This is a genomic window from Paenibacillus rubinfantis (assembly GCF_001486505.1).
GTDB lineage: Bacteria > Bacillota > Bacilli > Paenibacillales > Paenibacillaceae > Fontibacillus > Fontibacillus rubinfantis.
Genome location: NZ_LN909065.1, coordinates 172569 through 287911 on the forward strand (window position 1 = coordinate 172569; position 115343 = coordinate 287911).

Annotated in this window: 107 protein-coding genes, 1 tRNA gene, 1 pseudogene and 1 other annotated feature (2 of these 110 cut by a window edge); of the genes and pseudogenes, 32 read left to right on the forward strand and 77 right to left on the reverse strand. The window is 52.3% G+C overall.

Going from position 1 to position 115343, the window contains the following annotated elements; all coding sequences use genetic code 11:
* The 12 genes from BN3277_RS12170 to BN3277_RS12225 form a co-directional block, all read right to left on the reverse strand.
* Nucleotides 1–104, reverse strand: the beginning of a protein-coding gene (locus tag BN3277_RS12170; RefSeq protein ID WP_059043033.1) for a CehA/McbA family metallohydrolase. 925 nt of this gene lie to the left of the window's left edge; only the first 104 of its 1029 coding nucleotides appear in the window; it begins with the start codon at nt 102–104; its stop codon lies beyond the left edge, outside the window.
* Nucleotides 101–571 (reverse strand): hypothetical protein, encoded by a 471-nt coding sequence (locus tag BN3277_RS12175; RefSeq protein WP_059043036.1) that lies wholly within the window; start codon nt 569–571, stop codon nt 101–103. Before BN3277_RS12175 ends, BN3277_RS12170 begins: the two co-directional genes overlap by 4 nt.
* Nucleotides 572–817: 246 nt before the next feature.
* Complete coding sequence (gene ltrA, locus BN3277_RS12180) at nt 818–2236, reverse strand: group II intron reverse transcriptase/maturase (RefSeq protein WP_059043038.1); 1419 nt, start codon at nt 2234–2236, stop codon at nt 818–820.
* Nucleotides 2237–2724: 488 nt separating this feature from the next.
* Entirely contained in the window at nt 2725–3645 is a 921-nt protein-coding gene (locus BN3277_RS12185) for a TraB/GumN family protein (RefSeq protein ID WP_059043040.1), read from the reverse strand.
* Nucleotides 3646–3805: 160 nt separating this feature from the next.
* A complete protein-coding gene (locus BN3277_RS12190; protein WP_232436411.1) occupies nt 3806–6472 on the reverse strand; it encodes a discoidin domain-containing protein in 2667 nt (888 codons plus the stop codon).
* A gap of 111 nt (nt 6473–6583) precedes the next feature.
* Nucleotides 6584–8260 carry an extracellular solute-binding protein gene (locus tag BN3277_RS12195; RefSeq protein WP_232436412.1) on the reverse strand — a complete coding sequence of 559 codons (1677 nt, stop codon included), beginning with the start codon at nt 8258–8260 and terminating at the stop codon, nt 6584–6586.
* Complete coding sequence (locus tag BN3277_RS12200; RefSeq protein ID WP_059043042.1) at nt 8257–10635, reverse strand: helix-turn-helix domain-containing protein; 2379 nt, start codon at nt 10633–10635, stop codon at nt 8257–8259. The genes BN3277_RS12195 and BN3277_RS12200 overlap by 4 nt, the downstream gene beginning before the upstream one ends.
* 247 nt (nt 10636–10882) lie before the next feature.
* Nucleotides 10883–12013: a glycoside hydrolase family 88 protein gene (locus BN3277_RS12205; RefSeq protein WP_059043044.1), complete on the reverse strand. Its 1131-nt coding sequence runs from the start codon at nt 12011–12013 to the stop codon at nt 10883–10885.
* A gap of 55 nt (nt 12014–12068) precedes the next feature.
* Nucleotides 12069–12953: a carbohydrate ABC transporter permease gene (locus tag BN3277_RS12210; protein ID WP_059043045.1), complete on the reverse strand. Its 885-nt coding sequence runs from the start codon at nt 12951–12953 to the stop codon at nt 12069–12071.
* A gap of 11 nt (nt 12954–12964) precedes the next feature.
* Complete coding sequence (locus tag BN3277_RS12215) at nt 12965–13888, reverse strand: ABC transporter permease (RefSeq protein WP_059043047.1); 924 nt, start codon at nt 13886–13888, stop codon at nt 12965–12967.
* 61 nt (nt 13889–13949) lie between these two features.
* A complete protein-coding gene (locus BN3277_RS12220) occupies nt 13950–15611 on the reverse strand; it encodes an extracellular solute-binding protein (RefSeq protein WP_232436413.1) in 1662 nt (553 codons plus the stop codon).
* A gap of 212 nt (nt 15612–15823) precedes the next feature.
* Nucleotides 15824–16207: a RidA family protein gene (locus BN3277_RS12225; protein ID WP_059043048.1), complete on the reverse strand. Its 384-nt coding sequence runs from the start codon at nt 16205–16207 to the stop codon at nt 15824–15826.
* Nucleotides 16208–16312: 105 nt separating this feature from the next.
* Between BN3277_RS12225 and BN3277_RS12230 the strand changes: the two genes are divergently transcribed.
* From BN3277_RS12230 to BN3277_RS12245, 4 genes are all read left to right on the forward strand, one after another.
* Nucleotides 16313–16708, forward strand: a complete 396-nt coding sequence (locus tag BN3277_RS12230) for a winged helix-turn-helix transcriptional regulator (RefSeq protein ID WP_059043050.1) — start codon at nt 16313–16315, stop codon at nt 16706–16708.
* On the forward strand, nt 16674–17591 hold the full coding sequence (locus BN3277_RS12235) for a helix-turn-helix transcriptional regulator (RefSeq protein WP_059043051.1): 918 nt from the start codon (nt 16674–16676) through the stop codon (nt 17589–17591). Before BN3277_RS12230 ends, BN3277_RS12235 begins: the two co-directional genes overlap by 35 nt.
* A gap of 63 nt (nt 17592–17654) precedes the next feature.
* A complete protein-coding gene (locus tag BN3277_RS12240) occupies nt 17655–18179 on the forward strand; it encodes a DinB family protein (RefSeq protein ID WP_059043053.1) in 525 nt (174 codons plus the stop codon).
* 5 nt (nt 18180–18184) lie between these two features.
* Nucleotides 18185–18754: a YdeI/OmpD-associated family protein gene (locus BN3277_RS12245; protein ID WP_059043055.1), complete on the forward strand. Its 570-nt coding sequence runs from the start codon at nt 18185–18187 to the stop codon at nt 18752–18754.
* A gap of 18 nt (nt 18755–18772) precedes the next feature.
* Here BN3277_RS12245 and BN3277_RS12250 read toward each other — a convergent pair whose 3' ends face one another.
* On the reverse strand, nt 18773–19189 hold the full coding sequence (locus tag BN3277_RS12250) for a hypothetical protein (RefSeq protein ID WP_059043056.1): 417 nt from the start codon (nt 19187–19189) through the stop codon (nt 18773–18775).
* Between the two features lie 29 nt (nt 19190–19218).
* The gene (locus BN3277_RS12255; protein ID WP_059043058.1) at nt 19219–20073 is read right to left on the reverse strand and encodes a helix-turn-helix domain-containing protein; all 855 of its coding nucleotides are present in this window, start codon (nt 20071–20073) and stop codon (nt 19219–19221) included.
* A 107-nt stretch (nt 20074–20180) separates the two neighbouring features.
* On the opposite strand from BN3277_RS12255, the gene BN3277_RS12260 reads away from it, so the two are divergent.
* A complete protein-coding gene (locus BN3277_RS12260; RefSeq protein ID WP_059043060.1) occupies nt 20181–21335 on the forward strand; it encodes an epoxide hydrolase family protein in 1155 nt (384 codons plus the stop codon).
* 50 nt (nt 21336–21385) lie between these two features.
* Here the strand turns inward: BN3277_RS12260 and BN3277_RS12265 are convergent, their stop codons facing one another.
* The 13 genes from BN3277_RS12265 to BN3277_RS12320 all read right to left on the reverse strand — a co-directional run bounded on the left by BN3277_RS12265 (nt 21386) and on the right by BN3277_RS12320 (nt 31269).
* The gene (locus BN3277_RS12265; RefSeq protein ID WP_059043061.1) at nt 21386–22423 is read right to left on the reverse strand and encodes a Gfo/Idh/MocA family protein; all 1038 of its coding nucleotides are present in this window, start codon (nt 22421–22423) and stop codon (nt 21386–21388) included.
* Nucleotides 22424–22436: 13 nt separating this feature from the next.
* Complete coding sequence (locus BN3277_RS12270) at nt 22437–23405, reverse strand: sugar phosphate isomerase/epimerase family protein (protein WP_059043063.1); 969 nt, start codon at nt 23403–23405, stop codon at nt 22437–22439.
* A 13-nt stretch (nt 23406–23418) separates the two neighbouring features.
* Nucleotides 23419–24129 carry a ThuA domain-containing protein gene (locus tag BN3277_RS12275; protein WP_059043065.1) on the reverse strand — a complete coding sequence of 237 codons (711 nt, stop codon included), beginning with the start codon at nt 24127–24129 and terminating at the stop codon, nt 23419–23421.
* 18 nt (nt 24130–24147) lie between these two features.
* Entirely contained in the window at nt 24148–25221 is a 1074-nt protein-coding gene (locus BN3277_RS12280; protein ID WP_059043067.1) for a Gfo/Idh/MocA family protein, read from the reverse strand.
* 160 nt (nt 25222–25381) lie between these two features.
* Entirely contained in the window at nt 25382–26248 is an 867-nt protein-coding gene (locus BN3277_RS12285; protein WP_059043069.1) for an AraC family transcriptional regulator, read from the reverse strand.
* A 195-nt stretch (nt 26249–26443) separates the two neighbouring features.
* Nucleotides 26444–26806, reverse strand: a complete 363-nt coding sequence (locus tag BN3277_RS12290; protein ID WP_059043071.1) for a hypothetical protein — start codon at nt 26804–26806, stop codon at nt 26444–26446.
* A 29-nt stretch (nt 26807–26835) separates the two neighbouring features.
* Nucleotides 26836–27216 carry a VOC family protein gene (locus BN3277_RS12295; protein WP_059043072.1) on the reverse strand — a complete coding sequence of 127 codons (381 nt, stop codon included), beginning with the start codon at nt 27214–27216 and terminating at the stop codon, nt 26836–26838.
* A 138-nt stretch (nt 27217–27354) separates the two neighbouring features.
* Nucleotides 27355–28164, reverse strand: a complete 810-nt coding sequence (locus BN3277_RS12300; RefSeq protein ID WP_232436414.1) for a sugar phosphate isomerase/epimerase family protein — start codon at nt 28162–28164, stop codon at nt 27355–27357.
* Between the two features lie 94 nt (nt 28165–28258).
* The gene (locus BN3277_RS12305; RefSeq protein WP_059043077.1) at nt 28259–28909 is read right to left on the reverse strand and encodes an FMN-dependent NADH-azoreductase; all 651 of its coding nucleotides are present in this window, start codon (nt 28907–28909) and stop codon (nt 28259–28261) included.
* Between the two features lie 14 nt (nt 28910–28923).
* Nucleotides 28924–29631, reverse strand: coding sequence for an SDR family oxidoreductase (locus BN3277_RS12310; protein ID WP_059043079.1), 708 nt, complete (start codon nt 29629–29631; stop codon nt 28924–28926).
* Between the two features lie 271 nt (nt 29632–29902).
* Complete coding sequence (locus tag BN3277_RS12315) at nt 29903–30487, reverse strand: TetR/AcrR family transcriptional regulator (protein ID WP_059043081.1); 585 nt, start codon at nt 30485–30487, stop codon at nt 29903–29905.
* Between the two features lie 254 nt (nt 30488–30741).
* On the reverse strand, nt 30742–30837 hold the full coding sequence (comI, locus tag BN3277_RS26040; protein WP_222860916.1) for a competence inhibitor ComI: 96 nt from the start codon (nt 30835–30837) through the stop codon (nt 30742–30744).
* Nucleotides 30838–30978: 141 nt separating this feature from the next.
* Entirely contained in the window at nt 30979–31269 is a 291-nt protein-coding gene (locus BN3277_RS12320; protein WP_059043082.1) for a DUF6809 family protein, read from the reverse strand.
* A gap of 188 nt (nt 31270–31457) precedes the next feature.
* On the opposite strand from BN3277_RS12320, the gene BN3277_RS12325 reads away from it, so the two are divergent.
* On the forward strand, nt 31458–31964 hold the full coding sequence (locus BN3277_RS12325) for a GNAT family N-acetyltransferase (protein WP_059043085.1): 507 nt from the start codon (nt 31458–31460) through the stop codon (nt 31962–31964).
* A gap of 25 nt (nt 31965–31989) precedes the next feature.
* On the opposite strand, the gene BN3277_RS12330 is transcribed toward BN3277_RS12325, so the two are convergent.
* The gene (locus BN3277_RS12330) at nt 31990–33555 is read right to left on the reverse strand and encodes a carbohydrate-binding protein (protein ID WP_059043087.1); all 1566 of its coding nucleotides are present in this window, start codon (nt 33553–33555) and stop codon (nt 31990–31992) included.
* Nucleotides 33556–34076: 521 nt separating this feature from the next.
* Here BN3277_RS12330 and BN3277_RS12335 point away from each other — a divergent pair.
* Complete coding sequence (locus tag BN3277_RS12335) at nt 34077–36236, forward strand: alpha-amylase family glycosyl hydrolase (protein ID WP_059043089.1); 2160 nt, start codon at nt 34077–34079, stop codon at nt 36234–36236.
* A 208-nt stretch (nt 36237–36444) separates the two neighbouring features.
* Here the strand turns inward: BN3277_RS12335 and BN3277_RS12340 are convergent, their stop codons facing one another.
* Nucleotides 36445–37014 carry a TetR/AcrR family transcriptional regulator gene (locus BN3277_RS12340; protein ID WP_059043090.1) on the reverse strand — a complete coding sequence of 190 codons (570 nt, stop codon included), beginning with the start codon at nt 37012–37014 and terminating at the stop codon, nt 36445–36447.
* A gap of 178 nt (nt 37015–37192) precedes the next feature.
* On the opposite strand from BN3277_RS12340, the gene BN3277_RS12345 reads away from it, so the two are divergent.
* Nucleotides 37193–38125 (forward strand): ketopantoate reductase family protein, encoded by a 933-nt coding sequence (locus BN3277_RS12345; RefSeq protein ID WP_059043092.1) that lies wholly within the window; start codon nt 37193–37195, stop codon nt 38123–38125.
* Between the two features lie 18 nt (nt 38126–38143).
* On the opposite strand, the gene sstT is transcribed toward BN3277_RS12345, so the two are convergent.
* Together sstT and BN3277_RS12355 are read right to left on the reverse strand one after the other, a co-directional pair.
* Nucleotides 38144–39385 (reverse strand): serine/threonine transporter SstT, encoded by a 1242-nt coding sequence (sstT, locus tag BN3277_RS12350; protein WP_059043094.1) that lies wholly within the window; start codon nt 39383–39385, stop codon nt 38144–38146.
* Nucleotides 39386–39488: 103 nt separating this feature from the next.
* A complete protein-coding gene (locus tag BN3277_RS12355; RefSeq protein ID WP_059043097.1) occupies nt 39489–40628 on the reverse strand; it encodes an NAD(P)/FAD-dependent oxidoreductase in 1140 nt (379 codons plus the stop codon).
* A gap of 99 nt (nt 40629–40727) precedes the next feature.
* Between BN3277_RS12355 and BN3277_RS12360 the strand changes: the two genes are divergently transcribed.
* Nucleotides 40728–41039 carry a YbjQ family protein gene (locus tag BN3277_RS12360; protein ID WP_059043098.1) on the forward strand — a complete coding sequence of 104 codons (312 nt, stop codon included), beginning with the start codon at nt 40728–40730 and terminating at the stop codon, nt 41037–41039.
* Between the two features lie 78 nt (nt 41040–41117).
* On the opposite strand, the gene BN3277_RS12365 is transcribed toward BN3277_RS12360, so the two are convergent.
* The 3 genes from BN3277_RS12365 to BN3277_RS12380 form a co-directional block, all read right to left on the reverse strand.
* On the reverse strand, nt 41118–41576 hold the full coding sequence (locus tag BN3277_RS12365) for a GNAT family N-acetyltransferase (protein WP_059043100.1): 459 nt from the start codon (nt 41574–41576) through the stop codon (nt 41118–41120).
* Nucleotides 41577–41608: 32 nt separating this feature from the next.
* Complete coding sequence (asd, locus tag BN3277_RS12370; RefSeq protein WP_082691441.1) at nt 41609–42694, reverse strand: aspartate-semialdehyde dehydrogenase; 1086 nt, start codon at nt 42692–42694, stop codon at nt 41609–41611.
* A gap of 80 nt (nt 42695–42774) precedes the next feature.
* Nucleotides 42775–43040 (reverse strand) — a binding site (T-box leader).
* A 75-nt stretch (nt 43041–43115) separates the two neighbouring features.
* Nucleotides 43116–43994 carry a helix-turn-helix transcriptional regulator gene (locus BN3277_RS12380; protein ID WP_059043105.1) on the reverse strand — a complete coding sequence of 293 codons (879 nt, stop codon included), beginning with the start codon at nt 43992–43994 and terminating at the stop codon, nt 43116–43118.
* A gap of 133 nt (nt 43995–44127) precedes the next feature.
* Here BN3277_RS12380 and BN3277_RS12385 point away from each other — a divergent pair, with 133 nt between their 5' ends.
* Complete coding sequence (locus BN3277_RS12385) at nt 44128–46086, forward strand: beta-galactosidase trimerization domain-containing protein (RefSeq protein WP_059043107.1); 1959 nt, start codon at nt 44128–44130, stop codon at nt 46084–46086.
* Between the two features lie 85 nt (nt 46087–46171).
* Nucleotides 46172–46897 carry a DUF6199 family natural product biosynthesis protein gene (locus tag BN3277_RS12390; protein ID WP_059043109.1) on the forward strand — a complete coding sequence of 242 codons (726 nt, stop codon included), beginning with the start codon at nt 46172–46174 and terminating at the stop codon, nt 46895–46897.
* A 51-nt stretch (nt 46898–46948) separates the two neighbouring features.
* Here the strand turns inward: BN3277_RS12390 and BN3277_RS12395 are convergent, their stop codons facing one another.
* The 4 genes from BN3277_RS12395 to BN3277_RS12410 form a co-directional block, all read right to left on the reverse strand.
* Nucleotides 46949–47491, reverse strand: a complete 543-nt coding sequence (locus tag BN3277_RS12395; protein WP_059043111.1) for a polymer-forming cytoskeletal protein — start codon at nt 47489–47491, stop codon at nt 46949–46951.
* 217 nt (nt 47492–47708) lie between these two features.
* A complete protein-coding gene (locus BN3277_RS12400) occupies nt 47709–48485 on the reverse strand; it encodes an SDR family NAD(P)-dependent oxidoreductase (protein WP_059043113.1) in 777 nt (258 codons plus the stop codon).
* Nucleotides 48486–48552: 67 nt separating this feature from the next.
* Nucleotides 48553–49128 carry a TetR/AcrR family transcriptional regulator gene (locus tag BN3277_RS12405; RefSeq protein WP_059043115.1) on the reverse strand — a complete coding sequence of 192 codons (576 nt, stop codon included), beginning with the start codon at nt 49126–49128 and terminating at the stop codon, nt 48553–48555.
* Between the two features lie 157 nt (nt 49129–49285).
* Entirely contained in the window at nt 49286–54265 is a 4980-nt protein-coding gene (locus tag BN3277_RS12410; protein ID WP_059043118.1) for a discoidin domain-containing protein, read from the reverse strand.
* Nucleotides 54266–54639: 374 nt separating this feature from the next.
* Here BN3277_RS12410 and BN3277_RS12415 point away from each other — a divergent pair, with 374 nt between their 5' ends.
* Entirely contained in the window at nt 54640–55521 is an 882-nt protein-coding gene (locus BN3277_RS12415; protein WP_059043119.1) for an ATP-binding cassette domain-containing protein, read from the forward strand.
* Nucleotides 55518–56306: an ABC transporter permease gene (locus BN3277_RS12420; RefSeq protein WP_059043121.1), complete on the forward strand. Its 789-nt coding sequence runs from the start codon at nt 55518–55520 to the stop codon at nt 56304–56306. Before BN3277_RS12415 ends, BN3277_RS12420 begins: the two co-directional genes overlap by 4 nt.
* 86 nt (nt 56307–56392) lie before the next feature.
* On the opposite strand, the gene ltrA (BN3277_RS12425) is transcribed toward BN3277_RS12420, so the two are convergent.
* The 4 genes from ltrA (BN3277_RS12425) to BN3277_RS12440 form a co-directional block, all read right to left on the reverse strand.
* Nucleotides 56393–57811, reverse strand: a complete 1419-nt coding sequence (gene ltrA / locus BN3277_RS12425; RefSeq protein WP_059041683.1) for a group II intron reverse transcriptase/maturase — start codon at nt 57809–57811, stop codon at nt 56393–56395.
* Between the two features lie 476 nt (nt 57812–58287).
* Complete coding sequence (locus BN3277_RS12430; protein WP_059043124.1) at nt 58288–59076, reverse strand: TetR/AcrR family transcriptional regulator; 789 nt, start codon at nt 59074–59076, stop codon at nt 58288–58290.
* Nucleotides 59077–59173: 97 nt separating this feature from the next.
* Nucleotides 59174–59863: a VOC family protein gene (locus BN3277_RS12435; RefSeq protein ID WP_059043126.1), complete on the reverse strand. Its 690-nt coding sequence runs from the start codon at nt 59861–59863 to the stop codon at nt 59174–59176.
* Between the two features lie 55 nt (nt 59864–59918).
* Entirely contained in the window at nt 59919–60236 is a 318-nt protein-coding gene (locus BN3277_RS12440) for a thioredoxin family protein (RefSeq protein ID WP_059043128.1), read from the reverse strand.
* Between the two features lie 169 nt (nt 60237–60405).
* Between BN3277_RS12440 and BN3277_RS12445 the strand changes: the two genes are divergently transcribed.
* Nucleotides 60406–60732: a YnfA family protein gene (locus tag BN3277_RS12445; RefSeq protein WP_059043130.1), complete on the forward strand. Its 327-nt coding sequence runs from the start codon at nt 60406–60408 to the stop codon at nt 60730–60732.
* A 16-nt stretch (nt 60733–60748) separates the two neighbouring features.
* Entirely contained in the window at nt 60749–61672 is a 924-nt protein-coding gene (locus BN3277_RS12450; RefSeq protein WP_059043131.1) for a serine hydrolase domain-containing protein, read from the forward strand.
* Between the two features lie 54 nt (nt 61673–61726).
* On the opposite strand, the pseudogene BN3277_RS25090 reads toward BN3277_RS12450, so the two are convergent.
* Nucleotides 61727–61840, reverse strand: a pseudogene (locus BN3277_RS25090) (SDR family oxidoreductase); the annotation flags it as partial.
* Between the two features lie 31 nt (nt 61841–61871).
* On the opposite strand from BN3277_RS25090, the gene BN3277_RS12460 reads away from it, so the two are divergent.
* Together BN3277_RS12460 and BN3277_RS12465 are read left to right on the forward strand one after the other, a co-directional pair.
* Complete coding sequence (locus tag BN3277_RS12460; protein WP_059043136.1) at nt 61872–62189, forward strand: LysR substrate-binding domain-containing protein; 318 nt, start codon at nt 61872–61874, stop codon at nt 62187–62189.
* A gap of 32 nt (nt 62190–62221) precedes the next feature.
* A complete protein-coding gene (locus tag BN3277_RS12465; RefSeq protein WP_059043142.1) occupies nt 62222–63205 on the forward strand; it encodes a zinc-binding dehydrogenase in 984 nt (327 codons plus the stop codon).
* A 93-nt stretch (nt 63206–63298) separates the two neighbouring features.
* Here the strand turns inward: BN3277_RS12465 and BN3277_RS12470 are convergent, their stop codons facing one another.
* Nucleotides 63299–63946 (reverse strand): YfbR-like 5'-deoxynucleotidase, encoded by a 648-nt coding sequence (locus BN3277_RS12470; protein ID WP_059043144.1) that lies wholly within the window; start codon nt 63944–63946, stop codon nt 63299–63301.
* 93 nt (nt 63947–64039) lie between these two features.
* Nucleotides 64040–64540, reverse strand: a complete 501-nt coding sequence (gene ybaK / locus BN3277_RS12475) for a Cys-tRNA(Pro) deacylase (protein ID WP_059043146.1) — start codon at nt 64538–64540, stop codon at nt 64040–64042.
* 255 nt (nt 64541–64795) lie between these two features.
* Here ybaK and BN3277_RS12480 point away from each other — a divergent pair, with 255 nt between their 5' ends.
* A complete protein-coding gene (locus tag BN3277_RS12480; protein ID WP_059043149.1) occupies nt 64796–65236 on the forward strand; it encodes an Lrp/AsnC family transcriptional regulator in 441 nt (146 codons plus the stop codon).
* Complete coding sequence (locus BN3277_RS12485; RefSeq protein ID WP_059043151.1) at nt 65233–65874, forward strand: LysE family transporter; 642 nt, start codon at nt 65233–65235, stop codon at nt 65872–65874. The genes BN3277_RS12480 and BN3277_RS12485 overlap by 4 nt, the downstream gene beginning before the upstream one ends.
* 73 nt (nt 65875–65947) lie before the next feature.
* Here the strand turns inward: BN3277_RS12485 and BN3277_RS12490 are convergent, their stop codons facing one another.
* Nucleotides 65948–67210 (reverse strand): MFS transporter, encoded by a 1263-nt coding sequence (locus BN3277_RS12490; protein WP_059043153.1) that lies wholly within the window; start codon nt 67208–67210, stop codon nt 65948–65950.
* 151 nt (nt 67211–67361) lie between these two features.
* On the opposite strand from BN3277_RS12490, the gene BN3277_RS12495 reads away from it, so the two are divergent.
* The 3 genes from BN3277_RS12495 to BN3277_RS12500 all read left to right on the forward strand — a co-directional run bounded on the left by BN3277_RS12495 (nt 67362) and on the right by BN3277_RS12500 (nt 69979).
* The gene (locus BN3277_RS12495; protein ID WP_232436415.1) at nt 67362–68144 is read left to right on the forward strand and encodes a DNA alkylation repair protein; all 783 of its coding nucleotides are present in this window, start codon (nt 67362–67364) and stop codon (nt 68142–68144) included.
* 13 nt (nt 68145–68157) lie between these two features.
* Complete coding sequence (locus tag BN3277_RS26045; RefSeq protein WP_232436416.1) at nt 68158–68499, forward strand: hypothetical protein; 342 nt, start codon at nt 68158–68160, stop codon at nt 68497–68499.
* A 1048-nt stretch (nt 68500–69547) separates the two neighbouring features.
* Entirely contained in the window at nt 69548–69979 is a 432-nt protein-coding gene (locus BN3277_RS12500) for a VOC family protein (RefSeq protein ID WP_059043155.1), read from the forward strand.
* Between the two features lie 22 nt (nt 69980–70001).
* On the opposite strand, the gene BN3277_RS12505 is transcribed toward BN3277_RS12500, so the two are convergent.
* From BN3277_RS12505 to BN3277_RS12540, 8 genes are all read right to left on the reverse strand, one after another.
* The gene (locus BN3277_RS12505; protein WP_059043158.1) at nt 70002–70724 is read right to left on the reverse strand and encodes an N-acetylmuramoyl-L-alanine amidase family protein; all 723 of its coding nucleotides are present in this window, start codon (nt 70722–70724) and stop codon (nt 70002–70004) included.
* A gap of 32 nt (nt 70725–70756) precedes the next feature.
* Complete coding sequence (locus tag BN3277_RS12510) at nt 70757–71902, reverse strand: efflux RND transporter periplasmic adaptor subunit (protein WP_059043160.1); 1146 nt, start codon at nt 71900–71902, stop codon at nt 70757–70759.
* Nucleotides 71903–71920: 18 nt separating this feature from the next.
* Nucleotides 71921–72805, reverse strand: a complete 885-nt coding sequence (locus BN3277_RS12515; protein WP_059043161.1) for a carbohydrate ABC transporter permease — start codon at nt 72803–72805, stop codon at nt 71921–71923.
* Nucleotides 72806–72820: 15 nt separating this feature from the next.
* Nucleotides 72821–73702 carry a carbohydrate ABC transporter permease gene (locus BN3277_RS12520; protein WP_059043163.1) on the reverse strand — a complete coding sequence of 294 codons (882 nt, stop codon included), beginning with the start codon at nt 73700–73702 and terminating at the stop codon, nt 72821–72823.
* Nucleotides 73695–75071 (reverse strand): ABC transporter substrate-binding protein, encoded by a 1377-nt coding sequence (locus BN3277_RS12525; protein WP_157688716.1) that lies wholly within the window; start codon nt 75069–75071, stop codon nt 73695–73697. Before BN3277_RS12525 ends, BN3277_RS12520 begins: the two co-directional genes overlap by 8 nt.
* A gap of 177 nt (nt 75072–75248) precedes the next feature.
* Nucleotides 75249–76403, reverse strand: coding sequence for a hypothetical protein (locus BN3277_RS12530; RefSeq protein WP_059043166.1), 1155 nt, complete (start codon nt 76401–76403; stop codon nt 75249–75251).
* Nucleotides 76400–77869, reverse strand: coding sequence for a sensor histidine kinase (locus BN3277_RS12535; RefSeq protein WP_059043168.1), 1470 nt, complete (start codon nt 77867–77869; stop codon nt 76400–76402). The genes BN3277_RS12530 and BN3277_RS12535 overlap by 4 nt, the downstream gene beginning before the upstream one ends.
* Nucleotides 77870–77872: 3 nt before the next feature.
* Nucleotides 77873–78571: a response regulator transcription factor gene (locus tag BN3277_RS12540; RefSeq protein WP_059043170.1), complete on the reverse strand. Its 699-nt coding sequence runs from the start codon at nt 78569–78571 to the stop codon at nt 77873–77875.
* Between the two features lie 217 nt (nt 78572–78788).
* Between BN3277_RS12540 and BN3277_RS12545 the strand changes: the two genes are divergently transcribed.
* On the forward strand, nt 78789–79445 hold the full coding sequence (locus tag BN3277_RS12545; protein ID WP_059043172.1) for a L,D-transpeptidase family protein: 657 nt from the start codon (nt 78789–78791) through the stop codon (nt 79443–79445).
* A gap of 60 nt (nt 79446–79505) precedes the next feature.
* Here the strand turns inward: BN3277_RS12545 and BN3277_RS12550 are convergent, their stop codons facing one another.
* The 5 genes from BN3277_RS12550 to BN3277_RS12565 all read right to left on the reverse strand — a co-directional run bounded on the left by BN3277_RS12550 (nt 79506) and on the right by BN3277_RS12565 (nt 84718).
* The gene (locus BN3277_RS12550; RefSeq protein WP_059043173.1) at nt 79506–80552 is read right to left on the reverse strand and encodes an HD-GYP domain-containing protein; all 1047 of its coding nucleotides are present in this window, start codon (nt 80550–80552) and stop codon (nt 79506–79508) included.
* A gap of 155 nt (nt 80553–80707) precedes the next feature.
* On the reverse strand, nt 80708–80854 hold the full coding sequence (locus BN3277_RS25780) for a hypothetical protein (RefSeq protein ID WP_187380072.1): 147 nt from the start codon (nt 80852–80854) through the stop codon (nt 80708–80710).
* 18 nt (nt 80855–80872) lie between these two features.
* Nucleotides 80873–82042 carry a Ger(x)C family spore germination protein gene (locus BN3277_RS12555; RefSeq protein ID WP_082691444.1) on the reverse strand — a complete coding sequence of 390 codons (1170 nt, stop codon included), beginning with the start codon at nt 82040–82042 and terminating at the stop codon, nt 80873–80875.
* Nucleotides 82035–83141: a GerAB/ArcD/ProY family transporter gene (locus BN3277_RS12560; RefSeq protein WP_059043177.1), complete on the reverse strand. Its 1107-nt coding sequence runs from the start codon at nt 83139–83141 to the stop codon at nt 82035–82037. The genes BN3277_RS12555 and BN3277_RS12560 overlap by 8 nt, the downstream gene beginning before the upstream one ends.
* On the reverse strand, nt 83138–84718 hold the full coding sequence (locus BN3277_RS12565; protein WP_082691445.1) for a spore germination protein: 1581 nt from the start codon (nt 84716–84718) through the stop codon (nt 83138–83140). Before BN3277_RS12565 ends, BN3277_RS12560 begins: the two co-directional genes overlap by 4 nt.
* Before the next feature lie 182 nt (nt 84719–84900).
* Between BN3277_RS12565 and BN3277_RS12570 the strand changes: the two genes are divergently transcribed.
* Genes BN3277_RS12570 through BN3277_RS12585 form a run of 4 tightly spaced genes read left to right on the forward strand, consistent with a single transcriptional unit; the run spans nt 84901 to nt 89067 of the window.
* Entirely contained in the window at nt 84901–86496 is a 1596-nt protein-coding gene (locus BN3277_RS12570) for a spore germination protein (protein WP_059043179.1), read from the forward strand.
* A complete protein-coding gene (locus BN3277_RS12575; RefSeq protein WP_059043181.1) occupies nt 86493–87686 on the forward strand; it encodes a Ger(x)C family spore germination protein in 1194 nt (397 codons plus the stop codon). The genes BN3277_RS12570 and BN3277_RS12575 overlap by 4 nt, the downstream gene beginning before the upstream one ends.
* Before the next feature lie 12 nt (nt 87687–87698).
* The gene (locus tag BN3277_RS12580; RefSeq protein WP_059043183.1) at nt 87699–87914 is read left to right on the forward strand and encodes a hypothetical protein; all 216 of its coding nucleotides are present in this window, start codon (nt 87699–87701) and stop codon (nt 87912–87914) included.
* Nucleotides 87915–87939: 25 nt separating this feature from the next.
* Nucleotides 87940–89067, forward strand: a complete 1128-nt coding sequence (locus BN3277_RS12585; protein WP_059043185.1) for a GerAB/ArcD/ProY family transporter — start codon at nt 87940–87942, stop codon at nt 89065–89067.
* A 3-nt stretch (nt 89068–89070) separates the two neighbouring features.
* On the opposite strand, the gene BN3277_RS12590 is transcribed toward BN3277_RS12585, so the two are convergent.
* Complete coding sequence (locus BN3277_RS12590) at nt 89071–89847, reverse strand: ABC transporter ATP-binding protein (RefSeq protein WP_059043186.1); 777 nt, start codon at nt 89845–89847, stop codon at nt 89071–89073.
* 175 nt (nt 89848–90022) lie between these two features.
* Between BN3277_RS12590 and BN3277_RS12595 the strand changes: the two genes are divergently transcribed.
* On the forward strand, nt 90023–90841 hold the full coding sequence (locus BN3277_RS12595) for a GNAT family N-acetyltransferase (RefSeq protein ID WP_059043189.1): 819 nt from the start codon (nt 90023–90025) through the stop codon (nt 90839–90841).
* Between the two features lie 60 nt (nt 90842–90901).
* Here BN3277_RS12595 and BN3277_RS12600 read toward each other — a convergent pair whose 3' ends face one another.
* Entirely contained in the window at nt 90902–92626 is a 1725-nt protein-coding gene (locus BN3277_RS12600; protein WP_059043191.1) for an ABC transporter ATP-binding protein, read from the reverse strand.
* 212 nt (nt 92627–92838) lie between these two features.
* On the opposite strand from BN3277_RS12600, the gene BN3277_RS12605 reads away from it, so the two are divergent.
* Both BN3277_RS12605 and BN3277_RS12610 read left to right on the forward strand, forming a co-directional pair.
* Complete coding sequence (locus tag BN3277_RS12605) at nt 92839–93702, forward strand: class I SAM-dependent methyltransferase (protein ID WP_059043192.1); 864 nt, start codon at nt 92839–92841, stop codon at nt 93700–93702.
* 3 nt (nt 93703–93705) lie between these two features.
* Nucleotides 93706–94476: an RluA family pseudouridine synthase gene (locus BN3277_RS12610; protein WP_059043194.1), complete on the forward strand. Its 771-nt coding sequence runs from the start codon at nt 93706–93708 to the stop codon at nt 94474–94476.
* Nucleotides 94477–94547: 71 nt separating this feature from the next.
* Here the strand turns inward: BN3277_RS12610 and BN3277_RS12615 are convergent, their stop codons facing one another.
* Nucleotides 94548–94958 carry a MarR family winged helix-turn-helix transcriptional regulator gene (locus BN3277_RS12615; RefSeq protein ID WP_059043196.1) on the reverse strand — a complete coding sequence of 137 codons (411 nt, stop codon included), beginning with the start codon at nt 94956–94958 and terminating at the stop codon, nt 94548–94550.
* 120 nt (nt 94959–95078) lie between these two features.
* The gene (locus tag BN3277_RS12620) at nt 95079–96146 is read right to left on the reverse strand and encodes a branched-chain amino acid aminotransferase (RefSeq protein ID WP_059043198.1); all 1068 of its coding nucleotides are present in this window, start codon (nt 96144–96146) and stop codon (nt 95079–95081) included.
* A 154-nt stretch (nt 96147–96300) separates the two neighbouring features.
* On the opposite strand from BN3277_RS12620, the gene BN3277_RS12625 reads away from it, so the two are divergent.
* Nucleotides 96301–97176: a LysR family transcriptional regulator gene (locus tag BN3277_RS12625; protein WP_059043200.1), complete on the forward strand. Its 876-nt coding sequence runs from the start codon at nt 96301–96303 to the stop codon at nt 97174–97176.
* A gap of 198 nt (nt 97177–97374) precedes the next feature.
* Here the strand turns inward: BN3277_RS12625 and gyrA are convergent, their stop codons facing one another.
* The 5 genes from gyrA to BN3277_RS12650 form a co-directional block, all read right to left on the reverse strand.
* The gene (gene gyrA, locus BN3277_RS12630) at nt 97375–99822 is read right to left on the reverse strand and encodes a DNA gyrase subunit A (RefSeq protein ID WP_059043202.1); all 2448 of its coding nucleotides are present in this window, start codon (nt 99820–99822) and stop codon (nt 97375–97377) included.
* A 13-nt stretch (nt 99823–99835) separates the two neighbouring features.
* On the reverse strand, nt 99836–101821 hold the full coding sequence (gene parE / locus BN3277_RS12635) for a DNA topoisomerase IV subunit B (RefSeq protein WP_059043204.1): 1986 nt from the start codon (nt 101819–101821) through the stop codon (nt 99836–99838).
* 70 nt (nt 101822–101891) lie between these two features.
* A complete protein-coding gene (locus BN3277_RS12640; RefSeq protein ID WP_059044755.1) occupies nt 101892–102881 on the reverse strand; it encodes an ABC transporter permease in 990 nt (329 codons plus the stop codon).
* The gene (locus tag BN3277_RS12645; RefSeq protein ID WP_187380073.1) at nt 102874–103860 is read right to left on the reverse strand and encodes an ABC transporter ATP-binding protein; all 987 of its coding nucleotides are present in this window, start codon (nt 103858–103860) and stop codon (nt 102874–102876) included. The genes BN3277_RS12640 and BN3277_RS12645 overlap by 8 nt, the downstream gene beginning before the upstream one ends.
* A gap of 40 nt (nt 103861–103900) precedes the next feature.
* A complete protein-coding gene (locus tag BN3277_RS12650) occupies nt 103901–104704 on the reverse strand; it encodes a GDSL-type esterase/lipase family protein (RefSeq protein ID WP_059043206.1) in 804 nt (267 codons plus the stop codon).
* Between the two features lie 180 nt (nt 104705–104884).
* Here BN3277_RS12650 and BN3277_RS12655 point away from each other — a divergent pair.
* Nucleotides 104885–104957, forward strand: a tRNA-Lys gene (locus BN3277_RS12655).
* A gap of 146 nt (nt 104958–105103) precedes the next feature.
* Here the strand turns inward: BN3277_RS12655 and BN3277_RS12660 are convergent.
* From BN3277_RS12660 to BN3277_RS12700, 9 genes are all read right to left on the reverse strand, one after another.
* Nucleotides 105104–105610, reverse strand: coding sequence for a DUF4178 domain-containing protein (locus tag BN3277_RS12660; protein WP_059043208.1), 507 nt, complete (start codon nt 105608–105610; stop codon nt 105104–105106).
* Between the two features lie 33 nt (nt 105611–105643).
* Complete coding sequence (locus tag BN3277_RS12665) at nt 105644–106315, reverse strand: PspA/IM30 family protein (RefSeq protein ID WP_059043210.1); 672 nt, start codon at nt 106313–106315, stop codon at nt 105644–105646.
* Between the two features lie 693 nt (nt 106316–107008).
* Nucleotides 107009–107551 (reverse strand): CAP domain-containing protein, encoded by a 543-nt coding sequence (locus tag BN3277_RS12670; RefSeq protein ID WP_059043212.1) that lies wholly within the window; start codon nt 107549–107551, stop codon nt 107009–107011.
* A gap of 136 nt (nt 107552–107687) precedes the next feature.
* Nucleotides 107688–108698 (reverse strand): galactose/methyl galactoside ABC transporter permease MglC, encoded by a 1011-nt coding sequence (gene mglC, locus BN3277_RS12675; protein WP_059043213.1) that lies wholly within the window; start codon nt 108696–108698, stop codon nt 107688–107690.
* 23 nt (nt 108699–108721) lie between these two features.
* The gene (locus BN3277_RS12680) at nt 108722–110227 is read right to left on the reverse strand and encodes a sugar ABC transporter ATP-binding protein (RefSeq protein ID WP_059043215.1); all 1506 of its coding nucleotides are present in this window, start codon (nt 110225–110227) and stop codon (nt 108722–108724) included.
* Between the two features lie 167 nt (nt 110228–110394).
* The gene (locus tag BN3277_RS12685; RefSeq protein ID WP_059043217.1) at nt 110395–111432 is read right to left on the reverse strand and encodes a galactose ABC transporter substrate-binding protein; all 1038 of its coding nucleotides are present in this window, start codon (nt 111430–111432) and stop codon (nt 110395–110397) included.
* A 261-nt stretch (nt 111433–111693) separates the two neighbouring features.
* Nucleotides 111694–112683 carry a substrate-binding domain-containing protein gene (locus BN3277_RS12690; protein WP_059043218.1) on the reverse strand — a complete coding sequence of 330 codons (990 nt, stop codon included), beginning with the start codon at nt 112681–112683 and terminating at the stop codon, nt 111694–111696.
* Nucleotides 112680–114470 (reverse strand): sensor histidine kinase, encoded by a 1791-nt coding sequence (locus BN3277_RS12695; protein ID WP_059043220.1) that lies wholly within the window; start codon nt 114468–114470, stop codon nt 112680–112682. The genes BN3277_RS12690 and BN3277_RS12695 overlap by 4 nt, the downstream gene beginning before the upstream one ends.
* Nucleotides 114467–115343: the 3' portion of a response regulator gene (locus tag BN3277_RS12700; protein WP_059043222.1), read on the reverse strand. Its footprint extends 791 nt past the window's final position; the window shows 877 of its 1668 coding nt (coding positions 792–1668); the start codon falls outside the window, past its right edge; its stop codon occupies nt 114467–114469. Before BN3277_RS12700 ends, BN3277_RS12695 begins: the two co-directional genes overlap by 4 nt.

Below are 115343 nucleotides of genomic sequence, written 5' to 3' on the forward strand. Positions count from 1 at the left end.
GCATCAAAACCGAGTTTGACCGCTCCCGCGGCCAACTCTTCCAGCGTTTGGGAGCCGTCGCTGTGCAGCGTATGGGTATGCAGCTCGCAAGCCAGCCATTTCATTGCACCTCCCGCTCCTTTTCCGTCCAAATTTGCAGCTTGTAATCACAAGAGTCCGTCACGATGCAGTGGACGCTCAAGGTGGCCTGCCAAGCTCCGGCAGGGAGGGGTCCCGCCATCAATCCGGGGGAAGCTTGCTCAGCCGAAAGGGTCAGCTCCTGCACCGAGTCATGGCGGTGACACGCTCCCCGATAGCCATTCGGATCGTCCAGCGAGAGCGTGATCAGGTTTTTCAGCGGCAAATAACGGTCCGCTTGGCTCATCGCCGGTTCCCTTTGCTCCGGCAACAGATAAGCATCAAAGCTTTGCTGAAGCAGCTCCAGCGATCGTTTGCGGTCCTCCAGCTCCTTCGGGGTATATTCAAACTTCAGTCGCAGCCGGCGGCAGTCCTCATCCAAGTGAAACGGAATTCGGAGATGCGTCTTGGAATATTCCGGCAACACACGTCCCATCACATCAAGTATCAGCACTACGGCTCATCGCCTTTCTTGTTTATCTTGTGGAGTGACAGTTAGAGGACGAGTTCCCGCGTGGGAACGGTCCCACATGTCTCTCATGGTACAGCTCGAACATCAAGGGGGTATCATCCGTGTGTTAATCTTCTGTAAAGCAACGACAACGCTCTGGATGTCCCTGAAATCGGGTAGGAGGCTACCCATTAATTGAGTAGCCGACCTCCCACACCACCGTACGTACCGTTCGGTATACGGCGGTTCCTAAGTTTTCGCAGTTACTTGTCGATAATAATCCGAGAAGAAGAGAAATCCTAAGCCCTTGAGGGTGTTATTTCCGAGGGACTTCGAGAGGACGGGGCTATTGGAGATTCTCCAGTAGCCCTTTCTCGTGTTTGCGTATTCCCATGCTTTTTGTCCTTGGATTCCGAGCGATTGCAGTTTCTCGAATTTCGTCCTCACTCGTTTCCACTGCTTCCAGAAGATCATGCGAATCCGCCTTCTCATCCATTCATCCGTGGATTGGAGCATACTTTTCATATCCGCTATTTTGTAGTAGTTGATCCACCCCATGATGTAGCGTCTAAGCTTTTCGGCTCGTTCTTCATTTCCCATCCCGTTGCTTCTGGACGTGAGCTCCTTTACTTTGGCTTTCATCTTGGCAGCGGATTTCGGATGAATGCGGACTCGTGTCTCTCCTTTCCTTTTGTAGAAGGAGAACCCAAGAAATTTAACCTTCCACGCCTCGTCCACCACTGTCTTTTCCCGGTTCACTTTGAGAAATAACTTCTTTTCAATGAAGGGAAGAATGTTCTCCAGTGTCCGTTCCGCGCTCCTTTTGCTTTTGCTGAAGATCAGGAGATCGTCCGCATAGCGCACGAAGCGGTGCCCGCGGCTTTCCAGTTCCTTGTCCAGTTCGTTCAGCATAATGTTGCTGAGAATTGGACTCAGATTGCCCCCTTGCGGTACGCCGATTTCCGTATCCTCGAAGCGGTGCTTCACGACAACGCCGGCTTTCAGGTACTTGTGGATGAGCGAGATGACCCGCCCGTCTTTAATGGTTCGGGATAAGACTTCCACCAATTTGCTTTGGTTAACGGTGTCAAAGAATTTCTCCAAGTCCATATCGACCACGTATTTGTACCCTTCTTCGATGTTTGATTGGCTTCTCTGAATAGCGTTATGTGCGCTTCTCTTGGGTCGGAATCCGAAACTGTTCTCCGAAAACTGTTTTTCGTAGATCGGGGTAAGCACTTGAGCGATCGCCTGTTGGATAACTCGGTCAACAACCGTAGGAATTCCCAGGTTTCTCTTCTTTCCGTTCTCTTTCGGGATTTCTACCCTTCGAACAGGATTCGGACGGTAGGTTCCGTCCAGAATGGATTCCTTGATGGTTTCTCCGTTCTCTCGGAGATATTGTAGAAGTTCATCTACTCCCATCCCGTCGATTCCGTGAGATCCTTTGTTAGTTTTGACCCGCTTGAACGCTTCGTTCATGTTGTCTCTGCTAACGATTTTCTCAAGCAACTCGTCCTTCGACTCGGTTGCGTCGGTGCTGTCGGTTTCAGGTATCCGCTCAGGACTGTGCGCTCCCGCATATTCTCCATGTTCCGCATGTACGTTTTGCGTCGAGCCTTCTCTTCGAAGTTGGCTGCACTTGACTCCTGTTTCGGTACCCTTCATTAACCCACACCTCCTTAGGTTCAGCCCTTCCCTCAAGTTGTCGACTAACCGAGGTACTATGGCGTCTGCTGACTTCTCATGATAAATCTTGTTTCAACCATGATTTGAAATTCATCTCCTCACGTCCATGAGACCTCCCACGGTAAGACGCGTAACTTTCATCCCGTATACCCGCCGCATTTACATCCGCGTGTCCGTGCAGTTTATTGGATTTCGTCTTGTTTAGCAGACTCATCCCACTTTGGATGCCTGATGCGATTCGTGTTCCTCAGGCCGGGACTTTGCCTCCAGCTTCCTTCAGATTCCACCTCACGATGGACACCCTTGCTCTTGGCTAATGGTTGGCAACTGCCAGCCCCCATAGCGGACTTTCACCGCCTAGCTACGCGCCATGCGTGGCGCACTAACAAGAAGGACGCGAAGTGGTTCGCGTCCTTCTTGATCCATCCTTATTCAATTTCGACAAGCGGTATGCGCGACGAAAGTTTTTAACGATCTTGCAGCATTTTTTTGAAGGCCGGGTACTGATGAATCGCGATCCCGCCAAAGCCTTTATGCTTCGCATAGTAGGCGGTGATTTCCTCGATCTGGTTGTTCATGTAGGTCGTACCCTTGTTATAGTACGTAATCTCGTTTGGAATCGTCGAGCCGTTGGGCGGACTGGTCTCCGCCCCGATGTATATCTTCTTGCCCAATTTAGCCGCATAATCCGCTTCCGCCAGAGACGCGCGTATTTGTCGATCGGCCGTATCACGATAGGCCATTAAGGATACGGTATCGACGATATCCAATACGAAATAACTCAGCGGCTTGCGTTGTCCCCCCGTTTCCACGATGACCGGATTTTCTCCCGATGCCAACCACCAAGGGATCGCCGCGTTAAACTCCAGGGGATCGCCGCTGGCCTTGATTTCACCCGCGATTCTTCTTAACACCTGGATGTACTGATAATTAACCGAACCCCGCTTGGTTTTGTATACCGGCAAAGTGTGCGGTTCGATATCGTATTGAATGCCGTCAAAGGCGCTGTCCGGGTGGGAGGCATTAAACGACAGAACCTGCCGAAGCTCCGCTACCGCCTCGCGGTGTTGAGCTTCCAAGGCCCATTCCGCCCTTCCGACCAAGGCAAAGACGCGGATTCCCTCCGCATGCGCTCGGGTGATCAGTTCCTCGTAAGTTGCCGGTTGATCCGGCAGCGTCTTGCTTGTTCCAATAAACAACAGGTTGATGTCCTGCTCCTTCAAAAACCTCAATAACGCCGTGATCTTGTTCGAATTCGCAGCCGCTTCATAAAAGTCCCATGCCCAGATCGCTTTGGCTTGCCTCTGCTGTGCTTGGGCCGGGGTGGGTCCGCCGCTGACCAGCGTCATACAGACGACCAGAAACAGCAGGATTGCCTTGTTCTTCACTCGGTCCTCTACACTCCATTCCTTCTCTGATTTCCCCTGCGATGTGCCAAGGGGAGCACCCTCCTCATCACAGGGATATTCGATCCAGAATGAGATTACCACAAAAAGGTAAATTTCCAAATGATCTGTTTGAACTAATCTCAAGGGAGTTCAGGCCTGATTATTGGGCATGCACCCAAATTTCAATCAAGCTGTTCCAGGTATTGATTTCGTTCCCTTGACCGACATACCGGAGAAATTTGGCCGGAGTTGGGGTAAACTCAAACGTCTCCAGCGCAGACTGCTTCTTACTGGCCATACCGGTGAGCACGGGTTCAAAATTTACGCCGTCCACGGAAACTTCCAAATCAAAATAGTTCGAACGAGTCTGGCCGTTATAAAACAGCAGGCTCACCCGATCAACGATCGTTTCCTCTTCCAGCTCCACTTGCAAAAACTGCCCTTTCCCATCGGCCGACCAACGGGTGTCCGAATCACGGTCCAGCGTGTTGAGAGGGATATTGCCGTCGTCCGCGCTGGCCGTTACCTTCACGATCGCCGTCAAAGGACCTTCTGGCTCGGCCATCGGCTCCACTACTTCAAAGGTCTGGCGCGCCTCAACGACCACGCCTTGTAGCTGGCAGCTGGCAATGATGTCGACTATGCCGGGCCGTTCTGCATAAAACGTATTCCCATCAATATATCCCGCCTGCTCGTCGCTAAGTCGGTAGGTTACGGGGATATTTAATTCGGAGGTATTTACGACTTCCCCGTTATCCAGCGTCAAAAAAGCTTGCAGACGCCCGCTTTTACCTGCGCTGATGGCATAACCGGCGGATCGCCAGCCGGGTACACTTTTGTCCGGAGCAATCGTAATATTCTCCGGAAGCACGGGCGTATTCGCCACGCTAAACTGCACGTGCACCGTTTGCGTCTGTCCACGCCGGCTGATTGTAATGACGCCGGTTCCGTTTGTCCCTTTCGGTTGGACGATCTTGACGCGCGCCTCCTTCGACACCGCCTTCGCCGAAAGGATTGGAGTCTCGGTTGTACCAAAGGGCAGCACGTAATCATATTGCGTCCGCATAAATTGCACGCCCGGCACGGCGTCACCGTTCACAAGCAACGATTGCAACCCTAATCCGGCAGGATCCAATCGCTTCTTGGCTTGATCCTTATACAAGCTTTGCGGGAATAAGCGCTCCCCTTGCCCCACGCCTTCGACCCAATCAAACGGCGAGGTATCGGCATCCGGAATCGAACCCACGATGTCAACCTTCACCCCGTTCACTTTGCCTTGCGTCCCAATGATATACCCGTTGCCAAATTGCTCCGATTCGATGATCACTCCAGGTTTGCTCGCATGTGCGGCGACGCCTTTCGTATTCCAGAATACACTTTCGGTCGTCACCACTCCGTGGCGGTTTGTCGCGGACGATCCGTAATCCCGCGTGATCGCGGATATCGCATCCCCGTTCACCGTGAAATTGTCTATCAAGTTGGCCATGCTCAAATACATGTGGAAATCGGTGAGGTAAAAAGAATTCTCGGAATAAGCATCCAATAGCACATTCCCATTGGCCGAGAAATTGGCATAAGTGAAGCTATGTCTCGCCCCGACGGCACGGCTGCCCGTAATCAGATTATCGTTCCCGATGAATTGGTACAGATATCCGTTCCCATTCGCTCCCCGATATTGCGGATACTGCATGGTGACCTTCTCAACGGTGACATTTTTCGTCCGATCCAAAATAACCCCCTTGGATAAAATATGGTACTCGGTGTTCCCCGGCGGCTTATACGTGCCCACGTTGCGGATCCAGCTGTTCGCCGCGGCGATGACGTTGATCGCTTTGGCATTATCGGCTTCGTATCCCGCGGTCCCTTCGACCTTGAAATCATCTTCCCCCAGCCCTGGCTTGGAGTTCTGGACGTTGGCGATCGAGAAGTCCTCCAGCCCAACTTCCATAATGGGCGCTTCGGTCTTGGTAATGGTAATATCGTCGCGAAGCTTTAACGGATAACGGGTGGGGATATCCAGGGTCAAGGTTTTGGCCTCTGGATCAACAGCAATGATCTGCCGATAGAACAGCGGCTCCACTTTACCTAAGCGGGAAGCCCATTTATTCTCCATCCCATGCTCCTTCAGGAAACCTTCCGTCGTCTCAAACGTGATGACAACGAAATCATTCATTTGAAACCCCTCTGTGCTCTCCACGGGCAGCAACACCGTGGGTTCGGAGACCGTTTTGCGCAGCTTCGTCGTAGTGGTCGTCCGTTTCCAATCGCCGCCCCCCACTCGGATGATGTCCTTTTGCTTCATATTTTCCTGCGCATTGAAGAGGTGCGTTTGATGTTGGCCGTCTCCCTTCAGCACCACCCCGCTGGAGTGGAGATTTAAGGCAAAATCCTTCCCTTCCTGCGGGGTTACACGGTACGTTCCTTTGGGAAGGTAGACAACACCTCCTCCGCGGGCCGCTGCATCATCTATCGCTTGTTGAATGGCAAGCGTGGCGTCCTTGCGTCCGGTAGAATCCGCGCGGTAAGGGGCTTTCGTTACATTCATGCCCCGATGCTTATCCACCGCTGGAATCGGCACCTCGCCTCTGCGGTAGCCCGCATAGGAGAAATCATGCAGAAACTGACCCTCTGCCGTCCGATAACCTGGATACCACTCCTTCGGATAAAGCACGCTTCTCCCATCTCGGTTCAAGGACTGGCCTTGATTTGTCGCTGGCTTCGTCTCGTCGGCTGACGCCGGGAGCACTCCCCCTCCCTGAGGCATCGCGATTCCGGCAACAACGGCCACCGCTAGCAGCATCGTCGTCCATCTTTTGCGTTTCTTCACATCATCGTCCTCCTTTGATTATGGATTCACCCCCGATTGTAGGAGGAGGGACGGACATTTTCGATGCTCAAAAACGCCACTCAGGTTGCCATTTTATCCAAATAACGCCATTCATTTGGCAGACAACGCTTGGTTATACCGGTCCAGGGACTGCTGCTGGATTTGAATCGCCCGGTCAATGCCCATGGCATGAATTTGTTCCACGTAACCCTCAAACGCATCCAGCGGTTCGATTCCGTAGATCAATTTCAGCGACATCTCATCCACGATGCGGTTTACGTCTTGCATAATAACGGAGAATTCGGTACTCTCCTCCTCGGTTTTTGGCAAGGTCGGCAAATTGTGAAGCGAAGCGTCCGTATCGGACCAGAGCCGGATGGCCTCCTGCTGCTCCTCCAGTGTGTAATACTGCTCCATATAACGCACATCCTGCACGAACGGCCCAAAATAGCTGGCCCGGGTATACATGGCGAGCGCTTGTGACGGAGCCCACTGATTCGGATTGTTTAAAATAAGGTCAGTATACGCGGGATACCCGTCCTTCATTTCGTAGCTGACGCCTTCGATCCCGAAGTTAAACAGCAGATGACCTTCCGGGCTGTACCCGTAATCCAGCATACGAGCCGCTTCCTCCACCTGTCGGTTGCTTGTGGAAATCGCAACACCGCCGCTGGTTCCAACAGCCGGGGCGAATTGGCCAAATTTAGGGCGATCGCCTGTCTTCATCACCGGATAAGGCGCCGGGGCTAGTTCGACCGCAGGATCGTTTGCTTTCATGATCGGCAGCCATGTCCCGATCCCTGCGCCCGCATTCCAGATGCTTGCGCCGCTTCGCCCTAGAATCATGCTGGTATCTTGGGTTTCCGAATCCACAGCCGCCAGATTGGGATCGATCAACCCCTCTTTGTACCAGTCGCGGAATAACGCCAGAAACGCCTTATACTCCGGCTCGATCGCCCCAAATTTGACCCTGCCTTGTTCTTGGTAAAAATCCTTCTTAATCCCAAAGGCGCCAATGAATCCTCCGCCTTCAATGCCAAACAGCGGATTCGGAACGCCCAGGAACGTCAGCGGCGCTTTGGCTCCTTTACGCTCCTTAAATGCCTTCAGCACCTCATGCCATTCCTCGATCGTCACCGGCACATTAAGCCCCAGCTCATCCAGCCAATCCTTGCGGATAATAGGTCCTTGATAAGTGCGGAGACGCTGATCGCCCTGAATAAACGGAAAAGCGTAATAACTCCCGTTCGCCGTACGCACTTGCAAATCGATCTCGGGGTGCTCGCTGAGGTACTTTTTGAGATGCGGAGCGTATTGGTCGATGATCTCGTTTAGCCGCAGGATATAACCGTCGTTGATCGCCTTCTCGGGCCCGCCGGGATAATGGATCCATTCGTATTCGATCAGATCCGGCAGCTCGCCGGAGGCGAGCAGCACACTTAGCGCTTCCTTCCCTTGATTGCCGGGAGGCTGGATGAAATCCAGCTTAACACCGGTTCGTCGTTGCCATTCCTGAAAGAACGGGACCTCGCCAAAACTAGACTTAATGCTGGCCGCATTCCCGTTTAACTCCGCCCAATAAGTAAGCGGCGACAGATTGGTTAGCGCACTGCCTCCATAGTTACCTACATTCTTAGAAACTCCCGCCGAAGCCGCCGAGTCCATACGGAAACGTCCTTCGGCCAGATCGCACGCCCCCAGCAGAACGGTCAGCATTGCCAGCATCAGCAGTACGGGGAGCCCTTGATGGGCGAGATGTGCCCCGCTTCCCTTCCGTTTTCGCATCATACCGTAGCCTCCTTCCCGCTCATCCCGCTGATCTCCTTATACCTCCCGGGCGTGATGCCTTCGTATTTCTTAAAGACCCGAATAAATGTTGCCGCATCGTTATATCCCACGACCTTGGAAAGTTCGCTGATCGAATCCGGTTTTGTCCCCATGAGCTCCTTGGCTTTATCGATCCGGCAGCGATGGATGCTGTCCAGCAAACCTTCCCCCGTCTGATTCTTGTAGAGCTTGGAAAGATAACTACCTTTCATGCCAAAATGATCGCCAATCGCATTCACATTTAAATTGACGTCGCCGTAATGTGCAGCTATATACGCCGTCACCTGCTCCGTCAAGCTGCGAAGCGAATCTTCGCGCTCTCTTGAAAGATGGCTTACACGTTTATCGGCAGCAAAGACACAAACCTCTTGCAGCAGGTTCTGCAAAGCATCCTGCATGTCCTGCACGGTATCACAGGCTAAACACTCATCTATCCACAATGGATACCCTGCCAAGCGGCAATCGTCCTCATGTCCGCCCAGCTCGTGAATCACCTTTATCATCGTGCTCACCAAATTAAACATGAGGCATTTCGCGACGTTCAACGACATGACCGGCAGTTCCAAATTGCGCCTCATGATCTCATTCATATAACTGCTGGCCTGCTCGGCATCGCCAGCTTTGATGAAGTTAATCAACTGCTGTTCGGCTTGCAGCGGATAGTCGTAACCGTACGGGCCATTCATCGACTCATGACGGATATCGCCATAGGCGATAATTCCTTTTTTGCCAAGCACCATCTTGTATTCCATCGCGTCCACCGCCTCCTGATAGGCTTGGTTGATGCCAAGCCAGGAGGTATGCCGGCCGCTGATTGAGATGGTTAGCTCCATCTCATAGCGCTCCAAGAACCGCTGCGCTTCCGCCGCGATCTCATTTAGCTCCCGACTCCATTCGGAAGATGGGGAACCGGCCTTTAAATTGACCAGGCAGACTATCATCTCATCCGCCTCAGCGACGTACCCGGCGTGCCCTCGACTTGCAACGAGTTCCTCCACCACATTCGCGATGATCAGTTGAATCAGCTTGCTCCTTTCGTTAAGCCCTACGCCCGGAAGCTTGTCGTAAAGGCTCTCCTCGTTTTCGATCACCAATAAAATCACTGAAAAATCCTGAGAATACAGCGGCATTTGAAAAGAACGAAACGACTCTTCATACGGTACAAGGGGATCGGTTTTGCCCTTCAACAGCCGATAAATCAAATTCGAGCGCAGCACCTGCTGATGCTTCTGCAACTGCTGGGCGATCTCGTTCTTCTCGGTCCGCGTTCGTTGGATCATGCTCTGAATAAATCGGAGCTCATTGGGCTCGCCGGGCAAGGCTTGCGTATTCTTATCTTTCAGCGATTCCACCAACTGCTGGATCGGAGAATAATTCCGCCGCATGAAGAACCACGTTAACACCCCCGCGCCAATGAGGCTAACCAGGATGCTGATATACGTAAAATTGCGAACGTAGACGGCTTTTTCCCAAACCCATCCGCTGGGAATGATCAAAGCATATTTAAGGTCGGACACCGTGGATTCCATATAAAACAGCTCGGACTCCCCTGCTTGCGCCCGATCCAACCTGACGCGGTTGCCTTCCATAAACGGGAGCAGCTCGCCAGCATTATCCCGATTGGTCATCAGGATTTCGTTATTCTGATTCAGAATCAGCAGCAACCCGTCACTGAAGCCGGAAATCCCTTCGATGGCCTGCTGGAACCGACGGGTATCGGTCATCACCACGACGGCTCCAGGCACTTGGCCGTTCAAATCCGAGGGGAGCTGCGTAACATAAGCGATGGAGGTATCCGTGGGCCCCGCGTTCAGATGAGGAAGCACCACAAATTGATTTGTATCCGCTTCCAAAACAAGGTGCCGCCAAGCTTCCATACTCAAAGCGCCGGTTTGGTGAATGGTGTGAAAGGCGGTTGGCAAATCCCGGATATTGCCCGCCCGAAGAATCGCATCCCCTTTTTTCCATGCCACATAAAATTCATCGATCGTTGCATACGACGTCTTAAACAGTCGAAACTCCTTGACAAGCTGGTAAGCGGTATAAGGAGCTTCCGCCTCGGATTGGCTGGAATACATCAATGTCTGCAGATTCGGACTCCAGGTCATCTCCATGTTCAGCCGTTTCATCAGGTCGATTTGCGTGTCGATCGTATAGCGCACTTGCTTCAGCAACGAATCGTTCGCCCGATGGATTTCGCTCTTTAGCGCTGTATTGGCTTGCGCATAAATAACGAGGCTGATCAGAATCGGCACAAACAACACTGCACTGTACGAAACGAGCCAGGTTACGATCACGCTTTCCCGCTTCCGCCACAAAGATTGAATGTTCAGCATCCGTTCATCCCCCGTATCCTTCCGGTTTGTAGGTTTTTACAGTCAGCAGTTTCAGTTTGCAGGTTTGTCGGCGCATCGGATCAAGACCTAATTATAACGTGAACCCCTAGCGGAAGCCTATAGATAAAAAGTTCAATTCGATTGACAATAACGGCAGGCGGGCGCTGCTTCTCCCTACCCAACGCAAATAGCCCGAATGGACCTTGCGGTCCTTCGGGCTGATCCTTCCTAGAAGTGTAGTTCGTTCCTAAAAAATACGCCGTTCCCAACCTTTGAGCTTGGCAAAAGCCTCCACCAAAAAGTAATCGCCGTAAATGAGCGAAACGTTAACGTTTTGGTTCGCCGGTTTGTGGCCGGTTCCCTGAACCAAGATGGCTTCATGCCGCGGATCGTCCCAAGTGGCATAATGGGTCGCCAAGGAACGAAGGATTCGTTCAGCGGCCGCGCGGTAAGGTCGGCTGGCGGCGTCTTCCAGCAATTCGGCGAGCTCCAGCAAGCCGGATGCCGCGATGGCCCCGGCCGAACTGTCGCGGGGGACACCAGTATCCCCCGCCTCCTGCGAGGCGCGGAAATCCCACGGCGGCACGCCGTCCTCCGGCAAGCTGGCGATAAAGAAATTCGCCACGCATTGCGCTGCGCTAAGGTAGGCGGGATCTCCAGTATGGCGGTAAGTGTTCGCTAGGCCGTAAAGCGCCCAGGCGTTCCCCCGGCTCCAAGCCGAGTCAGGACCGGCCCCCTGCCCTCCCAACGCCTTCACACGTTCGCCCGTTTCCGGATCAAAGGTGACGATATGATGGGAAGAACCGTCGGCGCGCACGAATTGCTTCACGACCATATCCGCATGAGCTTTGGCGATATGGGCATACCGCGGATCGCCGCTCTCCTCGGAGGCCCAGAAGAGCAGCGATACGTTCATCATCGTATCGATGATCGACCATCCGGCCTGATCCTTGCCGTTCCAGGCCCGAAGGTAGCTGCCCCGCGGGTTGAAACGCCCGGCCAAGAAATTAGCCGCGAACAAGCCCCGCCGCAAGGCGTTCTTGTCCCCCGTCACTTTATACTTGAAGACCGCTGTTGGTAAGTAATGAAATCCAACATCATGGTCAAAGGCGTTCTCCTGCTGAAACAACGCGAACAACCGCTCATCCCAGGACCAGGCGGCATCCTTATACGGTTCTTCGCCCGTCATCTCGTACATCAGCCATAGGATTCCCGGCCAGAAGCCGGAGGTCCACCAATCCAGCTTCGTATCGTCGTAAATTCCGTCCGCCCCCGCAACATGGGGACTCTTGTTGCCCAAGGACTCCCGCATACGGGATACTTTGGCTTCCAACCGCGGCCAGAACTCCTGGCTGAGCGTTTCGCTAGTCGTTGTCATGCTTCTCCTCCTCTACCGTGTATCATCGAGCTTCCTTCCAAACATCTTTATTCTATTACCCTTTCAACGAGCCCACCATAACGCCCTTTACGAAATATCGCTGTAAAAACGGATACACACACATAATCGGAAAAGTCGCTACGATAATCGTCGCGTATTTAATCGTCTCCCCAATCTGAAACCGGTCACCGGCGGAGGCGCCGATCGACATGCTGTCGGTCGAGTTGGAGATTAGGATTTCACGAAGTACGAGCTGCAGCGGAAACAATTCCCGGCTTTTGATGAACACGGAGGCGTAGAACCAACCGTTCCATTTGTCCACCGCATAATACAAGATCATCACGGCAATCACGGGCATGGAGAGCGGAATGATGATGCGGAACAGAATCGTGAAGTGGTTCGCCCCGTCGATTTTGGCCGATTCCTCCAGACTGTCCGGGATGCCCATAAACGAGGTCCGCATTATGATCAGATTAAACGTGCTGATCGCAAACGGTATAATCGTGGACCATAACGAGTCCAGCAGACCAACGCCTTTGACGACCAGATACATCGGGATCAATCCGCCGCCGAAAAACATCGTAAATACGATGAGGAACATAAAGACTTTGTTCCACATCACATTTTTGCGGGACAACACATAAGCACCTAGCGCTGTCATAAAGATGTTGACGGTCACCCCAAAAACAACGATAAACAACGTGTTGCGAAATCCGATCCCGATCCCCGGATTGGCGAGGACGCTCTCATACGCCGCCAAACTGAAGCCAACCGGCTTCCAGAGCAGGCCCTTATAAGCCAGAAGTTGCGCCGCGTCGCTTAACGACGCGAACAATACATACAGCAGCGGATACAAAGTTGCCGCCACCAGCAGGATCAAAAGGGTATAGTTAATCACATTAAATATGCGGTCCAACCAACCGCTGCTTTCCGTCTTCATCCCTTTTCACCTCACCATAAGCTGTTTTCGTTCACTTTGCGGCTGATGTAGTTCGCGGAGATGAGCAGCGCGAGATTGATCAACGAATTAAATAACCCGACGGCCGAGCTATAGCTCCAGCCGAACTCCAGCAAGCCCTTGCGGTACACGAACGTCGAAATGACGTCCGCGGTCTCGTAGGTGACCGGAGTGTACAGCAAAATAATCTTCTCAAAACCAACGTTCAGTAAATTCCCGATTCGTAAGATGAACATGATGGTGATCACCGGCAGCAGCCCCGGCAGCGTGATATAGAACATCTGCTTCAACCGGCTGGCTCCGTCCATCCGTGCGGCCTCATATTGCTCAAGGTCGATGCTCATCAGCGCGGCGATATAGATGATCGACTCCCAGCCGATCCGCTGCCAAATTTCCGATAACACATAGATTGGCCGGAACAGCTCGGGTTTTTGCAGCATGGCCTGCCCATCGTACCCAAACTGCATGAACAGCCGGTTAATTAAGCCGTCCGCGTTCGTAAAATCCGTAATGATGCCGCAGATGACCACAAGCGAGATAAAATACGGCATATACGTAATCGTCTGGACAACCCGTTTAAAATGGCGGCGGCGCACCTCATTAATCAGCAGCGCCAAAATAATCGGTGCCGGAAACTCAAAAATCAGCGTGTACAAGCTGATCATGATCGTATTTTTGAGCACTCGAAGGAAATAATAGCTGCCGAAAAAGTCCTCGAAATGCTTGAGTCCAACCCAATCACTCCCGAGAATCCCCTTAATCGGGGAAAAATCCTTAAAAGCGATCACCGCGCCATACATCGGGCCGTAGTGAAAAATCACATAGTAGGCGACGACGGGGATCATCATGAGATACAGATATTTGTTCATCCGGAAGTCCCGGATGAACCGGCGTTTGAAGGTGGTTGGTTTGCTCATGCGTCTTCTGAATTCACCTCATTTCTAATCGGGAGGACTTGCTCGCCCTCCCGCATGGCAATTACCGGCTGTTATAACGCTCCAGCGCCGCGGTCTGGATCTCGATCGCCCGGTCCAGGCGAAGCGACTTCATTTTCTCCACATAGCTCTCGAACTGGTCCACGGATTCATCGCCTAAAATAATTTTGATCGTCATCTCATCCACCAGCGTGTTCATGTCGTTCATGATCGCCGCATATTCCGAGCTTTCCTCGGGCGTTGGCGTAATCGGCGGCAACTGGTATTTCGCTGCATCGGTATTCTTCCAGATTTCGATGGCATCCCGCTGGGTTTGCAGGGCGAAGAACTGCTCCGCATACCGCTTATCTTGCACAAACGGGCCATTGTAGCTGCCGCGGGCGTATAACGAGATCGCTTGCGCCGGTGCCAGTTTATCCGGATTTTTCATCAGAAGGTCGGTGTATTTCGGATAGCCGTCCACCATCTCGTAGCTGACGCCTTCCTCCCCGAAGTTGAAGAACATATGCCCTTCCTCGCTGTACCCGTAATCGAGCATCTGGACCGCCAGTTCCGGATTCTTCGCCGCCGTCGTAATCGCAACCGTACCTTCGGACGAGTACGCTTGGTTACGTTGGCCGAATTTAGGCTTATCCCCTTTATTCAGCACCGGATAAGGGGTCGCCACCAGCACCGCTTTCGGATCGTTTGCCTCGATCAAAGGCTGCCATTTCCCCATCCCGCCGCCAGCATTGCCGATCGTGGCACCTGTAGCTCCGGAAGCGAGATTGCTGTCCAGCGCTTTACCGTCCACCGTCGCGATATTTTTATCGAGCAGCCCTTCCTTATACCAGGATTGGAACAATCTTAAATACTCCTTAAACCCAGGTTCCGCGGGACCAAACTTGATCTTGCCGTCCTCTTGGTAAAAGCCCTGGATCACCCCAAACGCACCAAGGAACGCCCCGTTGTAGGATTCATTAAAGAAGCGCGGCTTGCTGACCATCGAGAGCGGAGCGGTTGCCCCCTTCTTCTCTTTGAACGCCTTTAACGTTGCGGTCCACTCGTCGATCGTTTCCGGCACCGGCAGTCCCAGGTCATCCAGCCAATCCTTGCGGATCATCGGTCCCTGGAAGACCCGCAGATATTCGTCACCCCGAATGAACGGAAACACATAGTAGCTGCCGCTGTCGGTTTTCACCATTTTATCGATATCGGGATTATCCTGCAGATATTTCTTAAGGTTCGGCGCGTGCTTGTCGATCAGGTCGTTCAGGCGCAAAATATACCCGTCGCTGATCGCTTTCTCCGGTCCGCCGGGAAAACTCATGAAATTGTATTCGATCATATCCGGCAAATCGCCCGACGCGAGCATCACGTTTAGCGCTTCACGGCCTTGGCCGGCGGGCGGGGCCAGAAATTCAAGCGGTACCCCGGTATTCTCCTGCCATTTCTTGAAAAAAGGGACGTCTTGGTGCGTGTTTTTGACGCCAACCAAATTCCCGGTCAGCTCCCCCCAATACGTTAGCGTCGTATCGGTTTGGATCGGATACGTCGCCACTGCCGAGGTCGGCGCGTTCCCGTTCCCTCCTGAGTTGGCTCCGCCTTCGTTTGCGTTGGCGCTCCCCGAATTTCCTCCATTGGAACATGCCAACAGCGTAGTTCCCAACATGCCGATGGCCAAAGCGGTGGAAATCCATCGGGCCATACGTCTTGTGTTCTTCATGAACCTTCCCCCTCCATAAGTGTTGAAATGGGTGGTGATTAACCCAATCCCAGCATACGGGCAGCGGGAGGAGTGAGCCTATGGTCAAAACCTCCAATGGCATGTTGATTTCGCTTCGCATGGATTGATGATTTGTGCAATTGGGTTGATGATCTATATAAAAAGCCCACCGAACGCTTGCGTTCAGTGAGCTTTAGGCTTGCTTGTCCCGCTTAATCCAGATGGGCAACGGCGCTGATTTCGATCAGCTGTTCGGGCGATGCCAGATAAGTAACCCCAAGCAGTGTTCCCGCCGGCCGGTGTTCCCCCACAAACTCCTTAAACAATTCAAGGACTGCTTCAAAATGTTCCTGCGGTCGAGTCAAATAAATCTCCATATAAGCGAGGTTCTCCCTCTTCGCGCCAAAGCTCTCCAGTACACGATCCAGATTGGCAAGCGTCTGCCGGGTTTGGGCCTCGATATCCCCTACGCCTACGAATACGCCTTGCGCATCGTGAGAGAACTGTCCGGAAATGTAGAGGGTGTCATTCACCGCGTACCCCTGAGAAATGCCATGATCCCACAGATCATGATTGTACGTTTGAATTTGAGCCATTGTTTTCTCTCCTTTACATCAAAGTAAGGATAGTATAAACTGGGCACAAAATATGCAGTAGTACGCACTATTTTGATAGGTACTACCTGAAAGGATAGTGTCGCAATGGGATTAGCGGATTATCAGGGGGAAGGCCGGGTTCAAGAAACGCCTTTTGGATATACGCTTTCGGTGATCGGCGGGAAATGGAAAATGCTGATTTTGTACCTCCTCGCTGAGGATCAGCCGGTTCGTTTTAATGAAATGAAAAGACGACTGGGGCCCGTTACTTATAAAATGCTCAGCTCCCAGCTGAAAGAACTGGAGGCGGATGGCCTCGTAGATCGGAAGGAATACCCTCAGATTCCTCCCAAAGTGGAATACCGGCTAACGCCTAAAGCAGAGACCCTCATCCCCGTCATGGAGCAGTTATGCGATTGGGGGCTCCAAAACCAACCTCAAGTCGGACAGCACAAAGGAGAATCCTATGAAATTGGAGCGACTGATCTCCATCATCTATAAGCTTCTGAATCATGATGTATTGTCGGCGGCGATGTTAGCGAATGAGTTTCAGGTGTCGCCGCGAACGATCTATCGGGATATCGATGTGCTCTGCGCGGCCGGCTTCCCGGTCGTTGCTTACCAAGGAACCAAAGGCGGATACGGCCTGATGGACGGGTACAAAATGGACAAAAGCCTGTTAGGCTCCTACGACGTCGCCTCCCTCATTACCGTGTTGAACAGTCTATCCACCGTGTTTGAAGATGAGCGTGCACAAGGAACGATCGAACGGTTACAAACGATTGAACCGGAGATTCGAACGCCAAGCCTGGCTGTGGATTTGGAAACCCGCCGAACGGAAATAGGCGTGCTCCCTCTTCTCCGCACGTCCATCACACAGCGGAGGGTCGTGCGTTTCGATTACATCAATGCTCAAAATGAACGCCGAGCCCGCGAGCTTGAACCGCTGCGGCTTCATTTCAAATTTGGCAATTGGTACGTCTACGGGTATTGTCGGCCGCGGCAGGATTATCGGGAGTTCCGGTTATCCCGGATGCTGAATGTGCTCCTGACCCAGGATCCCTTTGAACCCCATCCCGAAGCCGCGGAGAAGCTCGAAGCGAATAAGCCGTCGTGGGACGGACAAGTGGATGACGTCGTACTCCGGGTGAGTCCAGAGGCGCTCGCGGAAGTGATGGATCAATTTCACCAGGCGGAGAAGCAATTTCATGAGGATGGGAGTATGACCGTGCGGATTCCCGTCTACCAGCCGCTGAGCGCACGCTGGCTTTGGTCGATCCTGCTCAGCTTTGGCGGCGGCGCCGAAGTCCTCGAGCCGATCGAGCTTCGCGGCATCCTCAAAGAACAGCTCCAAAAGGCGCTAAAACTTTATGAAGAAGTATGACAGTCTGTTGTCATACTTCTTTATTTATAATTTAGACATCAACCACCAAAGGAGAAGATCCAAATGACAAAAGAAAATATTCCGTTCGACATGTACAACTATCACGCTTGGGCAAACCAAACGATTCTGGGAAGAATTCGCGAGCTCCCGTCTTCGGTGCTCCATCAAGAAGTAAACAGCTCGTACCCCACCCTTGCCCATGCGTTAAGCCATATTTATGCCGTTGATCAAATGTGGTATCTGGTGCTGACCGGGATGGAAATGCCGGAAGCCTTTCAAGCCACTCTTACGTTAAACGAACGGGTTTTGGAATCCGTGGATGCTTACGAGAGCGTCTATAGCGAGTTGGCTCAAAAGTTCAACGCTTGGTTCCAAAGCCAACCCGATCTGGAGCAGTCCGTACTGTTAAATAATCCGTTCGCCGGTCCCCGCCAAACCCGTTTCTCCGAAATGATCCTTCACGTGGTGAACCATGGGACGTATCACCGAGGAAACGTAACCACGATGCTGCGCCAGCTCGGGCACGCCTCTACGATGAATGACTATGCGCTGTATTGGTATCAGCAACCTGCGGCTTCCCTGGGATAAAAAGGATGGAGATCGATCATCTGCTTCCTGTAAGAACCCGAGTGGAACTGAGGGAATGGCTTCAGGAGCACAGCCGGACTGCGAAGTCTTGTTGGGTTGTCGTACGCATGAAGCCTAGCCTGGATACGCTCTTCTATTTAGATGTGGTCGAAGAAGCGTTATGCTTTGGCTGGATTGACGGCATTAAGAAGAAAGTCAGTGATACGGAGACCGCCCAAAGGCTGTCTCCGCGTCAATCCAAAAGCTCGTGGACGGAGTTAAACAAAGAACGCGTTCGTCGTCTGGAGAGGTTGGGGCTAATGACTGAGGAGGGACGGAGGGTTCTTCCCGATATGGCTCCCGAGGCTTTTCAAATCGATAAACAGATCGAACAACGACTACGAGAAGATCCGCAAGTGTACAAGAATTTCACGAACTTCCCGGCGCTCTATCAAAGAGTTCGCATCGATACGATCCAAAGCGTCATTCACCAACCGGAGCTCTTTCAAAGCAGGCTGGATAAATTCATCACACACACCAAGGATAATCAAATGTACGGCCAATGGCATGATGGCGGACGATTGCTGGAGGAGTAGATGCCGTAAGTGCTAATTTTACTCTGCGGTAACCAAAATCATCTCTTGAGCTTGGGATGTCTCATCACTGCCTAAGGCTTGGACAACGATACGGTCATGCATGCTCCGTTTGCCGAAGTCCCACGTGAATGACCATCCGTCGCTTCCGTCGAGATCATAACCGATAAGCTCCCGTTCCCCCCATGTTTCCGTTCCTGTGGGTACGGCCCAAAACAAAACCGTTTCGGTATTTAGGGCTTTCACCTGAAGGGTCATCGTCGTCGTACCGTTTCGAACGATCCACCAGCCTTCGTTTTGCGGCAAATCCGCGGTGACTTCAAGAATCTGAGCTCGTTGATCCTGGGCTTGGGGTTCTTGAGGTTCCGCGGAATAACTGCATGCCGATAACAACAAGGACACGAATAAACAAATGCCAACTCGATGTAATTTCCTCATCCTAACCTCCTGTTTAGCGACTTGAACGATTATTGAGCATTTGAAAACTTGCGGGATTGATTCCGATACGTTGTCGGGGACAGCCCCTTCTTAGATGTAAACTGTTTGATGAAATAAGTATCATATTCAAACCCCGTCGCACGCGCAATATCGTTCAGGTTCATATCGGTATGGGTTAAGAGTTCACATGCGACTTTGAATCGATAGGAAAGCAAGTAACCCATCGCGGTTGTGCCACATCTAGCCTGAAACAGCTTATTTAAGCTGACGCGGTTCAAATGCGCGGTCCTCGTCAAGTCCTCCAAGATGATCTTGCGGGGATAATTGGCATGGATGTACTCTAGCACCTGATCCACCGGTGAGGGCTCCCGATTTTGGTTTAACTCCTCCAGCAAACCTAGAATTTGAATGAGATATTTCTTGATCCGGCACGCCCAGCGCTCATCACTTTGCGCCATCACTTCCGTCCCCAACACAAAAAACCATTCAAAAATATGCGGATAAGCCTGACTCGTCATTCGGGGGAGGATCGGATACGGATCCACGCGTTGAAAAAACGATTGCCCGGTTTGGATGCTGGGTGCAGAAGGAAAAACCTCCTCCGTTTCAGATAACCGAACGCTCTTCAGAAATTCCGGGTGAAAATGGAATGCTTGCGCAGCGATCCCCTGCATCTCGGTGACCTTCATATCATCGTCTCCAGCCAAACAGAGGACCGCAGGAGCTTCGATTGAAATTGGGTGTCCGTTGAGCGTACCTTGCAGGCGCCCCGAGGTGATTAGTACCAGGGAACGGCGTTCTGGATAAGGAAGTCGGCTTACATCCTCCATCGGGACAAACTCAATATGGACGATGCGATTCTTGTAACGATCTATTTGCGGCATAGCCATCACCTATCAAATCGTATAGTTAGATGCTTCATTTATGCCAGTGTATCACATCTTTCCGGGGGATATAATGATCGATGTAGCATGACAAGGAGGGAAACGTTATGGCACTTAAACCCTATCGCATCCACGTTCCCGAAGAGGTCCTGGATGACCTGAAGCATCGACTTCATCACGTCCGCTGGCCCGATCAACCCGAAAATACCGGTTGGGAACGGGGAACCGAGATGACGTATTTGCAATCGCTCGTGACCTATTGGCGAGATCACTATGACTGGCGAGCTCAAGAAGCTAGGTTAAACCGCTTCTCGCAATACCGCTGCAACGTCAACGGAATCGACATTCACTTCGTCCATGAGCGCGGGAAAGGCCCCCATCCCCTGCCTCTGATCCTCACCCATGGATGGCCGGACAGCTTCCTGCGTTATGAGAAAATCATCCCGCTCCTGATCGATCCGGCTAGTTATGGGGGCCGCGCGGAGGACGCTTTTGACGTGATCGTCCCTTCGGTGCCCGGATTCGGGTTCTCCGGCCGCCCAACACATCCCGGCATGAACAACGCCCAAGTCGCGGAACTCTGGGTCAAGCTAATGACCGAGGAGCTAGGTTACGAGAAATTTGCTGCCGCCGGCGGAGATGTGGGCTCCGGAGTGACCAGGTACCTGGCCGCCAATCACCCCGAGTTGTTATATGGCATTCATCTCACCGACATCGGGATCATTCGGGCGCTGATGAACTCAAGCGAAGAATCGGAACTCTCGGCGGAAGAAAGGCGTTACCAGCAAGCCGCTTCAGCTTGGGTGGCTCAAGAAGGGGGTTATATGTCCATTCAATCAACGCGCCCCCAAACGCTAGCCTATGGTCTATCCGATTCGCCCGTCGGGTTGGCTAGCTGGATCCTGGAGAAGCTCCGCACCTGGAGTGATTGCGACGGGGATCTCCGGCAACGATTCACGGAGGACGAACTGCTCACCCATATCATGATTTATTGGGTCACGAACACGGTTGGATCGGCAGCTCACCTCTATTATGAAAATACGCATACGCTGCCACCTCTCGGGTACATCACTGTCCCAACCGCTCTCGCTTTGTTCAAAGCGGACATCTTGCCTCCGCCCAAAGAATGGGTTATGCGCAATTTGAATATATCCCGCTGGACGTCTATCCCCCGCGGCGGTCATTTTACCGCCATGGAGGAGCCGGAGTTGATGGCCGACGATCTTCGGGCGTTCTTCCGATCGTATAGGGTATCACCATAAGCAAAAAGGCTAACCGAATTCGGTTAGCCTTTTGAATAGAATGACTAAGGTCATCCTTTCTGACAAGACTTAAAAATATCGTCAATCAGCTTCATAACCTTGCGAACTTCCTGATTCTTAACGATCGGCTCAGCGCCTTCACGTACAACCTTATAGAAGTTCTGATAGAACGGAACAAAGTCCGCTTTCGGAGCCGGGAAAGTCAATTTCTCGGTCGCTTCTTCCGAAGGAGGTGCCATCGTTTTGGTGAGTCCAACCCCTGCTTGGATCGGAGTTGGAGCTGCCACATCCGTACGGCCGGTCGCTGCGATGATTTCGCCGGACAAATCCCAATCGTTAATCTTCGCGGTCCCTTCAAGGCCCTTCACGTACCAGCGTGGAAGCTTGGTATAGTTGGTGGTCCCCACTTCAACCAGCGCCTTCACGCCATTTTCAAAGGTAATGAAGCTCATGAACCCGTCGTCCACTTCATCACCCAGGATATAACTCAAATCCGAATGCACGCTTTGGACCGGACTATCGACCAGCCACAGCAGCTGATCCAGCAAATGGACGCCCCAATCCAGCAGCATACCGCCCCCGTGCTTCTCCAAGTGACGCCAATCGCCTGGAATGCCGTTGGCCCCTTGAACGCGGGATTCGATTTGGAAAATATCCCCGATCATCTTGTTCTGATACAGCTGACGAATGATCAGGAAATCCGGGTCCCACCGGCGATTTTGATGCACCATAAAGACCTTACCCGTCTCTTCAGCCACCGCCAAAATTTCATCCAGCTCTTGGGTGTTCATGGCTACGGGCTTTTCGCAAACGACATGCTTCCCCGCCCGCAAGGCTCGAATTGCAATCTCTTTATGCGAATCATTTGGGGTTGCAATCAGAACGGCTTCGATGTTTTCATCCGTCAATACCTCATCCAAGCTCGTGTAGATATGCAGGCCTTTGCCCTTGGAGATTTGCTGTCTTTCTCCGGAAATGTCGTAGGTCCCCGCCACATGGAAGCGAGTGCTTTCCGCAGGGATCAGGTTGTGGGCATGGTACGAGCCCATACCGCCATAGCCGATTACGGCGAAATTAATGATTGACATCTTGCTTGCTCCTTTACGCCCACCACATGGCTGAGGGTTGTTCGTGGATCATAATCGATTTCAAGTTGGTAATGGCACGGGTTAAGCCTTCGTCCACAGACATAATTGGATCTTCATGCTCAATGCTTAACACATAGTCGTATCCATATACGCGCAAGGCGGAAATAATATCCGACCATACCTTCAAGTCGTGGCCGCAGCCTACCGAACGGAAAGTCCAAGCCCGCGTCTTCACATTGCCGTAAGGCTGCATATCCGTCAAGCCATACATATTGATGTTGTCTTGATCGAGATACGTGTCTTTCGCATGGAAATGGTGAATCGCGCCGGCTTCCCCAAGAATCTTGACGGCCGCCACCGGATCAATCCCTTGCCACCACAAATGGCTGGGATCCAGGTTACAACCGATCGCTTTGCCGGTTGCTTCCCGCAATTTCAGCATGGTATATGGCGTATGCGCCAGGAAGCCGCCATGCAGTTCAATCCCGATCTTCACACCTGCCGCTTCGGCTTCGGTGTTGATCTCCTTCCAGTACGGGATCAATTTCTTCTCCCATTGGTACGTGTAGCTGTCATCATATTCCGTTGGCCAAGGCAATACCGGCCAGTTGACCTGCGTATCCCCCGCATTCCCGCCCGATACGCCGGAGAAGCCATTAACAACCGGAACGTTCATCAAGCTTGCCAGCTTGATCGTTTTGCGGAGTAATGCGTCGGCTTCGGCAGCCACTTCCTGGACCGGGGAAATCGGATTGTTATGGCAACTAAGCGCGGAGATTTCCAATCCTTTATCCGCCAATTTGGCTAGATATTCGGATCTAGCTTCGCTGCTGGCCAGCAATTTGTCGATATCCAGATGCGCATTGCCCGGATAGCCGCCAGTGCCGATCTCTACCGTTTGCAGGCCTTTCTTGGCTACTTCCTCAATCATGTCTTCAAAGCTTAAAGCGTTAAACAATGGCGTAAATACACCCAGTTTCATCGACCTTCACTCCTTATTGTTCACGTGCTTTGTAGTGGCCGTAGACCGGATACCCGTTTTGGGTTGGTGCGCACCAGCGGATCCCGTTCTTAATGACCTTTTGCACTTTCTCGTTATAATAGCTCGCATAGGTCTCATGACCCGGTTGGAAGTAGAAAATCTTCCCGTTTCCACGGCGGAACGTACAGCCGCTGCGGAAGACTTCGCCCCCCGGGAACCAGCTGACAAAGACGAGTTCGTCTGGAGCTGGAATATCAAAATGCTCCCCGTACATCTCTTCCTTGTCCAACTCGATGAAATCACCGATGCCCTCGGCAATCGGGTGGCTTGGGTTCACATTCCAAATGCGGCAATGCTTGCCGTCCTCCCGCCATTTCAGATCGCAAGAGGTGCCCATGAGCTTTTTGAATATTTTAGAAAAATGACCCGAATGCAGCACAACCAGCCCCATGCCTTCCAGCACCCGCTTATGCACGCGGTCTACGATTTCATCCCGAACTTCATCATGGGCTACATGTCCCCACCAGATCAGGACATCCGTATCCTCCAACACTTCTTCTGTCAGACCATGCTCCGGCTCGTCTAACGTTGCCGTCTTGACCTTAAACTGGTCTTCGCCCAAGAACTTCGCCAGTTGGCCGTGAATGCCCTCCGGATACATGTCTTGAACGGCTTTATCGGTCTTCTCATGCCGATATTCGTTCCATACGGTCACTTGAATCATGGATATCGCTCCTTGATCTTAGAGGTATACCGGCTCGCCGGTCTTCGAGGATTTGTAGATCGCTTCTAGGATTTCCGTAACGACCAAAGCTTCTTCCGGTTTTACGACCGGTTCAGTGTCATTCAGGATGGCTTGAATCCAGGAATGAGCCTCAAGCACTTCCGGTCTCTCCCCTGCGCCATCGTAGAAGGCAACGCCCCCGGTTTGCAGTTCGACCTTCTTCTCGTACAGCAAGCTGTGGTCTTCCCCGTTGATGGTCAGGCCATTGTTCATATCGGCGCCCGCTTTGGTTCCGCACAACGTCGTTTTCGCTTCCTTCACATCCAGGCTGTTCAAGGCCCAACTGGATTCCAAGAAGATCGTTGCCCCGTTCTCCATCACTACAAAACCAAACGCAGAGTCTTCTACGGTGAATTTTTCCGGATCCCAAGGTCCCCAGGCATTGGCTGCATTTTTCGTTTGGGACAGGGCATGATACGTTTTCCCCACCACATATTTCGGCTTGTAGTTGTTCATCATCCAGAGCGTCAGGTCCAACGCGTGCGTCCCGATATCGATCAATGGACCGCCGCCTTGAGCTTCCTCATCCAGGAACACGCCCCAAGTAGGTACAGCACGGCGACGAATCGCATGGGCTTTGCCAAAATAAATCTCACCCAATCCGCCTTCTTCGCAGACTTGATGCAGGTATCTGGAATCGGTCCGGAACCGGTTCTGATAACCAATCGTTAATTTCTTGCCGGTCCGCTTGGACGCCTCGATCATGCTTCTGGCTTCCTCGGACGTCTTCGCCATCGGCTTCTCGCACATCACATGAGATCCCGCTTCCATCGCTGCAATCGAAATAAACGCATGCGAGGAGTTTGGCGTGCACACATGAACGACATCCAAATCAGTATTCGCTAACATCGCTTTATAATCATCAAACACCTTCGCGTCCGCAGTTCCAAATTTCGCTTTGGCTTCCTCCGCACGTTCCACGATCAAATCGCAAAAGGCTACCATTTCCACTTCATCTACCTTCGAAAGAGCCGGCATATGCTTGCCGTTTGCAATCCCGCCACATCCAATAATTCCAACTTTCAATTTCATCGTATACCTCCTGAAAGCGTTTCTATTTTTGAATTCATTATAGCCAAATCTGAAGCCGCTTTCTTCCCACATTCCCCGCAAAAAACTCCCGGATATTGCCCTTCGCCCAGAACGAAAAAAAGGGCATCAACGAGGGTTCACTCGTCAATCCCCTTTATTCTTACGCCTTATGCAAATTTTTCCGATACTGCAGCGGCGATTGTCCAACCTCATCCTTAAACACATGATGGAACGTTTTGACGCTGGCAAAGCCGGCTTTTTCGGCGACTTCCACCATCGGGATATTTTCGTTGGCCAAGATGAACTTGGCTTGATTCAGGCGATATTCGGTCAAGAATTGCATAAAGGTTTGTCCGGTATTCGTTTTAAAGAAACGCGTAAAATAGTAAGGGCTGAAGCCCACGAATTTGGCGACATCCTCCAACGCTATCACTTCCTGATAGCGATTTTCCACATATTCGAAGACTTGATTCAGCAAATCCAACGTTTCTTTATGCTGTACGGTAGAGCGCTTGCTCGGCAGATGTTTGGCTTGGCGTCTTGGCAAATGCAGGTAGAACTCACCCATCAATTGATGCAGATACCCTAAGGTTAAATAGTTCATGCCCAAGGGTTTGCTCTGTTCCACTTCATATAGACGAATCAACAGCTCCGTAGCTTTCTGCGCCAGCTCCCGAGGCCAATTCCGGCTTAGCGGCTCTCCGGACTCAAACAGATTTAACAACGAATCTTCGGAAGTCCGCAGAATTCGCTCGTCAAACAGCTTGAGGTTAAACTGGTAGACATAGCGCTCACTTTCGGGAGAAGCTAAGAAATAGTGGGCCTCCCCGCTGGGAAAGAAGAAGATCTCCCCCTCCTCCAGCTGAACGATCTCTTCCTGAACCCCGATGTTCACTTTGCCTTTACGGGAATAAATAATTTCAATCTCTTTATGCCAATGCGGATAGACAATCGTCATCCCGTCATTTAAAAACGTGCGAAACGGAATGGAATCCTCGAATTCCGGGATTTCCAAATACTCGCTCATAACCCTGTTGACTCCCCGTTCGTCGTATTTTGTCGTGTCCAGTTTGATTATAAAGGGACGCACTCCTCCAGACAACTTATTTCCTTGATTACTTTGTTGCGCTACGGTATCAACAGGCAAGAAGAGGTCCCAGATGTGCGGAAGCAAAAAAAGGGCCCATTCTCTCTGAATCCAGAGGAATCGGCCCAATGAAGTTTAAACCTCGTTGTCCTTAAGCTTTATGGGGATAAAGGCTTCCATTTGAGCTTCCCCAGTTGCCTTAATGACTTCCGGAGGCGTAATAATATGGCCCATGGGATAATGATCAGCTCTTTGGTCCAACTCGAAAAATTCGGATTGTGCTATCCAAGTCAGAGCATAGACCCATACGAGGCCTTCCTGTTCTGCATCATAATACAAGAAGTCCCTCGGCATAAAGCGATCACGCGGCCCAGGTTCTAACTTGGAAAAGTAAGCATTGAACTTGCCAAGCCCCCCACTTTCCGAGAAATCCTGGTTCGGATCGACCCCAGAGGATACCGCCTGAAATGGCGGGATCGATATGATCCGGAATTGCATCTGTTCCCCTCCTTCAGTTAGATCGAAGCTCATATCGCGATCCACCAAAAGACGCCATAACGGTCGATCACATTCGAGCAATAAGCGTTCCAATCACACGGACCCGGCGGGTCGAGGACCGTACCGCCTTCTTGTAGAAGATCAAACGCCCGCTGGACCGCCTCCTTGCTCCCCATGTCGTAAACATTAAAGGCCATGGTCTGCCACGTTGTTTTGGAGCTGGTATCGCAATCCTTCGGCGCTTCACTGACAGCCATGAACAGCTGGCCGTTTCGTATCAACTCGCAGTGCATGTACTCATTTCCCGCTTCATTTTTGATCTCAAGCCCTTTTTCTAACTCGAAGGCCCGACAATATCGGTCAACCGCATCCAAACTGCCTCTAACATAGACCTGTGAACTGATTTTCATTAAGAGCTTCTCACCTCCACTTGAGTAAGTGCTCTGGGACTGACGAATCGCTAGTAATCTCTTATGTATGCAGTACAGTCGATTTTGTGGCAAAACCCACCTTCGGCGCTAACCTCAAGGTGGGTTTTTTAGGATCAATTAGGCATACACCTCATCAACCATCACTCGAAGCCGCTGGCAATCGATCGCTGTAGCTTCTAGCGGCGGATAACTCTGAAATTCCTCTTGCTCAACAATTAACCAAGGGATCTCCATTCGTTTGGCGATTTGAACGTATTCTTTCATCGGCAGAATGCCGGAGCCAATTTCCGTACTTTCTCGCGGGGAATCCTGCATATCTTTCAGGTGAAAAAGACCAATCCGATCCTGATGCACTTCTAACCAAGGAAATGCATCCACGCCGGCATCAGCCAGCCAGTAGAGGTCCACTTCCAAGTTGATCTTGTTCGTACGTTGAACCATTTCATGTAGGATGTCACGGCCGGGGATCTCCGTAAACTCATTGGCGTGATTATGGTAGTAAAACTCGAAACCTTCCTCTGCCGCCTTTTGCGCGATCTCCTCCATCTCGGCAATAAAACCCTGCCAGCCTTCAAAGGTTTCAAAGGTAGCATAAGGGATCACAAGCCGAGAATTCCCAATCGTTTTTTCGAAAGCCAACGTTTGCTCGAGATCCTTTTTCAGGGTCTCAAAAGAGAGGTGAGAAGCCGCAACCTGCAGTCCCAGTTCCTCAAGGTAACCTCTCACTTCAGCAGCACTTTTCCCATGGTAACCGGCAAATTCAACGCCATCATAACCGCTCTGTTTCACTTTCTTGAGCGCCTCATAAAAGTTGTCTTTGCATGCCTCCTGAATACTCCATAACTGCAAGGCAATTTGGGGTTTCATTAAACCGCCTCCCTTCTCGAGTTCATTATAGCGAAAACCCCTCCCCCATTCTTCCTGCATTCTTCCATAAAACTCCTGAATAATGCGCTTTCAAAAGGAAATAAAATAAGGCTACAACAAACTATCTTGTTGTAGCCTAACCGGACTAACTTTATTAAAAGGTCTTGGCTGTGGATACCGCTTGCTGGATCGCTTGTTCCATGATGCTTTGCGCTTGATCCGGATACTCACTGGTCCCCTCAGCATATATCGCCTGTACATCTTCGATCCCGATGAAGTTCATGGCCGCCTTGATATAACGATGGCTAAATTCCACATCTTCAAACTTCCCATGGGAAAGTACCGTGCCGGAAGCTTGAATATGCATGACCTTCTTCCCTTGCTGCGTTCCTGTCAGACCGGATAATCCCCGCATTCCATTGTTGGCTCGCGTGAAGGTTTTACCCGGAACCAAAACAGCGTCAAGGTACATTTTCAAGATGGAAGGGAAAGAATAGTTCCATACTGGGTTCACAATGACGATTTTATCCGCCGCCATAAATTGTTCTACCAGTTCGCTCATTCGCACCGCTTTTTGCTTTGATTCCTCGCTAAGTTCATCAAAGGAAGGACCACTTGCCGGTTGTCCCCAACGTCTCAGAAGATCCGCGTCGATTTGCGGAAGATCCAGGCGATACAGATCCAGATGAATCACTTCATCATCCGGGTTGGCTTCCTGATAAGTTTCGATAAAATGTCTCCCCACCCGCAGGCTATGAGAATCATCTTGGAAAGGATGGGCGGTCACATACAACACTGTTGCCATTCACATTCCACTCCTTATTTATCTTGTTGGAATAATTGAGGATACACGGTCTGCACGCCGCCAGCAAGATCCTGTTGCACTTTGCGGCTCCAGTCATCCGCCACAATTTCATAGCTGTCGGCTGCTACCCCGTCGATTGCAATTCGGGCAATATCTGCAGGACTAGCTTTAGGTGCTTTTACATTTGCCGTCATATCCGTGTCCATAAATGCCACATGTAACCCGGCTACTCTGATATTCTTCTCGGCCAGAGCCAAACGAAGTGTATTGGTCAAATTCCATTCGGCAGATTTTGCGGCAGGATATGCCGTTGCGCCCACACTAAACCAGGACAGGATGGAAAGGATATTGAGAATTGAACCGCCGCCGTTTTTTTCAATAATCGGAGCAAAAGTACGAATCATCGACAAAGTGCCAAAGAAGTGAGTTTCCATATCCAATCGAATCTGATCAAAATCGCCATCCAGTAAGGAAGCCCCCGAGTGGGATCCTGCATTGTTCACCAACAAAGTCAAATCAGGAATAGCTTTCGCCGCTTCAGCTACCGATTGGGGATTCGTAATATCCAGTTGGACGGGGATCACTCCCGGTAATTGAATGGTTTTGGGATCTCTCGCACCGGCATAAACTTTCGCCCCTCTAGAAAGAAGTTCATTTGCCAGGTGGTGACCCAACCCCCGGTTCGCACCCGAAACCAACGCAACTTGTTTTGTAATATCCATTGTTAAACAGCTCCTTTTCACATATTTAGGATGTATTGATATTATTTCCCTTTTCTTACTAGAACGATCGTTCTTTATTGATTAAAAAAATATTCCTAATTAAGAAGTTGCTGCTCCCCCCTCTGCGATATCAACTTCATATCTAGAATGATCGTTCTCTAATATGCAACAGGAAGTTCAACCTCCTGGGTTATCATACACGATTTAAGAACGATCAGTCAACTATAAAAAAATGTCGTCCCTCTACTGGCGGTTTTCCTAACCTCTCAGATCACAGGATAATGGACATGGCAACTTTAGCGGTATCCTCCAACACCTTGCGGTCTGTAGCTGTTTTAGCAAGCACATAAAGCCCATGTCTCGTCCCCACAAGGAATCTGGCCGTCTCACGGACATTCAGCTTTGCCTTTAATTTACCTGACTGCTGAGCACGCATCAGAAATTTATTAAAAGCCATCTCCATATCTAACGTATAAGCTTCGATCCGTGAGGAAATCGCCGAATCCACTGCCCCCAGTTCCATTGCGGTATTCGCGATAAAACAGCCTCTACGTCCCGTTTCGTTGCTTAAAGCCACATCGATCAAAGCATCGAAAAAACGATGTAACCGTTCCCGAGGTTCCCCGTCCTCCTCAAGAATACGAAAAGCTCGGTCTTTCGTCACTTCCCGGAAGCGATCCAAACAGGTGAGGAACAATTGACTTTTATCGCCAAACGTATCGTATAGGCTTCCCCTATGAACTCCGGTTCGATCGACCAAATCCTGAATGGACGTTCTCTCATACCCTTTCTCCCAGAACAATTCCATAGCTTGTTGAAGTGCGGTCTCCTGATCAAATTCCCTAGGTCTCGCCATTTTACAGCCTCCTCCTTTCTTCGTTTATCATACTGGTTTAAGAATGATTAGTAAAGAATGAGTGCTAATTTGCCAAGCACCTGTATATTCTTCTACGGACTTTCCTGGTTCACTTCTTTTTCCAATTGTGTTATCATATTTTAAAAGAGGCCGAGTGCGGCTAACACTCGGCTCAACAATTGGCTTGGATGGGATATCCCTTCTGAGTTTATGAGGAAAAACCCACCTTCGGCGCTAACCTTGGGGTGGGTTTTTTACTTTCTCTTGTTGTTCGAATTAATGTATGTTAGAAGTGCGAGGATGAACGATCCAAATAAAAACATGATCGTCAACGCATCTTTAACGTCCATGGCTTCACCTCCTTTTGAAGGGAAACCATGACCACCCAAGGTTCAATTGTCTTTCCTATTATACCATTATATACCATAATAACAAAGAACAAATGTTCCGATCATTTAGGTCTCAAATGCCCGTAGTAGGTATACTAAGTGTTATTTGGAAATTTCTATCCCCCCATCCCCATCAAACACCTCCACCATCATCAACGCCCCCATCCTAAACCCTTGCACAAAAGCTTCACTTGTTACCATTGAACTGGATTCACCGTTCAAATCCAAAATTTGCTCAAGAAGTTCGAAATCCCTTTCCGAAAACTTCTTCTTGGCTTCTTCCATTAGGTCGGAAATATGTCGATTAAGTGGCCGATAAGCAGGAGTTGCCGGAATCATGCGTTCTTCAGGCTTCAGGTTGCCGTAATAAAATTCTTCGATAATCCTCTTCATGGAACTTCACCCTCTAATAGCTATGTAGGAAGCTAGCTGCGAACCTACTACCTCACCTTCCTCAAGACAAGTTTAAACCAAGCTATCCTAGTGAATACGATTTTATGCAGGATTCGCATATCTCTCAGAAGTTTGATCAGCACCTATGTTAAAATAGTTGCATTAACCTACAAACCCGAGGTGAACCCATGATCACAGTCAGACCGTTGGAACCCCAGGAGTTTGATTTCTTCACAGATATGCACTACGAATCGATTCATATCCCGAAGGGGAAGCCACCGAAGCATGAGCTATTAAATGAACCACATCTGAAGAAATATCACGAAGATTGGGGACGAAAAGGAGACCGAGCTATCGTCGCCCTGAAGGACGACCAGCTTGCGGGGGCGGCGTGGTACAGGGTGTTCGACGAGGCGAATCCAGGTTATGGTTACGTCGATAACGAGACACCGGAACTCGGAATCGCCATACACCCGAATTTTCGAGGGATGGGAATCGGACGGCTCTTAATGAAGGAACTCATCCAACAGGCCGCACGTGATGGGTACCATTCGCTGTCTCTAAGTGTTGATCCTCAAAATGCTCCCGCCGTAGAGCTTTATCAGAAGTTAGGATTCATCTACTTCGGGATCTCTGGGACCTCTTGGACGATGAAACATGAACTCATTCCTAAAACGAAACCCACGTCTTCATGATAAGACGTGGGTTTCTCTTGCTCCCTTATTTCAACTTCCACAAAGCCGGTACATTGGCAGGTTCCCATCCTGGAAGGGAAGTATGGGCTTGAATACAGATATAAATGCTGCCATTGTAGGATACTTCATCGTTGATATTATAGGATACCCAGGCTTGCCAAGGTTGAGCATCACCCGGAGTGCCGGATGTCGACGTTGTCCCTTGCACGGTGGACCCTGCGGAGACGTTGCCGGCAGCGTCTTTCGCTGTAACGGTAAAGGTATACGTCGTGTTCGGCAACAAGCCGCTAATGGTTGCCTTGGTACTCGTCGCATTCAAATTGCCAGCACCATAAGAAATGGAATAGCCAACAACGCCCACATTATCAGTGGAAGCTGCCCACTCCAGTGTAATACTGTTTGTCGTAACCTCGGTTACCCGAAGTTGACTTGGAGCAGTTGGTGCCGTTGTGTCCGGTGTTGGATCTGGATCAGGATCCGGCCCTGGGTTCGACCCCAAACCGTCCAAATACGCCCGGTGGGAACGGGAGAATTCAAAATTTGCCGCCTTATCCCAGTTGATCGACCAGGTCATCAAGCCTTTGAAGCCAGGATACCCTTGCGGTTGTCGTAAAGTGTAGCTGCCGCCAAACGATTTACCATGGATCAGGTAATCCAATGCCTTGTGTACGTTGGCTGGCGTCGTATAACCTCCCCCTGCTGCCGCTTGCGTGGCCGGAAGGCCGATGAGCAATTGGTCCTGACGGAGTGCCGGGAATTTATAGTTTGCATTGCCACCAACATCAAATCCTTGCAGCAGCATTTCCGCCATAGCCACTTGGAAGTCTGCCGTACCCTGAACATAAGTTTTGCCGTCAAGGGCCGTCATCGGACCGGAGTTGTAATGCTGTACATGGAGATAGTCCAGTTGATCCCGTAAAGCGTAAATAACCGGTAGATAAGCGCCCCAAGGACCGCCATATGCCACATAACCACCTTGAACGTAAGCCGTCTCCGGCGCCATGGTCAACATGAAGTCCGGACCATAGCTGTTCAGAATATCACGCACCCCGGAAATTAAATTTACGATTCTTGGCGTCGTCGGATTTCGAAAATCCACATCTCCCCCGTTTAAGGATAATGAACTTCCTTCGAGGTCAATGTCGATCCCGTTAAACCCATAAGTATCGATGATGCTCTTCATCGTCTGAACAAAGGTTTGCCGAGCTTGCTCCGTAGACAGGTCCACGGTTCCATTAGCCCCGCCAATAGAAATGAGGACCTTTTTGCCTTTCCCTTGCAGTTCACGGATATCCGCTTTGAAGTCGTTAACGGTCGCATTATAGGGAGCAAACGCCATATTCCCGCTAGACGGTCCCCCAATCGGTTCGGCGAACGCAACCTGAATGACATCAAAATCCGGTGAGACTTCCCGCAGTCGAATATTACTGGACCCGTTATCGAAATTATGCCAATACCCAAAGATCTTACGCTCTCCTGCAGCTCCGGCCGGCTTGCCATCCACATAAGCAAGTGTTGAAAAAAGCGGAACCACGAGAGCCATGGCAAGCAACCAAATCTTCGACTTCGATAAAAATCTAGCTTGGATCATAGATATTCCTCCTCGCAGTATAAATTTCGTTTCTCGCATGAAACGTTACAACGATGGGGCTATCCATTAACCTCCTTTGCTTGGATCGTCAATCTCGTAAATATCATGAAATGTGAGATTGCAACACATATCTTATTTTACATATTCCACCATATTTCCTGCTAGATTTTACACATTTATATATTTTTTGAGATTACAGAGCGAGCTAGGAATTGAGGAATTTAAGAGAAACTACATCTAGGATTTGACAGTTTTGGGATTGTGATATAAAATGAAAGCGCATCCTTAATTTGCCATAACATATGGTATAAGGATGGGTGTCGATCCCACAATTTGAGGGCGCTGCTTTCCTGATCTCTCCCTATCAGGAACAACCCCGTAATCTTCTAGTGAAGATTGCGGGGTTCTTTGTTTTTTGGCAGCGGGAAAGGAGGAACCGAAGGTTCATCAGCGGTTGGCTTAAAGTCAAATGAAGTCCGTGTGCAGAAACAGTCTAAAAAGCTGGAAAGGTGGTTTGATCTATGAAACCGTTTTTAAAAAAATCCATTATCACCCTGCTCGCTTCCACCTGTCTCTTTACAGCATGGCTCATCCCCACCGTCGCCGTTCCTACGGCAAGCGCCGCTCCCGATACATCGGTTCTTAACAAACAAAACTTCTCTACCGATGTGATCTATCAGATTGTGACCGATCGCTTCGCGGATGGAGATCCTTCCAACAACCCGTCCGGCGCGGCCTATTCGCCGGGCTGTACGAATCTGAAGCTGTACTGCGGCGGGGATTGGCGGGGAATTATCAACAAGATCAACGAGGGTTATTTTGCCGGTATGGGGGTCAGCGCCCTTTGGATTTCACAACCCGTGGAGAATATTTACAGCGTCATCAACTACTCCGGTGTGAACAACACGGCTTACCATGGCTATTGGGCCCGCGATTTCAAACGGACAAACCCGGCGTTTGGCAGCATGAGCGATTTTCAAGAGCTAATCAACACGGCTCATGCCCACAATATTAAGATCATTATTGACTTCGCGCCTAACCACACCTCCCCTGCTTCCGAGACCCAACCTTCCTTCGCCGAGAACGGTCAGTTGTACGATAATGGCAACTTGATTGCCGGCTACACGGGGGATACCAACGGAATCTTTCATCATAATCAAGGCACGAATTTCTCCTCGCTGGAGGATGGCATCTATCGGAATCTCTATGACTTGGCCGACATCAATCACCACAACAACGCGACAGATACCTACTTTAAAGAGGCGATCAAGCTTTGGCTGGATATGGGGATCGATGGCATCCGGGTGGATGCGGTGAAGCATATGCCGGAGGGGTGGCAGAAGAACTGGGTCGCTTCGATCACAGGGGATCAACCCGTGTTTACCTTTGGAGAATGGTTCCTAGGCGTTGGCGAAAATGATCCGAATAACATCCGCTTCGCCAATGAATCCGGGATGAGTCTGCTAGACTTCCAATTCGGGCAAAAGGTCCGGCAGGTCTTCCGCGACAATACGGATACGATGTACGGTTTGAATAGCATGTTGACCACTACCGCTGCCAACTACAAACATATTCATGACCAAGTCACGTTTATCGACAACCATGATATGGATCGCTTTAAGCTCGGCAACAATGAGCGCCGTCTGGAGCAAGCGCTAGCCTTCACCCTGACGTCTCGCGGCGTTCCGGCCATCTATTACGGTACGGAGCAATATATGGCAGGGAACGGCGATCCGGACAACCGGGGTTATATGAGCGGCTTCTCGACTTCCACCACCGCATATCAGGTCATCGGTAAGCTAGCGCCGCTTCGCAAGTCGAATCCGGCTCTGGCCTATGGAACCACGCAGGAACGCTGGATTAATGATGATGTATATGTTTACGAACGCAAATTCGGAAACAGCTCAGCGCTTGTAGCGATTAACCGTAGCACGACTACCGCCGCCTCGATCACCGGCTTGCAGACCTCTCTTCCGGCCGGTACTTACGCTGATGAGTTAAGCGGACTGCTGAACGGCAGCAGCATTACGGTAAGTGCCGCCGGTACCGTGTCTGCCTTTAACCTGCCGGCAGGAGCGGTCGCCGTATGGCAATTTGCTGCGAACGATTCCGCACCGGTGATCGGTAATATCGGAACGGACCTGGGGAAAGCAGGCACAACACTGACGATTGATGGCCGAGGGTTTGGCAACGCGAGTGGGACCGTCTACTTCGGTACTACGGCAGTCACCGGTAACCAGATTGTGCAGTGGGAGGATACCCAGATTCAAGTGGAGGTTCCGGCGATCACCCCAGGACAATATAACATCAAAGTCCGCAACGCCTCCTCCGTGGACAGCAACAGCTATAGCAGCTTTAACCTTCTGACAGGGGATCAAGTCTCGGTCCGTTTCATCATAAACAGTGCTAGTACACAATTAGGCGAAAATGTCTACCTTACAGGCAACACGGCTGAACTCGGCAACTGGGATCCGAACAAAGCGATAGGTCCGTTCTTTAATCAGATCATCACGACCTATCCAACCTGGTACTACGATGTTAGCGTGCCGGCTGGGACAACCCTGGAGTTCAAATTTATCAAGAAGAACGGGGCGGTCGTTACCTGGGAAGGCGGCGCAAACCATAGCTTCACCACGCCAAGCAGCGGTGTCGGTACCGTCCAGGTTAACTGGCAGCCGTAAAGCTCCAGGTGGGTGACGGCCAATCTCCAAAAGAACCAGCCGGAGAGATATCCTCCTCGGCTGGTTCTTTCTTTTTGGATATCACGCTGGAGCAAGAGTATCCTCTCCAGCAATGGAACAATTGCGGACCGAGTTAGGGTTGCCCAATGCCCCGCCGTTTGGGTTCCATCTCACCCTCGGACGACTTCTTCGCTGAGACTCCCAGCGTTCATTGCCCCCTCTCTCCCGCCGGCATCTGAAAATGACGCAGGAGTAAGGTATACAGCTGATCCACCATCTCCGATGGCGAAAACGGCATGCCCTCCTCAACCCACCATTCCATCAGACTTACGGCAGCGGAAGTCAGAAACTGCACTTCCACCTCCCTGCTTACGGCAGATGGGATGCTATAACTGCTCAGAAAGTCCGTGATCCCTTGCCGCATGAAATCCATCATCCGTTCCCGGAAGATGGGATTCCCTTTTCCGGTCATTAAGATGGAATAAATCGCTGCATGGGCTCGTAGGAACTCGAACGATTGCAGCAGGAGCTGTCTGGACGAAACCGGCGTCATTTCCCCCTCCGGCAGACAACTCTCCGCCAACTGCTGCAAATACGTCTCGATACACTGATCCCGCAAGTCGAACTTATCCGTAAAATGCAAATAGACCGTCCCACGGTTTACATTGGCACGATCAGCGATATCGTTGATGGTCATTTTTTCGAACCCTTTCTCGCCGAGTAAGGAAACGAAAGCTTCCATGATCGCCTGACGCGATTTTTGAATTCTTCTGTCCATGCGGCCACCCCCTTATGCTTCAAAATGAACAAATTCCCATCCATCTGTTGATTTATCAACAACACTCCATCGGATTAACGATTGATGCCCAACCAGCGACAATGCTAAGGTAATTTTATTAGATCATCGTTGATTATTCAACAATTGTTGATTATATCAAGAAAGGATGAACAAGTTCATGAAGATTCTAGTTTACGGAGCAGGAGTACTCGGCAGTTATTTGGCACATGCCTTAATTCGCGGAGGAAATGAGGTTTCTGTGTTAGCCCGGGGAGCTCGAGCCGATGAATTGGAGCGGGATGGCATCGTTCTGCGTCATTATTTTCAACGGAAAACAACGGTGGATTCAGTTCATGTCATTCGGACGCTGGAGAAGGAGGATGTGTATGACCTCATCTTTGTTGTTATGAAATATACCGATTTTCGGGCGGTTTTGCCGATCTTAGCCAGTAACCCTAGCCGGAATCTGGTCCTAATCGGGAACAATGCCGAAGCGAGGGAAATGCAAGCGGAGCTGCTGGAGTCCAGCGAGATGGAGAAAAGAATCGCCTTTGGTTTCCAATTATCCGGAGGACGCCGGGAACCAAGACACACCTTAATTATCCGCGGTCGCGGGGAGATGCTGCTTGGCGGGTTAGACGGGCCGATTTCTTTTCAAGCGGAGCTTGGTCAAGCTTTCGCCCAAACCAGATACAAACTCACCTACATAGATAATATGGAGGCCTGGTTAAAAAATCACCTCGTCCCGATCGTGATGCTAAATTCTCTGTCGCAAATCCATAACGGCCAAATGAAGCGAGTTGCCCGTGACGGCAAGCTAATCCGCGATGCGGTGATTGCCATGGGTGAAGGCTTCCACGTGTTGGAGACGCTGGGAGTTCCGTTGATCCCTGCCGCTCAGGCTTCCGTCATTCGCAAACACAAGCGGCTTGTCCAAGGCTTCCTGAAGCTCTACCACCTGCTGCCGGTCAGCCGAATGATTGACGGGAGCTTTGCCGAAGTCGAAGCGTTGGCCGAGAAATTGCAAGAGTGGTCAAAACAAGCCAAGGTCCGTACGCCCCATTGGGAGGAATTAAACCGGAGGCTGCAATTGATAAAGGCTGGCGAGTAATCGCCAGCCCCTTGAGAGTTAGTCCAAGCTTGCCGTGTTTGCAAGCGGCAACGCCTCTTCTTTGCGTTTCTTCGCATACTCTGCGGTTGCTGTAAACAGCACATCGGAGGAAGAGTTCAGCGCCGTTTCGCACGAATCCTGTACAACCCCGATAATAAAACCTACCCCAACCACTTGCATCGCGATGTCATTCGAAATCCCGAACAAGCTGCACGCCAGAGGAATAAGCAACAGCGAACCGCCAGCCACACCGGAGGCGCCTGCCGCAGAGATCGCTGATAATACGCTGAGGATCACCGCAGTACCGAAGTCCACCTCGATACCTAACGTATGGACGGCTGCCAGCGTCAGGACCGATATCGTGACCGCAGCCCCTGCCATATTAATCGTCGCTCCCAAAGGGATGGATACGGAATAGGTATCCTTATTCAGTCTCAATTTTTCGCTCAGACGCATATTCACAGGGATATTCGCTGCCGAGCTGCGGGTGAAGAACGCCGTAATTCCACTCTCCTTCAAACAGGTAATGACGAGCGGATACGGATTGCGGCGAATGTTGAGGTAAACGATCAGCGGATTAACAACCAAAGCAATGAATAGCATGCAACCCACTAAGACAACCAACAGCTTGCCGTAATCCAATAGGGACTCAAGTCCGCTTACCGTAATGGATTCAAACACAAGCCCCAGAATCCCGAACGGCGCCAGTTGAATAACCCACTTGACGATTTGCGAAACGGCGTCGGATGCCTGCGTGAGTAAGCTTTTGGTCTGATCGCCCGCACCTTTCAACGCGACACCAAGCAGGATCGCCCAAGCCAAAATCCCGATGTAATTGGCATTCATCAAAGCGCGAACCGGATTATCCACCACATTAAGCAGCAACCCCTTAAGAACTTCAACGATGCCGCCGGGCGGAGTTATACCTTCGGTTGCCCCTGCCAAGGACAAGCTGACCGGAAACAGGAAACTGGCTGCCACAGCACTTGCTCCAGCAAGAAACGTACCAACCGCGTACAACAAGAGAATCGACTTCATATTGGTTTGACGTCCTTTTTGATGATTCGCGATCGCGGCCATCACCAGCAACAGGACCAGAACCGGCGCTACCGCCTTTAATGCGGACACAAACAACGTCCCCAGAAGCGCAATGCCGCTGGCTTGCGGTACGATCAACGCCAGGACGATCCCCACCACCATGCCTGCAAAAATTCGCTTCACAAGACTCACTTCATTCCATTTCAGTAAGATTGCCTTCATGTTTCTCCCCCATATGTTTATGATTTCACATCAATGCATAGCGATAGTATACCACGCGCTATGGACACATGTCCTCCTGGTGGAAACATTTGTGCAATACTTTTCACAGATTGTCAGAAGTTGCGGAGGCGAGTGCCAGCTCTAGACGGTAGTTCTCCAATTGGATTTCCGTCACCCGATCAAGCATAATTTGGGCCAGCTGTGCGCCGATATACGGCCCCATCGTTAATCCAGACGCCCCTAAACCGTTGGCCGCATAGATTCCCTTCCATCCTGGCAAAGCACCAATGACCGGGAGAAATCCCGGCGTGAACGGACGGAACCCCACTCTCGCTTCCAAGAAGCTACCGTCCTTCAGCCCTGGCGCTACGGTCAGCGCCTTGTTGATTACCTCTTGCAAGCCGCCCACGGTCACACTCGTGTCATAGCCAGGCAGATCGTTTTCATGTGTCGCCCCAATCACGATCCGGCTATTGTCGAACGCCAGGATGTACTGATCTCCCGGCGGCATGACGACGGGCCAACGCTCGGTCGCAGCATCGGACAGAGTCAAATGAACGATCTGGGCTTTCTGGTACGTCACCTGGAATTCCAAGCCCAGCGGGGCGAGTAACTGACGGCCCCAAGCCCCGGCGCATACGGCAATGGCATCGGCGCCAATCTCTTCCTTACCGATACGGACTCCGGTCACGGACGATTCGTCATGTAGTAGCGTCGCCTCGCCGTGGACCAACACCGCCCCATGCCGAACCGCCGCCCTGAGGAGCGACTCACGGAGTGCACGCCCGTCCACACGAGCGGCACCGCTCACGTAAAGAGCGTAAAAACCTTCATCCAACGGAGGGAAACGTCGCTTCACTTCATCCGGTTCTAACAACTGGATCTCGCCCATCTCTGGGGCTTCATACCTGCGCTCAGCGGCTAGCTTCTCCAAAGCCGCCAGCTTCTCGCGCTCCCTATGGAGGCGGAGCGCTCCGACGCGGGCATAACCGGTATCATGCTCTCCTTCTGCCTCTAGCTCTTGAATCAGTGACCCGTAATAACGCGCCCCAGCTCGGGCCAAGGTATACCAGTCCTGATTGCGCCGCTGCGATATCCACGGGCAAATGATCCCGGCCGCCGCATCGGTCGCTTGTCCCGGCATACCGCTGTCGACGACCGTCACGTCCGCTCCAAGCTTGGCTAACTGGTACGCCGTCGACGCACCCAGAATCCCGGAGCCGATTACGATAGTTTTTTTCACCCTGCCGCCTCCCTTTCACATCTTCTAGTTTAAGCTGAAACCAATATGGTAAACCTGCGTAACATCATGTAACGGTTTAATAATAAGGAGGACACTCGTATGATTATGACCACCACCACAACCATTGAGGGCTCGCCGGTTAGACAATACATCGGAATCGTCACCGGAGAGGTGATTATGGGTGCTAACGTCGTCCGCGATTTTTTAGCTTCGATTACCGATATCGTTGGCGGACGTTCAGGTGCTTATGAGAACAAGCTTCAAGAAGCCCGGGACACCGCATTCGCAGAAATGAACGAGAAAGCTTCGCGTCTCGGAGCCAACGCCATCATCGGCGTCGATATCGATTATGAAGTCATTCGCGAAGGGATGCTGATGGTTTCCGTCAGCGGAACGGCCGTCGTTGTGTAAACCTTCCCCGTCGACCCCGAATAAAAAGCCAAAAACCCGCGAAATGCGGGTTTTTGGAATTTCACGGGATGGCCCCGTTTATATGGCCTTCGTCATAAACACACTATTCGGATCCTCTATATAATCCCCAAAGGGTCCGCAATACGTAAACCCGAAGCTTTCGTACAGCTTACGAGCCGGAGCAAAAGCCTCCATGGAACCGGTCTCCAGGCTGACTCGCCGATATCCGCGCCGCACCGCCTCCTCAAGGAGATGAGCCAGCACTTGTTTGGCAACGCCCTTCCCCCGGTGTGCCAGAGCGGTTCGCATGGATTTGACCTCGCCGTGCTCGCCATCCAGCTCTTTAAGTGCACCGCATCCCACGAGCTCGCCGTTGATCCAGGCACTCCAAAACGTGACGTCCGGCCTCTTTAGTCCGTCCACATTTAACGCGTGGATGCTTTCGGGGGGTGAGTTCTCGGCCATGTTCGACAAATGCTCGCCGATAAAAGCTATGATTTCAGATCCGCTTAAATCATCCAATTGAATCGTTACCAACCGGCTCCCTCCCTATGCTTCGGACAAACTCTTTATTTCGCTTGAATGTATCCTTCCGCCTTCAGCAGTTCGGCAATCAGCACCGCGCCTCCTGCGGCTCCGCGCAGCGTATTGTGCGAAAGCCCCACAAACTTATAATCATACAGCGAATCCTCGCGCAAACGACCGACAGATACGCCCATCCCTTGCTCAATATCCCGGTCAAGCTTCGTCTGCGGACGATTTTCTTCTTCAAAATAAGTGATAAATTGCTTTGGCGCGCTTGGCAAACCCAGCTCCTGTGGACGGCCTTGGAATTGCTGCCAGCGCTGAATGATTTCTTCTTTCGACGGTTTGTTCTTAAACGAGACAAATACGGTAGCCAAGTGACCGTCCGTTACGGGAACGCGGATGCACTGGGTTGTGATTAAAGGCGCGCTTGCCTTCACGATCTGTCCACCATCCACATGCCCCCAAATGCGCAGCGGTTCCTGCTCGCTCTTCTCTTCCTCGCCGCCGATATAAGGAATCACGTTATCCAGCATTTCCGGCCAGTCGGTGAAGTTCTTCCCGGCTCCGGAGATCGCCTGATACGTCGAAGCCACCACGGTTGTTGGTTCAAATCCAAGCAACGCGTTTAATGCCGGCACGTAGCTCTGAATCGAGCAGTTCGGCTTTACAGCAATAAACCCGGTACTCGTTCCAAGACGTTTACGCTGCGCAGCGATCACTTCGATATGCTGCGGGTTCACTTCCGGAATCACCATCGGCACGTCCGGCGTCCAGCGGTGTGCTGAGTTGTTCGAGATGACCGGTGTTCCGGTTTTTGCATAAGCTTCCTCCAACGCTTGGATTTCGGCCTTTTTCATATCAACCGCACAGAAGACAAAGTCCACGTCCGCCGTCACTTCCTCGACCTTGGCCGCATCCTGAACGACGATGGATTTCACCGCTTCGGGAATCGGCGTCGCCATTTTCCAACGTCCCTGTACGGATTCTTCATAGGTTTTGCCTGCGGAATTGGCGCTGGCCGCGATTCCTGTGACCTCAAACCAAGGGTGCTGATCCAACAGCTGTACGAACCGCTGCCCTACCATTCCTGTCCCACCAACGATGCCTACTTTCAATCTTTCACCCATTTGTTACATTCCGTCCTTTCCCTGTACGTATTGGATCTTCCTCAAAATAAAAAATCCCACCTCCAAGACGAGTCTTCCGTCTTGGGGGCGAGATTGGTATGCCCGCGGTACCACCCCAGCTTCGTTAATATGTCGCCATATTAACCTCTTCAAGTACAGCCCGGCCCAGCCAAGCCTATACCCTAGCTCTATAACAGGAGCTCCTGTCACACCATCCCGCCGTTTAAACGTTCCGATGCGCTGCTCAGAGGCTTTCTTCGATAAAGTCACGCTTTGCTCCTTCTCAGCTTACCGGAGCTCTCTGGGAAAGGTTCCATTTACCTACTCTTCTCATCATCGCATTTCATGTTGCGATAATATTACCAGATTCACGCCGGAACGTAAACCGGTTTGAACAAATTTTCTGGGCCCAATTGTTCCCTTAGTCCATCCGAATAACGCGGTATCTTCGCCGGTACGCTCCCGGGGTGAAGGAGGTCTCCCGTTTGAACAAACGGGCGAAATAATTCGGATCCGGGAACCCGCATTGCTCCCCGATCCGTTTCAGCGGTTCATCGGTATGGGCGAGCAGCCGCTTGGCCCGTTCGATTTGCTGATGATGACGGTATTGCAGCGGACTCATCCCCGTATGCTGCTTCAAACATCTTGCCAAATAATCGAAATGAAAATGCAGATCGCGCTCCATCACCCCTGCGTCGAAAGGAAGGTCCAGTCGATCTTCCAAGTAGGTGGCGACCCGCTCGCTGAGTTCATAAGACCTGGACTGCGGACCGCCATGTCGTATCCCTTCTTGCAGTTGGAGAAGCAGCTCTCCAAACCGAAGCTGCAGCTCGAAGGAACGGTACGGCGTGAGCGAACGGTGCAACGTAATCATTTCGTCCAACAAAGGGCGAAGCGTTCGGAGCTCCACGTCGGCAAATTTCGGAATATCCACCAAGGCCGGGCGCGGCTCCGTGTCCTGATCGGTTCGCGCCAGCGGGGCCTGCTGCCCCCCTTGCTTCTCTATCCGCTTAGGCGGGAGATGGTTGGGATGGCAAAAATGGATCCAATACACCTCCGTCTCCTCCTCGGTGGGGTGGTACCCGCGGTGTCTTTTGCCCGGTTCCAGCACCAGCAGCTTCCCGGCATGGATCTCGTAGGTAATCCCTTCCTCTTCCATAAATAAAGCGCCCTTCGTGCAAAGGATCAGATCGTACGCCTCGAAGACCCGTTCGGCATGGGTGACTCCCGGCTTCCATAATGCATAACCCACCGTGGCCAGCAGCGGGAACGGCGGCGCCTCGAACTCCAATACGAGCATGTCATCGCCTCCCTATCTTATGTAGAAATTGTACTATATTTAGTCGCATTTATCAGCTGTATCAAGTAATCAAACCATCTAGAATGGTAGGTATCGTACGATAAATAAAAATGTTCACACGGGAGGAATACCCATGAGATTTCGTCAGGTTCATCTTGATTTTCATACTTCTGAAGCGATCGAAGAGATCGGCAGCCACTTTTCTAAACAGCAATTTCAAGAGATGCTCCAACTCGGTCACGTGGATTCGATCACGGTGTTCTCCAAATGTCATCATGGCTGGGCTTATCATCCCTCGACCGCTAATGAAATGCATCCGCATCTATCCTTCGACTTGCTGGGTGCACAAATCGAAGCCGCGCATGAAATCGGCGTTAAAACGCCGGTGTACCTTTCTGCCGGACTCGATGAGAAGCTGGCGCGTCGTCACCCCGAGTGGTTGATCCGCGACCCGCAGGAGAAGTTAAGCTGGTCGCCCGACTTTATGACGCCGGGATATCATCAATTTTGCATGAACACCCCCTACCTGGACATCCTGGCCGCACAAGTTCGGGAAGTCGTCACCCGTTACGATGCGGATGGGATCTTCCTCGATATCGTTGGAGTACGCGAATGCTATTGTCAATCCTGTGTCGCCGAAATCCGCAGACGCGGCTTCGATCCCCGCGATCTGGAAGCGATGAGAACCCTTTGGGAAGAGACCTATTTCCGTTATGCCAAAGCGATGGACGAGGCCGTTCATGCCATCAAACCCGGCCTGCCGGTCTTTCATAACAGCGGTCATGTCAAGCGCGGTCGGCGGGATCTTGCGAAGCTGAACACCCATCTGGAGCTGGAGTCCCTGCCAACGGGCGGTTGGGGGTATGATCATTTTCCGCTCTCCGCGCGGTATGCTCAAGGGCTAGGAATGGATGTCCTCGGGATGACGGGAAAATTTCACACCTCATGGGGCGAATTCGGCGGCTACAAACATCCAAATGCGTTGAAATACGAGACGGCGCTGAGCTTGGCCAACGGGGCGCGTATCTCCATCGGCGATCAACTTCATCCGACCGGCTTGATGGACCTGGCCACCTATACGCTGATTGGCGAAGCATTCCGTGAAGTCGAAGCGAAGGAAGCGTGGTGCGCGGACGTAACCTCCATTGCTGACGTAGCTCTCTTGTCTGCGGAGGCGGCAGGGGAGCCGGGCACCGCCGGGCAACAAGCTGACACGGGTGCCGTCCGGATCTTGCTGGAAGGCCATTATCTATTTGATGTCGTAGATACGGAAAGCGACCTCAGCTCCTATTCCGTTGTCATCCTGCCGGACGTAATCACCATCGACGAACCGTTGAAGACGAAACTTACGGCGTATCTCGCCCAAGGCGGCAAAATCCTGGCTACGGGCCGCTCCGGCCTGTCCCCGGATGGTTCACGGTTTGAGCTGGATTTTGGGGCCACCCCACACGGGGCTTTCGTATCGAACCCGTCCTATTTTCGGCCGGATTTTGAGCTACCTTCCTTAAGGAACGCTTCCTTCGTCATTTACGCCGACGGTCAGGACATTCAACTGAATTCCAACGGAACCCAACTTGGCAGCCGGGAAAATTCTTATTTCAACCGTGACCTGTTCACCTTTTGCTCGCACCAGCATACGCCATCCAACCTGCAGGACGCCGGTCCCGGAATGGTTGAAGGCCCTGCCGGCATTTATGCGGCTTGGAATCTGTTTGCGGATTATGCCTTGAAGGGCAGCTTGCCCGTAAAGGAGATTCTGCATTACGCCTTAGACCGCCTGCTGGAGCGCAAAACGGTGCGCACGAACCTTCCGGCACAAGGAGTGACGACGCTGCAGGCTCAGACGGACAACAACCGCTGGATTCACCACCTGCTGTATGCCTCTCCGGTACGCCGGGGCCAAAACGTCGAGGTCATCGAAGACCTGCCTGTCCTGAGCGACATCGCAGCAACGGTGACCGTCCCCGCACAGGTACGGGAAGTCTACCTGGCACCTCAGCGGACGCCGCTCCCCTTCCGTCAGGAGAACGGCAGCGTTCATTACACCCTGCCGTCGTGGTCCTGCCATCAAATGGTGGTACTGCAATTTTGACCGTACTTAACGAATCCGATCATTCACCGCAACCTCTCCCCCTGTGAGGACGTAGAACAAGTATCTGAGTCAGGGAGGAACTATTGTGAGGTGGAAACCTTGGGTTGCTCGGTGGATCAAGAATACGAAAACCCAGCTGTTGATTGCACTCCTCGTGATCTTTGGGATTAGCGTCTGGACTGCACCTTATTTTTCGGAAGCGGTGTTTTATATGCACGGGGACAAATTTAGACCCACCCATCAAAAGCCGCAGGCATTAACGTATCGCTCCTATGACGGTCAAGAGATCGCAGTCATGAACGGCAAAGATCATGACCATAAGAGGGTAAGCATCGATCAACAGGAATATATAGTGAACATGCTCAATTCCCCACCCGTTCCCCGTTATGAGGTGATCTATCCATCCGGGGAGCGGTACCAAGTGGAATCACATAACGAGATACTGTTGTGGTTGGACGATCAAGGCAACATGGTCCCGGAAATCTCATGGGCCATCAATGGCGTTCCTCAGCCCATCGACGAGAAAGTTGGCTTATATAGTCCGAGTATGATCGTCCGGGCGGCGTTCTCCGAATATCACACCAAACAGGGGAGCCTGCTGCTCTACTACAGTTCCTATGTCCTTATGGTTTTCGGATGGTGCTTATTCCGTTACGAGAAGCTGCAAAACGTCCTGTTCCACCTTTCCTTGCACAGCTTATGGGTGCGGGATGCGGAACCCAGTGATTTCTATTATGTCTCCAGTAAAATAAGCGGTATTGCGATCATCGGAATCGGGATCTACGTCTTCGTACAATCGTTTCTCATCTAAAAAACAAGGCCAACCGCATGCGGTTGGCCTTCGTTATTGTAAGTATTGGACTTATTTTACTTCCGTTGCACCCGTCACTTTGCCATCGATTTTCGCGGTGGCTTGAACATCGGCATTGGCGAAGTAAAGGTTGCCGTCGATCGTAGAATTCTCGTACAGGTTGAAGCCGTTTGCTTCTACGTAAACATCACCTTTCACGGTACCGCCTTGGATTCTCAGGTTTTCACTTTGCACCGTCAATTTAGGAACCGTTAACGTGTAAGAAGCAGTGACATTGTGATCTTCGTCTTGAGCATACAGAGCGATCTTCCGGTAGATATCTTTCGAAGCATCGTTCTTGTCGTGGAATTCACCGGCAACAACCACATCTTTATCCACCGTCAAGTCGTCTAGAATCGCAATGATCCAAGTCCCTTTCTCGCTAACTGCGCTCGTGAACGCGTCCGCTTGATTCACGATCGAAGCCGTCGTCGTAGCGTCGGTTTGCTCTGCGGGTTTATTTGTATTTGCCGCCGAGTTATCGCTGTTCGAACCACAACCTGCCAGCAGTGCTGCTGCAAGCCCTGCCACTACCAATCCTTTGACCATTTTCATGTTTGTTTCCCTCCTGTTTTTATCTTCAGTTTGAATTATAAAAAAAAGTGCAATTGGATAATGTGATTTATTTCACTTTTAATGTGCTTTTTTTCACATATATAGACACAGCTTGTTCACCTTTAAGACCCCCTCCTCTTTTCTCGTCTAAACAAGCCGACCGGTCACCCGATCGGCCGTGATCTATGTGAACTCCCGGATGGGAGGTATTGTATATTTATCGTTGCGTATGAATCGGCGTTCCCATCGGGGAGGAACCTGCGCCCCCATCTACACTGATCTCCGCTCCGTTGACGTAGGACGAATCGTCCGATGCCAAGAACAGCACGGCATTGGCCAGTTCCTCCGGCTCCCCCATACGGTTCAACGGGATGTCGCGTTTCAAATATTCTTCTTTTGGGTTAAACTCCGGAACTGCGGTATTCCCCCAAATCGGTGTTTTGGTGGCGCCGGGAACGACCGTATTCACGCGGATGTCGCGTGGGGACAACTCCGATACCAAGACCCGGGCCATGCTCGTGACAGCTCCTTTACTGGCGGCATATGCGGAATACCCCGGATGACCGGCCTTCGCCAGCACAGAGCCATTCAGGATGACGGAGCCACCTTTTCTGATATAAGGGGAAGCTGCTTGAATTGTGAAGAACACACCGGTGACGTTAATATCCAGAATATTCTTAAACAGCGTTGGGTCCGCACTGCCGAGTGGCGTACTGCCGCTGATACCGGCATTGGCGAACACGATATCTAAACCGCCAAAAGCGTTCACGGCAGCCGCGGCCGCTTTCTCCGCATTCGCCGGATCAGAGGCATCCGACACTACACCAAGGCTGTTGGCCGTGCCTAGCTTTTCTACCGCTTTTTTCAGGTTTTCCGGATTCCGCCCTGTGATGACGACCTTCGCTCCCTCGGCTACGAACAATTGGGCCGTCGAAAACCCTATGCCGCTGCTTCCTCCCGTAATTAAGGCTACTTTACCTTCCAATTTTCCCATGTGAATCTCTCCTTATTGTAAAATGTATTTTTTGAGAATGTTCATTCTCATTTTGGCAAAAAAAAGATTACTTCAGTGCGTTCATCGTCGTATCGACGATCCGGACAAGCTTTTCCTTGTCTTCCACCGTCTTCACCATCACTCTCAGGCCGGCCAAGGCATTATTAAAATAGGAAGCCAACTCTACCGCGTTCAGCGAAGGGTCTAATTCACCCGATTGTTGTCCCGCTTCAATCAGACCGCGGATCATGTGTTCGGAATGCTCCCAGCCATCAGTAACGAAAGCTCTGGCATCGGCATCTCCCGATGCCAGCTCTACCGCCGTGTTCACCATGAGGCATCCGACCGGAGATCCCTCCTCGGGATAGATCGCCATATCAAACAAGCCGCGGATCGCCGCCTTCGCAGAACGAGCTTCGCTCAGCACCTTTGACATCCGCGTCGAGATCACTTCTTGATACCGGTTCAGCGCCCGGACATAGAGAGAATGCTTATCGCCGAACGTGTCGTACATACTGCGCTTATGAACGCCCATATGCTCGACCAAATCCTGGATCGACGTTCTCTCGTAGCCTTGTTCCCAAAACAGCTTCATCGCTTTCAGCAATACCGTATCCTCGTCATATTCTTTGGCCCTGGCCAATGGGCGGTCCCTCCTTCCAAAGTGAGTTTACCATAATGAGAACGTTTGGTAAAGAATTATTTTAGATCTAACGTTCTTAAATAAATGAGGCCGAAACCTAACAGCCCCCGGCACGGGTAACCCGTCCGGGAGCTGCATTGTTCCCTATATCTATTCCTTACCGATAGAGATTCAGTTCGGCGATCGACCACCACCACTCCGGGGTTGTGGAAGTTTGCACGATTTTAACGTATCGAGCGGTTTGCTGCGGGAAGGTCGTCACGATTTGATTACTCCTTCCGACGTCTTCCGTGACTGTCGTCCAGTTGTCCGCATCTTCCGAGATCAGGACCTGGAAGCTGCGGGCATAATCGTTGTCGCTGCCGCCCGAGTCCATGCTCAACCGGCTGAATTGCCGCTCGCCGCCGAGGTCAATCTGGATCCACTGATCTGGGGACTGTCCCGCGCCGGAGGTCCAGCGGCTGCCCAGGTTATCGTCCAGCAGTGCCGAGACATCGGTATAAGTCGAAGCCGTAACCGTCCAGACCGAACGGTCTAACTCACTGAGGAACAAGTCGTTCCCGTCGATTGGTTCCGGTACCCAAGGCGTCTGATCCGCCGTAAATACCTTCACTTCATGAATGGACCACCAGTGGGAATCGGTGCCTGTTTGCACGACTTTAATAAACCGTGCCGTCTGCAACGGGAACGCTGCCGTTACCAGGGGACCCTCGCCCGTACCCAAAGCGACAGGATCTCCCCAAGACTGACCGTCAAGCGAAACGTACACCTCGTAGCCATGAGCGTAATCCTCATGGCTGTGGCCGCTGTCCATGACGATTTGGTCTACCGGCTGGGCAACGCCCAAATCCAGCTGGAACCATTCGCCGCTCGATTGCTCGCGTCCATTTGTCCAGCGGGAACCTTGGTCGCCGTCCAGCATCGCCTCCGCGCCGTCGCCAGAGGAGGCCGTTACAGCCCAACCGTCAGGCACCAGTTCTTTTTGCTTGCCGATGCCATCATCATTGACCTCAAGCTCAGCGATGGACCACCATCGACTTGCTTCACCGAGTTGGACCAGCTTCAGGTAACGAGCGGTTTGCGTTGGGAAAGTGATCGACAGGCGTCCCGGTTGACCCGAGCCTCCGATGACCGGCTCTCCCCAGTTCTCGCCGTCGTTGGAAACATACAGTCGATATGCGCGAGGGTAATCCTCGCCTGCGTTGCCCGGGTCGATCACGACGGAATCAAAGCGATGCACTGCGCCCAAATCCACCTTCACCCATTGGCCGCTTGCCTGCTCTCTTCCGTTTGTCCAAAGCGTGTCGCGGTTCCCGTCCAGCATATTTGCCGTCACATCCAGACCTTGTGTGGAGGAGGCAGTCACGACCCAACCGGATCGATCCCCAAGTGAACCGTCACCGTCCACCGGCGGCAAAATGACTGGTGTCGAAGCGCCAAACTCAGCCAACTTAAGCTCCGAGATGGACCACCATCTGTCCGAAGGGGCGGTCAGCACGATTTTTACATAACGGGCTTGCTGCTTATTCAGGGAGACAGCCAAGCTTGGCGAAGTTCCGGTGTCAGTCGCTACCGGCTCATTCCAGTTCTCACCGTCAGCCGAGACGTAAACTTCATAGCCATGCGCGTAATCTCCCCAGTTTGTGCCGGAGTTCATAAACAAGGTATCAAAGGTTTGCTCCGAGCCTAGATCCATTTGCAGCCAATCCCCGGGAGCTTGCAAGCGACCCGAGGACCAGCGGGTGGACAAGTCGCCGTCTACAAGGCGTTCAACGCTTTCTGAGCTGGAGGAAGCCGTGATGGTCCATCCGCTGCGATCCAGATATTTTACGCCTTGCGACGGATCCGGACCTTCCAGCACCGTCTCTTCAAGCGGATTGACTTTTACTTGGGCTTTGGCGTATACCGTTGCTGAACCCAATGGCCCGTTCGCATTATAGAAGTGGACCGTTTTGGCACTGTCCGACGGATTCCAGATTTGCGCCGTGTAGACGCCGCCTTTTTCATATACGGTTACGGCCGGATCGTCCGCCCAAATCTCCATGGTGCGGGTCCCCGTCGAAACCATGCTGTGAATAAACCAGTAGGCGTTAAATACTTCGTTTTGCTGCATTTCGCGGGTATCCCACTTCGCCAGCGCTCCTTCCGGATCGCCGATCGATTGGAACGGCCAGATGATATGCTGCCATGAACGCTCCTGCTGGCCGCCGAGGTCTTTGATCAGACCGGCATACAGTTCATTCGTTTTTTTCGGGTCCCGACCATAATAAGTCATCCATTCCGCCGGCGGGAGCCAGTGAATGCCATAAATCTGCTCCGGATCTCCGGAGAAATACGTACCGTACAAATAGGCGCTGCCGTAGACATGGCCTACCGTCGCATGATTGTAGCCTTCCACCCAATTGTCGTGATCATAGTTAAACCAATATTGCTCGGCCGCTTTTTCCTCGGTCGTAAAGCCCCAAATGCCGGTATCCCGATATTCGTCGTTGCCGGTTACGAGGCCCCACATGTATTCGCCAACCCAACTGAACAGGGCTTCTCCGGCCGCTTCCTGATTGTTGCCGCTGCGGTTGTCGGCATAGCCGCCCGCCCAGGAGTGGCCCTCGTACGGGTCGAAGTTGCGAAGCCAAGGGAATTGGCTGTCCGTCTTCGACGGATTCGCATAGTCGCGAATCAATACTTCCACCATATCGCGGTAATCGTGGAGGAACTGCGGATCATACGTCGCGAGTACGGCGGAAGCAAAAATGTAATAACCATAGGTGAAATGGTGATCCGTCAGCCCCGTATTTACGCCAAAGCCGCTGCCATACGGGAAGATAGAGCCCCACTCATCCGAGTAATGGAAATAGTACGAATGCAGCCGTTCCTCCGGCGAATAGGTGTACCAGTCCGTCAAAATGTCCCTCAACTTGGAAAGATAATATTCTCTCCGTTCCGTATCGCCAAGCTGATCACTGATCAGAACGCCTAGTGCCAAGGGATGGAGCTTTTTGCCTTGCCAATAAGGATCATCGCTCATGATGTTCCCCGACACATCCGCATCCAATTGATCCAGGTACGCGATCATCTGTGCCCGGGAATAGGTCGGATCGTTAGGTTCAACGAACTGCGGAATAATTCCGTAGAAACGGTCTTGCGTCGTAAAAGAATTCCCTTCGCTCACCTTCATCAAGCCGCGAATCGATGGATAGCTTAGATCGGTTAGCGGTGTGGCGGCGATTTTCCATTGATGCGAAAGCAACGCCATCAACGTCTCCGAAGAGAAGCCCGGGCGCTTCAGCTCTGTGACCGAACGGAAATCGGTTGTTACGAGCGAAGTTGCCTCATCGTAACGGTAGTCGACGACCGTATCCGATACGAACGCATAGGCATGCTGATAATAGTTAGCAAGCTCGTTGGCAGACGGAAGCGTCGCCAGAGACAGATAATTCCCGCCCGGGCTAAGTTTGATCTTGATCGTATTGCCCAGCTTCATGAACACCGTCCCCTCCGGAGCGAACACCCCGTAATGACGGACGAACGTCTGCGGTTGCGGCGCCTTATCCTGGTTGGTCACTTCGATTCCGATATGGTCGGTTGTCAGGATGTCGCCGTCATTGAGCAGGATCGGCTGGTTGTGATCGTCATACAATCGGGTGATGTACTGCGATTGCAGAATCGCTGCATCCGGATTCTCGAAGGTGTTGTAAAGGAACGGTGAACCTTTAATGAACGTCGTGCTCATTTTTGCCGTATTGTCGTCACTCATTACCACCGTGGCGGAGTAGTCACCATAGCCGGAAATTTTCGTAACCACATCAGCTGGGTTGATGTTATTCGTCGACAGGATCAAATCCGGTTCGCCGTCGGCGTTAATCGAACCTCCATCAGCGGAAGCATAACCGGCCCCCGGATTCAAAATGTTCAGCCCCTGCTTGGTGTACCAGTTCTTCAGCGGGAGCGTCACTAAACCGTTGCCATCGCCCAAATTGGAGATCAGAATCGACTGCCACCAATCGTTGGAAGGAATCGGACCTTGCACGTCGGATGTGCGGAATTTCGGATTTTTTGGCTCCAGCATCGTCACATCGTTGATTTCATAACTGCCCGCACCAACCTGAACGGGGGAAACGGCCGGAATTTCCGGGATGTCGTAAGTGGATTTCGGATCGCCCTCGCGATAAGCGTAGACACCAAATTCGTATAAAGAATAACCATTGGTCGTGCCGCGGCCGAGCCCAGCCATTTTTACGTAACGAGCCTTCGCATAGACCTGAATGGTTTCTCGTCCTCCCGATCCATTTAGCTCACGGTAGACGGTCGTCCAGTGACTCGCATCCTCTGACACTTGAATATCGTAAGCGCGCCCGTAAGCGGTCTCCCAGTTGAAGGATACGCTGCCGATTTCCCGGCTTTCGCCCAAGTCGACGTAAATCCATTCGTTATCCTTATAAATCGAAGACCAGCGGGTATCGTTGCTGCCGTCGGTCGCGTTGATTGCCAAATAGTTTTTTTCTTCCATATTGGCTTTATCTTCGGCCGACTTGCTAGGCTCATCAATTTCCAACGACGAAGCCGTTACCGGCTTACCCAGCGCCAGATTTACCGCCGCCGGTTTCGGAGGTAGGCTGACGCCGCCGGTGCCGTAGACGTTAAACTCGTAAATCGACACTCCGTAGGCTTCCTGGGCCCGTTTCGTGCTAAACACGCGGACATAACGGGCTTTTGCAGCCACCTCAACTTCGGTTAATCCGCCCTTCCCTTCCGTTGTGGAATAGACCGGCTTCCAGTGAACCTCGTCGTCCGACACTTCAAACGCAAACGCGCTGGCATAAGCGTTTTCCCATTTGACAGAAATCTTCGAGATGGTGGCGCTGGCCCCCAAATCGACGTAGATCCATTGTGGATCTTTCTTCCAAACGCTTTCCCACCGGGTGTTCTCATTGCCGTCAACCACCATGTCCGGTGTATTGCCGCCTAACGCAGAAGAACTGTAGACCGGTCTATATAGGGACAGTAAATAATCTCCCTCTGCCGCTTGGGCCACCGGTGCGGGGAAAACTTGTACGCTGCTGATCACTAAAAGGATAGCGGTCAATAAATGCGCCCAAATGAACCTGGACTTATGCTTTCTCACGAACGCTCGCTCCATGATCTCTCTCCTTTTTATTTTGAAACTGTAAAGCGTCCTACCTGTTTTCTATCCGGTTCTGGTTTCACCTCTGCACTCTCGCCATCGCATGTCTCCTAACATTAAAAATTCGCATCGAGCAGTCCTATTGTGGAAAAAAGTACCACTCCAACATGGATTATCGTCCGATGCTGCCCTTTATTGTAGAGGCGATCTCTTCGTTGTCAAAAAACAGGAAAATAGCACTACTCTCGATCACTGGATCGCATTTCGAAAGTCGCAGAACAAACAAACGAACGAGATGGGGTGTATATTTGAATTGACGAAACATATGTATACGTCATATACTGTTTATATTATATACAGTTAATTAGAATGAGGAGGGAATAAATGATATGAATCATGCCATCGAAGTCTGTGGTTTACACAAAAGCTTTGGCAACCAATCGATATTAAACGGCGTTGACCTTGTCGTACCAGCAGGTACGGTCTATGCTTTGCTTGGCCCGAATGGCGCCGGCAAAACCACATTGATCCGTATCCTCTCAACGCTGACCGCGCCGGATGCAGGAACGGTACGGGTAGCCGGGTACGATGTAGTTGCCCAAAAGCGTGACGTCAAGCGCTCGATCAGTCTCACCGGACAATTTACCGCCGTTGATGAGGTGTTAACTGGCGAGGAAAATTTGGTGATGATGGGACGTCTCTCGGGCCTTTCCTCCAAAGCGGCCCGTTTGCGTGCAACAGAACTGCTGGAACGATTCGACCTGACTGATGCGGCCCGCAAGCGGGTAAAGACCTATTCCGGCGGCATGCGTCGACGCCTCGATCTTGCCATCAGCCTGATTGTCAGCCATCCGGTCATCTTCCTGGACGAACCGACGACCGGCCTCGATACACGGAGCCGACGGGTGCTGTGGGACGGCATTACGGAATTGGCGCGGCAGGGCCATACGATTTTTCTGACAACGCAGTATTTGGAGGAAGCCGATCAGTTGGCGGACACGGTTGCCGTCCTCAAGGACGGACAAATCGTTGCAACCGGTACGGCGGAGCAACTGAAAGCTCAAGTTCGCAGCGATCGGGTGGAGCTTCGGGACGCCGAAGATCGGCTGGTTTCCCGAGTGCCAACCGACGGCACCATCCGTGATTTGCTGGGCATTTTGAATCATCTACACTCCCAGGTGCCTGCAGATACGCGTGTCAGCATTCAGCGCCCAACGATGGATGATGTCTTTATTACTCTAACTGCCGGCGAGAAGGAGGTATCCGCATGAGAGAAGCGCAATTCTCCGTTCAACCCGCTTCGTCCTGGACGACGAATTGGGTCTTTATCGGCCGCGGCATTCGCCATAGCCTGAGAGACGTGGACGCGATGGTCATGGCGATCGCACTTCCGGTGATGCTGATGCTGCTGTTTACGTATGTTTTTGGAGGTGCCCTTGACCCTACCGGTAATTACGTCGACTATGTGGTTCCCGGAATTATCTTGCTCTGTGCCGGATTTGGCGCCTCGGGGACGGCGGTCAAAGTCGCCGAGGACATCTCCAACGGCGTGATCGAGCGATTCCGCACAATGCCGATCCAAAGCCTTGGCGTGATCACCGGGCATGTTGCGGCCAGCCTGGTCCGGAACCTGGTTGCCACGGCGATTGTCATTGGCGTTGCCCTCCTTGTCGGCTTCCGTCCTTCCGTTGGCCTAGGGGCATGGCTTGGGGCTGCAGGTGTTATCGTCTTATTTATCCTTGCCATCACCTGGCTGTTCGCCGCCATAGGCTTAGTTGCCGGGAGCGCCTCCGCCGCTAGCGGTTACGGGTTTATCCTGCTGTTCCTGCCCTACTTGTCCAGCGCCTTCGTCCCCACGCGGTCGATGCCCCAATGGCTCCAGGGCTTCGCAACCCATCAGCCGATCACGCCGGCGATCGAAACGATCCGCGGCTTGCTGACCGGCCTCCCTATCGGCACCAACGCCTGGTGGGCCGTTGGTTGGTGTCTGCTCCTTATCGTCGGAGCCTTCGTTTGGTGCCGGGTGTCCTTTCATCAACGGTCAGGGCAACGATAACACCATAAATCGGGTAGGAGGCTACCCATTAATTGAGTAGCCGACCTCCCACACCACCGTACGTACCGTTCGGTATACGGCGGTTCCTAAGTTTTCGCAGTTACTTGTCGATAATAATCCGAGAAGAAGAGAAATCCTAAGCCCTTGAGAGTGTTATTTCCGAGGGACTTCGAGAGGACGGGGCTATTGGAGATTCTCCAGTAGCCCTTTCTCGTGTTTGCGTATTCCCATGCTTTTTGTCCTTGGATTCCGAGCGATTGCAGTTTCTCGAATTTCGTCCTCACTCGTTTCCACTGCTTCCAGAAGATCATGCGAATCCGCCTTCTCATCCATTCATCCGTGGATTGGAGCATACTTTTCATATCCGCTATTTTGTAGTAGTTGATCCACCCCATGATGTAGCGTCTAAGCTTTTCGGCTCGTTCTTCATTTCCCATCCCGTTGCTTCTGGACGTGAGCTCCTTTACTTTGGCTTTCATCTTGGCAGCGGATTTCGGATGAATGCGGACTCGTGTCTCTCCTTTCCTTTTGTAGAAGGAGAACCCAAGAAATTTAACCTTCCACGCCTCGTCCACCACTGTCTTTTCCCGGTTCACTTTGAGAAACAACTTCTTTTCAATGAAGGGAAGAATGTTCTCCAGTGTCCGTTCCGCGCTCCTTTTGCTTTTGCTGAAGATCAGGAGATCGTCCGCATAGCGCACGAAGCGGTGCCCGCGGCTTTCCAGTTCCTTGTCCAGTTCGTTCAGCATAATGTTGCTGAGAATTGGACTCAGATTGCCCCCTTGCGGTACGCCGATTTCCGTATCCTCGAAGCGGTGCTTCACGACAACGCCGGCTTTCAGGTACTTGTGGATGAGCGAGATGACCCGCCCGTCTTTAATGGTTCGGGATAAGACTTCCACCAATTTGCTTTGGTTAACGGTGTCAAAGAATTTCTCCAAGTCCATATCGACCACGTATTTGTACCCTTCTTCGATGTTTGATTGGCTTCTCTGAATAGCGTTATGTGCGCTTCTCTTGGGTCGGAATCCGAAACTGTTCTCCGAAAACTGTTTTTCGTAGATCGGGGTAAGCACTTGAGCGATCGCCTGTTGGATAACTCGGTCAACAACCGTAGGAATTCCCAGGTTTCTCTTCTTTCCGTTCTCTTTCGGGATTTCTACCCTTCGAACAGGATTCGGACGGTAGGTTCCGTCCAGAATGGATTCCTTGATGGTTTCTCCGTTCTCTCGGAGATATTGTAGAAGTTCATCTACTCCCATCCCGTCGATTCCGTGAGATCCTTTGTTAGTTTTGACCCGCTTGAACGCTTCGTTCATGTTGTCTCTGCTAACGATTTTCTCAAGCAACTCGTCCTTCGACTCGGTTGCGTCGGTGCTGTCGGTTTCAGGTATCCGCTCAGGACTGTGCGCTCCCGCATATTCTCCATGTTCCGCATGTACGTTTTGCGTCGAGCCTTCTCTTCGAAGTTGGCTGCACTTGACTCCTGTTTCGGTACCATTCATTAACCCACACCTCCTTAGGTTCAGCCCTTCCCTCAAGTTGTCGACTAACCGAGGTACTATGGCGTCTGCTGACTTCTCATGATAAATCTTGTTTCAACCATGATTTGAAATTCATCTCCTCACGTCCATGAGACCTCCCACGGTAAGACGCGTAACTTTCATCCCGTATACCCGCCGCATTTACATCCGCGTGTCCGTGCAGTTTATTGGATTTCGTCTTGTTTAGCAGACTCATCCCACTTTGGATGCCTGATGCGATTCGTGTTCCTCAGGCCGGGACTTTGCCTCCAGCTTCCTTCAGATTCCACCTCACGATGGACACCCTTGCTCTTGGCTAATGGTTGGCAACTGCCAGCCCCCATAGCGGACTTTCACCGCCTAGCTACGCGCCATGCGTGGCGCACTAAAACAGGGAAATCGAATCGCTTCGATTTCCCTGTTTTCCGTTGATCGCCTTCCTCTTCCACTTAATACGTTCACTTCGCGGCGCTAGTTAAATATTGTTCCACTCCGTCAAGAATCCGCTCCAACCCAAATTCGATGTCGTTCCCCACATCGCTCTCGGCTTCATTTTCACCGGTGTATTCTCCGGACATCACAAGCGGATGCAGATACGGAAAACGCTCCGGGGTGACGAGCTCCTTCAGCGCCGCACTATAGCTGAACCCGCTAAATTCATCCAGGCTCGTACCGGAGCTTATCGCTCGGTCCATATCGCGTTGCAGGATGCCACAGGCCCGCGCATAACTGCTTAACAGCAGGACGATCGACATTTTGGCGTAACCGCTGATGGGAAAGTTCTCCATCCCCTGCAGGGCCCAATCAACGAAACGCAGGCTGTTGGGGGTGATCGGCGCCCCGTAAATCGGAAGATCGGCAAACCAGGGATGCTCCCGATAGACTTGCACCGTACTCCAAACAAAAGTGCGCATCATACCCCGCCAATCATCCGGATCGGGGTTCTCCGGCAGAGGGATGTCACAGATAGCCTCCTGCATCAGCAGCAGCAAATCGTCTTTGCTTGGAATATATCGATACAGCGACATGGCCGTATACCCCAATGCTCCGGCGACCCGATTCATGGACACGGCAGCGAGTCCGTCCTTATCTGCAAGTTCAACCGCGGTACGGACAATTTCCGGGATGCTCATTTCCCGTTTGGGACCCCGCTTGGGTTCCTTAACCAACCCCCAAGTCAAGGCTACGCCGTGAGGAAGGCCCTTGGTGTCGTGGCGATCGTCCGCTTTGTTTCCTTTTTCGTTCATCTCTGTGTCTCCTCATTTTGCATAAGGTCATGCGATAAACTGCTTATTCTATAAGCAATATACCATAAATCGAAGGACAACATCCATGAACGTTGCATCAAGAATCCGTCTCTGCAGCACCCAAGGGAATTCTCCAGAACTCGTCCTGCGCAGGGAAGCTCAATCGCCCAAAGCCGGCGGCGGTTATTTCGACCGGATAGAAGCGAGCCGGGGTCTGGTTAGAGAAGTACCACTCCCGGTGATCCCTGACAACGATCAGCAGCCCGTACTCGTCCCCGACCGGGGTTAGCCCGGGATCGTCCGCTTTCCAGTTCGCGAGTCCGGCCTCGTTCAGCTGGTGAACAAACGGGATCACCTCTGAAGCGATGATGCCGATTTCGCTGACACCCATGATGTCGTCGATCGTAAAATCATGGTTGATCCCGCTGGGCAAGTTATGCCGGGCGATCCATTCCACGATATTGCCGGAGGGGTCCTTGAAATACACGGCATGTGCATTCCAGGAGGTGAAGAACACTTCGTCCTCCTCTTGTTCACGGATCAGAGGGACTCTCGCCGCCAACCATTGCTTGGCTTCCGCGAACTTATTTTCCGGCACATTTAACGCAAAATGATAAAACGGAGATTCGTGTTCCTTCGCCATACGGAACGTAATCAGCGTCGCACCGGCTTGAATCGTAAAATGCTCGAGCCCTTGCTCGACAAGGGCAAACCCCAAGGTTTCGGTATAAAAAACCTCCGTCTCCTGCAGTTGCCCCGATCTTAAGGTCATTTCCGTAAACTTCATGTTCCTCTCTCCCATCTCAGGTGACGGACGATGAGTCTTCCTTTTTACCGAAGAATTAAGCCAAGCTCTCCAGGTATTCGCGGATTTGCCCCGGCGTTTTGGCGAATTTGCTATGCAGGTGGGCGATTTTCTCTCCGTTTTTGTAGACGAGCAGGCTCGGAATCCCCCGCACCTCGTTGGCTTCAGCCAGCGGCTGGAATTCCTCCGCATCCATCGCGTAGAACTCTTTGTCCGTATGCTCTTGGATAATATCTCCGATAAACCGGTCAAGGTTTTTGCAGTCCGGGCACCAGGTCGTATCAAATTTAATGACCGTATACTGGTCTCTTTGAATCAATTGATCGAATTGCGTTTCCGATTGGACGCGTTCCATCCGGATCCACTCCTTTAATGGTAGATTTGATAGTTTAAATTTGAATATTTGCTACACCTTGATTATAGCGCATTCGCGCAAAGACGCCATAGTCTTCATTAAGGTTTCATCTTGGTGGATCCATGGTACAATCTTTGGTAAAAATAACGCGAAAGGATGGGGCACCAACATGCTTCTCGCGATACTCTTATTTCTTGTTGCCGGACTCGCCGAAATCGGCGGCGGCTACTTGGTCTGGCTGTGGCTTCGTGAATCCAGACCGCTGTGGTACGGTATTGTGGGCGGGCTGATCTTGATCGTCTATGGAATGATTCCGACGTTGCAGAAGTTTCCTTCCTTTGGCCGTGTTTATGCAGCCTACGGCGGAGTGTTCATCGCGCTGGCCGTGTTATGGGGCTGGTGGGTGGACAAGAAGACCCCCGATCTTTACGACTGGCTTGGCGCCGCGGTTTGCCTCGTAGGCGTCTCGATCATCCTCTGGGCACCACGACATTAGAAAGGACAATGATGTCATGAATCTCACTTCCATTACCGAAGCCATCACGCCGCTTCATTTGCGAAGCTGCCTTATTCGTCGGGAAGGTCGGCTCGTCTTCGAACATTACCGAAACGCGCAAATCGCCGACCAACTTGCTAAGACCAACTCTTGTACAAAAAGCTTTTTGTCCGCCCTGATCTGCATCGCTTTTGACCAAGGGCTGCTGCCGCCGCCCGATACGGCCATCCGTACCTTCTTCCCCCAATTGGAAAAGGACCCCGACGAGCGGAAACGGGAGATTACTTTGCGGCATCTCCTCACCATGTCGGGCGGTTGGAATTGGACAGAATTCGGCGGGCATAATTCGTTTCCGCGGATGACTCGCTCGCCCGATTGGGTCCAGTTCGCGCTGGAACAGCCGATGGCCGATCGCCCTGGGGACCGGATGGAATACAACTCCGGCGGCTCTCAGCTGTTGTCGGCGATCCTGGTCCAAGCGGCCGGCACGCCGGTGACCCGGTTTGCCGAAGAGTATCTGTTTGGCCCGCTTGGCATCGAGAAGTTCCGATGGGAGCACGACCCGCAAGGCATCCATACCGGCGGGTTTGGCTTGTGGCTCCGACCGGACGATATGATGAAGTTTGGTCTGCTGTATTTGCAACAAGGCGTCTGGAACGGACGCCAGCTGATCAGCCGGGAACGCTTGGCGGAATCCGTCCGGCCCGCCATCGACGTCGAAGCGCCAAGGCGCGGCTGCTATGCCTGGCATTGGTGGACGGACGTGTATCAGAAGGAAGGAGCGAAATCGTTTGATTTCTTCTACGCCCGCGGTTACGGGGGGCAGTTTATTTATGTCATTCCCAGCCTGGAGACCGTTGTTGTCCTGACCGATGATAAGCTGAAACGAGACCGTCCTCCGGCTGAGGTATTCCGATTGGGGATTGCGCCTTATTTATAACGAAAAGAGGGGCTGTTTCGTCCGTAGACGATGAGACAGTCCCTCTTATTAAAGTTATACGGTAGGAATCGTTCCTCCGTCGATGACATATTCGCTGCCGTTAATGGATCCCGCCCGATCGGAGACGAGGAATGCGACAAGCTCGGCAACTTCTTCCGGCAGGTTCGGTTCGAATTAACGCAGGGGAATCTCGGCGTTTGTGGGGCTTAAAAACAACTGCGGGTTAAAGGCTACCATTTTGGACCGGTTTCAAAACACCGGGTTTACGCTGGCATCGACGTACGACGCCGAGGATTTAATCACGGTGGCGGGGTTCATCAAGGCCGGCCTTGGCGTGTCCGTCCTTCCGAAAACGATGGGCTTGGAACTTGACGGGCTCGTGTGGATTCCGATTCAGGAGGAAGGTTGGCAATGGGAGCTGGGCTTGAAATGGCGTAAGGACCGCTACGTGTCGCCAGTAGCCAAGCGGTTTATCGATTACGTACAAAGTCTGTGCTATGATAAAACAAGTAACTAACGAAATGATCATGTGATGAAAAGGAGATCCCAATGAAAGCACTTGTCCTTCCGAAACCGGGGAAACCCGATACGCTGAATATCGCCGAGTTGCCTTTGCCTGAACCGGGTCCCGGCGAAATCCGGGTGCGCGTCCAGGCCGCCGGCCTGAATCCGATCGATTACAAAGTATCGCCCAATGGGCATCCGGCTTGGAATTATCCGTTTGTCCTCGGCATCGACGTAGCCGGTGTCGTTGACGCCGTCGGCGAAGGTGTCACCACCTGGAAGCCGGGAGATCGGGTCGCCTATATGGCCGATTTCACCAAGCCGGGAGGTTTTGCCGAATATACCGTGACCGTCGCCCATACCGTGGCGGCGATTCCGGACGGCGTATCCTTTACGGATGCGGCTGCCTTTCCTTGCGCCGGGTTGACGGCGTACCAGGTTTTAACCCGCAAAATGCAGCTCCGTGCAGGGCAATCCATCCTGGTCCATGCCGGCGCGGGCGGGGTGGGTGGATACGCCATCCAACTTGCGAAGCTGTACGGCGCCTCCCCGATCATCGCAACGGCTTCACCGCACAATGCGGAATATGTCCGCAGCCTTGGAGCGGATCATGTCATCGACTACACAACGGAAAATGTTCAGGAACGCGTGTTGGCCCTCACCAACGGAGTTGGGGTTGACTTGATCCTCAACTCGCTGAACCGGGCAACCGCCCAGCAGGATTTGAGTACATTGGCTTTCGGCGGACAGTTAGCCTGCATCGCCGGGGCGCCGGAGACCGTAGCTGACTTCCAACCGTCCAGCAAATCGTTTACGCTGCACAAGCTGATGATTGCCGGCGCTTATGGATCGGGAAGCCGCAAGGCCGAAGAAGAGCTCGCCATCCTGGCGGGAGAATTTATGGCCCTGCTGCAGCAGAACAAAGTTAGCGCGATGGTGCAGGAAATCATCGAGCTGGAGCAGGTGCCGGACGCCTTAATCCGCCTGTCGCAGCGGCATGTCCGCGGCAAAATCGTTGCGAAGCTGTAACTAGGGCGCTAAGCCATCAGCGTACAAATAAGCCCATTCCAAGAGGTTGGAATGGGCTTATTATTTTTTGGGTGCAACTTCATACTACAGACTTTAGACTCTAGGCGCCACTGCTTGCTCCAGCGCTTCCTGGGTGATCTGCTTGATATCAATCGGGGAGGTTGTCCCCTCGTTGACCATGTCGGTCAAAATTTCGCGAAGAAAGTAATCGACGCAATGGAGCCGAATGTTTTTGATTTTGACCAGTGCATCGCGGTACATCTTCACGAATTCCTTCTCTGTGTTCCCGCGCTGCAGCTCGGCAAATGCTTCATACACCTGATCCAGCTTGTCAGCTACCTCCAGGATCAACCCCTCGACGGTGTTGTCTTTTCCCTCCCGCAGTTGGCTGCGAAAGATCGGTTTAAACTCCTCGGGGATGTGCTCGTCGATGAAATTATGCACCATGCCCTCTTCAACCTGTTGAATTAAGTTGCGCAGCTCGATGGACGCATGCTTGACCGGGGTTTTGATATCCCCGATAAAAATCTCGCCGTAGTCATGACTGCTCGTAATTTCGTATAGCTTCTTCCAGTCAACCGCCACGCCATGCTGCTCTTCAATATCGGCTAACGTCTTGGCGTATTGCACGACCTTCCAGGAGTGTGCCGCCACGCTATGTTCTTCGAACTTGAACCTTCCGGGACAGCGATAGATGCGTTCCAATTCGTTTAAGGAGCGAAAATAAGCATGAATGCCCATCGGATCAGCCATCTTTCTATTTAGGGTTTACCCTCAGTATAGACGGCGATTGTTAGAGCCATGTCAAATCTATCGTTTCCCGCCAGCTTCTCCTTATTCCGTTTCCTCTCCGGCCCCGCCCTCGCGGATGAGCGGCGCGAACTTCCCATTGACTTGTGCCGCAAGCAGCCGGGGCGTTAGTTCCATTTGTAAGCCAATCCGTCCGGCGGACACAAGGAAGGTCTCCAACTGTTCGGCCCGGCTGTCAATAAAGGTTGGGAACAGCTTCTTCATCCCGATCGGTGAGCAGCCCCCGCGGATATAACCGGTGTGCTGCTGTAAATCCTTTAGCGGCAGCATTTCGATTTTCTTCACCCCTGCGGCTTTAGCTGCCTTTTTCAGGTCCAACTCCTCGGCTACAGGCACAATAAACACAAATAACGCCGAGCCCTGATGAGCTACCAGCGTTTTATATACTTGGTCCACGGGTTTGCCGATCTTTTCAGCTACCGCAGTTCCATGAATTTGTCCGTCCTCCGCGTCGTAAGCAAAAATCTGGTAAGGCGTTTTGGACTTGTCCAGCATCCGCATGGCATTGGTTTTGATCTCGGCCATTGGTTGGTTCCCACTCCTTTGAAATTCCAGGTTTCTCTATGGACATAATCCTAGCATTTTCGCAGGAAGGATGACAGGTCCGGGACGGTTTAATTTGTTTTTTCGATGTGGCCTTCAATCGGACTTCTCATTATTAATTTAATTGATTATCTAAAATTAATTTAATTATTAACTTATTTACGCAACAGGATTTACATGATTTAAGATCCCTTCTATTCTAGATGTAATTATTCTGTTTTAGAGAGAAGGATTCCTATGGACATAACTGATCAACGAATTCTTGAGTCACTCAAGCAAAACAGCCGCATGACCGCCTCCGAAATTGGCAAGCGGGTTGGCTTGTCTGTTCCCGCCGTATCCGAGCGGATCCGCAAGCTGGAGGAAGCCGGGATCATCGAGGCCTATACGGTAAAAATCAACCGCACCAAAACCGGCCACAAGCTGCTGGCCTTCGTATTTGTTGGCATCGAACATACTAGGTATATCGAAGCGTTCCGCACCAAGATCATCGCCTGCGGACCGGTTCTGGAATGCCACCATCTCGCCGGTGAATATGATTATTTGCTAAAAGTGCTGGTAGAAGATACCGCGCATTTGGAGTATTTTTTGACGGAGACGTTAAAGAAGATTCCCGGGGTCGTAAAGAGCAACACGATGATCTCCCTCTCTACCCTCAAGGAAAACATCAATCTATGAAAAGAAGCGTGCGCCCCCTCTTGCACGGCTTCAGATTTGGGATGCTGCTGCAATTGGCCGTTGGCCCGGTCTGCTTGTTTATTTTTCAAACCGGCTCTCGGCTGGGCTATCCGGCAGCGGCCGCAGGCGTTCTTGGGGTCACGCTGGTGGACGCCTTGTATATGGCGGCTGCAGTGCTGGGACTCTCCTCCCTCCTAGGCAGGGGGCGCGTGCAATCGCTGCTGAAGGGGTTCAGCGCCATCGTTGTGAGCCTGTTCGGGCTGAGTACATTGCTAAGTGCTTTTCAGGTGGAGATCCTGCCGGACTTTAGGTTGGCGGAGAATGGGGTTGGCGGAAGCTACGGGGGATTCACCGCAATCCTGCTTACCGCCTCCAATCCACTAACGATCCTCTTCTGGGCGGGAGTCTTTGGCTCTAAAATTAACGAGCCGGGCTTCAGCTTAAACCGCATCCAGTTGCGTTGGTTTGCTTTCGGCGCTTTATTGGCGACCTTCATTTTTTTGAACGTAATCGCGTGGATCGGCAGCCTGGCTAATGCCTTTATTGCACCGCAGGTGTCGGTTGTTTTGAACGTTATCGTTGGCCTTGCCCTGATGTTCTACGCCGTGCGTATCGCAACAGCGGGCCGCAGCTCCTAGCCGGAAACCCGTTCTCTATCACTTAGCTCGTCACCTGCGTCTTTCGTTTTGGCTTTGGGGCTTACGCTGCATCCTAGCGCAAAGCGTCGGCTTTGCCTCGATCCAGGTTTAGTTTCATCACGACGGCGATCCCTAGGCCAAAAAACAGCAGCAGCGACAAAATCCCCAGCCGCGGATTGCCAGTGATCTGCCCGATAAGGCCAAACGCAAACGGACCAAAGATGGAAGAGAATTTACTCGTAATGTTCACGAAGCCGAAAAACTCGCCCGTCCGGCTCGCCGGCATCAAATCGCTGAGGATCGAACGGGAGATCGATTGGCTTCCCCCCTGCACCACCCCGACCATAACCGCCAAAATGTAAAAATGTAACGCGCTGTTCATGGCGAAACCAAGAAGCACAATCAGCACATAAATCCCTAGCGAGGCAATCAAGACCCGCTTCGGGCCAAGTCGTCCCGCCGCTTTTCCTAGCAGGATCGTGCTGGGAAACCCTACAAATTGCGTAATCAGCAACGCTAAGATCAAATCGCTCGTGCCGATGCCAAGGGTGGTTCCGTAGATCGTAGCCATCAGAATGATCGTATTGATCCCGTCATTGTAAAACCAGAACGCCGCGATCATCCGAAACAGCTGCGGATAGCGCCGGATATCCCGGAACGTACCGCCGATGCGTTGACTCGCCGCCCGTACATAACCGCCTGCCGTTAGTCCGGACGATTGTTTAGGCAAATTCGGCACCTTGCGCATGATCGGCAGCGAGAAGACCAGCCACCAAAGGCCTACGCTGAGAAAAGAAAGCCGGGTGCCCGCCAACTCGTCGCTCAGACCAATCCACTGCGGCTGTTGAATCATCAGCAGATTCAGTGCCAGCAAAATTCCTCCGCCGACATATCCTGCGGCATATCCTTTGGCCGATATGTCGTCCCGGTCTCTGGATGGCACTAGATCCGGTAACATGGCGTCATAAAATGTCAGGCTTCCGGAAAACCCCACCGTCGTGATGACCAGCAACGCCGAGGCGAGTAGCCAGTCCCCCGGTCCAACCATCGCGAACCCGGTTGTTGCTACGATACCTAGCAGGGCAAACCAGGTCAGGAACGTAGTCTTGCGCCCCGATATGTCTGCGATTGATCCTAACAATGGCGATATGACGGCCACCAGCGCCATACCGATGGAATGCGTATAGGCTAAATAGGAACTCGCCGTAGTTTCATTTAAACCTTGTGCTGCCACACCCGCGTAAAAGATCGGCAGTACCGCCGCCAACACCGTGGTGGAGTAAGCTGAATTTGCCCAATCATACAGAATCCAGGCGCGTATCGCCGATTTGTTCATAGGTAATTTGCCCCTTCCCTCTCAAATGGTTAAATTATAGTAAAATAGCATTAACGGCGTGTTTAGCAAGTGTTTGCGCGGAATAAAACCATCCGTGTAAATTAGAAATCTAACTCTCTCGATTACAGTTTGCAGGAAACGGAGAATGAAAATGGCCGATACTTTAAAATCAATGTATAACGAAGCCTTTTTATGCAGCTTCGGCAACAAAGTGAAGGGGGCCTATGCCCCGTTTGAGGTGGAGCGGTTCGTTGCCGAAGTTATGGACGACACATGGGACAGTCTGGAATTGAAGGCGCGGATGCGCCAGATTACGTTAAAGTTGGGGGCCCTACTTCCGCCTAGTTTTGAAAAAGCGCTAGCCGTTCTATATGCCATTGACGAAACCTGTGAGGGGTTTCCTTACTTGTTCTTTCCCGATTTCGTTGAGGTGTTCGGAAGCGCCGAAACAGACTGGACGCTGGCCATGCAGGCGTTGGAGCGCTTTACGGCGAAGTCATCCGCGGAGTTTGCCGTCCGCTCGTTTATCGAACGGGACCCCGAGCGGATGATGCGGCAGATGGCGGCATGGGCAGAGCACGACAACGAGCATGTCCGCCGTTTGGCTAGTGAAGGCTGCCGACCGCGCCTTCCATGGGGACAAGCCTTGCTGATGTTCAAACGCGATCCGGGGCCGATCCTGCCGATTTTGGAACGGCTCAAGGCTGATCCCAGCTTGTACGTCCGCAAAAGCGTGGCCAACAATTTAAATGATATCGCCAAGGACCATCCAGACTTGGTTCTGGAGCTCGCGCGGCGCTGGAAAGACACGCACCCGCACACCGACTGGATCGTGCGTCACGGCTGCCGCACCTTGATCCGCCGCGGCGGCCCCGAGGCGCTGGAGCTGTTCGGCTACGCCGCCGGCGATGACGGCGTACGCCGCCGGCGATGACGGCGAGCCGCTAGTGGCCGAGGCCACGCTAGCGATCGCCCCGGACTCGGTGCGCATCGGCGACAGCACGGAGCTTCGCTACGAGCTGACGATCCGCGAGGGCGAATCGGCCAAGGTGCGCGTCGAGTACGGCATCGACTTCGTCAAAGCCGGCGGCCGCACCTCGCGTAAGCTGTTCCTGCTGTCGGACAAAACCGTGCCCGGCGGTTCACGGATCGGCGGTACGCGGCGCCACAGCTGGGCCGACCTGTCGACCCGCCGCCATTACCCCGGCGAGCACTGCATCGTGCTGCTGGTGAACGGCGTCGAGGTTGGCGAGACCGTATTGTTGCTGCAAGCGGACGGAGAAGCATAACAAAGACCTGGCCAGGTTGGCCAGGTCTTTTGCTTTTCCACACGCGAACCCCTGCGCGCGTGCCAACTGCAAAAGTGCAGTTATTTGGGCTGAAATCCCTTACTAAGGGCTTTTCAGATGTAAAAGTGCAGTTCATTTCCGCCCAAAACCGCCGTTTCGGCCAAAAACCCCCTCAATGAAATGCACTTTTACACTTCATCCCCCTAAATTCGGGGTTTTGCCCATTTTGAAATGCACTTTTGCAGTTGGAGCTGCTAAGGTTGATGCTTTGGGCTGGGGAGTTGACTACTGCTACTGGGGGTTGAGCTCTTGTAGTTAAGTTAGTTGGTTGCAGTTCCCCTCCCTGTAGTTGGATCTACTGTATGGATTATACTGTTGGAGTTTGCTCTATTGTTGTGGTTATTTACTATTGTTGTGATTAGTTTCTATTGTTGTGATTAGTTTCTATTGTTGTGATCAGTTTCTAATGTTGCGATTAGTCCTACTGTTGTAGTTGGTACAACTGTTGCGGTTCGATTTACTATTGTGGTTATTTCTACTGTTGTAGTTTGTTCTACTGTTTGGCGGCTAGTTCGACTATTGTGGTGGTTCGACAGCTGCAATTAGTTTTACTTGTTTCGATTAGTTCTATCGTTGGCGATTAGTTCTACGATTGTGTTTGGTTCTACTGCGATTTGAACAGGATTAACAGCAAAAGTGCAGTTATTTGGGCTAAAATCCCTTGCCAAGGGCTCTTTAGATGTAAAAGTGCAGTTCATTTCCGCCCAAAACCGCCGTTTCGGCCAAAAACACCCTCAATGAACTGCACTTTTACACTTCATCCCCCTTGAAATCACGATATTACCCATTTTGAAATGCACTTTTGCAGTTGGTGCTTAAGAGGTTAGTTTGTTGCACTTAGGATTACTGCAGTTGTGTTACTGCAGTTGTGTTGCTGCAGTTGTGTTGTTATGGTTAGTGTAGTTAGATTGATCTTGGCCCATTCTGGGTAAAATGGGGAAGGAGTTACTAGTAAATAAGGTGAGATCACGAGGAGGAATAGAATCACATGCCGATTGATGCTTATTTGTATTTCGACGGCAACTGCCGGGAGGCGGTTGCATTTTATGCCCAGGCGTTTGGCGTGGAGCGGCCGCAAATCCTGACGTACGGCGAAGCGCACTCGGCCGAGCCGGAATATACGCTTCCGGAAGAAGCGAAAGACCGAGTCATGCACGCCAACCTGAAGGTGAGCGGCAGTAACCTGATGTTCTCCGACGTGTTCCCAGGCTCCCCTTACACCGTCGGAACCAACCTCAGTTTAGCGCTGGTCAGTTCCAACCGGGAGGAGATCACCTCCGCATTTGAGCGCCTGAAGGAAGGCGGCTCGGTTAAAATGGAGCTGCAAGAAACGTTCTGGAGTCCTTGTTACGGCAATGTAAAGGACAAGTACGGCATCGAATGGCAACTCAGTTATGACGACGGAAGAAACGGCATGTAAGCATGCCGTTTCTTCCATAAACTTACTTTCCGAAGTATTCCCTCAACGCTTCTACAATTGCGTGGGCCGCCTTGTCCTGCCCTGCTTCGCTTAACAGGACTGACTCATTCTCCGCATTCGTCAGAAACCCGATTTCCGCCAGGACCGCAGGAACTTCGCTCGTTCGCAGCACTTTCCAGTCCTCTTGACGTACCCCTCTGTCCCGAAAACCCAAGGCCTCGATTAAGTGCTGATGAATGTCCTTCGCCAGTTCATGACTGCCGTCTCCCTCGTTATTGTAATACGTCTCCGTACCGGACACCGTCTCCGGCCCTTCATACGTGTTGCCGTGAAGCGAAATCAACGCATCGGCATTGAGATCGTTGGCCACCTTGGAACGGTCCTCCAACTCGATAAACTCGTCACTTGTCCGAGTTAAGGTAGGTTCAAACATCGGATCCTGCCGCAGCAACTCATACACTTTCTGAGCTAGAGCCAGCGTAAAATCCTTCTCTTCCTTGCCGCTTGCGCTAGTCGCTCCCGGGTCTTTCCCGCCGTGCCCGGGGTCGATGACGATCCGGTACTTTCCTTCTGCTCCGCCGGGAACCGGCTTATCCTCCCCAGCCGACGGCCCGGACGATAAGAACGGATGAACGTAACCTGCGTTCCCCTCACTGCCAAGGGTAATCACACCTCCTAAGGACAATAAAACAAAAATGATCCCCAAGGTAGCCATAAAATACGCGACTTTCCCACTTTTCCCCATATGCTCTCCTCCCGATTTTCTCCTCTTCACCCTCAATAACGGACACGGCTGCCATCCAGAATCGGATCCGTGCTGTCAACAATCACCAACTGCCCTTCAAACAGCCCGCTGCTGATCGCGGTGTTATGCCCATTGCTCCCCGCCACTTCGACCGAGGTTCGCGCAACGTAGTAGGCATTCCCAAGCGGGCCTTCTCTCGGTTCAACTGTGTACACATAAGCACCGGCATCATCCTCATGAATCGCCGCATTAGGTACAAGAAGCGTCCCCTCGCCTCCTGTTTTCGTCAAAATAACTCGCGCCTTCATTCCGCTGCGCAACAGGTCTCCTTGAAGCGAAATCGTCAAGATTTGATCAGCCTTCCTATTTGGATCCTTCTGGTCTGCCGCGTCACCGGACAAGCCGCTGTTCGCGCCTGCCTCCAGGTTGATGATCTGTCCCTGAATGATGGAGTTCTCCTGATCCGGGAGCAGGACGTCCAGCTGATCCCCGATGCGCAGTAGCTCTGCGACATCATTCGGAATCGGCAGTTCAAGACGAAACCCTTTGGAGTTGTCGGATAAACGGATATCCGCCCCTCCGAGTGAGGCTTGTCCTTCAACCGCGGAGATCTCGATGATGATGCCATCAACCGGAGCAACTAGCTGGCGGTCATCCGCAATCTCTTTTTGTAAAGCATCGAGATGTTGTTCCTGCGTGGTGATATCGATTTTCGCAGTCTGGATGGCGGTCTTTGCAGTTTGCTTAGCCGCTTCATCCCCCGCCTGTGCCGCTTGTTTGTAAGCTTCCTCTCCATTGGCCAGCGACAGCTTCAGCTTCTCAAGATTCGCCTTCATGTCGGCCAGTTCCAGGGCTGCGTCACGATCGTCATACTCGACCAGAACCTCGCCCTTGTGCACCGCTTCCCCTTCTTTTACATGCACCCGGGTCACTTTCCAACCGGCCGGGTTCACCAAATCCCGCTCGACTCCATATTTCAACAGCGCAGTACCTTCATATGAATGCTCCAGCTCGCCAGGACTCGCAACGCCTACCAGCACTTTAGGCAGCGTCAGGTTCTGCAGCGTGTTGCCAAGAAGCGTACAAACCAGCAGCAAGCCGGTGAACCCTCCGGCAAGCCATCGGATATTTCGCTGCCTGACACGTTGCCGCGACTCTTCATTCCATTGCGTTTCCAATGCGATCCCTCCAACCTGCTAACCTTTAATCCCCGACAATTGCACCCCTTGAATGAAATACGACTCCGCATAGAAGAACAGTAACAGCATCGGCGTCATGTACAAGACGGAAGCCGCAAAGCCAACTCCTCGCTCCTCCTCCGCAATTCGCGCCAAATATAACGACAATGGCTGTTTAAAAGAATCCTCAAGAAAAAGAAGCGGTTGTTCGATCATATTCCAATAGTCCACAAACAACAGCACCGCCAGTGCCGCCAATCCGGGCTTGGCCAACGGGAGAACGATTTGCCGGTATACCGTCCATTCCCCAGCTCCATCGATTTTTGCAGCTTCCGTATAGGCACCGGGGATATGCGCCATAAATTGACGCAACATAAACACTCCAAACGCACCAAAGATACCAGGCAAAATAATGGCCGCTTCCGTGTTCATCAAACCTAGCGCATTCGCCACCAAATAGTTCGGCACTAACGTCACTTGAAACGGCATCAGCATCGTCAAGAGATAGAGCAAAAACAGCTTGTCCCTTCCGCGAAAGCGCAGCTTTGCAAAAGCATACGCTGCCAGAGAAGCCACCAGTGTTTGACCGACGATAATGGGCACCACCATCCCCACCGAATTCCAGAACATCCGCAGGAACTTGGAATTCATGATTAAGACCTCCCGGTACTGCCCCAGGCTAAGCCAATCGGGGAGCAACTTTAAATTGACAAAACGGGCAGTGCCTCCCGCTCCCGCCGCGACATCCGTCATCTGTCCGATCAGCCCGTAATTCATGCCGATCTCCTGCTCCGTCATCAACGAATTCGTAAAGGTCACGATCAATGGAATGGACATTAAGGCGGCTATCAAGCCGATTCCTGCCGTTAGCGCCAGCTTCGGAAGCCGCTTCGCCTTTTTCATCGGCCTTTCCCTCCTTTAATCCAGCACATCGCGGAACCGCCGCTCCAACGAGAGGAGAACCGTAACCAGGATGGCGATACATAGAACCATCAAGGTCGCCGCCGCCGTCAGCTTCTGAATCTCCAGCGCCGCAAACATGTTGTTCATGTAATGCTGCAGGATATAAATGCGGTCAAACGGATAATCCCCGGCGAGTAAATACGTTTCGCGGAACACTTTAAACGAGTTGATAATCGAGATCAGGACAACGAAGAACAAGGTTGGCGTCAAATACACCAACGTAATCCGTGTGAACTGATGCCACCTTCCCGCTCCCTCAATTCGCGCGGTTTCGTAGTAATCCCGGGGGATTTGCTGCAAACCGGCCAGAAATAAAATCAAGTTGTAACCGAGGTTCTTCCATAAATAAAGCACCACCAGCACCCCCATCGACGCCCCCGATTGCAGCCAATCCACTCGGCTATGGCCCGCATGATCAAGCCAAGCGTTCAATGTACCGTTCCAGTCAACGAAAATTTGCCAGACCAAGACGACCGATGCGACAGGGACCACCAGCGGCAGGATCAGAGCGGTCTGCAAGCCTTGTCGGAAGAACGGTCCCTTGTTGATCAACAACGCCAAACCCAGGGACAAAACGATCAGGAGCGGAACGCTGATGCTCGTAAATAGCAGCGTGTTGGCAGCGGCTTTGCGGAAGGAGCCGCTGGCCAGCAGCTCCGCATAGTTGGTCAATCCGGTGAAGTGGCCGCCAAGCGTACGGTTCGTCAAGGATTGAGAGATGCCCAACACGAATGGAATCAAGTAAAACACCGAAAACCCAAGGACACTCGGAGCCAAAAACAACATTACCGCCGCGGATTCCCGCCGGAGGGCCACAAGCCGCCGCCGGTTATTCATTGAGATACGTCGTGACCTTGTTTTGGATCAAGTCGGCGACGGCCTCGGCGGATTTTTGCCCGCTGAAGAAAGCTTTGGATTGCTCCGTGATAATCTCCGCCAGCTGATCCGGTTGAAATTTAGACACCAGATGGGTTGCTCCGGTCAGAACCTGTTCAAGCGCATCCAGCTCGTCCGGGTCCACCTTAATGGGAACTCCCTTCAAAGGGCCCTCCTTGGCGGTCTGCACGGAGCCTTCTTTCTTCAACTGTTGGATTTCCTGTGCGTAAAGCTGTTTATTTAGCGGGAAGCCGGCATGGTTTGGTTCGACCGGCACTTGATCGGAGATCATGAATTTTACGAAATCCCAGGCTTGTTCCTTGGCCTTGGAGCTGGCATTTAAGCCAATGCTTCGATACGGTTGGAAATACCCTCCGGTGCCTCCATCTTGGGCATGAGGCTTCACATACAGCTTCATGTTAGGGCTCAGATAGCTTTTTAACGATTCGAAATAATCAGCGGGCGAATTGATCTGCACCGGGAAGAAATAAGGGATTCCTTCCAGACCGATCACCCCGTCCTCGGACATGTCCTGCACTTGCTTCATTAATCCGGTAAAACTGGCCGTGTTGAATTTGGCCGTTCCCTTAGGCTCATCCACGAACAGTGATAAATTGTCGGATACCATCCAGTTCAGCATGTATTGGGGTTCAGTACGAATGACATGCGGATACGTTTGGTTGACCAATTGTTGGGAGAGGACCGCAAAATCGTTCCAAGACCAGGATTGATCGTTGATCTCAACCCCTGCCTTCGCGAGCGCTTCTTCGTCGCCGGCTAGTCCGTGCAGGAAGAACGAAGTGGGCATCGCGTACAAGCCGCCGCCGATCTTGGCATTGTCCAGAATATTCGAGAAATAGTCCGCCTTCTTAAAGGTGGAATCCTGTGCGATCAGCTCATCGAAATTAACCAGCAGTCCGTTCTTCACATAACTCGCCGCCGGCAAATCATCCAGCACCAGCAAATCCGGCCCCTTTCCTGCCAGCATGGCCGTATTCGTTTGGGTCAGATATTTCTCCATTTCCGCCTCCAGATGGGCATCGTCCGTCTGCACAGCCTGGAGCTGAATCTCCACCTCCGGGTGTAAGGCTTCATATTGGTTGACCAGCTCCTGCAAACGATTGTCTGGAAAAAGGGTCGAGAAGACCAACGTTGTCTTCCCTGTCTTGGTGGGAGCTTGGATTGTCGTTTCGGACCCGGGATTCCCGGATTCGCCGATTTGGATCTGGGAGGGTTTCCCTCCCCCGCCGCTGCATGCGGCAAGTGCAAACAACAGGATGAAACTAGCCGCCGCAGTAGCCCTAGTTCTTTTCTTGATGAAGGTCTTCACGTCCATTACTCCTTTCGGCCTCATTACGTTAGAGCGAATCATGTTTTACGGCCTACTTCATCGTAAAGGGGAGATGTCACCATCGTTTAACCAAGTTGTCAACAAAATGTCTCCAAACTGCCGAACACGCAAAAAAACAGGAGCGTTCTCGTTCACGCTCCTGTTCATGGAAAGACGTTATTTCATTTCGATGATGAAGGGCAGCCATTCGGTTTCCTGAACCGCTGTTTCTGCGCTTTGCCCGACGGATGGGGCCGGAGTCCCGCGAAATAGACTTCTCCCACCGAAGATCAGCAGTCTCCGGTTATCCCGGCTCCAGGACATCTGTGATGGAAATACCCCCTGATAGATTGGCCTAGCATTTAGTACATTGTTCCCCTGTACCCTGCCGGCGAGCAAAGTGCCGTCTCCCTTGCTGTAGGCAATGGTCTGACGGTCCCCGGACAACTCAAAGCTGAAGGCGTTGTCCAACAGCACGGCTACCGCCTCATTCCGCAGGTCGTAGGTGTACAACGTCCCATCGTGTGCCAGGAAAGCAACTTGATCGTTATTTAACCAAGCGGCTTGACCGTTTTGGGCTAACTCATGCTCATATTGGGCAACGAATTCCCCCTCCTTCAATTTCCCAATGACCAGCCGCGTTTCATCCAACCGCTGGACAAGAAGGAACCCGTTGTTCCCGTCATCGGTGATATGAACGGAGCTGTACAGCTCTGCCCTTTGGTCCTTAGGTATCGGAATCTTGTAGATCACAGAGGTTCCGTTTTGCGTATCGTACACCCTAATTTCGGATTCACCCTTGGTCCGGGGTTCCGAAGTAAAGTTAGCGAAGGAGAGATACCGGCTGTTATCCGACCAGGTAAACCATTTTGTCGTGAGTTGGGAAGTGTCAAAAGTAATTAGCTTTTGATCCGTCCCCCCGGTAAGAGACAGCAGCTGGAGTTCATATTGTCCCGCCTTCTCCTCAAGCGCGGCAACTCGCTGTCCGTCCGGAGACAAATTGAAAACGAACTGCTTGGCTTTCGTGTTGAGGACCTGCTGCAACTCCTCATAAGGGGGCTTGATTACTTGGAGGCTTTCCGATCCGTTAGGTCCGGAGAAATTCGCAAGCAACGAATCCGATTCAAACCAGCCCAACAGCCCGCCTTTGGCGGCGAGGGGAATTCGGTAGATCTTCTCGACTTCAAAGGGACCCGATGGCCCGTTCGCATCTTGGCTCTCCTCCGTGTCCGGGATGATGATGGTCTTGGTCTGGGGTCTCCCGACGCAGCCGGACAGCAGAGTGACACCGATGAATAACCACACCGCAGTCATCCAAAACCGCGTGTTCATGCCAGCCCCCCTTCCGACTTCATCAAAGGCAAATCCACAACAACGGTTGTTATTTCGTTTTCGCTGGTCATGCGAATGCCCCCTCCATGATCGTCAACGATTGATTTCACAATGCCCAGTCCCAATCCGACGCTTCCCGTCTCCTTGGCACCGTGCCGGTCGGGAATATAATATGGCTCGAAAACTTCCCTTAATTGGTCCGGTGGAATCGTTTCTCCACAATTGGTAAAGAGGAATCGAACCGTCTCCCCCACCCGGGTCGCTTGGACCGTAATCTCCGAATGCGGCTTGCTGTACTTAATCGCGTTGTCCAGCAAATTAATGAAGATCTGACGGATACGGTCTTCCTGTCCGTAGACCTCCAGCTCTTCCTCGATTTCGCTGTGAATCGATTTATGGTAGCGCTTGGCTTTAAACGCCAAAGCCTCGCAAGTGTCGCTCAATACTTGCCCCGTCTCGACCCGTTTGAACTCCTCGCCACCCGAAGTTTCCTGCGATAACTCTAACAATCTCAGCACCATCCCATGCAATCGCTCGCTTTCCTGAACGACATGGTTCATGCCTTTCTCGAAAAAAGCCCGATCCGACTCGCCTTGCTGGCGGATCATCTCCGCATACCCCAAAATGGAGGTGAGCGGGGTTTTCAACTCATGGGTCACATTGTCGAAGAAGGTCTTCCGCTGCCGATTTAAGCGCTCCAGGCGGTCACGGTCCCGTTCGATGCGGGCGATCTGCTGCTTGATCTGCCCGATCATCTCGTTGAAATTGGCGGCCAATCGGCCAATTTCATCGCGCCGCGTCCGTTTGACATCGATGCGCACGTCCAAATTTCCGTTCATTACTTCTCCCGAGGCTTTGCTAAGCTTGACCAAGGGAATCGTCATGTTGCGGGACAGAATATACGAAAACAGGAAAGCGGCAGCCAAGATGCCAAAGGCCAAATACGTGATGGTCTTCAGAATCGTATCGCTTTGCTCATACAGCAACGTGAAATCCTTGGCAAAGCGCAGAATCCCCACCTTGGTTCCGTCGATAATCACCGGGTAGGAGTAACGAACGGCAGCCGTTCCTTGTTCATAGGAAATCGTGTAGGCGGTTTTGCCTTCAAGCGCTTGCTGCAAATCATCATCCGCCACCTGGGTAAAGGCCGCATCCGAGGACGAATGAAGCAGGACCCCGTCCACGGTATAGGCGCTGACCTCGCTGGAGGTCGCCCGCTTCAGGTCACTGACGATCTCATCGGCCATCTGCCCGAAATAGAGATCATCATTCGTGAAGTGATTGATCAAGAACGCCTGTCGCACATAGATATTACTGTTCTTTTTCAGCCCGATCAAATCGTCTGTGATAATGTTCCGGTTACTCTTCTGGATAATGTGATCGACGGTTTGATTTAACAACAGAAAGGACACGGCAAAGATGAGAAAAAAGCCGACAAGAAATTTCCCTCGAATTGTGCGGATCATCGCCTAGTCCACCTGTTTCTCGAATTTATAACCGATGCCAAATACGGTTGTGATCAGATCACCCGCGTCGAGCTTTTTGCGCAATCGCTGGATGTGCGTGTCGACGGTACGCGTATCGCCGGGAAAGTCATACCCCCATACAAGATCAAGCAGTTCTGTGCGCGTATAGATTTTGCCCCGATGATGATACAGGCGCAGCAGCAGATCAAATTCTTTCGGGGTTAAATCGACCGGCTCTCCGTCCTTGCGCACGAGCCTTTCGCTTTCGACGACCTCGATATTCTTGAAACGAATCCGCTCACTTTGCGAGGTAGAATCCATCCCCCCACTGACCGGCTGAACCCGCCGAAGGATCGTGCGGATTCGGGCGACCACCTCACGCAGGTCAAAGGGCTTCGTAATATAGTCATCCGCCCCGAATTCGAGACCGAGAATTTTATCGGTAATATCGGATTTTGCCGTAATCATCAGGATCGGAAGATTGTACGTCGCCGTTACTTTTTTGCAAATGTCCAACCCGCTTTGGTCCGGCAGCATCCAGTCCAGCAGCAAGAGATCCGGCCGGAACGTCTTCATGAGCTCCAGCCCGTCCGCTCCGTTTCCGGCGGTCCGGATGTCGAACCCTTCCTTGGACAACCCGTAAGCCAGCAAATCGGCAATGGCCGCTTCGTCGTCGATGATCAGGATTTTCGTCTTCTCCATACATGCCTCCAATTTTTACATTCCTCGACACCTATTGTACCTGTCCGCAGCCGCTCAGGAAAGTTTGTGCGCATAATCACTCCGGCGCAGGAGACACTACTTGCGGATATCAACCATCGTGCCGTCATTATGCACGATCATAATACAGATAAACGGTGAATTCATGGACATCAACCACCATAGTTTTAAGAGAATCCCAAGAGCTTTCCTGATACTTATGTTGCTTGTTTGCTTCCTAGCGCTTGCCTGGTCTACAAATGCCAGCGCTTCCCCTTCATTACCGATCGTCTCGGAGGAGAGTATCTATTCGATTGAAGTTTACCCTCGGCAGCACCGCCTGACCGTAAAAATTCAAGGGCAGCCCTATAAATCCTACCCCGTCGCCGTAGGCAATCCCTCCACGCCTACTCCCGTCGGAGAGTACCAGGTGACCTATAAAGGCAAAGACTGGGGACCTTCCTTTGGACCAAGATGGCTGGGGCTAAATGTGCCGTGGGGCTATTACGGTATCCATGGCACGAATCGGCCTGATTCGATCGGCAGGCACCTCAGTCATGGCTGCATCCGCATGCGGAATCGAGACGTTATGGAGTTGTATGAATTGATTCCTTTAGGAACCAAGGTGACGATTTATGGGCATCTCCTTGGGGACGTGGACCACGACCCGCGTGATTTGGCCGAAGGGGATGTGGGCGGTGATGTGCAATTGATTCAATCGCGGCTGAAGAGCGCAGGCTATTTCAAAGGGAATTGCAACGGCAAGTTCAACCGGGCAACCGCGGTTGCCTTAACCCACTATCAACGTGATCACGGGCTGATCCCTAATGGTGTCGTATCTTATCGGGTGTACCAGGCTCTGGGATTAACCGATTAATTCCAACAAAAAACAACCCTAGGTTTCGAAACTGGAGACCTAGAGTTGTTTATTTTCGCCTTACACAAACACTTGCATTAATTCGATATGCCGTTCTCTCGACAAATCCCGAAATTGCCACTCGTCAATTTGCACCAGCGGTTTGAAAATATCAGACGGGTTGTTCCATACGATCGTAGCCGTCTCGCCGTTGCTCAGTTTAACCTTCTTTCCGATGAAATTCGGCAGAAGATTGGAAGTCAGCGCCTGAACCGCCTTTTCGTTCAGCTTGCCGAATCCCAGATTATAAATGCTTTTGAGTACGGACAAGAGATCACGCCGCGTTCCCGAAGCATCGGGAGTCGTCATCGCTATGTATTCATTAGCTACCGCAACAATCTCGGCATAAGGATGAATTTTCTCTTTTCGCAGGCCAGCCGGATACCCGGAGCCGTCTTCCCGTTCATGATGCTGTAGTGCGACGAGCGCCGTCACCTCTTCCCCCGACGATTTGCGAATGATTTCATAACCGTAGGAGGTATGGCGGTTCAACTCTTCCCGTTCTTCCCCGGTTAACTCTTGCTCGCGATTACGCAAGGACTGGCGGACCTGGCTCTTGCCGATATCGTGTAAGTAACCTGCTTTACTGATATCGTAACATTCATTGGGCGAATATCCGAGCCAAGTGGCGATATAGTAGGACAATAGGCCCACCTGCAAGGAATGGTTATAAATATTTACATCCTCTTCCGTAAAGGTGATCAATAAGGAAACGACGTCTTTATTCCGATCAAGCACCTCAAGCATAGGAACCAAATGCTGCTCCACCATATCCTGATTGAATTTCCCTGTCGTGAGCGCCTCTAGGAACAACGCCTGATAACCCTTTACCGTAAAATAAAAGTTATCGCGTAATCGCTGGGTGAAGCTGAGGTTGTTCCCGGAACTTTGGGCCTCTTCCCCTGTACGCAGTTCGATATCGACGTAATCGATACTCTGCCGAATCAACAGGGCGATTTCCTCCGTATGAATGCTCGTTCCCTTAGGAAGCACGTGCAAACCAGCCCGGTTAAACACATCGGTTCGCAGCCGATCCCCTTCCTGGAGCTCCATGACGTGAGTTTTCATGTGACCCCTCCCTTCTTCATCTGCGCAAAACGCCGAAATTTCTATCTTTACCTATAAATATCGCGCAAATTCGGCAAGCCCTGAATAGTCCTAAAGGCGTGTTTTAAGAGAGGGAATACCGATGCCCTCCTTGCTCGATCCGGGTCCAAAGGCCCTTACTTGGCGTTCCGTTTCCATGGCGGATCTCCATATCGATGCAACATCTGATTTATCGAATAAATGATCCAGGGAATGACGGCTGTCAGCCCCGCACAGATCCATGTCTTCGCATTGGGAAGCCGATCCAGTAAGACGTCCCACATGAAAAAAACCTCCTTCAATCAATTCGTTTCCAACGTTGAGCCAACGATACGAACTTTGGTGCGCACATCTACCGAGATCTCACTGCGGGTAAACAACTGATCCCCCTGCTCCCAATCATCCTTAATGCTTTCCCAAACCCCGTGATGGTTGCGGGCCAGAAACTCTTTTAGTCCAAGAACATCCACCCCATATTCCTGTTGTACCTTTTGAAGGGTCCTTGAAGTCAATTGGATTAACTGTTTCGCAATTCGTTCTTCAATTTCTGCCAGTTGTCCAGGATCAAGCAGTTCGATTGGTTCCTGAGTTTCCCCAATATTCCCCTCCATATCGAGCTGGAGGTTGAACCGGATCCGCTCCGGATTGGATACATCCGCTTGAATGGTTCGTCGTAAGCCTTTGATTTCGTAGGCCATGAAATGACCGTTCAACCGAAACTCCAAAACCCCGTCCTGAGCGGTGCCCCGCAAAATATTCAGCCCAGACGTTTCATCGTCGTTCAGGAATCCCTTTAGCTTCTGAGAGCCGTCGAACAGCGCGGCTCCGGAAACAACAACTTCCTCGTTTCGTTTCCGCATTTTCGGCAGCACAAAACTGCTTTTGGACAAAATATACGCTTGAACATCTCCGATATTGGTCGGGGGATAAATTCGGGAGCTCTTGGTCGGATTTAGCGACGCGGACTCAAAATACATGACCGGCAGCTTCTCGTTTTTCGGATGCATATCCAGCAGGTTGCGCGCTTCCCCTTCGGTTACCATGATTTTTGTCGCACGTCGCATCTCATGATCGCGGAGGAACAGATCCAGCGTAGTGGCAAGCTCGCCGCTGGCGGCCAGGTCCTGGGAAATCAGGATTATGCGCAAATGCTGTAAATAAGGGCTTCGGCTTGTCATATAGGACATATTCCGAGCCGCCGCAAACATGGTACTCGCCGAGGAGGACAGATTAAAAAACGCGGCGTTTGTCGATCCATTTTTACCTCCGCCATCTTTGGACTGCAGTCCCGCCGGAATCACGAATTGGAATGTCAAGGTAAATTGGCCTTTTTCAGCTTCTTCCTCATGGGAAAGGTCAATTCCGGCCCCAACTACAAAACCTCTTTCCTCAATTTCAACCCGGTCCCAGCAACCGGTCGTAAATACGGCTAGGGACAGCACAATCAACCACCCACGGCAAGCCCTACGCACGTCCCTTCACCCCCCGCATGATCGCCAATAATAACAGAATGGCCGGAAAAACCATACCCAGCCCGATACCGGCATAACTGATCCATTCGCCGAACAGTTCAATTTCAATCAAATTTTGCGGCTGCATCACGATCAAAAATACGAATGGGGCAAGCCAAAACGCCAATGTCGTACGTTTTGCCTTCTTAAATACGGACTCCAGAGCCAACAAGGACACGTCAAAAGCCATCGCAGCCGTGTTGAATAAAGTGAGCACCCATACCGAAAAAAAGATCGATTCAAACCGCTCGAAGAAGCCGCCGGGAACCTCAACCTGTTTTGCCAGCTCCGCGGTAGGATAAAGAACGTTGCCCGTCACCTCAGGTCCAAAGACACCAATGGTGAAAAAAAATACGAGCAAGTAAACCACAAGGGGAATCAGCATGCCCAGCATCGAGGCCTTTGCGATTTTTTTAGGCTGATTAATTATCGTATTATAGAACAGTAATATCTCAAACCCGATAAAAGAAAACACCGATTCTTTGGAAGCCAGTACTAGATCCTGCCAGTCAGTGACGAAAAACGGCATGAGCTGGTCGAATTCAAAAAAACTGATGTTCATGAGAAACAATACGAACAACAACAAGATCACGATCGGCAAAAATAAGGTGTTCAAGCGAAACAACGTGACACTGGGTCCAGCCACGGCATAAATGAGTACCAACAAGAAAACCAGACAGATGACTTCCACCGGGGTCCGATCAAACAAGTAAAGCCGAGAAATGCTTGCTACGCCCCGCGTTTCATAGGCGACAAAAGTCATCATATAACCGGCGAACAGCACGGTAAACAGGTAGGCCAACGGTTTCCCGATCACCGCTCCGGCAATGTCGTGCAGGTTCCGTTTTGGAAATCGCGCCACTAATTTGGCCACGATCCAGGTAAACAGCATTGCACCTAAACCGCCGATGAAGATAGATATCCACCCGTCCACCGAACTCGTCGTTTCTACGATGGAACGGGGCAAGGTCAATACACCAAAACCAATGACCATATTCGCGACGGAGGCAAACACTTCATAGGTTCCTACTTCTCGATCCCCGTACTCAAAGGATTTCATGGCCCCCTCCTCCTATTCCCCATCCTGGAGTCGTCTTTGGTTTGCATAAATTGCGGACGTTTCGTCAGCATCGTATATGGAGCCCGAATCACCATATCCCGCCAATCGCGAGAGAAGCCGGGAGACAGCGGGGTTAGATAGGGTACCCCAAAGCTTTGCAGCCTGGACAGGTGGATGCAAATCATGATCAGCGTCAGAATGATGCCGTATAGGCCAAACATCGATGCTGTGATCATTGTAATAAACCGCAGGATTCGGAAGGCGATCCCCGCGCTGTAAGAAGGAATCGCGAAGGAGGAGACCGCCGTCACCGCCACCACGATGACCATAATCGGACTCACGATTCCCGCCTGTACGGCGGCCTCGCCGATAACCAGACCGCCTACAATCCCGATCGTTTGCCCGATAGGCTTTGGCAAGCGAACCCCGGCTTCGCGCAGCAGCTCCAATGTCAATTCCATTAAAAAAGCCTCAACGACAGCCGGGAAGGGGACCCCTTCCCGCGCTGCAGCGATCGAGAAAGCCAGCTTGGAAGGAATCATCCCCTGGTGAAAGGAAACCAGCGCGATATAAAGCGATGGGAACGTCAAGGAGATGAATACCGCAATATATCGCAGGATACGAATTAAAGATCCGATCAGCCAACGTTCATAATAGTCCTCCGGGGATTGCACCAAAGAAACAAACGTAGTTGGCATGATCAGCGCAAACGGGGTCCCGTCCAGCAAGATTACAACCTTGCCCTGCAGTATGGCGGACGCGACCTTATCCGGACGCTCCGTATGCAAAATCAGCGGGAAGGGAGACAAAAAGCTGTCCTGAATTAATTGTTCAATCGTTCCGCTCTCCGGGGCATCATCAATATCGATCGTCTCCACTCTCCGCTTGACTTCTTGAAGCAGATCCGGATGTACGATGTTCTCGATATAGGCGATCACCAGTTCTTTTTTGCCTCGGGCTCCAACCCGGTACGTGTCAAATCGCAGCTTGGGATCGCGAATCGCTCTTCGCAAGAGAATGAGGTTGGTTTCAATGCTTTCGTTAAAGCCTTCGCGCGGGCCGCGGACCAACGCTTCCGTCTGCGGCTCCTCCACGCTCCGTCCCGTCCATTTTTTGCTGCCAATCAACAGCACTTGGTCTAGTCCGTCAATGAACAGCGCGGCATCTCCCGACAACACAGAGACCAGAATGTCGTCGAGCGATCGGGTGGTTTTATATTTTTGAACGGACAAAAATTGCTTGTTTAATAGACCGTACAGCTCCTGCCCCGACATCTTCTCGGTATGTCCAATCGCAGAGAACGCCTGCTGCAGAGAGGACACGATCTGTTCGTTAATCATATTCAGATCCGACAAGCCTGCGATGCATACAATCGCACAGGAAGGGATGCCGTCTCCCCCACTGACAAATCGGGTAACCAAATCGTCCGGGGCATCCAGAATGCGGACGATATTCGCAACCGCCTCATGAACGCTGCCGGGAATATCTCCTGAAGAGCTGCTGGCTTCTCCTTGTTTAACCCCATCCTTGCGAAGCGGACTACGTTTGTTATGATTCCGGAACAGAAATCTTGGCATTATGACTCATCCCCAATTGTCTGATCATCGCTGATGTCGTTACCCTGTATAACCAAATTGCTCCGAAAATAATCTCCATTCCCTTTTCATAACCCCTTGCTCCGTGTTTGTGAAAAAGAATAAATTACCTGCGCATCGCGCATCTTAACTGGGAATCATCGGTTGAGGAAGGAGGAGGTTCCATGCCTTTCATCAGAAAGCTGCAACGCCGGAAGGCCTCCGGAGGGAGAACGGCAAGCAAGCCCCCGGAAAATCGCCAAGGCCGCACGGATTCACCGGGGTCTGCCCTTGGCGAGGACCTGTCGACGCGGCTGGATTGGCTAAAGCAGGAGCTCAAGGATAGTTCGGACCTGATCTACCGGGAATTTACGATCAGCTCGGGTCAGCGCTGTGCTTTGATTTACGTGCGCGGCATGATTGCGCAGGATACGGCACAGCAGTTTATCGTACGCAGCCTGCAACGAGAATCTGCGCAGCTGCAAGATAAAGATATTTATCAATTCCTGTTTGAAGACGAGGCGTTAAGCGTATCCCAAACCACGGTCATCAATGACTTAAATCAAGCGGTTGAGGCCGTTCTGAACGCTGGTGCGCTGCTGTTAATCGACGGGGATCAGCGGATGTTAACCTTCTCGATTTCGGCCTACCCAACGCGCGGTATCGACGAAGCTCCCAATGAATCCGTCATTCGAGGTTCGAGAGAAGCTTTTATTGAGGATTTGGAGAAAAACCTGACCATGCTTCGCCGCCGGCTCAAAACCAAGCATTTCAAGACGCCGGCGATCAACAAAGGCCGGGATACGCGATCCGCTATCGTGATAGCTTACCTCGAAGACGTTTGTAAGCCTGAGCTGTTGAAGGAAATGAAACGGCGACTTTCCTACATCGACATGGACGGCGTTCTCGGCTCGGCCTACGTGGAAGAAATCATCGAGGATAACCCTTACACGCCTTTTCCGCAAATTCAGTACACCGAACGTCCCGATGTCGTCAGCGCGGCGCTTCTGGAGGGGAGAATCGCCATTCTCGTGGATGGTTCACCGATTGCACTGGTCGCCCCGGTGACGCTGCCCATGCTGCTGCAATCGGCCGAAGATTACTACCAGCGTTATATCGCGGCGAATTGGATTCGCTGGATTCGTTATTTTTTCGTCATGGCTTCCTTAACGCTTCCCTCGATATATATCGCGGTAACCACGTTTCATCCGGAGATGATTCCGGCCCAGCTTCTAATTACGATCGCCGCTTCTCGCGAAATTGTTCCCTTCCCGGCATTATGGGAAGCTTTTGCGATGGAACTGGCCTTTGAAGCACTTCGCGAGGCTTCAATCCGGATTCCGAAATCTATCGGACAAGCTGTATCCATTATCGGCGCTTTAATCATTGGTACCGCTGCGGTTCAAGCCGGCATTGTCTCGGCGGCGATGGTGATAATCGTATCTTTAACGGGGATTGCTTCGTTCATCATTCCCCATTTCGATTTGGGACTCGCTTTCCGGCTGCTGCGTTTTCCGATTATGATCTTGGCTTCGATGTTTGGCTTGTATGGTCTCACCTGCGGGATGATCCTGATTTACATCCATTTGGTGAATTTGAGATCCTTTGGGGTCCCCTACTTGTCCCCAATCGCTCCGCTTGTTACTGAGGATTTGGGTGATACGTTCCTTCGTGCACCCTGGTGGAAAATGCATAAGCGCCCGGTGCAGCTCACGAACAACCAAGTCCGCCAAACCGTTGATCCGCGGGCTTGGATAAAGGAGAAAGGTGATCTGGAGTGACGAGAACCCATCGTGCTGTCGTAACGGCCATGCTGGTCTTCTTGCTCTTCATTGGTGTTGGCGGGTGCTGGTCCGCTCAGGAGCTTAACAATCGGGCGTTCGTAAACACCGTGCTGATCGACATGACGGAAGACGGGCAAACAGAATTGACCGTCGGAATTCCGCTGCCCAACCGGATGATACCGGGCGAGGCTGGCGGGACGGGACAACCTCAGGGTGATCCGTTTAGCTTCGTGACCCGACGTGCGGAGAACCTGAGTCAAGCGTTAAATTTGATCCAAGTTGATTTGCCTCGAAACCTTACTTTCGGTCAAACCCGGATCATTGTGATTGGCCGAAGACAGGCGGAACAAGGTTTGGACAAGGTCGTTGAATTTGTCTTTCGCCAGCCTTCCTTTCGGCTGAGCGCCAGTCTGTTCATCACGCCCGGCGATGTCAAGGAAATTACGAAGGCACCGATGGTGTTTGAACGCATTCTCAGTGACATCCTGCGTAAATACGTGAACAATCATTATACGCTGGACACCACGATCAAGGATTACAAGCTGGCTTTATACCAGGGCGGGGATATTCTGATCCCGCTGCTGAACTTTGGGGAACTCCCGGGAGTCGCGCAGGAGGATCCCAAGAAGAATCGTTGGATGGGTTCGGGAGGCGCCGCGATCTTCAGCGGCGGAAAAATGTCGAAGATCAAGCTTAACCCCTCCGAGCAACAAACAGCGCTTTGGATCAGCTCCCAGCTCAAAAATACGACGGTCACCATCGCCTCCCCTACCGATGACAAGGAAATGAGTTTTTTTATCGAAGGAATCAAGACGGGTATCGAACCGGTTGTACAGGGCGGTCAGGTTTCGTTTCGGATTCAAAGCAACGCCAAAGCTTTCGTGGAAACCTCGCTTTCACACATTGACTTGAAAGACCCCATGGTCCTTCAGCAACTGGAAGAGATTCTGAACAAGCAGGTGGAGGAGCAGTTCATCAGCGTCTTGAACAAGACTCGTCAAGCCCGTTCCGATGCTTTCCTCATGAGCCAGTACCTGGATTGGAGGTATCCGAAATTTTGGCACACGATGCAGGACCAATGGAAGAATTATTACGCCAAAGAGCTGCCGATTGAGGTCGACGTAGATATCAAGTTAAACCGTACAGGTGGTGTATATCGTTCAGTCGTTCATGAAACCAATAGATAGCGAGGGATAGGCGTGTTCTGGATTGGAATCCTGTTTGCGCTGATTATGCTGGCGGACTGGTTTATGCAGAAAAAGGAGGGGGTCCGGCTTAAAACCCGAATGATCGTTCTGATCATCTCCGGCTGTTTTTTAGTTATTTCAGAAGTCGTATTTAATATGAAGGAACAATGGAATCTCACCATTCTGTTCCAATACTTGCGCGAGACGATGCTCGGTAGATCGTTTTGATATGGGGCACTAGGAGGCAGTAAGCATGCTCAAGAACATTACATCAAATCAGATATTTTCACTTTACAGCTTGCAAATCTTCACCACGGTCATCGCCTTTTATACCGGGATGCTGATTGGCGGCAGCAAATATTCCACACCGGTTGCCATCTTGCTGGGCGGCTTGCTTGGCCTGTTGTTGACCTATCCGGCATACAAGGTCGGCTCTTCTCGTCCCGACGAGTTTTTAGTTCAATACGGGAGCAAATTGGTAGGCCGCCCGCTTCATCTCCTGTTCATGCTTTATTTGCTGCTGACCCATCTTTTTCTCGCGGCCCTTGATCTAAGAGAGCTCGCCGACTTCTTGCTATCGGAGTATTTGATCGGTACGCCAGGCTGGGCGGTCGTAGCCATCTTCGGAGCCTGCGTTGCCTACGCCGTACGCTGCGGCATCTCGACGATTTTCCGGACAGCAGAAGGCTTTTTTCTTATTTTTGCGGTTGCCTTCTTCTTTATTCCGTTTATCGGGTTTCAAGAGATGGAGCTCGATATGTTCAACGCCTTGCTCACTCACTTATCTTTTAGAGAGATGGGGCCCAGTATCTATGAAACAACCGCGATTTTTGGGGAGATGGCCTTCTTGTTCCTGCTCTTCCCTTATTTGAAAACACCTAAAAAGGTCTACCACTCCCTGTTCTGGGCAACCGGCACCTCGCTGCTGTTCATCATTCTGCATCTCATCCCGGTTCTGTTGACGTTTGGACCCAACCTGGGGGCCAACCTCATGTATCCGGACATGGAGCTGGTTCGTTTCATTCGCGTCGGCTCGTTTATCGAAACGATGGATCCGATCTTGATCATTTTGTGGTTGACCAGCATCTTTGTGAAAATCTCGTTTATCCTATTTACGGCTGTCATTTGTCTAGCTCAACTGACCGGCGTGAAGGATCATAAGCCCTTCACTTTGCCGGTGGTCGCTTTCGTTTCCATCTTCTCCTTGTCCATTGCCAGAACCCCGCCGGAAATCTTCAATTTACTAGCCTGGGAATGTGCGCCGCTGATGTACATTGCCGAATTTCTCATTCCGGCTATATATTGGCTGATGGGGGCCATTCGCAGCAAATCATCGGGGTCGAAAACCACAAAACCCGCCGAGCGAACCCCGGCGGGTTAAGGCTTATTTCGTCGACAACCAAGCGCGTTCCTGGCTCCAACGCAAGGCGACCGGTGTTTCGAAGAAGTCGGACAACCCCGTCTCGTTCAGCACTTCGTCCGTCTTCCCTTGCGAATACACCTCGCCTCGCCGCAACAACAAGGTACGGCTAAAGATCGGTAGGATTTCCTCGGTATGGTGCGTCACATACAGCATATGAGGTGTGTTTGGTTCGGCGGCGAGTTGCGCAATGCTCTCAAGCAGCCCTTCCCGGGAGATGAAATCCAGCCCGTTGGTCGCCTCGTCCAAGATGAGCAGCTTCGGTGACGCCATCAACGCCCGCGCGATCAACAGCTTTTGCTGTTCGCCCTGGGAGCAAGTCTGATAGGTTCTTCCCCGCAAATGGCTGCAGCGCAACTGATGCATCAAAGCGGCGGCCCGGTCATAATCCTCGGTATGGGGCTTCTCGTAGAGTCCGATAGATGCAAACTTGCCGCTGACGACAAGATCCTCGGCCTTCTGTTCCCCATGCAGCTTGGATTGCATCGATGAACTGACCCATCCGATCGTTTTGCGCAGCTCCCGCAAATCGACCTCGCCAAACCGGTTACCCAGCACGCTGATTTCGCCGGATGTCGGCCAGAGATAGCCGCTAATCATGTTCAGCAGCGTCGTTTTACCGGAGCCGTTTAAGCCGAGCATCGCCCAGTGCTCCCCTTCCCGAACCGTCCAATCTATACCGTTCAAAACCGCTTTTCCTTCCCGGTACCAAGTCACCTGGTTCATCTCAATGATGTTCATCACGTTTACCTCCGAAAAATAGTAGGTTTGCAGTACTCTCAAGCTACCCCCGTCAACGCGGTTTGTCAAGCTCCGGCGGTCGATGATAATTCGTGCCATTTCCCTTTGGATCCGCTAGAATACTAGTGAAAGGAGTTGAGGCATCATAAATAATCCAACATGGACTTGGGCTGATGTGGAAGCCCTTCAACAACTCGTAGAGCAGCATGACGGAATCGCCTTGAAGCTAAATTGGATTACCCTGCACTCCCGTAAGGAAGAGAGTGCCGCAGATTTGGTAGAGTTTCGCGAGGGGAAATTGGTGGCCTTCCTGGGATTGTATCCGTTTGGAAACACGCTGGAAGTTTGCGGCATGGTTCACCCGGCTTATCGCCGACAAGGCATTTTCACCTCGTTGCTGCAACGCGGGTTAAACTCGGCTACTGTGGTTTCGTATTCCACGATTCTTCTAAATGCTCCCGGCAATTCGGATACGGCAAAACCATTCCTTGCTGCCTATCCTTGCCGTTTCGACTTCAGTGAATATCAGATGAAATACGCCGAGGATCCGACTTCAGTTAGAGTAGAATCCTCGCCTAATGGGGTCCAGGTCACGCTTCGCCAAGCTGAGGGCATGGACCGACCGCTGCTCTCTCGCTTCGACCAGGAGGGGTTTGGCCTCACTGCGGAGGAAACAAAGCAGTTCTACGATCCGTTAACCGAGGAGGAGATCCGTCAGAACGAGCTGCTCGTTTACGAAGGCGAGGCTGTAGGTAAAATTCGCGTTTCCCGCCGCAATCAGGAGGCTTGGATCTACGGTTTCGTCGTATCGGCATCCCGTCGAGGCCAAGGCATCGGTGGGACGGTCCTGCGTCAGATTGTTGATCGTGAACGAGCCGGGGGTTTCGACGTCTGGCTGGAAGTCGCGCTAAACAACCCCAATGCCATGAAGCTCTACGAACAGGCGGGTTTTCGGGTATGTCGGTCCCAGGACTATTACGCTTTTTTGCGATAATCTTCGAATAAAAGACCGCAAGCTCCCCAATCTTAAAGGGTTCCTGCGGTCTTCCTTGATTTAGGCGTCCAAATGCCCGAACTGGGCCTGATGCAGTCGGCTGTAGTGACCTCCGGCAGTAATCAGCTCCTGATGGCGGCCCTGTTCCGTGATCCCATCCTCCGTTACCACGACGATCCGGTCGGCGTTTTTAATCGTGGCTAGCCGGTGGGCGATGACAAGTGTTGTCCGTCCGACGGACAGCTCAGCCAGCGATTGCTGGATCGCCAGCTCGGTTTCGGTATCCAAGGCAGATGTCGCTTCATCAAGGATGAGGATCGGTGGATTTTTCAGAAACATCCTTGCGATCGCCAGCCGTTGCTTTTGCCCGCCGGACAGCTTGACGCCGCGTTCTCCAATGACCGTCTCCAATCCTTCCGGCTGCATGCGAATGAAGTCCTCCAGCTGCGCGCGCCGCGCCGCCTCCCAAATCTCTGCTTCCGTAGCCTCTAGCCGGCCGTATGCGATGTTCTCCCGAATCGTCCCCGAGAAAAGATACACATCTTGCTGCACGATGCCAATATTACGCCGCAGGGACGACAGCGTCATGCTGCGGATGTCCCGCCCGTCAATGGTGATCCTTCCGGCATCTACGTCATAGAAACGCGGGAGCAAGCTGCACAAGGTCGTTTTGCCTGCACCCGACGGACCAACAAAGGCGACCGTTTCCCCGGCCCGTATCTTCAGACTAACCTCCTCCAGTACGCGGGATGCACCCTCATACCCGAAGGAGATTTGGTCGAAATGGATATCTCCCCTCAAGGCTCCAGCGTCAACCGCGTCCGACGCGTCGGCCACATCCGGCTCCGTATCGATAATCTCCAAATATCGTTTGAATCCGGCAATCCCCTTGGGATAGCTCTCGATAATCGCATTGATTTTCTCGATCGGCCGAATAAATACATTCGCCAGCAACAGAAAACCAACGAACTCCCCGTACGTCAATTCGCCGCGAATGACGAACCAGGTCCCACACACCATGACGAACAGCGAGACGAGGCGCATGAGCATGTAGTTGATCGACAAGCTCCCGGCCATAATTTTATAGGCCCACAGCTTTGTGGCGCGGTAGGCATTGTTGTTCTCCTCGAACAGCTTTTGTTCGTGCTGCTCGTTCGCAAAAGCCTGCACCACACGGATCCCGCCGATGTTCTCCTCCACCCGGGAATTGAAGTCCGCCAGCGCAGAAAACAGGCCGCGGTACGTTTTGGTCATTTTCCCGTTAAAATAGAGTGCCGTCCACACCAACACCGGCACGACCAGGAATGTCAGCACCGCCAGCTTCCAGTTGATCGCCAGCATCAGCAGGAACGAGCCGATCAAGGTCATTCCGGCGATAAAGATGTCCTCTGGGCCGTGATGCGCCACTTCGCCGATATTGTCGAGATCATTGGAAATCCGCGACATCAGGTGTCCGGTCTTATGGTTGTCATAGAAACGGAACGACAGCTTCTGCAGGTGATCGAACATCTTTTTGCGCATATTGGTTTCGATGTTGACCCCCAGCATATGGCCCCAGTAGGTCACGATATAATTTAGTGCCGTGTTGAGGAGATAGATGCCTAACAGCGCGGCGGAAGCCCAGATGATCAGCGCCCAGTCGCGTCCCGGCAGCAGCTTGTCCACGAACTGGTTGACGGCGATCGGGAAGCCCAGCTCCAGCAGACCCGCCACTACCGCACAGCCGAAATCAAGAATAAACAAATGTTTATAAGGTCGGTAATACGAAAAAAAACGACGTAACATGTTCAAAACTCTCTCCTATCTATCTTGCAGCTCCTAAGGCTTGGGGGTTTGCAGAAAAGACTACCACATTTTCGGAATGAATTGAAGAAGTTTTCACCGGGAAGGTGGCATGCCAATAGAAAAATAAGGTACAATAACTACCGAATCAATAGAACTTATGGACATGCCCGGAAGGGCAGGCCGCATGAGGCGGCGGAAGGAAGGATCAACGCATGTATGTAGCAAACGATTGGCAGGATTATGAAGTCATGGATACCGGAAACGGGGAAAAACTGGAGCGCTGGGGAGACGTTGTTTTGCGTCGTCCCGATCCGCAGATCATCTGGCCGATTGCCGATGAGGACCGCAAGTGGCGCGAAGTCCACGGTCATTACCACCGCAGCTCCTCCGGCGGCGGACAGTGGGAAATGAAGAAGCAACTGCCCGATCGCTGGACGATTTCCTACGACCGGCTGAAATTTTATATTCGTCCGACCAATTTTAAGCATACCGGATTGTTTCCGGAGCAAGCGGCGAACTGGCGCTGGATGATGGACAAAATCGCCGGTGCCGGTCGACCGATCCAGGTGCTGAACCTGTTCGCTTATACCGGCGGCGCCACCGTGGCCGCGGCTTCGGCCGGTGCTTCGGTCGTGCATGTCGACGCCGCCAAGGGGATGGTGCAATGGGCCAAGGAGAACTTGACACTCTCCGGGTTGGCTGACCGCCCCGTGCGTTTTATTACGGACGACGTGTTCAAGTTCGTGCAGCGCGAGCAACGGCGCGGCAATCGTTATGACGCGATCATCATGGACCCGCCGTCTTACGGACGTGGTCCGGGCGGCGAGATGTGGAAGCTGGAGACCAGCCTCTATCCGTTTGTGGAATCCTGTTTGTCGATTTTGTCGGACAAGCCGCTCTTTTTCCTGATCAACTCCTATACGACCGGTATTTCCCCGACCGTCCTAAACAACATGCTGTCGATGACGGTGAAGCAGCGGTACGGCGGACGGATCTCGGCCGGTGAACTGGGATTGCCGATCACCCGCTCGGGGCTTCATCTCCCTTGCGGCATTCTCGGACGCTGGGAGGAGTAAGCGATGGATTCCGAAGCCAAGCGGACCTCGGGACAGCCGGCGATGGCGATCCTTTACGAGGACAACCACCTGCTCGGCATCGAGAAGCCGGTGAACGTCCCGACTCAAGAGGATGCCAGCGGCGACCCCGATCTGTTAAATCTGCTGAAGTCGGATATCAAAGAGCGGTACGGCAAGCCCGGCAACGTGTATCTCGGGCTGGTCCACCGGCTGGACCGTCCCGTCGGCGGCGCGATGATATTTGCCAAGACGTCCAAAGCCGCCTCGCGATTGGCGGAGATGGTCCGCAGCCGCCGGTTCAGCAAAACCTATGTCGCCGTCGTGCACGGGACGCCGCCGCAGCAACAAGGCCGCTTAACCGATACGCTGCTCAAGGACGAACGCACCAATACCGTATCCGTTGTTCCCGCCGGGACGCCGGGCGGGAAAGAGGCTCGGCTTGAGTATCGAGTGCTCGGCAGCTCGGCATCGGAACAGCTTAGCCTCGTTCAGGTGGAGCTGCACACCGGCCGGCCGCACCAGATACGCGTGCAGCTGAGCCAACTCGGCTGTCCTCTGTACGGCGATCAGAAATACGGCGCTTCGTTAAATAAGCCGGGCCAGCAAATCGCGCTCTGGTCGCTGTATGTCGGATTTCCGCACCCGGTCACCAAGGAGCCGGTTGACCTGGTTTCCCTCCCGCCGCGCTCGTATCCCTGGGATCTGTGGGAGGACGGATTATTTAGTCGCCTCTCCGCCCTGCTGCAGGCCGGGGAGAACGGAATGGGCATGTAAAAGAAGCGGGACGCTGGAGCTGATCGATGATCAGTTCGCTAGCGTCCCGCCTTTTTTGTTGCACCCGTTCCTTATTTCGTTCCGGAAATTTTGCCCAGCAGAAATACCAGCAGTTGTTGATTATGGGTGGAGATGCGATCCAGGACGCCGTTTAAATAAGCGTTCCGGACAGCGATGCCCCGCTGGACTTCGGTTTGTCCTTTATCTGTAATCGACACCCATACATTGCGGCGGTCGTTCTCGTCCCGGTCGCGGCGGATCAACTCGCCCCGCTCCATCCGGTCCAGCAGCATCGTCACTGCGGCCGGCGTTGTGGAGAGAAACGGAATCAAATCGGACGGCTTCAGATTGCCCTGCTGCTCCAGCAGCTCCAGAACGGTCAATTGCGACGTCGTCAGCGTTGGAGCCAGCTCCTCCTCCATGTGGGCCTGATAATCCTTCACGATGAGATCAAGCAATCTGGCAAATTCAGCGGTATGCAATCTTATCCCTCCTTGCCTTACATCACCACTTGGATAATTCGCTGCTTCCTGGGCAAATTCCTGCTGGCTTTGCGCAAATATCCAGAGGCTCAAGGCCGATAGGGCAAGACTGCGGTCTCATTAACGTACGGGATACCGCCAGCCAAACGAATCTTTGTGTTCCCCGCGTTGGATCCCCGTCAAGGTGTCGTACAATTTGGCCGACAATTCTCCGGTTTCGCCTCCGGCAATCTCGATGTCGCGCCCTTCCCAGGTCATGCTGCCGATCGGGGAGATAACCGCTGCGGTACCGGTACCAAACGCTTCCTCGAGCCGGCCTTCCTGGTGTGCCTCGAAGAGCTCCGCTACCGAAATCCGCCGCTCGTTCACAGGTACGCCCCATTCGCGGAGTAAGCGAAGAACCGAATCGCGTGTCACGCCGGCCAGGATGCTGCCGTTTAGCTCCGGCGTCACCACTTCCCCGTCGATTTTAAAGAATACGTTCATGCTGCCCACTTCCTCGATATACTGTTTATCGATGCCATCAAGCCACAACACCTGCGAAAAGCCCAGCGATTTGACATCTTCCTGCGCCTTGATCCCTGCCGCATAGTTGCCGGAGGTTTTGGCTTCCCCGGTTCCGCCGCGCACCGCCCGGACGTACCGGTCCTCTACGTAGATGCGTACGGGATGAATCCCTTCCGGGTAATAAGCACCCACCGGCGACAAAATGACGATCAAGCGATACTCCTGCGCGGCCCGCACCCCAAGCCCCGCCTCGGTCGCGATGATGAACGGGCGAATGTACATGGAATTGCCTTCGCCTTCCGGCATCCACTCCTCTTCCAGCACAAGCAGTCGGCAGATGCCCTCCAGCACTTCCTGCGGATCAATCTGAGGAATGCCGATGCGGGAGCACGATTGGTTCAACCGGCGCAAATTCATGTCAGGCCGGAACAACACGAGTTCGCCCTGCGGTGTCCGGTACGCCTTCATCCCTTCAAACACCTCTTGCCCGTAATGAAACACCATCGCCGACGGGTCCAGTGAGATCGGACCGTACGGAACGATACGTGGATCGTGCCAGCCTTGATCAACCGTATAATCCATAAGCAGCATATGATCGGTAAAATATTTACCAAAGCCCAGCCGATCGGTAGACGGCTTCGTTTTCTTAGCGGCGGTTAACGTGATAGGCCATTTTTCCATGATTGATTTCCTCTTTTCCAAGTTATCGAATTACGAATCGTACGAATCGTTTGTTTCCCTGCTATTCACTATACCGATTCTTCGTCCATTGATCAATAACATCGTTTCGATTATAATCATTGACAATATCTATGAAAAAAAGGAGGGTTCCGGGATGGAGCATCGACTGCTGGAGTATTTCATCGCCGTTGGAGAGGACCTGCATTTCACCAAAGCCGCTGAAAGGCTGGGGATCACCCAGCCTACCCTCAGCCATCAAATTCGCTTGCTGGAGCAGGAGCTCGGGATTCCGCTGATCCACCGTGTCGGCAAAAAAAATCACCTGACCCAAGCCGGCTCCATCCTGCTGGAGCATGCTCGCCGGGTCGTGTATGAGGTGCAACAGGCGAAGTTGGAAATCGGCCAGCTCAGCGGCGTGCAGCGAGGCCAACTCCGCATCGGCTGCTCCGGCAACCACCTGCTGGAAAGCAAGCTGATCTCGTTCCATCGCCAGCACCCCGGCATCGAGCTGACGGTGCTCGAGTTAGCCACCGAGGAGACGCGAGCCGGGCTGCTGGCCAATCAGCTTGATCTTGGCGTTGTATTTCTGCCGCTTCAGGACGAGCAAATCATCAGCCGCCCCCTCTTTGACGAAGAGCTGGTGCTGGTCGTCTCCAGCCTGCACGCCTACGCAGAACTGCCCGAAGTACCGCTGGAACAATTAGCCCGCCTGCCGCTCGTCTTATTTCCGCCGAAGTTTTACGTGCGGCAGCTGCTCGATATGGCTTGCGCCGAGCTGGGGATCGAGATCCGACCGGTCATGGAGCTGTCCACGATGGAATCGCAGGTGCAGATGGTCCTTCATCATGTCGGAGGCACCGTGCTCCCCGGCTCCTATGCCCGCACGCTGGCCGGCCCCAACCGCCGCGGGGAAATTACCATTGTCCCGCTAGCGGAGCCCGTTCCGCGCAAAAACGTCGGATTGGTCTACCGCAGCAGTACGTTTATGGACCCTACGCTCCAGGCGTTTATCCACCATTTGACGGAATAAGCGGTAGAATGCTGATGCGCACTCTGGCGCCATTTTGACCGATGGATTGCCAATACTTTTCCGAAACCTCTACCAGCTTCGCGGTCGTTTCCACCAGCGTAAAGAATACCTGCATAGACAATGATTGCTGGGTGCTCCCAACCCGCATAAAAAAAAGTCCCGCCAAGTCGCTTACGCGTCTTTCGCGGGACTGCTTACTTATTCTGATTTGCCTTTGAGCAGAAGCTCGGTGATTTCGTCGTGCTTCTCGAGATGCATCAGCGCTTTCCCAATCGACTTCCGATCGGCTATCGGTGCTTCTTCCGTGCTGAATGTATGCATCTGGCCTTCCTTCGTGACCACCTGCAGCAGCACCGGCTCCTTGCAGTGAATACCTCCGATCAAGCGGCTGCCGTTGGGCTTCACGCGTTTGCCCTCCTTGAATTCGAACGTCTGCACCCCTTTGCCGCCCCGGCTTTGCAGCGGATAATCCAGCAAGAGGCTGCGCTTGCCGTAAGCCAAGTCCGACAAGACGAGAACCTCGCCTTCCTCCCCTTCGACCCAAAGCGCCGAGACAACCTCGTCATCATCCTTCAGGTTAATCCCGCGGACCCCCGCGGATACGCGGCCCATCGGGTTCACTTCGCTCTCCGCGAACCGGATGGCCATCCCCTGCTTCGTCAGCAGCAGGATCTCCTGATTGTTCCGGCTGACGGTGACGCTCAGCACTTCATCGCCGTCGCCAACCTTGCAGGCTGCGATCGCGCCGGAGCGCTTCGTCTCGTATTCCTTCAACTCCGTCCGCTTCACCTGACCGTTCTTCGTGACGAACACCAGGCTGAGTTCCGGATTCTCGTCGAAGCCTTTCACCGGAATAACGCTGATGATCCGGTCCTCTTTGGCAAGCGGAATCACGTTAACGATCGCCGTCCCGTTGTCCTTCCATTTGAACTCTGGAATCTGATGCACCGGCAAGAGGAAGTATTGGCCCCGCTGTGTAAAGATCAGCAGGTTCTGCAGCGTATCCAGCTCAAGCAGATGCTTGATGTAGTCGCCTTCCTTAACCCCGGAGCCGTCCCGCTCCCCGCCGGATCGCGTGAACGACAGCATACTGGTGCGCTTGATATACCCTTCGCGCGAGATTGTGACCAGCACATCCTCCTGGGCAACAAGCACTTCCAGGTTCACCTTCAGCTCCTCGACTTCGTCCTGAATATGAGAACGACGGTCGATCCCATATTTGTCGCGAATCTCGAGCAGCTCTTTCTTGATCAAAGCGATCAGCTTCTTATCGCTTTCCAAGATGCCGCGCAGTACGGTGATTTTCTTCTGGATGTCCTCCAGCTCTTTTTGCAGCGTCGTGATTTCCAGGTTCGTCAAACGATACAGCTGCAAGGTCAAAATCGCATCCGCCTGACGTTCGGTGAACCCAAACATCCATTGCAGATTGTTCTGCGCATCCTGGCGGTTCTTGGACGCTTTGATCGCCGCGATAACCTCATCCAGGATGTTAAGCGCCTTGACCAAGCCCTCCAAGACGTGAGCCCGATCTTCCAGCTTCTCCAGCTCGTATTGCGTCCGAAACGTAACCACCTCGCGCTGGTGGGCGATGTACGCTTCGAGCATCGCTTTGAGGCCGAGTTGACGCGGCGCTTTGTTGACGATCGCCACCATGTTGAAGTTGTAGGTGACCTGCAGGTCGGTTTTTTTCAGCAAATACGCCAAAATCCCCTGTGCGTCCGCATCCTTCTTCAGCTCGACAACGATACGTAGTCCGTTCCGGCCGCTTTCGTCGCGAACCTCGGCGATGCCGTCCACCTTCTTCTCCAGGCGGATATTCTCCATCGCCGTAACGAGGCGGGATTTCACCACCTGATAAGGAATTTCGGTGATGACGATCTGCTGCTTCCCGCCGCGAAGCGTTTCGATTTCCGTTTTGGAGCGCAGATAAATCCGGCCTCTGCCGGTCTGATAAGCTTCTTGAATGCCTTCTTCGCCCATGATGATGCCGCCCGTCGGAAAATCCGGCCCTTTGACGAACAAGCGAATTTCCTCCAGCGTCATTTCCGGCTTCTCCATCAAGGCGATACAGGCGTCGATCACCTCGCGCAGGTTATGCGGCGGAATTTCCGTCGCAAACCCGGCGGAGATCCCGCTGGCTCCGTTGACCAGCAGATTCGGAAAACGCGCCGGCAGCACCACCGGCTCCTTCGCCGTATTGTCGAAGTTGTCCTTGAACGGCACGGTGCGTTTCTCGATGTCGCGCAGCAGCTCCATGGCAATCGCCGACAAGCGCGCCTCGGTATACCGCATCGCCGCAGCCGGGTCATCGTCCTGCGAGCCCCAGTTGCCGTGGCCATCGATTAGCGTATGGCCCATTTTCCACGGTTGCGCCATCCGCACCATACCTTCGTAAATCGAAGAGTCCCCGTGCGGATGATAATTCCCCATGACGTCCCCGACAGTCTTGGCCGACTTGCGGTACGGCTTGTCCGGCGTATTGCCGGAATCGTACATCGCGTACAAAATCCGCCGCTGTACCGGCTTCAACCCGTCGCGAATATCGGGAATCGCCCGGTCTTGAATAATGTATTTGGAATACCGGCCAAAGCGGTCGCCTACAACCTCTTCGAGAAACGCCGGCAAAAAGTTTTCCAGCATGCTCACATCAATTCACCTTCTATTCCTCAAACTCCGTGAAATCCACGTTTTCCACGATCCAGCGCTTGCGCGGATCGACCTTGTCCCCCATCAGCGTAGACACGCGGCGCTCCGCTTTGGCGGCATCTTCGATCTGCACCTGCAGCATGGTCCGCGTTTCCGGATTCATCGTCGTTTCCCACAGCTGCTCGGGATTCATTTCCCCCAAACCTTTGTAGCGCTGCAGCTCGAAATTTTTGCCGAATTCCTTCAGGTAGTTCTGCAGTTGCTCGTCGCTCCAGGCATATCTCACCGTTTCCAGCTTGCCGGAACGGCGGGTGATTTTGTACAAAGGTGGCTGGGCGATGTAGACGCGTCCCGCATCGATCAGCGGCTTCATGTAACGGTAAAAGAACGTCAGCAGCAGCACCTGAATGTGCGCCCCGTCCGTATCGGCGTCGGTCATGATGATGATTTTGGAAAAATTGCTGTCCTCCACGGCGAATTCCGGACCAATGCCCGCGCCGATCGCCGAAATGATCGCTCGGTATTCGTCGTTTTTGAGGATATCGGCAAGCTTGGCCTTCTCCGGATTCATCGGCTTGCCCTTCAGGGGCAAAATCGCCTGAATCTTTGAATCGCGACCTTGTTTCGCCGAACCTCCGGCGGAATCGCCTTCCACGATAAACAGCTCCGTGCGCGAAAAATCCTTGGATTGCGCCGGCGTCAACTTGCCGCCCAGGTTCGAGCTTTCGCTCCGCTTCTTGCCCGTACGCATTTCATCGCGGGCTTTGCGGGCGGCCTCCCGCGCTTTAGAGGCTTGTACCGCCTTCTTGATCAGCGTTTGCGCGACCTGCGGGTTCTCTTCCAGGAACACCGCCATCTTCTCGCCAACAACCGATTCCACGGCGCTGCGCGCGGATGCGCTGCCGAGCTGGTCCTTCGTTTGACCCACGAACTCCACCTCGGACATTTTCACGCTGATAACGGCCATCATCCCCTCGCGCAAATCGTTGCCTTCGAGGTTCTTTTCCTTCTCCTTGAGTATGCCATTCTTCCGGGCATATTCGTTCATCACCCGGGTATATGCCGTTTTGAATCCGGTTTCATGCGTTCCCCCGCCCCGAGTGGGGATGGAGTTCACAAAGGATACCAATGTCTCGGTATAGCCGGCATTGTACTGCAGTGCAACCTCGACCTCGATATCTTCCCGCTCCGCATAGAAATGGACGACGTCATGCAGCACGTCCTTCCCGTCATTGAGGAACTGAACGAACTGACTGGCTCCGCCCTCGTAAAAAAACTCGTCGAAACGGTCGGAACGCTCGTCCTTCAAGGTCACCTTCAGGCCCGAATTCAGAAAAGCGATCTCCTGTAAACGTTCCGCGAGCGTATCATAGTTTAATCCGATGCCGCCGGTGAACACGCGAATATCCGGCTTAAACGTTACCTTCGTGCCGGTCTTATTCGTATTGCCGATAATCTCCAGCCCCGTGACCGGTTCGCCAACGTGCTCGATACCTTGATCGTCAACCCAATATTCGAAGCGCATCCGGTGGATTTTCCCCTCCCGGTATATGTGCACTTCCAGCCATTCGGACAAAGCGTTGGTAACCGAAGCCCCAACCCCATGTAGACCGCCGGATTTCTTGTAGCCCCCGCCGCCGAATTTACCGCCGGCGTGCAAAATCGTATAAACGACCTGCGGCGTCGGAACACCGGTTTTGTGCATGGCCGTTGGAATTCCCCGACCGTTATCGATCACGGTGACCGATCCGTCCTTATTCAGCGTGATGTCGATTTTGGAGCAGTACTTTGCCAGATGCTCGTCGACGGCATTATCGACGATCTCCCATACCAGATGATGAAGTCCCGACGAGCTCGTACTGCCAATATACATCCCTGGCCGTTTGCGTACCGCGACAAGCCCTTCGAGCACTTGAATGTCGTCCGCGTCGTATCCCGAAGACGCGCTTCCGGAACTTGTGCCGGGTACGTCCTCGAACAAATCGATTTGTTCGGCCATTCATGCTCCCCCTTTAAGTCTTATAGTATCTGTATGTAGTCGAACAGATGTTTTGGTGCCTTCGTCCATTTTAATTCAAAATATCTTGTTTCGTAAAGACAAGGAATGAAACGACTAATGAGGCAATGCCCCAAACTGTTAATACAAGCAGCGAAAATCCCAGCGTCATACCCTCGATCGGCGCCGGCGTCCCCGCCAAATAATTGGTTAAACCGAGGTTCACCATAAACAGGTATTTGGCACTCGTCCACGAGGAGGCCATATTGGTCAAAATGTTGCCCGCGATCAATGTCGCCATCATAATCACGATGCTTGCCGACGTGCTGCGCACGAGTACGGACACCATAAACGCCAGAGCAGCCACGATGATGCTAACGAACCAGATCAGCCCAGCCTGCATAAAGATGTACTGCCATTGCGGCACCGCGTGTACGCCTGAGAGGTCCACCTCGACTCCCCTTAGCTGAAATCCGGTAAAAACCGGCATATTCCATCCGCGGTAACCAAAAAACAACCCCGAAATAAGATAGCAGATCAAACAAGTCGACACAATGATTAACGACACGAACATCAGCAAAGTCACGAGCTTGCTCAACAGAATTTTCCATCGCCTTACCGGACGAGTCAGCAGCATTTTGACCGTTCCGCCCGTCCGCTCCGAAGATACGATATCCGAACCCACGCCCATAATTAACAACGGAATGAACAACGTGGCCGCGTTATCCAAGAACTCTCGGGTAAACGAAACGCCGCCCGGTTCCCTGGGGTTCACGTCATGCTCCAAATAATATTTCATCTGCTGAATATAAATTTGGCGGTATTTCTTCCATTCCTCCGGCACCCGGTCGCTGCCCAGCGAATTCTGGTTATCGGTGATCGCTTGCTGCACCTCCCGGCGCCAGTCCGTCCCGAATTTCTCCCGTTTATCCTCGGCCTGCCGCAGCTGCGCGTAGGCAAACATCGGGACCAGCACGAGCAGCACGAGCAAGATGACGTAAAAGCGTTTCTTTTTGATCATCTTGATCGTTTCATTTTTTACTAAAGGAAGAATGTTATTCAATGCTTTCACCTTCCGTCATCTCCAGGAACAGCTGCTCCAGCGTTGGATTGACCTTCTGCACGGCTTCAACCCGGACCCCCTCCTGCACCAGCCCCTGTACGAGGCCGGGGATCAATTCCGGCTGCATTTGGGTCACAATCGCCTGGCCCCGGATTCCCGCCATAATCGTATCGTCCAGCACGCTTCCGGCATCGTTTACCACGCTGACCCCAGCCGCTGACCGTAACAGCCGCTCTCCGGGTTCCCTAGGCTCCAGCTCCCATACCACATAACTCCGATTCGCCTGAATCAGCTCATCCACCTTGCCAACGGCCAGCACACGCCCACGTCCGATAATCGCTACCCGATCACACAGCAATTGAATTTCGCTAAGCAGGTGGCTGGATACGAACACGGCCATGCCTTCTTCCGCCAACCGGCGGATAAACCCGCGCATCTCTTTGATCCCCTTGGGATCCAGCCCGTTCGTTGGTTCGTCCAGAATCAGCAGCTTTGGCCGTCCTAACAACGCCTGGGCGATGCCCAGCCGCTGCCGCATGCCCAGCGAATAGGTTTTCACCTTGTCATCGATCCGGCCTGTCAGCCCAACCAATTGTGTTACTTCCTCGATCCGTCTCGCGTCGATGCCCGGAATCATGCGTGCGAAATGCTCGAGATTTTCCCGTCCGGTCAGATAGCCGTAAACTTCAGGATTCTCCACGATCGATCCGACGCAGCGCAGCGCCCGCTCCGGTTCCCGTAGCACGTCGTAACCGCAAATATGGACTTGGCCTTCGGTGGGTCGAATTAAATCCACGAGCATGCGGATCGTTGTCGTTTTACCGGCCCCGTTGGGACCAAGAAACCCAAAAATCTCCCCGGCATACACCTCGAAATTCACCTCGTGTACGATCCATTTCCGGCCGATCTTCTTCTTCAGCCCTTGAACCTTTAACACAGGATGGTGCTGCTCGTCATGAATTGGCTGCCGTGCCGCCATCACCGTCCACTCCTTCCTTCTACTCCACAACCGACCGGGCTCAGCGCGCGATGCCTTGAACCATCCGTTCAGCGATGGCCTGATAACCGTCACCATTCGGGTGAAAATGATCGCTCGACAAATACCGGGACGAGTTATTCGTAAACAAGTCATACGTCGGTACCACCAAGGTACCATCATAATCCCCGAGCGTTTTCATCGCCATCGCGTTCCAGCGCGCCACCGCATCGTTGCCGATGTCTCGCATCCCTTCCAGGTCGCTGAACGGATTATATAAACCAACGTAAACGAGCAAGGCTTGCACGTTGATTTTTTTGATTTGCGCAACCACTTGCCCAAATTTCGCCGAACTCTGATCGATCGCCGCATCGATTTCCGCTTGGGTTGGGACCTGTTCACCCGTGGTTAACGTTTCCGTACCGTTAAACAAGTCGTTGCCTCCAATGGATAACAGGATGATCCCCGCGTGCTGCAAAGCATACTTTACCCCGGGATCCTCCAGCATCGGCAACAGCTCTTCCGTGGTTAACCCGTTGATCCCCAGGTTATTGACCAGCTTGGAGGTAGCCCCTTCCTTATTTAATAAATCCACCGTCCGGCGGGCAAATCCGCTGCCCGTATCATCCCCGGTCCCTTTGGCCAGGGAATCCCCGATGGACGTCACATCCCAAACCCCGGCCTTCACAGCCTGTTCCATTCCTGACGGGGCCACCGCCTTTGCTCCGGCTTCAGCCGAGGGATGGGCAATATCGGACACCGCATAAACGAAGCCTGCCAGCAGAAGTAAGGTCGACACGGCGGATGCGATCCCTGCCGATCTCCAGATTCGGGACGTCCTGTTCATGCTACTTCCCCCTGTTCCGTCTGAGTCCCTTCATAGCGCTTACCTTGATAAACTCTCCAACTTATGTAAATAACATAAAACTTCTTGTGAAGAGATGCAAATTTTCACGAAAAAAGGACTAGCTTTTTGTAACTTACAGAGTTATAATAATCCATGTTCTCGACAAAAACTTCACATTACGGGTTATTAGCTTAGCTGGTAGAGCAGCCGACTCTTAATCGGCAGGTCGCAGGTTCGACCCCTGCATAACCCATTTATAGCATCCTCCACTGCAATGGCAGTTTGGGGGATGTTATTTTTTGTTCACTTCCGGCGAAAAAAAGCGCGGGAATCGAGGTTACCGCCTCGTTCTCGCGCTTCATTGCGCTTTCTTGCATGAGCCCGCCTAACGCTGCCGCCTTAATTGGCTCGAATGACTTTCACGTCGGCCGGAATCACCTTCACGCCTTCGTACAACATAAATCGCCCGTTCTGCCACTCGATGCGCAGCAGCTGGCCGTCGTCCGATTGGTATTGCCAAACATGCTGCTCCCCGCCTTGAAGGAACGGCGTCTTCCCAACCACGGAGACATAACCGCCATACTCTTCCTCGAGAAAATACATCGTTCCGTCCAGCTCCATTTGCGACGGTACCTCGGTCGGATCGTCTAAGCGTCCATCGATCGGCTGATACAGCTGATACTGCAGGAATTCGCGTTCCTCAACCAGCAGATAGCTGATGCGGCTGCCGTCTTGAAGCGTCAGGACCACCGCATTGCGTCCCCGGTTACCGACCCGGCCGGTCACCTCGTAGGAGACCAAGGACACCTCACAGATGTCACCAGGAGCCAGAGCCAGCATGCTCTTCTCTGCGATCGGCGGTTCCGATTTGGCGAACAGGTTGCCGATTCTTTTCCATACGCTCATGTTAGGTCTAGCCTCACTTTAAGGTCGATTCGCTTATTTTTTATCCTCGTATTGCTTCATCAGTTCAGCCAATTCCGCTTCCACGGCGGCGTCTTTGTTCAGGCTTGCGAACTCCTCATCCAGGGATTTCTCCTTGGAGTTCAGTTCATTGCTGGCTTCCGCTTGGGCTTCCATCTGCAGCATCTTTTCTTCCATGCGCTTCAGGCCGCTTGACGCGGAATCCGCGTTAAACCCGGACATCGTCTTGTTGATTTCATTCTGCGCTTTAGCGGCGTTGTAACGGGCCACCAGCGTTTCACGTTTGTTTTTCATCTCCGTTAGCTGTTTGCGCATTTCCTCCAGCTTCGCCCGAAGATTGTCGGCCGCGGCTTTGTTCTGATCGTAGCTGGCTTTGTATTCCGCCATCTTCGTTTCGGCTGCTTTCTTCTCCTCCAACGCGCGGCGAGCCAGATCAATGTTCTGCGCTTGGGCCGCTTGATGCGCCTGCTGCGTGCGGCGCTCGACCAAAGCCTCCTGCTCTTCGTATAGTCCTTTGAACTTCTTCTCGATCGCGATTTGGGCGGCTACCGCCTTCTCCGCGTCTTCGAGATCCTCTTGCATATCCCGGATATATTGGTCGGTCAATTTAATGGGATCTTCCGCTTTGTCGATCAAAGCGTTGATATTGGACATCGTCAAATCGCGTAGTCTTTTAAAAATGGACATTTGTTTTTCCTCCCGATTGAAATATCAGATTATGCTTATGTTTACGCGGTAGAGGTCGGGAGGTTTCAATAAAATATCACGAATTTCGGATAATAGAATAATTCTTTGTTACTCTGCCCGTATGGAACCTTCCTCTACACCCTAACGGACCGTAGTGACGTTATTTGAACATTTCCCGGCTATTTCCCGTTCTAACGGACCCAGAAGCCGCTATTCACCTCGAAATGGAGCAAGTGAAGCCAAACCCACCCAAATAAGGTCTCCTCGTTCCGTTAGAGTTCCCGCCCTTGCTCCAACAACCAAATAGCGTCTCTCAGGTCCGTTAAAACGTCTCTTTACGCGCCTCTATCCCGTTGAATCACTCTTACGTTGGCCCGTTCGCCTACTCAAACACACTTTCGCTTCCGCTGACTCCGCTAACAACAACAAAGAGCCCGGCTGTCTCGCCGGGCTCTTATCTACTTCCACCACATCTCCGATGTCCTATTGCTTGAAGAAAAAGAATAACGAACCTAAGGGAGTTTACGTCCGCATTGGGGAGCCGCTTGTCTTCCTTCTATCTCATCCTTGGACAAGCGGCGGACAAGAGCGGCCCGTGGTCGTTATTCGCTTCCGCTGACTCCGCTAACAACAACAAAGAGCCCGGCGAATCGCCAGGCTCCTTCTGTAATGCTCGCGACCGAATCGCGAGCCTCATTTCCCGATAAACTCTTGCACCCAATACCCATTATAATACCCGACACCGATCAGCTTGTATTTGGGGTTAAGGATATTCGCCTTGTGCCCGGGGCTGTCCATCCAATCCTTGACCACTTCCTCGGCGGAGCGCTGGCCTTTACCGATATTCTCACCCGCGTAGAGGTACGTGATATTAGACGAATCCATCATATCAAATGGAGAGCCGTATTTCGGCGACGTATGGCTAAAATACCCGGTTTTGAACATGTCGATCGCTTTGGTTTTGGCCATTTTTGTTAAATTGGTATGCACCATTAACGGCTTCATCCCGGCGTTCTTCCGCTCCTTATTCACGAGCTCGACAACTTTGGACGCGTTTTGCGTCTGAATCTGCAAGTAGACCGCCGCCAGCGCCTTTGACTTACTGCTGGCTTTCGCAGCTGCAGCCGCCTGCGCCGTGTTCGCGCCGATTCCGCCTTCTTGCCCCGTCGTCAATACCAAAGCCAAAGCTGCAACGAACAGCCCAGCCGTGCCGATTTTTTTGCTCCATTTCATCATGATGGTTTGCTCCTTCTAGACGTTTTCCGCGGATTGCCGTTTCTTGTCACATTTTAACATATTTCGAGAAGGTCTGCTTGCTTAAAAAATGGAAAAAGAGCGACTCAAGAGCCGCTCCTTCAACACTGACGTATTCTTACTTCTTGCTTGCGTATTTGCGCATATCGAACGCTACGGCCGCGACGATAATCGCGCCTTTGATGATTTGCTGCCAGTATGGACCGACACCCACGAAGGTCAAACCGTAGTTGATAACTGTAAAGATCAGCACGCCGGCCATGATCCCCGGAACCGTACCGATACCGCCTGTTGTAGAAACGCCGCCCACGACGCAGGCTGCGATCGCGTCAAGCTCGTACATGTTACCATAGTTGTTGGTTGCGCCACCGGTTCTGGCGGCTTCCAACACACCTGCCAAACCATACAAAGCGCCTGCGATGGAGTAGATCAGGATCAGGTTTTTGGAGACGTTAATCCCGGATACTTTCGCAGCTTGCTGGTTCCCGCCGATGGCGTACATGTTTTTGCCCAGACGTGTTTTGTTGAACATCACCCATACGATCGCACACACCACAATCGCGATGATCACGATATAAGGAATCGAGAATTCCCAGTTCTTGAACAAGGCCCCGGAACCTAAGGTTGTGAAATCACCGCGCAATCCGCCGATCGGCTGGGATTGGTTGGGCTCCGTGTCGAAGTACAGGGAGTTGATCCCGTAGATCGCAACCATGGTACCTAGTGTAGCGATAAACGGAGGAACTTTAAACTTGGATACGATAACCCCGTTAATCAGACCAAAGACCAAACCAACTGCAATCGCGATAAGAACCGGTACGAACAGCGGAAGCTCCGGCAAATTCGGGAAGAAGCGGCGAGCATAGTCGGCTTCTTGCAGCATCGAAGCGGAGACGACCGCCGTTAACCCCACCATCCGGCCGGCGGACAGGTCCGTACCACCCGTGATCAGGATAAACGCTACCCCGAGGGCGATAATCACCCGCGTAGACGATTGAATCAAAATATCACGCAACGTATTTAGTCCGATAAAGCTTGGTTCATAAACAGCGATGCCAATCAGTAGCACGGCCAAAACGATATAAATGGCATTTTCAGTCACAAAACCTTGTAATTTCTTTGTATTCATGATTTTCTCCTCCTTCGCAATCCTTAGTGCTGGGCTGCCAGACGCATAATTTCTTCTTCCGTAGCCTTGTCTCCATCCACGATTCCCGTAAGACGGCCCTCGGACATTACCATGACACGGTCGGACATCCCAAGCAGTTCAGGCATCTCGGATGAAATCATGATGATGCTTTTGCCTTGCTGTGCCAAATCCGCAATAATGGAATAAATTTCGTATTTTGCCCCGACGTCGATTCCACGCGTCGGTTCGTCCAGCAACAAGATTTCCGGTTCGGTAAGCAGCCAGCGGGCTAGCAGCACCTTTTGTTGATTTCCGCCCGAAAGGTTCATAATCAGCGTTTTGGGTGACGGCGTTTTCGTGCGCAGCTTCTCGACCATTTGATTGGCTTCGGCTTTTTTCTTCCGGTCATTTAACAGGCCGTAAGGCGTCACATAACGATCCAGATTGGCGATCGCCGCATTTTCGTGCACGGACAGGACCGGGAAAATACCAGTGGTACGGCGTTCTTCCGTCAGCAGTGCCAATCCGTGCTTTTTGGCTTCGCCGGCACTGCGGATCTTCACTTCTTTACCGTTAATCGAGATGGTGCCCGACTGGATTTCACGAAGGCCAAACAACGCTTCGATCAGCTCGGTACGCTGAGCTCCAACCAGACCTCCCACGCCAAGGATCTCCCCTTTACGCAGCTCGAAAGAGACTTCCTTAAACGAGTTCGGATTGATGGACGTCAGCTTATCCACCTTCAAAATAACGCCGTTCGGCACGTTATGCCGCTCCGGGAACCGCTGCGTCAAATCACGTCCGACCATTTTGGAGATAATGAGGTCGGTAGTCATTTCCGCCGCCGGCCAGGTGCCGATCTTCTTCCCGTCACGCATGATCGTTACATCGTCGGAAATCCGCAGGATTTCTTCCATTTTGTGCGAGATGTAAATGATCGATACGCCGCGTTTCTTCAAATCATTGATGATCCGGAACAGGTGCTCTACCTCAACGCTGGTCAAGGAGGAGGTCGGTTCGTCCATGACGATGATCTGCGAGTTAAACGATACCGCCTTGGCAATCTCGATCGACTGGATTTTCGAAACGGACAGCTTGCCAACAATCGTATCCGGGTCTAAATCGATATCTAATTCTTTAAACAGCTCTTCCGTGTCCTTGTGCATCTTCTTATGGTCAACGAATTGGAGAGGCCCCCAACCTTTCATCGGGAAACGTCCGAGCCAGATATTTTCCATGACATTGCGGAAAGGCACCGGATGCAGCTCCTGGTGAATCATCGAAACCCCAAGCTTCAGTGCATCGCTGGAATTGTTGATTTCCGCTTTCTGACCATTCAGATAAATTTCGCCGCCGTCCGGCTTGTAAATCCCGAACAGGCATTTCATCAATGTTGATTTACCGGCTCCGTTTTCGCCCATCAGCGCATGAACGGTACCGGGTCTAACCTGCAGTGTTACGCCATCCAGCGCCTTTACGCCGGGAAATTCCTTGGTGATGCCCTTCATCTCGAGCATAAATTCAGACATTGATTTCGCCCCCTGATCATTTCTTTCACTTTAGAGGCACAGCATGGTTTCCTCCGGTGTTCCTATCCCTGCGAAAAAACCGGGAGGTCCGTACCCTTCGGCATCGAACCTCCCATTTAGTCCTTGCGAATATGAGAAGTCCTGCTGATTACCTGATTGCCGTGCTCTTATTTAAAGTCAGCAGCGTTTTCCTTCGTTACTTTTTGGTAAGGAATCCAAACATATTGGTTGTCGGTAATGTCGAAACCTACGCTGTCTTTGCTGATTGCTTCGCCTTTGGCCAGTAAGGAAGCCAGAGTAACCGCTGCTTTCCCTTGGTTTTCAGCATCGTTCAGTACTGTACCCAGCATTGTGCCTTGCTCCAAAGCTTGGAGAGCTGGCGCCGTGGCGTCAACGCCTACAACCGGCATATATTTGTCGCCTGTGAAGTATCCGGCAGCTTTCAAAGCTTCGATTGCGCCGAGAGCCATGTCATCGTTATTGGCAAGCACGGCTTCGATTTTGTCGCCGTTTGCAGCCAGGAAGGCCGCCATTTTCTCTTGACCTTTTACGCGATCCCACATGGCGGTGTCTTCTGCCACCTTTTCCACCTTGATGCCGGCATCTTCAATCGCTTGGATCGAATATTGCGTACGCAGCTCGGCGTCTTGGTGTCCAGGTTCGCCTTTCAGCATGACGTATTGCAGAACGCCGTCGCCGTTTTTGTCGGCTTCCGGATGAGCTTTCCAGTAGTCAACTACGATTTGTCCGGACAGCGTACCGGATTCTTCGGCTTTCGCACCAACGTAGTAGACTTTATCCCATTTCTTCATATCTTCCGGCAGCGGTTCGCGGTTCAGGAACACAACCGGCGTATCTTTGGCTTGAGCTTTATCGATAATGACGCCTGCTGCTGTACGGTCAACCGGGTTTACGATCAACGCGTTGGTTTTCTTCGTAATGAACAAGTCAATTTTATCGTTTTGCGTTGGTTGAGAGTTTTGGCTGTCGACGATATCCACCTTAGCGATCCCACTTGCGTTCTTCTCAATCGAGTTCCGTACGCCCGTCATGAACGTATCGTCGAATTTGTAAATCGCCACGCCTACGCTTGGAGTTGATCCTGCGTTTCCTCCGCTGCTCTCTTTATCCCCGCCGTTAGAGCATCCGACCATGGTCGCCCCAAGCATCGCTGCAGCCAGCATGACTGTTGTCAACTTCTTCATATCTTTGACCTCCTGAATAATGTATTTCTGTGAGTTATCCTCTTGGATACGTTTTCATTATGCATCGTTTTAGGTAGATTGCGAATCCAAAATTCTAAGGTGTTTCTATCAAAATTCTGATGATGTCCATCTGATAATTTCTATACCGATTTCTCCAGCCGACTCGAAAAACGACAAAACAGCAAGCTTTCCGGATGCTCCGGAAACGACTTGCTGTCCGCTCGTCACAGCCTAGACTATAAAAAACACGCCTCGCGGATGTTATTTCACAAACGGGAACAACAGCTTCTGGTTTTCCGGCCATAACATATTGTTCAGGTCGATCAACTTCGTATCTGTCGGGATTCGATCCTCAAGCTTCTCCCCGCGGGCAGCCTGAACGGCGGCGGCAACCGCCATATAACCGTTGTTGAACGGGTTTTGCACGACCATCGCCTGCACCTTCTCCTCCTGCAGAAGCTCCAGCATTTCCGGCGGGTTGTCGAAGGCGATCATCTTCACTTTACCGCCGTAACCCAACTCGTCAACGGCGCGCCCTGCCCCGATCGATGATTCAGCGCTGAGCGACACGATGCCGTCCAGGTCCGGGTAACGCTCCAACATGTCCGCCGTCAGGCTATAGGCAAGGTTCTCGTCCGAACCGCAGTATTGAATATCCACGACATGGACACCGGAAAAACGGGCGATATAATCGAGGAACCCTTCCTCGCGTTGGTTTGCGTTCCGAGCTCCTTTCACGAAATTGATGATTCCGATATCGCTTTCCGGCCCGGTTAACTCAACCAGCCGTTCAGCCGCTTTCTGCCCGGCCTCGTAGTTATTGGTACCCACGAAGGTTTTCACCTTGGTCGAGGCGACCTCCGAATCCATCGAAATGACCGGAATATCGTAATAGGAGGTTCGGTCCGTCACTTGACCCAATGCTTCATAATCGGTAGCTGCCAAGATGATGGCGTCGGGACGCCGTTTAATCGACTCTTCCATTAAGAGGATCTGCCCTTCAACATCGTTTTCGCTCTCCGGCGCCAAAAAATTCAATCGCACATTAAACTCCTTGGCTGCAACCTCCGCCCCCAGCTTGGTCGTCTTCCAGTAATCCCCCCGGTCCATCTTGACGATCATATCCACGTCGGTAACTTGATGATCGTCACCTCTGGCTCCGGGGCGGCTGCAGGAGGACAGCAGCGTAATGAGCAGTGCAACGGTCAACAGCAAACAAGCTGGCTTCACACCCTTCGTCAACCGCTTCATTCCTCTTCCCCGCCTTGTTCCTGAATTTCCGGCCGCACAGCCGGGATGGTGATCGTCACTGTGGTCCCTTCCTCCGGCTCGCTATCGAAATGCAGCCCGTAGCCGGCGCCATAATACAATTCGATACGCTCCTGTACGTTGCGGACGCCTACGCCCGACCCGCTTTCGCTGCGGAGAGTCCCGCGGAATAACTTTTCGACCGTATCCGTCGTCATTCCAATGCCGTTATCCCGGATGCGGAAGATGAGATGCTCTCCCTCTAAGCGAGCCTCGACATAGATAAAGCCCTGCTCGGCCGATGTTTCGATGCCATGATGGATCGCATTTTCGACGAGCGGCTGCAAAATCAGCTTTAAGGTCGTACATTTCAGCGCGGCCTCATCGGCTTCGATCTCGTACCGAAACTTGTTTTTGAACCGGATCGTTTGAATGATCAAATAATGGCGTACATGCTCGAGCTCGTCCTGTACGCTGATCACATGTTTCCCCTTGCTTAAGCTGATTCGGAAAAAACGCGACAACGACGTAATGGTCTTCACAACCTCTTCGTTCCGGCCCAACTCGGCCAGCCGGGTGACCGAATTCAACGTATTATAGAGGAAATGCGGATTTATCTGCGACTGCAAGACATCCAGCTCGCTTTTGCGCTTAGCCTCTTGCTCCTGGATGATCTGATCCATCAACTCGCGAATGCGGCGTAACATCAGGTTAAACCGCTTGGACAGCTGCTCAACTTCATAGGCACCGCTAACGTAGACGTTCGTCCCGAAGTCCCCGCGCTCTACCATTTGTACGGAGCGTTCGAGCTTGCGGATCGGCTGCGAGATTCGAGCGGACACATAAATGCTGATGACCAGGATGATAGCGATCGCCAAGGGCAGGAACCAGGATAAAAAGTCGCCAAGCTCCCTTTTAGTCGTCAAAAACTCATCCGCATAGGCCACCCCAACGATCTTCCATTCGGCTGGCTTCACCGTCTGGATCGTGATGATCCGCTGCTCCCCATCCGACTCGTCAAAATAACGCCCGTACGCATAGTTGAGCACCGGCTCCAGATTCTCGTACTTTAGTCCGGCATAAATCAGCTGTTGCTGCGGATGGTACACGATGTTCCCCACGGCGTCGATGATGTAGACGTACCCTTTTTTGCCCAAACTGATTCGTCCGCTTAACTCGTCGATGGTGCGGAAGTTAATGTCGATCACCAATACGCCTTGCTTCAGCTTTCCATGATCCCGGTAGGTCACGGTCTTGCTCATTGAGACGACCCAACGGTACTGCCATTTGAACAGGTTCTGGATGTGCGGTGGAGTAAACTGCAATTTCCCGGGTTTCCCCATCGCGGATTCAAACCATAATTGCTCCTGCAGCCGCGTGTTTTGCCGCATCGACAGCGAAGGCACGTTACGCACCAGCTTTCCGTCTTCGGTGAACAGCGCCATTGAAACGAGGTCTTCGCGCGTATTGAGCACGGTCTCCAACTGCTCCCCCAACTGGTCGTTGGTGGGAAGATCGGGAACCGCTGCGATTTTTTGCTCCACCAAGTCAAAAATGTCCTGCATCCCGCTAACGTACAGCTCCAGGTTGGAATGCACCTGTTCAATGATCTGCTCCAGGCTTAGGTAGGCATTCTCTTCCGCGGCGCGCGAGAAGCGGTTGTATAGCAAGGTACTGACCAGCACGACTGCAAGAACGGTCACGGCGATCGAGGACAAGGAGATCAGCACTTGGATGTTGCGCACATGGAACCCTTGAACCAACCGTTTGAAGGAGCGCCACGGCTTCATGAGCCTCGAACTCCGGTGCGATATTCTTTCGGGGAGATGCCGAATTTTTTGCGGAAGCAAAAGCTGAAGTAGTTTGGATCGGCAAACCCGACGCGCTCGGCGATTTCAAAAGCTTTCAGATCCGTTGTCGCAAGCAAATCCTGCGCTGCATCCATCCGTACGCCCATCAAATAGTTAACGAAGGTGGTTTTCGTTTCTTTCTTAAAGATGTTGCTGAAGTATCCGGTACTGATATGTAGATGCTGGCATACCTTGGCGATGGAGATGTCGTTGTCACTGTAATTTGCCAAAATATATTCCTTCGCTTCATCTACCAATTGGTTATAGCTGGATTGCCGTTCGGAGGCGATGGAGTGCTTCAGCTTCATGCAGATATCCAAGAACCAGGCTTTGGCTTCATCAGCATGCGAAAATTTAACGAATTGACTCAGGAATCCGGCTTCTTCGCCAAACAATGTATCGAGGTCGACGTGAATATCCTTGGCCACCTTGATTACCGAGGTTAACATCTCCAGCAGGTACACCTGGAAATCCTGGTAGGATGCCTTGCTGTCGGTTAATGCCGAGAACAGTTCCTCCAGCAGTTGGATCAGTTCCTGGTCGCTGCCGACCTTCAGGCAACGGATTAGCTCCTTCTCCTTCAGCTCGTCCATCGACAACGGCACGGTTTGCCGCGACTCGACGTCTTCGATCCAGATCACTTTATTGCCGCCGAGAATCACACGGTAATCCAGAGCCTTAATCGCTTCCCCATAGGAGCCGGCGAGCTCGCTGAGACGATCCACCTCTGAGCCGGCACCAATCGTCACGGTCAGCTTGAGGAACCGCTCCACGCTAAAACGAATCTCTTCTACTAATTGCAGCGTACGGTCA

Excerpts from the sequence above, each read along its gene's own strand:
- BN3277_RS12665 (WP_059043210.1), bottom strand. The coding sequence starts at position 106,315 with ATGTCCATTTTTAAAAGACTACGCGATTTGACGATGTCCAATATCAAC.
- BN3277_RS12320 (WP_059043082.1), bottom strand. The coding sequence starts at position 31,269 with ATGAAGAGGATTATCGAAGAATTTTATTACGGCAACCTGAAGCCTGAA.
- BN3277_RS12515 (WP_059043161.1), bottom strand. The coding sequence starts at position 72,805 with ATGAAAAAGGCGAAGCGGCTTCCGAAGCTGGCGCTAACGGCAGGAATC.
- asd (WP_082691441.1), bottom strand. The coding sequence starts at position 42,694 with ATGGGTGAAAGATTGAAAGTAGGCATCGTTGGTGGGACAGGAATGGTA.
- BN3277_RS12570 (WP_059043179.1), top strand. The coding sequence starts at position 84,901 with ATGCCTTTCATCAGAAAGCTGCAACGCCGGAAGGCCTCCGGAGGGAGA.
- BN3277_RS12295 (WP_059043072.1), bottom strand. The coding sequence starts at position 27,216 with ATGAAAATCAGTTCACAGGTCTATGTTAGAGGCAGTTTGGATGCGGTT.
- BN3277_RS12435 (WP_059043126.1), bottom strand. The coding sequence starts at position 59,863 with ATGAAGTTTACGGAAATGACCTTAAGATCGGGGCAACTGCAGGAGACG.
- BN3277_RS12200 (WP_059043042.1), bottom strand. The coding sequence starts at position 10,635 with ATGCTGAACATTCAATCTTTGTGGCGGAAGCGGGAAAGCGTGATCGTA.
- BN3277_RS12545 (WP_059043172.1), top strand. The coding sequence starts at position 78,789 with ATGTTGCTTGTTTGCTTCCTAGCGCTTGCCTGGTCTACAAATGCCAGC.
- BN3277_RS12500 (WP_059043155.1), top strand. The coding sequence starts at position 69,548 with ATGCCGATTGATGCTTATTTGTATTTCGACGGCAACTGCCGGGAGGCG.
- BN3277_RS12695 (WP_059043220.1), bottom strand. The coding sequence starts at position 114,470 with ATGAAGCCGTGGCGCTCCTTCAAACGGTTGGTTCAAGGGTTCCATGTG.
- BN3277_RS12250 (WP_059043056.1), bottom strand. The coding sequence starts at position 19,189 with ATGAGGAAATTACATCGAGTTGGCATTTGTTTATTCGTGTCCTTGTTG.
- BN3277_RS12260 (WP_059043060.1), top strand. The coding sequence starts at position 20,181 with ATGGCACTTAAACCCTATCGCATCCACGTTCCCGAAGAGGTCCTGGAT.
- BN3277_RS12415 (WP_059043119.1), top strand. The coding sequence starts at position 54,640 with ATGAATCATGCCATCGAAGTCTGTGGTTTACACAAAAGCTTTGGCAAC.
- BN3277_RS12565 (WP_082691445.1), bottom strand. The coding sequence starts at position 84,718 with ATGCCAAGATTTCTGTTCCGGAATCATAACAAACGTAGTCCGCTTCGC.
- BN3277_RS12600 (WP_059043191.1), bottom strand. The coding sequence starts at position 92,626 with ATGTTACGTCGTTTTTTTTCGTATTACCGACCTTATAAACATTTGTTT.
- BN3277_RS12605 (WP_059043192.1), top strand. The coding sequence starts at position 92,839 with ATGTATGTAGCAAACGATTGGCAGGATTATGAAGTCATGGATACCGGA.
- BN3277_RS12540 (WP_059043170.1), bottom strand. The coding sequence starts at position 78,571 with ATGGAGAAGACGAAAATCCTGATCATCGACGACGAAGCGGCCATTGCC.
- BN3277_RS12690 (WP_059043218.1), bottom strand. The coding sequence starts at position 112,683 with ATGAAGCGGTTGACGAAGGGTGTGAAGCCAGCTTGTTTGCTGTTGACC.
- BN3277_RS12270 (WP_059043063.1), bottom strand. The coding sequence starts at position 23,405 with ATGAAACTGGGTGTATTTACGCCATTGTTTAACGCTTTAAGCTTTGAA.
- BN3277_RS12345 (WP_059043092.1), top strand. The coding sequence starts at position 37,193 with ATGAAGATTCTAGTTTACGGAGCAGGAGTACTCGGCAGTTATTTGGCA.
- BN3277_RS12470 (WP_059043144.1), bottom strand. The coding sequence starts at position 63,946 with ATGGGCATTCATGCTTATTTTCGCTCCTTAAACGAATTGGAACGCATC.
- BN3277_RS12410 (WP_059043118.1), bottom strand. The coding sequence starts at position 54,265 with ATGGAGCGAGCGTTCGTGAGAAAGCATAAGTCCAGGTTCATTTGGGCG.
- BN3277_RS12315 (WP_059043081.1), bottom strand. The coding sequence starts at position 30,487 with ATGGCGAGACCTAGGGAATTTGATCAGGAGACCGCACTTCAACAAGCT.
- BN3277_RS12685 (WP_059043217.1), bottom strand. The coding sequence starts at position 111,432 with ATGAAGAAGTTGACAACAGTCATGCTGGCTGCAGCGATGCTTGGGGCG.
- BN3277_RS12325 (WP_059043085.1), top strand. The coding sequence starts at position 31,458 with ATGATCACAGTCAGACCGTTGGAACCCCAGGAGTTTGATTTCTTCACA.
- BN3277_RS12255 (WP_059043058.1), bottom strand. The coding sequence starts at position 20,073 with ATGCCGCAAATAGATCGTTACAAGAATCGCATCGTCCATATTGAGTTT.
- BN3277_RS12535 (WP_059043168.1), bottom strand. The coding sequence starts at position 77,869 with ATGATCCGCACAATTCGAGGGAAATTTCTTGTCGGCTTTTTTCTCATC.
- BN3277_RS12400 (WP_059043113.1), bottom strand. The coding sequence starts at position 48,485 with ATGGGAAAATTGGAAGGTAAAGTAGCCTTAATTACGGGAGGAAGCAGC.
- BN3277_RS12480 (WP_059043149.1), top strand. The coding sequence starts at position 64,796 with ATGGACATAACTGATCAACGAATTCTTGAGTCACTCAAGCAAAACAGC.
- BN3277_RS12305 (WP_059043077.1), bottom strand. The coding sequence starts at position 28,909 with ATGGCAACAGTGTTGTATGTGACCGCCCATCCTTTCCAAGATGATTCT.
- BN3277_RS12395 (WP_059043111.1), bottom strand. The coding sequence starts at position 47,491 with ATGAAAATGGTCAAAGGATTGGTAGTGGCAGGGCTTGCAGCAGCACTG.
- BN3277_RS12225 (WP_059043048.1), bottom strand. The coding sequence starts at position 16,207 with ATGGCTCAAATTCAAACGTACAATCATGATCTGTGGGATCATGGCATT.
- BN3277_RS12275 (WP_059043065.1), bottom strand. The coding sequence starts at position 24,129 with ATGATTCAAGTGACCGTATGGAACGAATATCGGCATGAGAAGACCGAT.
- BN3277_RS12205 (WP_059043044.1), bottom strand. The coding sequence starts at position 12,013 with ATGACAACGACTAGCGAAACGCTCAGCCAGGAGTTCTGGCCGCGGTTG.
- BN3277_RS12220 (WP_232436413.1), bottom strand. The coding sequence starts at position 15,611 with ATGAAGAACACAAGACGTATGGCCCGATGGATTTCCACCGCTTTGGCC.
- BN3277_RS12330 (WP_059043087.1), bottom strand. The coding sequence starts at position 33,555 with ATGATCCAAGCTAGATTTTTATCGAAGTCGAAGATTTGGTTGCTTGCC.
- ybaK (WP_059043146.1), bottom strand. The coding sequence starts at position 64,540 with ATGGCCGAGATCAAAACCAATGCCATGCGGATGCTGGACAAGTCCAAA.
- BN3277_RS12485 (WP_059043151.1), top strand. The coding sequence starts at position 65,233 with ATGAAAAGAAGCGTGCGCCCCCTCTTGCACGGCTTCAGATTTGGGATG.
- BN3277_RS12240 (WP_059043053.1), top strand. The coding sequence starts at position 17,655 with ATGACAAAAGAAAATATTCCGTTCGACATGTACAACTATCACGCTTGG.
- BN3277_RS12440 (WP_059043128.1), bottom strand. The coding sequence starts at position 60,236 with ATGGAACGCGTCCAATCGGAAACGCAATTCGATCAATTGATTCAAAGA.
- ltrA (WP_059041683.1), bottom strand. The coding sequence starts at position 57,811 with ATGAATGGTACCGAAACAGGAGTCAAGTGCAGCCAACTTCGAAGAGAA.
- BN3277_RS12650 (WP_059043206.1), bottom strand. The coding sequence starts at position 104,704 with ATGAACAGGACGTCCCGAATCTGGAGATCGGCAGGGATCGCATCCGCC.
- BN3277_RS12465 (WP_059043142.1), top strand. The coding sequence starts at position 62,222 with ATGAAAGCACTTGTCCTTCCGAAACCGGGGAAACCCGATACGCTGAAT.
- BN3277_RS12335 (WP_059043089.1), top strand. The coding sequence starts at position 34,077 with ATGAAACCGTTTTTAAAAAAATCCATTATCACCCTGCTCGCTTCCACC.
- BN3277_RS12420 (WP_059043121.1), top strand. The coding sequence starts at position 55,518 with ATGAGAGAAGCGCAATTCTCCGTTCAACCCGCTTCGTCCTGGACGACG.
- BN3277_RS12585 (WP_059043185.1), top strand. The coding sequence starts at position 87,940 with ATGCTCAAGAACATTACATCAAATCAGATATTTTCACTTTACAGCTTG.
- BN3277_RS12210 (WP_059043045.1), bottom strand. The coding sequence starts at position 12,953 with ATGAAGACGGAAAGCAGCGGTTGGTTGGACCGCATATTTAATGTGATT.
- BN3277_RS12645 (WP_187380073.1), bottom strand. The coding sequence starts at position 103,860 with ATGGCGGCACGGCAGCCAATTCATGACGAGCAGCACCATCCTGTGTTA.
- BN3277_RS12560 (WP_059043177.1), bottom strand. The coding sequence starts at position 83,141 with ATGAAATCCTTTGAGTACGGGGATCGAGAAGTAGGAACCTATGAAGTG.
- BN3277_RS12280 (WP_059043067.1), bottom strand. The coding sequence starts at position 25,221 with ATGAAATTGAAAGTTGGAATTATTGGATGTGGCGGGATTGCAAACGGC.
- BN3277_RS12445 (WP_059043130.1), top strand. The coding sequence starts at position 60,406 with ATGCTTCTCGCGATACTCTTATTTCTTGTTGCCGGACTCGCCGAAATC.
- BN3277_RS12590 (WP_059043186.1), bottom strand. The coding sequence starts at position 89,847 with ATGAACATCATTGAGATGAACCAGGTGACTTGGTACCGGGAAGGAAAA.
- BN3277_RS12450 (WP_059043131.1), top strand. The coding sequence starts at position 60,749 with ATGAATCTCACTTCCATTACCGAAGCCATCACGCCGCTTCATTTGCGA.
- BN3277_RS12490 (WP_059043153.1), bottom strand. The coding sequence starts at position 67,210 with ATGAACAAATCGGCGATACGCGCCTGGATTCTGTATGATTGGGCAAAT.
- BN3277_RS25780 (WP_187380072.1), bottom strand. The coding sequence starts at position 80,854 with ATGTGGGACGTCTTACTGGATCGGCTTCCCAATGCGAAGACATGGATC.
- BN3277_RS12245 (WP_059043055.1), top strand. The coding sequence starts at position 18,185 with ATGGAGATCGATCATCTGCTTCCTGTAAGAACCCGAGTGGAACTGAGG.
- BN3277_RS12625 (WP_059043200.1), top strand. The coding sequence starts at position 96,301 with ATGGAGCATCGACTGCTGGAGTATTTCATCGCCGTTGGAGAGGACCTG.
- BN3277_RS12285 (WP_059043069.1), bottom strand. The coding sequence starts at position 26,248 with ATGAGCGAGTATTTGGAAATCCCGGAATTCGAGGATTCCATTCCGTTT.
- BN3277_RS12195 (WP_232436412.1), bottom strand. The coding sequence starts at position 8,260 with ATGATGCGAAAACGGAAGGGAAGCGGGGCACATCTCGCCCATCAAGGG.
- BN3277_RS12310 (WP_059043079.1), bottom strand. The coding sequence starts at position 29,631 with ATGGATATTACAAAACAAGTTGCGTTGGTTTCGGGTGCGAACCGGGGG.
- BN3277_RS12505 (WP_059043158.1), bottom strand. The coding sequence starts at position 70,724 with ATGGGGAAAAGTGGGAAAGTCGCGTATTTTATGGCTACCTTGGGGATC.
- BN3277_RS12265 (WP_059043061.1), bottom strand. The coding sequence starts at position 22,423 with ATGTCAATCATTAATTTCGCCGTAATCGGCTATGGCGGTATGGGCTCG.
- comI (WP_222860916.1), bottom strand. The coding sequence starts at position 30,837 with ATGGACGTTAAAGATGCGTTGACGATCATGTTTTTATTTGGATCGTTC.
- BN3277_RS12620 (WP_059043198.1), bottom strand. The coding sequence starts at position 96,146 with ATGGAAAAATGGCCTATCACGTTAACCGCCGCTAAGAAAACGAAGCCG.
- BN3277_RS12520 (WP_059043163.1), bottom strand. The coding sequence starts at position 73,702 with ATGAATAACCGGCGGCGGCTTGTGGCCCTCCGGCGGGAATCCGCGGCG.
- BN3277_RS12670 (WP_059043212.1), bottom strand. The coding sequence starts at position 107,551 with ATGATGAAATGGAGCAAAAAAATCGGCACGGCTGGGCTGTTCGTTGCA.
- BN3277_RS12290 (WP_059043071.1), bottom strand. The coding sequence starts at position 26,806 with ATGCAATTCCGGATCATATCGATCCCGCCATTTCAGGCGGTATCCTCT.
- ltrA (WP_059043038.1), bottom strand. The coding sequence starts at position 2,236 with ATGAAGGGTACCGAAACAGGAGTCAAGTGCAGCCAACTTCGAAGAGAA.
- BN3277_RS12360 (WP_059043098.1), top strand. The coding sequence starts at position 40,728 with ATGATTATGACCACCACCACAACCATTGAGGGCTCGCCGGTTAGACAA.
- BN3277_RS12430 (WP_059043124.1), bottom strand. The coding sequence starts at position 59,076 with ATGAACGAAAAAGGAAACAAAGCGGACGATCGCCACGACACCAAGGGC.
- BN3277_RS12340 (WP_059043090.1), bottom strand. The coding sequence starts at position 37,014 with ATGGACAGAAGAATTCAAAAATCGCGTCAGGCGATCATGGAAGCTTTC.
- BN3277_RS12230 (WP_059043050.1), top strand. The coding sequence starts at position 16,313 with ATGGGATTAGCGGATTATCAGGGGGAAGGCCGGGTTCAAGAAACGCCT.
- sstT (WP_059043094.1), bottom strand. The coding sequence starts at position 39,385 with ATGAAGGCAATCTTACTGAAATGGAATGAAGTGAGTCTTGTGAAGCGA.
- BN3277_RS12610 (WP_059043194.1), top strand. The coding sequence starts at position 93,706 with ATGGATTCCGAAGCCAAGCGGACCTCGGGACAGCCGGCGATGGCGATC.
- BN3277_RS12215 (WP_059043047.1), bottom strand. The coding sequence starts at position 13,888 with ATGAGCAAACCAACCACCTTCAAACGCCGGTTCATCCGGGACTTCCGG.
- BN3277_RS12235 (WP_059043051.1), top strand. The coding sequence starts at position 16,674 with ATGAAATTGGAGCGACTGATCTCCATCATCTATAAGCTTCTGAATCAT.
- parE (WP_059043204.1), bottom strand. The coding sequence starts at position 101,821 with ATGGCCGAACAAATCGATTTGTTCGAGGACGTACCCGGCACAAGTTCC.
- mglC (WP_059043213.1), bottom strand. The coding sequence starts at position 108,698 with ATGAATACAAAGAAATTACAAGGTTTTGTGACTGAAAATGCCATTTAT.
- BN3277_RS12530 (WP_059043166.1), bottom strand. The coding sequence starts at position 76,403 with ATGAACACGCGGTTTTGGATGACTGCGGTGTGGTTATTCATCGGTGTC.
- BN3277_RS12495 (WP_232436415.1), top strand. The coding sequence starts at position 67,362 with ATGGCCGATACTTTAAAATCAATGTATAACGAAGCCTTTTTATGCAGC.
- BN3277_RS12660 (WP_059043208.1), bottom strand. The coding sequence starts at position 105,610 with ATGAGCGTATGGAAAAGAATCGGCAACCTGTTCGCCAAATCGGAACCG.
- BN3277_RS12380 (WP_059043105.1), bottom strand. The coding sequence starts at position 43,994 with ATGCTCGTATTGGAGTTCGAGGCGCCGCCGTTCCCGCTGCTGGCCACG.
- BN3277_RS12300 (WP_232436414.1), bottom strand. The coding sequence starts at position 28,164 with ATGCAGGAAGAATGGGGGAGGGGTTTTCGCTATAATGAACTCGAGAAG.
- BN3277_RS12550 (WP_059043173.1), bottom strand. The coding sequence starts at position 80,552 with ATGAAAACTCACGTCATGGAGCTCCAGGAAGGGGATCGGCTGCGAACC.
- BN3277_RS12680 (WP_059043215.1), bottom strand. The coding sequence starts at position 110,227 with ATGTCTGAATTTATGCTCGAGATGAAGGGCATCACCAAGGAATTTCCC.
- BN3277_RS12385 (WP_059043107.1), top strand. The coding sequence starts at position 44,128 with ATGAGATTTCGTCAGGTTCATCTTGATTTTCATACTTCTGAAGCGATC.